87 protein-coding genes and 3 tRNA genes are annotated in these 104,266 nt (G+C 42.2%); 65 read left to right on the forward strand and 25 right to left on the reverse strand.

Annotation, left to right across the window (positions count from 1 at the left end; all coding sequences use genetic code 11):
• Positions 1-4 precede the first annotated feature (4 nt).
• The 5 genes from N475_RS16085 (at position 5) to N475_RS16105 (ending at position 19,794) form a co-directional block, all read left to right on the forward strand.
• Positions 5-7,552 carry a non-ribosomal peptide synthetase gene (locus tag N475_RS16085; RefSeq protein WP_282955588.1) on the forward strand — a complete coding sequence of 2,516 codons (7,548 nt, stop codon included), beginning with the start codon at positions 5-7 and terminating at the stop codon, positions 7,550-7,552.
• 1 nt (position 7,553) lies between these two features.
• Positions 7,554-15,020 (forward strand): non-ribosomal peptide synthetase, encoded by a 7,467-nt coding sequence (locus N475_RS16090; protein WP_063365588.1) that lies wholly within the window; start codon positions 7,554-7,556, stop codon positions 15,018-15,020.
• Between the two features lie 65 nt (positions 15,021-15,085).
• Positions 15,086-16,051, forward strand: coding sequence for a TauD/TfdA family dioxygenase (locus tag N475_RS16095; RefSeq protein WP_063365589.1), 966 nt, complete (start codon positions 15,086-15,088; stop codon positions 16,049-16,051).
• A 357-nt stretch (positions 16,052-16,408) separates the two neighbouring features.
• The gene (locus N475_RS16100) at positions 16,409-17,437 is read left to right on the forward strand and encodes a cytochrome-c peroxidase (protein WP_081216054.1); all 1,029 of its coding nucleotides are present in this window, start codon (positions 16,409-16,411) and stop codon (positions 17,435-17,437) included.
• The gene (locus N475_RS16105; RefSeq protein ID WP_063365590.1) at positions 17,434-19,794 is read left to right on the forward strand and encodes a hybrid sensor histidine kinase/response regulator; all 2,361 of its coding nucleotides are present in this window, start codon (positions 17,434-17,436) and stop codon (positions 19,792-19,794) included. Before N475_RS16100 ends, N475_RS16105 begins: the two co-directional genes overlap by 4 nt.
• A 97-nt stretch (positions 19,795-19,891) precedes the next feature.
• Here N475_RS16105 and N475_RS16110 read toward each other — a convergent pair whose 3' ends face one another.
• Both N475_RS16110 and N475_RS16115 read right to left on the reverse strand, forming a co-directional pair.
• Entirely contained in the window at positions 19,892-20,767 is an 876-nt protein-coding gene (locus N475_RS16110; RefSeq protein ID WP_063358785.1) for an SDR family oxidoreductase, read from the reverse strand.
• Between the two features lie 46 nt (positions 20,768-20,813).
• Positions 20,814-21,656 carry a type 1 glutamine amidotransferase domain-containing protein gene (locus N475_RS16115; RefSeq protein WP_081216055.1) on the reverse strand — a complete coding sequence of 281 codons (843 nt, stop codon included), beginning with the start codon at positions 21,654-21,656 and terminating at the stop codon, positions 20,814-20,816.
• 115 nt (positions 21,657-21,771) lie between these two features.
• Between N475_RS16115 and N475_RS16120 the strand changes: the two genes are divergently transcribed.
• Together N475_RS16120 and N475_RS16125 are read left to right on the forward strand one after the other, a co-directional pair.
• Positions 21,772-22,680, forward strand: coding sequence for a LysR family transcriptional regulator (locus N475_RS16120; RefSeq protein ID WP_063365591.1), 909 nt, complete (start codon positions 21,772-21,774; stop codon positions 22,678-22,680).
• A gap of 96 nt (positions 22,681-22,776) precedes the next feature.
• Positions 22,777-23,331: a hypothetical protein gene (locus N475_RS16125; protein ID WP_063358787.1), complete on the forward strand. Its 555-nt coding sequence runs from the start codon at positions 22,777-22,779 to the stop codon at positions 23,329-23,331.
• On the opposite strand, the gene N475_RS16130 is transcribed toward N475_RS16125, so the two are convergent.
• Positions 23,332-24,237 carry a LysR family transcriptional regulator gene (locus N475_RS16130; RefSeq protein ID WP_196765632.1) on the reverse strand — a complete coding sequence of 302 codons (906 nt, stop codon included), beginning with the start codon at positions 24,235-24,237 and terminating at the stop codon, positions 23,332-23,334.
• 95 nt (positions 24,238-24,332) lie between these two features.
• On the opposite strand from N475_RS16130, the gene N475_RS16135 reads away from it, so the two are divergent.
• From N475_RS16135 to N475_RS16145, 3 genes are all read left to right on the forward strand, one after another.
• The gene (locus N475_RS16135) at positions 24,333-24,857 is read left to right on the forward strand and encodes an SRPBCC family protein (protein WP_063358788.1); all 525 of its coding nucleotides are present in this window, start codon (positions 24,333-24,335) and stop codon (positions 24,855-24,857) included.
• 291 nt (positions 24,858-25,148) lie between these two features.
• Positions 25,149-27,572 (forward strand): ATP-binding protein, encoded by a 2,424-nt coding sequence (locus N475_RS16140; protein ID WP_063365592.1) that lies wholly within the window; start codon positions 25,149-25,151, stop codon positions 27,570-27,572.
• A gap of 158 nt (positions 27,573-27,730) precedes the next feature.
• Positions 27,731-28,873, forward strand: a complete 1,143-nt coding sequence (locus tag N475_RS16145; protein WP_063365593.1) for an RNA polymerase sigma factor — start codon at positions 27,731-27,733, stop codon at positions 28,871-28,873.
• A gap of 68 nt (positions 28,874-28,941) precedes the next feature.
• Here the strand turns inward: N475_RS16145 and N475_RS16150 are convergent, their stop codons facing one another.
• On the reverse strand, positions 28,942-29,586 hold the full coding sequence (locus N475_RS16150) for a peroxiredoxin-like family protein (RefSeq protein ID WP_063365594.1): 645 nt from the start codon (positions 29,584-29,586) through the stop codon (positions 28,942-28,944).
• Positions 29,587-29,749: 163 nt separating this feature from the next.
• Here N475_RS16150 and N475_RS16155 point away from each other — a divergent pair, with 163 nt between their 5' ends.
• A complete protein-coding gene (locus tag N475_RS16155) occupies positions 29,750-30,364 on the forward strand; it encodes a flavin reductase family protein (RefSeq protein WP_063365595.1) in 615 nt (204 codons plus the stop codon).
• Between the two features lie 46 nt (positions 30,365-30,410).
• Here the strand turns inward: N475_RS16155 and N475_RS16160 are convergent, their stop codons facing one another.
• Positions 30,411-32,912, reverse strand: a complete 2,502-nt coding sequence (locus tag N475_RS16160; RefSeq protein WP_063365596.1) for a S8 family serine peptidase — start codon at positions 32,910-32,912, stop codon at positions 30,411-30,413.
• A 714-nt stretch (positions 32,913-33,626) separates the two neighbouring features.
• On the opposite strand from N475_RS16160, the gene N475_RS16165 reads away from it, so the two are divergent.
• Genes N475_RS16165 through N475_RS16180 form a run of 4 tightly spaced genes read left to right on the forward strand, consistent with a single transcriptional unit; the run spans position 33,627 to position 36,801 of the window.
• On the forward strand, positions 33,627-35,147 hold the full coding sequence (locus tag N475_RS16165; protein WP_063365603.1) for an autotransporter outer membrane beta-barrel domain-containing protein: 1,521 nt from the start codon (positions 33,627-33,629) through the stop codon (positions 35,145-35,147).
• Between the two features lie 48 nt (positions 35,148-35,195).
• Entirely contained in the window at positions 35,196-35,576 is a 381-nt protein-coding gene (locus N475_RS16170) for a CsgE family curli-type amyloid fiber assembly protein (protein WP_063365604.1), read from the forward strand.
• Positions 35,570-35,992, forward strand: coding sequence for a curli assembly protein CsgF (locus N475_RS16175; RefSeq protein ID WP_063358794.1), 423 nt, complete (start codon positions 35,570-35,572; stop codon positions 35,990-35,992). The genes N475_RS16170 and N475_RS16175 overlap by 7 nt, the downstream gene beginning before the upstream one ends.
• A complete protein-coding gene (locus tag N475_RS16180; RefSeq protein WP_185843665.1) occupies positions 35,992-36,801 on the forward strand; it encodes a CsgG/HfaB family protein in 810 nt (269 codons plus the stop codon). The genes N475_RS16175 and N475_RS16180 overlap by 1 nt, the downstream gene beginning before the upstream one ends.
• Positions 36,802-36,814: 13 nt before the next feature.
• On the opposite strand, the gene N475_RS16185 is transcribed toward N475_RS16180, so the two are convergent.
• The 4 genes from N475_RS16185 to trhP all read right to left on the reverse strand — a co-directional run bounded on the left by N475_RS16185 (position 36,815) and on the right by trhP (position 40,719).
• Complete coding sequence (locus tag N475_RS16185; protein ID WP_063358796.1) at positions 36,815-37,531, reverse strand: helix-turn-helix transcriptional regulator; 717 nt, start codon at positions 37,529-37,531, stop codon at positions 36,815-36,817.
• A 207-nt stretch (positions 37,532-37,738) separates the two neighbouring features.
• Positions 37,739-38,884 carry a M23 family metallopeptidase gene (locus tag N475_RS16190; protein WP_063358797.1) on the reverse strand — a complete coding sequence of 382 codons (1,146 nt, stop codon included), beginning with the start codon at positions 38,882-38,884 and terminating at the stop codon, positions 37,739-37,741.
• A gap of 225 nt (positions 38,885-39,109) precedes the next feature.
• Positions 39,110-39,358 (reverse strand): YfhL family 4Fe-4S dicluster ferredoxin, encoded by a 249-nt coding sequence (locus N475_RS16195; protein WP_063358798.1) that lies wholly within the window; start codon positions 39,356-39,358, stop codon positions 39,110-39,112.
• 2 nt (positions 39,359-39,360) lie between these two features.
• A complete protein-coding gene (gene trhP / locus N475_RS16200) occupies positions 39,361-40,719 on the reverse strand; it encodes a prephenate-dependent tRNA uridine(34) hydroxylase TrhP (RefSeq protein WP_063358799.1) in 1,359 nt (452 codons plus the stop codon).
• Positions 40,720-40,945: 226 nt separating this feature from the next.
• On the opposite strand from trhP, the gene ndk reads away from it, so the two are divergent.
• The 10 genes from ndk (at position 40,946) to N475_RS16250 (ending at position 51,870) form a co-directional block, all read left to right on the forward strand.
• Complete coding sequence (ndk, locus tag N475_RS16205; RefSeq protein WP_063358800.1) at positions 40,946-41,377, forward strand: nucleoside-diphosphate kinase; 432 nt, start codon at positions 40,946-40,948, stop codon at positions 41,375-41,377.
• Between the two features lie 189 nt (positions 41,378-41,566).
• Complete coding sequence (gene rlmN / locus N475_RS16210) at positions 41,567-42,697, forward strand: dual-specificity RNA methyltransferase RlmN (protein ID WP_063358801.1); 1,131 nt, start codon at positions 41,567-41,569, stop codon at positions 42,695-42,697.
• Positions 42,698-42,764: 67 nt separating this feature from the next.
• Entirely contained in the window at positions 42,765-44,456 is a 1,692-nt protein-coding gene (gene pilW / locus N475_RS16215) for a type IV pilus biogenesis/stability protein PilW (protein WP_063358802.1), read from the forward strand.
• A complete protein-coding gene (locus tag N475_RS16220; protein WP_063358803.1) occupies positions 44,453-45,421 on the forward strand; it encodes a RodZ domain-containing protein in 969 nt (322 codons plus the stop codon). Before pilW ends, N475_RS16220 begins: the two co-directional genes overlap by 4 nt.
• 5 nt (positions 45,422-45,426) lie before the next feature.
• On the forward strand, positions 45,427-46,548 hold the full coding sequence (gene ispG, locus N475_RS16225) for a flavodoxin-dependent (E)-4-hydroxy-3-methylbut-2-enyl-diphosphate synthase (RefSeq protein ID WP_063358804.1): 1,122 nt from the start codon (positions 45,427-45,429) through the stop codon (positions 46,546-46,548).
• A 144-nt stretch (positions 46,549-46,692) separates the two neighbouring features.
• Complete coding sequence (gene hisS / locus N475_RS16230) at positions 46,693-47,970, forward strand: histidine--tRNA ligase (RefSeq protein WP_063358805.1); 1,278 nt, start codon at positions 46,693-46,695, stop codon at positions 47,968-47,970.
• A 9-nt stretch (positions 47,971-47,979) separates the two neighbouring features.
• Positions 47,980-48,594 carry a YfgM family protein gene (locus tag N475_RS16235; protein ID WP_063358806.1) on the forward strand — a complete coding sequence of 205 codons (615 nt, stop codon included), beginning with the start codon at positions 47,980-47,982 and terminating at the stop codon, positions 48,592-48,594.
• 9 nt (positions 48,595-48,603) lie between these two features.
• Complete coding sequence (gene bamB / locus N475_RS16240; protein WP_063358807.1) at positions 48,604-49,779, forward strand: outer membrane protein assembly factor BamB; 1,176 nt, start codon at positions 48,604-48,606, stop codon at positions 49,777-49,779.
• A gap of 72 nt (positions 49,780-49,851) precedes the next feature.
• Positions 49,852-51,327, forward strand: a complete 1,476-nt coding sequence (der, locus tag N475_RS16245) for a ribosome biogenesis GTPase Der (RefSeq protein WP_063358808.1) — start codon at positions 49,852-49,854, stop codon at positions 51,325-51,327.
• 153 nt (positions 51,328-51,480) lie between these two features.
• On the forward strand, positions 51,481-51,870 hold the full coding sequence (locus N475_RS16250) for a VOC family protein (protein ID WP_063358809.1): 390 nt from the start codon (positions 51,481-51,483) through the stop codon (positions 51,868-51,870).
• On the opposite strand, the gene N475_RS16255 is transcribed toward N475_RS16250, so the two are convergent.
• The 4 genes from N475_RS16255 to N475_RS16270 all read right to left on the reverse strand — a co-directional run bounded on the left by N475_RS16255 (position 51,847) and on the right by N475_RS16270 (position 53,841).
• On the reverse strand, positions 51,847-52,197 hold the full coding sequence (locus N475_RS16255; protein ID WP_063358810.1) for a DUF2750 domain-containing protein: 351 nt from the start codon (positions 52,195-52,197) through the stop codon (positions 51,847-51,849). The two genes, N475_RS16250 and N475_RS16255, sit on opposite strands and share 24 nt — an antisense overlap.
• 20 nt (positions 52,198-52,217) lie before the next feature.
• Positions 52,218-52,796 carry a glutathione S-transferase family protein gene (locus N475_RS16260; RefSeq protein WP_063358811.1) on the reverse strand — a complete coding sequence of 193 codons (579 nt, stop codon included), beginning with the start codon at positions 52,794-52,796 and terminating at the stop codon, positions 52,218-52,220.
• Between the two features lie 159 nt (positions 52,797-52,955).
• Positions 52,956-53,237: a peptidylprolyl isomerase gene (locus N475_RS16265; RefSeq protein ID WP_063358812.1), complete on the reverse strand. Its 282-nt coding sequence runs from the start codon at positions 53,235-53,237 to the stop codon at positions 52,956-52,958.
• Between the two features lie 70 nt (positions 53,238-53,307).
• Positions 53,308-53,841 carry a glutathione peroxidase gene (locus tag N475_RS16270; protein ID WP_081216057.1) on the reverse strand — a complete coding sequence of 178 codons (534 nt, stop codon included), beginning with the start codon at positions 53,839-53,841 and terminating at the stop codon, positions 53,308-53,310.
• Positions 53,842-54,047: 206 nt separating this feature from the next.
• Here N475_RS16270 and N475_RS16275 point away from each other — a divergent pair, with 206 nt between their 5' ends.
• Positions 54,048-56,000, forward strand: coding sequence for an ATP-binding protein (locus N475_RS16275; protein WP_063358814.1), 1,953 nt, complete (start codon positions 54,048-54,050; stop codon positions 55,998-56,000).
• Positions 56,001-56,059: 59 nt separating this feature from the next.
• On the forward strand, positions 56,060-57,199 hold the full coding sequence (locus tag N475_RS16280; protein ID WP_063358815.1) for a response regulator: 1,140 nt from the start codon (positions 56,060-56,062) through the stop codon (positions 57,197-57,199).
• A 6-nt stretch (positions 57,200-57,205) separates the two neighbouring features.
• On the opposite strand, the gene queG is transcribed toward N475_RS16280, so the two are convergent.
• Complete coding sequence (queG, locus tag N475_RS16285) at positions 57,206-58,375, reverse strand: tRNA epoxyqueuosine(34) reductase QueG (protein ID WP_081216058.1); 1,170 nt, start codon at positions 58,373-58,375, stop codon at positions 57,206-57,208.
• Between queG and N475_RS16290 the strand changes: the two genes are divergently transcribed.
• The 11 genes from N475_RS16290 (at position 58,346) to N475_RS16340 (ending at position 70,558) form a co-directional block, all read left to right on the forward strand.
• A complete protein-coding gene (locus N475_RS16290; RefSeq protein ID WP_063365597.1) occupies positions 58,346-59,833 on the forward strand; it encodes an NAD(P)H-hydrate dehydratase in 1,488 nt (495 codons plus the stop codon). The genes queG and N475_RS16290 overlap by 30 nt on opposite strands.
• Entirely contained in the window at positions 59,830-60,306 is a 477-nt protein-coding gene (gene tsaE / locus N475_RS16295) for a tRNA (adenosine(37)-N6)-threonylcarbamoyltransferase complex ATPase subunit type 1 TsaE (protein WP_063365598.1), read from the forward strand. The genes N475_RS16290 and tsaE overlap by 4 nt, the downstream gene beginning before the upstream one ends.
• A gap of 31 nt (positions 60,307-60,337) precedes the next feature.
• Positions 60,338-61,639, forward strand: a complete 1,302-nt coding sequence (locus N475_RS16300) for an N-acetylmuramoyl-L-alanine amidase (protein ID WP_244951734.1) — start codon at positions 60,338-60,340, stop codon at positions 61,637-61,639.
• A gap of 5 nt (positions 61,640-61,644) precedes the next feature.
• The gene (gene mutL, locus N475_RS16305; RefSeq protein ID WP_063358820.1) at positions 61,645-63,561 is read left to right on the forward strand and encodes a DNA mismatch repair endonuclease MutL; all 1,917 of its coding nucleotides are present in this window, start codon (positions 61,645-61,647) and stop codon (positions 63,559-63,561) included.
• Between the two features lie 28 nt (positions 63,562-63,589).
• Entirely contained in the window at positions 63,590-64,480 is an 891-nt protein-coding gene (miaA, locus tag N475_RS16310; protein ID WP_063358861.1) for a tRNA (adenosine(37)-N6)-dimethylallyltransferase MiaA, read from the forward strand.
• A gap of 77 nt (positions 64,481-64,557) precedes the next feature.
• Positions 64,558-64,821 (forward strand): RNA chaperone Hfq, encoded by a 264-nt coding sequence (gene hfq, locus N475_RS16315; RefSeq protein WP_039611821.1) that lies wholly within the window; start codon positions 64,558-64,560, stop codon positions 64,819-64,821.
• Between the two features lie 21 nt (positions 64,822-64,842).
• The gene (gene hflX, locus N475_RS16320; protein ID WP_063358821.1) at positions 64,843-66,132 is read left to right on the forward strand and encodes a ribosome rescue GTPase HflX; all 1,290 of its coding nucleotides are present in this window, start codon (positions 64,843-64,845) and stop codon (positions 66,130-66,132) included.
• A 91-nt stretch (positions 66,133-66,223) separates the two neighbouring features.
• Complete coding sequence (gene hflK, locus N475_RS16325; RefSeq protein ID WP_063358822.1) at positions 66,224-67,387, forward strand: FtsH protease activity modulator HflK; 1,164 nt, start codon at positions 66,224-66,226, stop codon at positions 67,385-67,387.
• Positions 67,388-67,392: 5 nt separating this feature from the next.
• Positions 67,393-68,271, forward strand: a complete 879-nt coding sequence (gene hflC / locus N475_RS16330; protein WP_063358823.1) for a protease modulator HflC — start codon at positions 67,393-67,395, stop codon at positions 68,269-68,271.
• Between the two features lie 183 nt (positions 68,272-68,454).
• Positions 68,455-69,771 carry an adenylosuccinate synthase gene (locus N475_RS16335; RefSeq protein ID WP_063358824.1) on the forward strand — a complete coding sequence of 439 codons (1,317 nt, stop codon included), beginning with the start codon at positions 68,455-68,457 and terminating at the stop codon, positions 69,769-69,771.
• A gap of 166 nt (positions 69,772-69,937) precedes the next feature.
• Complete coding sequence (locus N475_RS16340; protein ID WP_063358825.1) at positions 69,938-70,558, forward strand: tetratricopeptide repeat protein; 621 nt, start codon at positions 69,938-69,940, stop codon at positions 70,556-70,558.
• 1 nt (position 70,559) lies between these two features.
• Here N475_RS16340 and N475_RS16345 read toward each other — a convergent pair whose 3' ends face one another.
• Positions 70,560-72,413, reverse strand: a complete 1,854-nt coding sequence (locus tag N475_RS16345; RefSeq protein ID WP_063358826.1) for a cation:proton antiporter — start codon at positions 72,411-72,413, stop codon at positions 70,560-70,562.
• A gap of 258 nt (positions 72,414-72,671) precedes the next feature.
• Between N475_RS16345 and N475_RS16350 the strand changes: the two genes are divergently transcribed.
• Positions 72,672-73,919 (forward strand): glutamate-5-semialdehyde dehydrogenase, encoded by a 1,248-nt coding sequence (locus tag N475_RS16350; protein ID WP_063358827.1) that lies wholly within the window; start codon positions 72,672-72,674, stop codon positions 73,917-73,919.
• A 14-nt stretch (positions 73,920-73,933) separates the two neighbouring features.
• On the opposite strand, the gene N475_RS16355 is transcribed toward N475_RS16350, so the two are convergent.
• Both N475_RS16355 and N475_RS16360 read right to left on the reverse strand, forming a co-directional pair.
• Positions 73,934-74,009: transfer RNA gene (locus N475_RS16355), tRNA-Ala, on the reverse strand.
• A 29-nt stretch (positions 74,010-74,038) separates the two neighbouring features.
• Positions 74,039-74,114, reverse strand: a tRNA-Ala gene (locus tag N475_RS16360).
• 129 nt (positions 74,115-74,243) lie between these two features.
• Here N475_RS16360 and N475_RS16365 point away from each other — a divergent pair.
• Both N475_RS16365 and N475_RS16370 read left to right on the forward strand, forming a co-directional pair.
• Positions 74,244-74,630, forward strand: coding sequence for a hypothetical protein (locus N475_RS16365; protein ID WP_063358828.1), 387 nt, complete (start codon positions 74,244-74,246; stop codon positions 74,628-74,630).
• Entirely contained in the window at positions 74,627-75,130 is a 504-nt protein-coding gene (locus tag N475_RS16370; RefSeq protein WP_227008379.1) for a prolyl-tRNA synthetase associated domain-containing protein, read from the forward strand. Before N475_RS16365 ends, N475_RS16370 begins: the two co-directional genes overlap by 4 nt.
• Here the strand turns inward: N475_RS16370 and N475_RS16375 are convergent.
• Positions 75,094-76,245 (reverse strand): MFS transporter, encoded by a 1,152-nt coding sequence (locus N475_RS16375; RefSeq protein ID WP_063365600.1) that lies wholly within the window; start codon positions 76,243-76,245, stop codon positions 75,094-75,096. The two genes, N475_RS16370 and N475_RS16375, sit on opposite strands and share 37 nt — an antisense overlap.
• Before the next feature lie 252 nt (positions 76,246-76,497).
• Between N475_RS16375 and N475_RS16380 the strand changes: the two genes are divergently transcribed.
• The 4 genes from N475_RS16380 to N475_RS16395 all read left to right on the forward strand — a co-directional run bounded on the left by N475_RS16380 (position 76,498) and on the right by N475_RS16395 (position 79,586).
• A complete protein-coding gene (locus tag N475_RS16380) occupies positions 76,498-77,040 on the forward strand; it encodes a DUF2058 domain-containing protein (RefSeq protein WP_063358830.1) in 543 nt (180 codons plus the stop codon).
• A gap of 117 nt (positions 77,041-77,157) precedes the next feature.
• The gene (locus N475_RS16385) at positions 77,158-77,481 is read left to right on the forward strand and encodes a c-type cytochrome (protein WP_063358831.1); all 324 of its coding nucleotides are present in this window, start codon (positions 77,158-77,160) and stop codon (positions 77,479-77,481) included.
• 153 nt (positions 77,482-77,634) lie between these two features.
• Complete coding sequence (locus tag N475_RS16390) at positions 77,635-78,402, forward strand: class II aldolase/adducin family protein (protein ID WP_063358832.1); 768 nt, start codon at positions 77,635-77,637, stop codon at positions 78,400-78,402.
• Positions 78,403-78,410: 8 nt separating this feature from the next.
• The gene (locus tag N475_RS16395; protein ID WP_063358833.1) at positions 78,411-79,586 is read left to right on the forward strand and encodes a mandelate racemase/muconate lactonizing enzyme family protein; all 1,176 of its coding nucleotides are present in this window, start codon (positions 78,411-78,413) and stop codon (positions 79,584-79,586) included.
• Between the two features lie 62 nt (positions 79,587-79,648).
• Here N475_RS16395 and suhB read toward each other — a convergent pair whose 3' ends face one another.
• Entirely contained in the window at positions 79,649-80,452 is an 804-nt protein-coding gene (suhB, locus tag N475_RS16400) for an inositol-1-monophosphatase (RefSeq protein ID WP_063358834.1), read from the reverse strand.
• A 185-nt stretch (positions 80,453-80,637) separates the two neighbouring features.
• Between suhB and trmJ the strand changes: the two genes are divergently transcribed.
• The 16 genes from trmJ (at position 80,638) to N475_RS16480 (ending at position 94,460) form a co-directional block, all read left to right on the forward strand.
• Positions 80,638-81,375, forward strand: coding sequence for a tRNA (cytosine(32)/uridine(32)-2'-O)-methyltransferase TrmJ (gene trmJ, locus N475_RS16405; RefSeq protein WP_063358835.1), 738 nt, complete (start codon positions 80,638-80,640; stop codon positions 81,373-81,375).
• Positions 81,376-81,579: 204 nt separating this feature from the next.
• Complete coding sequence (gene iscR / locus N475_RS16410) at positions 81,580-82,071, forward strand: Fe-S cluster assembly transcriptional regulator IscR (RefSeq protein ID WP_063358863.1); 492 nt, start codon at positions 81,580-81,582, stop codon at positions 82,069-82,071.
• Between the two features lie 24 nt (positions 82,072-82,095).
• Positions 82,096-83,310, forward strand: a complete 1,215-nt coding sequence (locus N475_RS16415) for an IscS subfamily cysteine desulfurase (protein ID WP_063358836.1) — start codon at positions 82,096-82,098, stop codon at positions 83,308-83,310.
• 59 nt (positions 83,311-83,369) lie between these two features.
• The gene (gene iscU / locus N475_RS16420) at positions 83,370-83,753 is read left to right on the forward strand and encodes a Fe-S cluster assembly scaffold IscU (RefSeq protein WP_063358837.1); all 384 of its coding nucleotides are present in this window, start codon (positions 83,370-83,372) and stop codon (positions 83,751-83,753) included.
• A 10-nt stretch (positions 83,754-83,763) separates the two neighbouring features.
• On the forward strand, positions 83,764-84,087 hold the full coding sequence (iscA, locus tag N475_RS16425) for an iron-sulfur cluster assembly protein IscA (RefSeq protein WP_063358838.1): 324 nt from the start codon (positions 83,764-83,766) through the stop codon (positions 84,085-84,087).
• A 63-nt stretch (positions 84,088-84,150) separates the two neighbouring features.
• Complete coding sequence (gene hscB / locus N475_RS16430) at positions 84,151-84,675, forward strand: co-chaperone HscB (RefSeq protein WP_063358839.1); 525 nt, start codon at positions 84,151-84,153, stop codon at positions 84,673-84,675.
• Positions 84,676-84,707: 32 nt separating this feature from the next.
• Entirely contained in the window at positions 84,708-86,570 is a 1,863-nt protein-coding gene (hscA, locus tag N475_RS16435; protein ID WP_063358840.1) for a Fe-S protein assembly chaperone HscA, read from the forward strand.
• Position 86,571: 1 nt separating this feature from the next.
• Entirely contained in the window at positions 86,572-86,910 is a 339-nt protein-coding gene (gene fdx / locus N475_RS16440; protein ID WP_063358841.1) for an ISC system 2Fe-2S type ferredoxin, read from the forward strand.
• A gap of 68 nt (positions 86,911-86,978) precedes the next feature.
• On the forward strand, positions 86,979-88,412 hold the full coding sequence (locus N475_RS16445) for an NAD-dependent succinate-semialdehyde dehydrogenase (RefSeq protein WP_063358842.1): 1,434 nt from the start codon (positions 86,979-86,981) through the stop codon (positions 88,410-88,412).
• Between the two features lie 138 nt (positions 88,413-88,550).
• Positions 88,551-89,438, forward strand: coding sequence for an NTP transferase domain-containing protein (locus tag N475_RS16450; RefSeq protein ID WP_063358843.1), 888 nt, complete (start codon positions 88,551-88,553; stop codon positions 89,436-89,438).
• 43 nt (positions 89,439-89,481) lie between these two features.
• Positions 89,482-90,552 (forward strand): phosphotransferase enzyme family protein, encoded by a 1,071-nt coding sequence (locus N475_RS16455; protein ID WP_063365605.1) that lies wholly within the window; start codon positions 89,482-89,484, stop codon positions 90,550-90,552.
• 197 nt (positions 90,553-90,749) lie between these two features.
• Positions 90,750-92,123, forward strand: a complete 1,374-nt coding sequence (locus tag N475_RS16460; protein WP_063365601.1) for a Gfo/Idh/MocA family protein — start codon at positions 90,750-90,752, stop codon at positions 92,121-92,123.
• Between the two features lie 72 nt (positions 92,124-92,195).
• Positions 92,196-92,696: a hypothetical protein gene (locus N475_RS16465; RefSeq protein ID WP_063358845.1), complete on the forward strand. Its 501-nt coding sequence runs from the start codon at positions 92,196-92,198 to the stop codon at positions 92,694-92,696.
• Positions 92,697-92,777: 81 nt separating this feature from the next.
• Entirely contained in the window at positions 92,778-93,032 is a 255-nt protein-coding gene (locus N475_RS16470; protein WP_063358846.1) for a YkoF family thiamine/hydroxymethylpyrimidine-binding protein, read from the forward strand.
• Complete coding sequence (gene pnuC / locus N475_RS16475) at positions 93,032-93,652, forward strand: nicotinamide riboside transporter PnuC (RefSeq protein WP_063365602.1); 621 nt, start codon at positions 93,032-93,034, stop codon at positions 93,650-93,652. Before N475_RS16470 ends, pnuC begins: the two co-directional genes overlap by 1 nt.
• A complete protein-coding gene (locus N475_RS16480) occupies positions 93,639-94,460 on the forward strand; it encodes a phosphotransferase (protein WP_063358848.1) in 822 nt (273 codons plus the stop codon). The genes pnuC and N475_RS16480 overlap by 14 nt, the downstream gene beginning before the upstream one ends.
• 25 nt (positions 94,461-94,485) lie before the next feature.
• On the opposite strand, the gene N475_RS16485 is transcribed toward N475_RS16480, so the two are convergent.
• Complete coding sequence (locus N475_RS16485; protein WP_063358849.1) at positions 94,486-94,668, reverse strand: helix-turn-helix domain-containing protein; 183 nt, start codon at positions 94,666-94,668, stop codon at positions 94,486-94,488.
• Positions 94,669-94,878: 210 nt separating this feature from the next.
• Here N475_RS16485 and N475_RS16490 point away from each other — a divergent pair.
• A tRNA-Arg gene (locus tag N475_RS16490) sits at positions 94,879-94,953 on the forward strand.
• 29 nt (positions 94,954-94,982) lie between these two features.
• Here N475_RS16490 and N475_RS16495 read toward each other — a convergent pair.
• The 3 genes from N475_RS16495 to recQ all read right to left on the reverse strand — a co-directional run bounded on the left by N475_RS16495 (position 94,983) and on the right by recQ (position 98,891).
• Positions 94,983-96,683, reverse strand: a complete 1,701-nt coding sequence (locus N475_RS16495) for a BamA/TamA family outer membrane protein (protein WP_405127386.1) — start codon at positions 96,681-96,683, stop codon at positions 94,983-94,985.
• 73 nt (positions 96,684-96,756) lie between these two features.
• Positions 96,757-97,056 carry a DUF3630 family protein gene (locus N475_RS16500; RefSeq protein WP_063358850.1) on the reverse strand — a complete coding sequence of 100 codons (300 nt, stop codon included), beginning with the start codon at positions 97,054-97,056 and terminating at the stop codon, positions 96,757-96,759.
• Between the two features lie 11 nt (positions 97,057-97,067).
• Positions 97,068-98,891 (reverse strand): DNA helicase RecQ, encoded by a 1,824-nt coding sequence (gene recQ / locus N475_RS16505; RefSeq protein ID WP_405127385.1) that lies wholly within the window; start codon positions 98,889-98,891, stop codon positions 97,068-97,070.
• Between the two features lie 276 nt (positions 98,892-99,167).
• On the opposite strand from recQ, the gene rarD reads away from it, so the two are divergent.
• Positions 99,168-100,076: an EamA family transporter RarD gene (rarD, locus tag N475_RS16510; protein ID WP_063358851.1), complete on the forward strand. Its 909-nt coding sequence runs from the start codon at positions 99,168-99,170 to the stop codon at positions 100,074-100,076.
• A gap of 30 nt (positions 100,077-100,106) precedes the next feature.
• Here rarD and N475_RS16515 read toward each other — a convergent pair whose 3' ends face one another.
• On the reverse strand, positions 100,107-101,342 hold the full coding sequence (locus N475_RS16515; RefSeq protein WP_063358852.1) for a response regulator: 1,236 nt from the start codon (positions 101,340-101,342) through the stop codon (positions 100,107-100,109).
• Between the two features lie 148 nt (positions 101,343-101,490).
• The gene (locus N475_RS16520; protein WP_063358853.1) at positions 101,491-101,874 is read right to left on the reverse strand and encodes a MaoP family protein; all 384 of its coding nucleotides are present in this window, start codon (positions 101,872-101,874) and stop codon (positions 101,491-101,493) included.
• 85 nt (positions 101,875-101,959) lie between these two features.
• Between N475_RS16520 and N475_RS16525 the strand changes: the two genes are divergently transcribed.
• Complete coding sequence (locus N475_RS16525) at positions 101,960-102,808, forward strand: LysR family transcriptional regulator (protein WP_063358854.1); 849 nt, start codon at positions 101,960-101,962, stop codon at positions 102,806-102,808.
• A 167-nt stretch (positions 102,809-102,975) separates the two neighbouring features.
• Positions 102,976-103,914, forward strand: a complete 939-nt coding sequence (locus N475_RS16530; RefSeq protein ID WP_063358855.1) for a porin — start codon at positions 102,976-102,978, stop codon at positions 103,912-103,914.
• Positions 103,915-104,266: the final 352 nt, after the last annotated feature.

Below are 104,266 nucleotides of genomic sequence, written 5' to 3' on the forward strand. Positions count from 1 at the left end.
CAGCATTTGGCAGTCGGTATTGGAGCTAGAGAAGATAGGAACAAATGACAACTTCTTCAGCATTGGTGGAGATTCAATCCTATCGCTCAATATTGTTTCAGCACTGAAGGATGCAGGCATCAATATCAGTGTCAAACATATCTTTGAGCACCAGACGGTGAAATCACTGGCAGAATTTATTGTCGAACATGCGGACCAAGGTGCGTCGGAATTGAGTTTTGCACGCAGACAAAGTGCATTATTAGAAGAGCTTGCTCCATATTCACAGTTAACGGAAGAAGAGCGTAGCGTAGTAGGCGATGTATATGAGGATGCTTACCCTATGTCTTCATTGCAAGAGGGCATGGTCTTTCATACTCAATTGTCTGACTTTTCTGGTATATACCATGACATTATGGCAGAGCATGTTGTATGTGAGTGGAATCAAGATGCATTTAGGCAAGCATTAGACTCTGTTGTTGAGCAGCATCCAATATTGCGCACTAACTTCCTTTTAAATGGCGAAAGAGCGATTCAAGTTGTACAGCGCGAAAAGCAGGCCCCGCTAGAGGTTATTGATATACGTGATTTAGATGAGAAATCTCAAGATTTGCATCTAGAAACGTGGATGGAACAGCACAAGAAATATGTATTTGATTGGGAAAATGGCCCTCTTTTCCAAATTCATATCTTCTTACGCAGTGATGAAAGCTTCGAATTTGTGGTTAGCTTCCACCATGCTATTTTGGATGGTTGGAGTAAAGCAGCATTGAGTGCTGAGTTATATGAAAAGTATCAAGCGGTGTTAGCGGGTGACTTACCTGAAAATTCGGGCACAGATTGGGTTTACCGTAACTATGTAGCTTTAGAGCAAGATACTATCAATGACCCTGAGGTTGGTAAATATTTTGCAAACCAGCTTGAGAATGCGCACACGGATCAGTTGAGTGCGTACAAGTTAAAACCAGCTGTGACAAGTAAAGAGCGTAATCAAGGTTTCTTACATTTTGAAGCTTTAACGCCGCTATCTAGCCAGATCATCGAGTTGTCTAAATCATTGGGTGTTTCAGTTCAGTCGATCATGTTTACAGCTCATTTGAAAGTGATTTCTATTCTAGGAGGTCACAATAAAGCAACCAGCTGTATCACAACAAATGGACGTCCCGAGATTACGGGAAGCGAAAATGCATTAGGTTTATACTTAAACTCGCTACCTTTAAGTCTTGATATGGTGTCAGGAAGTTGGCAAAACTTGATTGAATTTGTGTCTTCACAAATTACGGAAAATATTGAATATCGCCGCTATCCATTGGCTCGAATTCAACAAGACTTAGATTTAGATTTCTCTGAAATTACATTCAACTATACGCACTTCCATGTGTATAAAAATATGCTTCAGAATGAAGAACAACAGGATTCATTGGAAGTCTTAGCATCAACAGCTTTTGAACAAACCAACTTCGATTTTCACGTTGATGTTTCAAGAGATCCTGAATTAGACGAAATTAACGTGTTCTTCAAGTACAACGCCGAACTTTTTGATTCAGTCTGGATTGAGAAGGTTAGTCAGTACTACTTACAAGTGCTAGAGCTGATAGTGTCTGACCTTGAGTCTTCTCATCAGAATGCAACTATTCTCAACACTGTTGAAGCAGCTGTATTCAATGAAGTGAATTCAACCGACCGAGTGTATGACGCTCAAACAAGCTATCAATCAATATTTGAACAGCAAGTTGAGCTGACACCAAATATGCCTGCGGTCCAGTGTGGCGATCTTTCTCTGAGCTATGCGCAATTAAACGAGCGAGCGAACAGACTCGCGGCGTACTTAGAAGAAATGGGCATGACATCTGGAGAGAGAGTCGGTATTTGTTTAGATCGCTCTATTTCATTAGTAGTGGCAATTTTGGGAGTGATGAAATCAGGCGCAACTTATGTGGCACTAGAACCAAGCTTGCCTCAAGAGCGACTGGACTTCATGGTTGAAGATGCTGATATTCCGTTGGTATTACTTGATACTCCGGTGATGGAAAAGACAGCGTTTAGTGGCGTAGATATCTTTTCAATGGATGGCGTTGATGGAGATGAAAGGTGGTTGGATGACTATGAAGGGGTTGACGTGAATGTCACGATATCCAATGATGATATCCTCTACATTCTATACACTTCAGGTTCAACAGGTAATCCTAAAGGTGTGTTAGTACCACAGAAAGGTGTTCTGAATTACCTGAGTCATGCTAGTGATGTCTATTTCAATGAAGATACCATCGGTGCTGTTGTCAGTTCTCCACTTTGTTTTGATGCCACAGTTACGTCTTTATTAACCCCATTAGTTGTCGGCAAAGTAGTTAAACTCATCCCTGAATCGAGTGAGACTTTGCCTCTTCTTGCGGAGCATTTGTTTGGCAAATTTGCTGAGCAGGCGTGGGTATTTAAGATCACGCCAGCGCACCTAGAAGCACTTGCTTACTTGGGTCAAAAAGATCAGGTTTGTTCGCAACCTCACGTTGTAGTTGTGGGTGGAGATCAATTAACGTGGCAAGTCTTAAAGCCTTACAAAGAAGGTCTATTGCCAAACACCACGTTTGTTAATGAATATGGCCCTACTGAAACAGTTGTTGGTTGCAGTATCTGCACTGTATTACCTTCTGATGCGGTTCAAGAAGAAGTGGCAGTACCAATTGGTAAGCCGATTCAGAATACCCAATTATTTGTATTGTCTGACGATGCTAATTACCTCCCTATAGGCGGAATAGGTGAGTTGTATATTGGTGGTGACGGTGTAACAAGTGGTTATCTTAACCAAGAAAGCAAGACTCGAGATAGTTTTGTGACAGTTCCTGATATAGCCGCAGGCATACTCTACCGCACTGGTGATTTAGTTCGTTGGAGAGAGGACGGAGAGCTTGAGTTTGTTGGGCGAGTTGATCACCAAGTCAAAATTAGAGGTTATCGTATTGAGTTAGGCGAAATTGAGAGCAAGCTACTTGGACTTTCATCAGTAAGAGAAGCTGTATCGCTTGTGCGCCAAGACTCGCAGAGTGAAGCAAATAAACAGCTAGTTGCTTATGTGGTTCCTGAGCAGGCATTGTTTGAAGCTGAACCTCAAAAACTGGCTGCTGATAAGCTTGCTTTAGCTGCACAATGTACCAATGAGTTAAAAAGCCAGCTACCTGAGTATATGGTCCCTTCATCAGTAATAGTGCTAGAGGCCATGCCTTTATCTACCAATGGTAAAGTCGATAGAAAGGCATTGATGCTTGTCACAGAAGAGCAGTCGGTAGAAAAGTACATTGCGCCAAGAAATGCAATCGAGAAAACGTTGTGTAGTGTTTGGCAGCAAATACTAAAAGTGGACAAGATTAGTGTGCGTGATAGTTTCTTTTCGATTGGTGGTGACTCGATTCTATCTATTCGAATCGTGGCATTACTTAAAGAAAAGGGGATTCAAATCAGCATGCAAGACTTGTTCAATTTGCAGACGATTGAAGCGCTTGCAGAGAATATCTCAACAGGTGAACAGGGTATTGCAGAAGAAATTAATATTGCAGCTTTTGATCTTTTAGAACCGGAAGAGCGCGCTTTATTCAGCAATGAATTTGAAGATGCTTATCCAATGTCTACATTGCAAACCGGTATGGTTTTCCATACGCAGCTAGAAGGTTTCAATGGCATTTATCATGATATAAATGCTGAGCATGTTAAATGTGAGTGGGATGAATCACTTTTCGGACAAGCTTTGCAACTATGTATCGATCGTCATCCGATTCTAAGAACCGGATTCCGTTTGAATGGTAGTCGCCCAATTCAGCAGGTTTACAAAAATATCCAGTTGCCATTAGTCGTAGAGGATATTAAACAGCATCCATCTGAGAAGCAGAATGAGATAATTAAAGACTGGATGGCACAAAGACAAAAGTATGTCTTTGACTGGTCTAACGGACCTTTGTATCAAATTAATGTGTTCTTACGTAGTGAGGATGAATTTGAGTTTATCATTAGCTTCCATCACTCAGTGCTTGATGGTTGGAGCCGAGCCTCATTCAGTTTGGAACTGTATCAATACTACGAGCGTTTGCTCGCAGGTGAGAGCATTGCATCGCCAGAAGCGGATTGGACATATCGTTATTATATTGCAGCAGAATTAGATGCAAAGGCTGACGATAGTGCAAAAGCTTATTTTAAAGAGCAGCTTTCAGATATTCCGGTCTCTCAATTGCCTAGATTAAATGAAAGTAGTATTGAGCAATCCAATCATGATGTTGTGAGTGTCGAGGACATTAAGGAGCTTTCAGCTGAAGTAATCTTGCTGGCTAAATCTTTAGGTGTCCCCATTCAATCAGTGCTAATGGCTGCGCATTTCAAAGCACTTTCTATGATGAGTGGCTTTGAAAAAGCAGTCACCGGCTTGACAACCAATGGCCGCCCTGAACGTGAAGGCGGTGAACAAGGCTTAGGGTTATTTTTAAATGTGATACCTCTAAGTATGCAGCTTAAGTCAGATAGCTGGCGAGAATTGATCCTCAATACCGCAGAGCTCATGAATGAGGGTCTTGCACATAGGCGCTATCCACTGTTGCAGATTCAACAAGATGTAAACGCTGAGTTCTCAGAGGTGCTGTTTAATTATACACACTTCCATGTGTACGAAGGTTTAAATGATCGAGAACAGTTTGATGCATTGGGTTCATCGGGTGTGGAATATACTAACTATGACTTTACAGTTGATGGTTCACGCAGCCTAGATGGGTCAGAGTTATTCTTGTTCTTCGGCTATAACCCTGCGGTATATGAGCGCAGTCAAATTGTTAGATTTTCAAATTACTATCAATGTATTTTGAAAGCGATGACCAGCGACTTGGATGGCAGTAGTATCGACAGCAGTTTATTTGATGAAGAGACTCTGCGTTTACTTCAGTTAGATAAGCAATATGACTACTGGGCTAAGCAGTTGGATGGAGCGCCCCTTGTACATGGCTTACCACTAAGCAATCAACGACTTGATACTAAGTCTCATGTTGAAGCATCAATCAGAGGCAGTTTACCTGCAGAGGCGAGCCAAAAGTTACAAGCGATTGCAAAACAATATCAGTTGACGACGTTTATGTTATTGCATGGTGCGCTGTCATTATTAATAGCTAGACACAGCAATTCGAGTGACATTGTAATAGGCACGCCGCTGGCGAATCAGATGCAAGCCGGGCTTGATGCACCAGCTGGTATTTATGTGAATACTTTGGCACTAAGAGTTAGCACTCAGCATGACACGTTATCAGACTACCTGTCGCATATCAGGCACGTGCATTTAGGAGCGCAATCAAATCAAGATGTACCGTTTGAGCAATTGGTTGAGCGATTAAATATTCCGAGAAGTACAGCACATAGCCCGCTGTTCCAAATTATGCTATCTACTAATCTGGATTATGGGGTGGATAACAATGCCAATCTAGATGCCATGACTTTATCAGGTGATACCCATAGCCATTATCAATCTGATTTGAATCACGCTAAGCTTGATTTGGATGTCAATATAGATATCAGTGATGAAGGAGTAGCCATCAATTGGAGCTACGATGCTGGTTTGTTTGATGATGCTAATGTCCAGCGACTGAATGACCATCTATGTCGTCTGCTGACAGGTCTAAGTGAGGCCACATCAGGAGAAAGCGCCCTTTCACAGCTTCCGATGCTGTCCAATGCTGAAGAGCATCATTTAATTCATACGCTAAATAACACCGCGATGGATTATCCAAAGGATAAATGTATCCATGAGTTGTTTGAGCAACAAGCACAGGTGAATCCTGACAGTATTGCAGTTGTATTCGAAGACAAAGAACTCACTTATAAAGAGCTGAATGAAAAAGCTAATCAGTTAGCGCATTACTTAGTGGAAATAGAAAAGGTGACCCCAGATACCTTAGTGGGTCTCTGTGTTGAACGTAGTCTTGAGATGGTGATAGGGATGCTGGGGATACTCAAAGCCGGTGGGGCTTATGTGCCATTAGATCCGAGTTATCCACAGCAGCGCTTAGAGTATATGATTGAGGATGCGAGTCTGACTACGATTGTGAGCCATGAGCAAGCATCCAATGTGCTTGGTGCGTTTACAGGTCAAATCATCAACCTCGATGATAAGGGAGTACTAGAGAACTATCCGAAGATTAATCTTGAAAAAGGCTGTATTGGGCTTACCTCTAACCACCTCGCTTATGTGATTTATACCTCTGGGTCAACAGGGCAGCCAAAAGGGGTGATGATTGAGCATATTGGCTTAGTTAACACGGTAGTTCACAACGCGAACGTATTTCAAATAACACCAGAAACGGTATTTCTGCAATCGACGTCTATCAGTTTTGACGCGGCGACTTGGGTGGTTCATATGACGTTATTCGCTCAAGGGGTTTTACGTTTGGCTGATAATCAAAACCCAATGGCAACGCTATTTCAGTATCAGGATATTACCCATATCATGATGACGCCATCGATGCTTGAATCAGTTGAGTTAGCTGATTTCAGCAATATTACCCATGCGATTGTTGGCGGTGAAGCGCTATCAGAGCGTTTTATTGCATCTTGGGTGGAAAAAGGGGTGTCTTGTTATAATGCTTATGGTCCCACGGAATCGTCAATTTGTAGCACGATATGGCAGCTTAACTCCCAGACGGCATTGAGTATTGGCCGTGCTAATGGCAATACACATTTATATGTGTTGGATGGTCAATTAAATCTTTGTGTACATGGAGCAGAAGGCGAGCTCTACATCGGCGGTGATGGTTTAGCGCGCGGTTATCTTAATCTTCCTGAATTGACGACAGAGCGTTTTATTGAAAACCCTTACTATGATGCATCTATTCCAAACAGTTCAAAGCGCCTGTTTCGCACTGGAGACTTAGTGCGCTATTTACCGGATGGTAATTTAGAATTTATGGGTCGTGTAGATGACCAAGTTAAAATCCGCGGTTTTAGAATTGAATTAGGCGAAGTTGAGTCTCAGCTATCTAGACAAGAGGGTGTTGATTCTGCATTAGTGATGGCCAAAGAGCTGGCGGGCAGTCAGCAATTGGTGGGTTATGTGAAGTCAAGCCACGCGCTTGCAGAGGATGCTCAAGCAGACTTTATTTCAGCGATAAAAGCGAGTATCGCCCAGCAATTACCAGACTACATGGTGCCTAGCGTTATTATGCTGGTTGATGAATGGCCGCTTACGCCGAATGGTAAAGTGGATAGAAGCGCCCTACCAGCAACGGATAGCCGTGCTTTGCAAGGCGAATATGTTGCACCAGAGACAGAAACAGAAAAGTCTCTAGTGACGATATGGTCCGATTTGCTAAGCATCGATGCAGATCAAATTAGTACGACAGCAAACTTCTTCGAGTTGGGTGGACATTCACTAGGGTTTGTTCGTTTACAGGCTGATATTAAAGAGTTCTTTAGTAGTGATGTGGATATGAGATCTCTATATTCACGCAACAGTATTAAAGAACAGGCTGAGTTAATCGAAGCCCATAACCTAATTGGACAAACCCAGCAAGACATAGTGTCAGACGAAGAAATGTTTGAAGAGGAATTTTAAAATGGCTTTAGAAGTATTGAAAGCAGCAAAAGAAAAAGGAATTCAGATCTTTATCGATGGTGGAAAGTTAAAAGTTAAATCTCCACCAGGCGCAATGACTGATGAACTAAGAGCCAGTATCAAAGGCGCAAAGCCGGAGTTAATGGCTTTGTTAACCGAACTTGCAAGTGTAAAAGAAGCCAACAATCAAATTACCATTAAACGACAGGGACTGCTTCAAGCAGCCCTGTCTTACCCGCAGCAAAGGTTATGGGTCACTGAGCAGCTCTCTCCAGAGAGCGGCCAGTTTGTGATGCCGGCAGGGATCCGATTAGAAGGCAAACTTAATAAGCAGGCTTTGCAAAGTGCATTCAACGAGATTGTTCGTAGGCACGAAATATTGCGCACGGTTTATATTGAATCGGATGGTCAGGCGCGGCAGGTGGTCAAGGAAGCTTCGCCACTTAAAATAAAGGAGCTTGATTTAAGTCGTTACTCACAGGAAGCTCAAGCGCGTGAATTAGACAATTTGATGAAGCAAGAGGTGTCGAGCAATTTTAACTTGGAGCATGATTTAATGATCCGAGTGACGGTTGTGAAACAACATGAAGAAAACCATGTGGTTTTCTTCACCTTGCATCACATTGCAACAGATGGCTGGTCAATGGGAATTTTGGTTAATGAGTTTACGCAACTATATACCGCCTTTGACCAGCAAAAAGCGCCTGAATTATTACCTTTACCAATTCAATACGCTGATTATGCTGCTTGGCAAAGAGAGTTTTTACAGGGACCCAATGTACAAAAACAATTGGAGTTCTGGCGCAATGAATTAGATGGTATTCCTTCATTACATAACGTGCAATTGGACAAAGTCAGGCCAGCGATTCAAACGTCGGCAGGTCAGACATTTAATCAACATTTATCAATACAAACAATCAAACAGTTAAAGGCGTTTCAACAAAGACAAAATGTGTCTATGTTTGCATTGCTTGAAACTGTGTTTGCCGTGCTAATTGGCCGCTATAGTTGTGAAAATGATGTAGTGATAGGGACACCGGTATCTGGACGTGAAATCTCAGAAGTTCAGCCTTTAATCGGGTTTTTTGTCAATAACTTAGCATTAAGATGCCAGATTGATCCAAAGCAAAACTTTAGTGCTTTATTGTCCGAGAATAATGGGCGAATACTGACAGCTTTCGAAAATCAAGCGTTGCCATTCGAAAGTTTGGTTGATGAGCTCGGGGTTGAGCGAGATCTTTCTCACTCGCCAATTTTCCAGATAGTGTTTAGTTACAGTAATGCTGAAGGGGGCGAGCTTAAGTTACCTGGTTTAAAGGTGTCAGCATTGGCGCAGGAGTCAGCTGCTGCTAAGGTCGATTTAGAAGTAGTTGCCACTGAAGTGGATGGTGAGTTTCGTATTGGTTGGACGTATAACGTTGATCTATTTGATGAACAAACTATCGAAGCACTTGCGCTAAGTTACGAAGAGCTACTAACTCAGATCATTCAATACCCAGAAAAAGCCGTTGGTGAACTGGCAACTATTGATGAAAGTAAGAAGCACAATTTAGTTGCTCTAGGCAAAGGAGTGGATAGCAATATTGAAGATTTGTGTGTCCATGAAGCAATAAGCCAAGCTGCTCGTCTAGCACCAGATGCAATAGCAATAAGTGATGACTCTCATGCGTTGACCTACGCTGAACTCGAAATTCGAGCTCAGCGATTATCTGCATATCTAGATGAGATGGGGATAGGAGTTGGTGCCAAAGTCGGTATTTGCTTAGAGCGAACACCCGCATTGATGATCGCTTTACTGGGGGTTATGAAATCAGGTGCGGCTTATGTTGCACTTGAATCCACACTGCCGTTAGATAGGTTAGAGTACATCGTTGCAGATGCTGACATTGAAATTGTTATCTATGATGCGCCTTCTATTGAAAAGTCATCTATCAGTGGCGTGGATGTTTTCATGATGGAGGACGCTGTCGAAGATGAGCAGTGGTTAAGTGAGTTCGATGATATTGTCGTGGAAACGGCGGTATGCAAAGAAGATCCTGTGTATGTACTCTACACTTCTGGCTCAACTGGTAAGCCAAAAGGGGTTGTTGTACCGCACTGTGGTGTAATGAATTACTTAAATCATGCAACGCACAGCTACATTAATGAGCAGATCTCAGGGTCGGTGGTAAGTTCGCCGTTATGCTTCGATGCAACCGTGACGACTTTGTATTCTCCTTTGATGGTGGGTAAGCAGGTACACTTCATTCCTGAGCACGCTCAAACCCTCGACATGTTGGCAGAAAAGTTATTTGATTCCTGCAGCGGTTTACTTTTCAAGATAACACCTGCGCATATTGAAGCATTGACACATATTAAAGCAGATGTCGCTAACTGTCCGTCACCTCATGTCATTGTGATAGGTGGAGAGCAGCTGACTTTCAAAACGCTTGCTCCAATGAGAAATGAGCTTTTACCTTGTGCGACCTTTGTAAACGAATACGGTCCAACCGAAACCGTTGTAGGTTGCAGTACTTACACCTTGGCTCCTAACTCGGACACCGTAAATGAAAGCCAAGACACCTTAAATGTTCCAATTGGTAAACCAATTAGAAACACTCAACTATATGTTCTTTCTGAAAGTTGCCAAATGCAGCCTCAAAATAGCCTTGGTGAACTGTATATCGGTGGTAACGGAGTGACATTAGGCTATATCAACCGAGAAGAACTGACCGCAGAGCGTTTTATAGATAACCCTTTTGGTGTTGAGGGCAAGTTGTACAAAACAGGTGACTTAGTACGCTGGCGCAGTGAGGGGGAGTTAGAGTTTATTGGCCGGGTGGATGATCAGGTAAAAATCCGCGGCTATCGCATAGAGTTAGGTGAGATTGAAAGTATCTTAGCATCACTAGATTGTATTCAGGAAGTGGTTGTTATTGCGCATTCTGACGGGCAATCTCAGCGGCTTGTGACTTATCTTGTGCCAGCTTCAAGTCACAAAGCGCAGGCGGGAGACTCTTACCTTAGTTTGGAAGCTGAACTCAAGTCCACACTTACAGAATTGCTACCTGTCTATATGATCCCTTCCTTGTTCATTTTCCTAGACAGCCTACCTTTAACGGCAAATGGCAAAGTGGATAAGAAAAGACTACCAGAACCATCTGGAGAGTCGGTTAGTAAAAATGAATATGTAGCGCCTAGAAATGAGCTGGAATTGACATTAAGCCTAACCGTTCAGGAAGTACTCAATGTAGAAAAGGTGGGTATTGAGGATAACTTCTTCAGTATCGGCGGAGACTCAATTCTTGCTATTCGAATTGTTTCCTCACTTAAAAAGCAAGGTATTGCACTGACAATACAAGATTTATTTAAGTACCAAACCGTACGTGAATTGTCAGCATTTGTTCGTGAGCATGGCTGTAAAGATGAGGAACTTGAGCAAATTAAGCCTTTCGAGTTGTTAAATCAACATGAAAAACAATTGCTTGAAACTGAGTTTGTGGATGCATATCCATTATCTGAATTACAGTCTGGTATGGTCTTTCATAGTCAGCTAGATGGATTCAAAGGCGTGTATCATGACATCAATGGCGAGCATATTAAATATCAATGGGATCAAGAAAAATTTAGTAAAGCGCTGGAAGCTTGTATTCAACACCATCCAATCCTAAGAACGACATATCGATTTGATGGTGATAGGCCATTGCAATGTGTGCGGGCAAACATCGATCTACCGCTTGAAGTTGAAGATATTTCTCATTTGAGCTCAGACGAACAAGACGTTTATCTTACAGAGTGGACTAGCAAACGCCGTACATATGTTTTTGACTGGGAAAATGGCCCGCTGTTCAAAGTGTTTATCTTTTTAAGAGACAGTGAGAGTTTTCAGTATATTGTAAGCTTCCATCACTCGATCTTAGATGGCTGGAGCCGAGCTACTCTTAATACTGAATTATATCGATACTACAGCACTTTACTCAGTGGCAATAACATAGAGCCAACAGAGGTCGATTGGACCTATCGACAATTTATTGCGGCCGAGCTAGACGTGCTAGATAACGAAGATGCAAAAGCATTCTTTAATGAGCGTTTGGAAGGTGTACCGCAAAGGCAATTACCCATCTCTGAATCACAGTCTGAAGAAAAAAATAACGGCCATGCGCACTTTATTGTTGAGGGAATTGAAGAATACTCTAAACCAATAATTGAGTTAGCGAGTAACCTCGGTGTGCCTGTCCAAGCGGTATTACTGGCTGTACATTATCGAGTTTTATCATTATACAGCGGCCAAAACCAAGTTATGAGTTGCTTCACTGTTAATGGTAGACCAGAAAATGAAGGGGCTGAGCAGGGAGTTGGCCTGTTCTTAAATTCTTTACCTGTTGGCCAAGTTTTAAGTGATCTAAGCTGGCGAGATTACATAAAAGAGGTTGCCGAGAACATCACTCAAAGCATGCTGTATCGCAGATATCCACTGAGTAAAATCCAGCAGGAAGTAGATAAAGAGTTTTCTGAGATTACGTTCAACTATACCCACTTCCATGTACTCAAAGAGTTGCTAGCTGATGACAACAAAGAGTTAGAAGTCGTGGGCTCAACCGGGTCTGAGCATACTAACTTTGACTTTACGGTTGATGTTTCACGCTCGGTAGACACTGACTCACTGGCTATTTTGTTTAGCTACAATGCGAGTTTGTATTCGCCTAGTCATGTTTCAGAAATCGCGCAATACTATGTTGAAACACTTAAAGTATTGTTAAGCGATATCAACGTTGGTTGCTTGCAACAACAAATATTGCTGAACAATCAGGTTTCTACGTTAGAAGGGTGGAATGATACGCTTGCTGAAAATCAGCATGGAAACTCACTTCTTGAGCGTTTTAATTCTCAAGTTCAGTCCAGCCCTAGTGCCATTGCTCTGCAAGTAATACAAGGCTCTACGGCGATTGAATTGACATACCAAGAACTGAATGAACGTGCGAATCAGCTTGCCCATTACCTACTGGCATTGGGTGTGAAACCGAATAGTCTGTTAGGGGTTTGCTTAGACCGTTCAGCTGATTTGATGGTAGCGGTGTTGGGCATTATGAAAACTGGTGCTGCGTATGTACCTTTAGAGCCTTCATTGCCTGAGGGACGACTAGAGTACATTGTTGAAGACACTGATTTAAATTATATCATTACGCACAGCAACTTTATGCTTGGCTCAAAGAGTCGAACAGGAAAGATAAAGTTTATCGAGCTAGATAATGATAATCAGCAAGCACTCTTAGTTAAGCAACCAATTGCCAACCCAGATATAGCAATTGATTTTGAGCATCTTGCTTATGTAATTTATACCTCGGGTTCAACGGGTAACCCGAAAGGGGTGAAAGTACCTCACAAAGGTTTAGCGAATTATCTTGAACATACTTCTGAGCAATACGATGGAGATTCCATTCAAGGTGGAGTTGTCAGTTCACCACTGTGCTTTGATGCCACGGTAACGACCTTATTCACTCCACTAGTCGTTGGAAAAACAGTGAAATTGCTCCCTGAAAGCAATGAGATACTAGCTTTATTGAAAGCTGAATTGATTCAATCTCAAGGAGACTGGATATTCAAACTGACGCCTTCTCACTTAGATGGTATCTCTCTGTTGATGGAAGGAAGTGAAAGTAGTGAAAACAGACATAAGCTTGTCGTTGGTGGAGAACAACTTAACTACCAGACTTCAAATCTATGGTTGAGTAAATATTTGCCAAATTCGGCGATAATTAATGAGTATGGACCAACTGAAACCGTTGTTGGCTGTTCAACACATACCTTGACCGGCGAAGTTAATACACAGGAATTATCAGGCCCAGTACCAATCGGGTGTCCAATTCGCAACACTAAACTATATGTACTCTCATCTGAAATGCATCTGCAGCCTTTACTAAGCGTGGGTGAGCTATACATTGGGGGGGAAGGTGTTACTCAAGGATATTTAAATAGAGATGAACTCACTTCTGAAAAATTTGTACAGAACCCATTAAACCCTGCTGAAAAGCTATACCGTACTGGGGATTTAGTGCGCAGACTGCAAAATGGCGAGCTAGAGTTTGTCGGTCGAATGGATGATCAAATCAAGATAAGAGGATTCAGAATTGAACTAGGAGAGGTTGAAGCTCAGCTGTGCCAAGTTGATGATGTTAAATCTTCATTTGTTACAGCGATGAAAGACAGTCGAGGTGGTACTTGCCTAGTGGCGTATCTCGTCGCTTCAGAGCAGTCTCAAACAGACTCCAGTTTTATTGCACGTGTTAGAGCCCAGATTTCTCAGCATTTACCTGAATACATGATACCTAATTCGTTTATTTTAATGAATGAGTTTCCATATACAGTAAATGGAAAGTTAGACATTAAAGGCTTACCGGCACCTCAAGAAGCAATGTCAGCTGCTAATCGTATCGTCAATAAAGCTACGACGGATGTGCAGATTAAACTAGCAAAAATCTGGTCTGAAGTTTTAAATTTACCATCCGACCAAATTGATATAGAGAACAGCTTTTTTGAACAAGGAGGGCACTCTATAGATTTTGTGAGGCTACAGGTAAAAATCAACAAAGCGCTTTCCATATCGCTTTCTCTTGCTGATTTGTATAGTCATTCAAATATAAAACTACAGGCTGAGTATCTTGAGAATTTGCAAAACGCTCACAGTGCAGCAGAGTCAAGCAATGAAATTGTATGCCTCAAACAGGGATCAGCAGACCTAGCTCCATTGGTATTGATCCACCCAGTAGGTGGCACTATTTCAAAATACTTTGGACTGGCGAACCTTGTGAAATATGAGGGTAGTATTTTTGCTGTACAAATGATTGACGATTCATATTTATCTATTGAAAAGCGAGCAACTCGCTATAACTCGTCAATCGGACAATTGAACTTAGGCAATCGTTATCACTTAGCTGGCTGGTCATTGGGCGGAACTATTGCATTTGAAATGGCGAAGCAACTCGCCAGTGAAGGAGGCGAAGTAGAGAGCTTAACGTTAATAGACTCAGCAAACCCAACTTTCTTCAAACCTCGTCAAGGTAATGAACTAAGCGAAGAGCTTTATACCTTGTATGAGCTAGCTTTAGAGCTAGGTATACATGTATCTGAGCACGTTCAAGTACAGGTAGAAGGCAAGGAGATTGACGAAGCCATAGCGATGTTGCTAGCGCTGGGCGTTGAGCAAAACGTATTGCCTATCGAAGCAAACGTATCAACGCTTAAGCAATACTTTAATCGAGTCAAGAGCAACAAGCGCAGTATTGAAGTGTATCAGCCAAGCGCATACCTTGGACAAGCAAACCTTATTAAGGCCTTGGAAAACCCGACAGAGGAAATTACCACTGGTTGGGAGCTGTTGGTCGGTAAACTAAATACGTTAGAGGTTAAAGGTAATCACTATAGTATTTTTGATAATAATAACTTGATAACTCTAGCTGAATCACTGAATAAAGTGATGGGCTCAAAATAAATAATAATAAAACTGCATGGAGCCAGTTTCGTCTGGCTCTGTTACATTCATAAAGGAGTAGAACTATGGATATTAGTGATTTTAAGGTAAGTGATTTAGTAAATGTTTGCGACCAGCCACTGTTACTTGATGTTAGTGAGAGTAAGCCAAAAGCACTTAATTGGATCGAAGAAAATAAAGAAAATATTAACCGTTTAATAAGTGAAAATGGTGCATTGCTAATTCGCGGTTTAAAAATTCACGGTTCAACACAGTTTGGGAATATTTTAGAAAAAGTTTTTGGAGGGAAGCTTTTAGAATACTCTTATCGTTCTACACCACGAACTGAAATGCGTGGTAATGTGTTTACAGCAACAGAGTATCCAGAGCATGAAATTATCCCTCAACACAATGAAAATGCCTATTCGAGAAGTTGGCCTAATCGTATTGGCTTCCTTTGTTTGATTCCACCTGAAACGGGCGGCCAAACACCTATCAGTGACAGTCGGCTAATTTATGATCGCTTACCTGCAGATGTGAGAGAAAAGTTTGAAAAAACAGGCGTTATGTATGTGCGTAATTACTCTCACCTAGATTTACCTTGGCAAGAGGTGTTTCAGACGGAGAACAAGGAAGATGTCGAGCGCTTTTGCGCTGACAATGGTCTGAAGTTCAAATGGTTTGAAAATGGCAACTTACGTACTGAGCAAATTAACCCGGCAGTACAATATCACCCAGAAACAAAAGAAAAGCTGTGGTTTAATCAGGCTCACCTGTTTAATGTACACTCTCTTGCTGAAGATATGCGTGAAACCTTGATATCTACTCTTGGTGAAGACGGTGTTCCTAGACACACTTTTTATGGCGACGGTACGGAAATTGAACCTGAAGTAATCAAACTTATTAACGATTTATATGAGTCAACAAAAATACGTTTTGATTGGCAAAAGGGTGATCTATTGCTACTTGATAATATGCTGTTCACGCATGGCAGAGAAAGCTTTACGGGCACTAGGAAAGTAATAACAGGTATGGCTTGCCCTAACACTTAATTAAAGCTTTTGAATAAGCAGTTATTAAATCAGGCTGCGGTATGTTGCTATGCCGCAGCTTTTAATGTGTTAAATTTTAGCTGGTAGCGGTTTTTGATTTCATTTTTTATACGCTGATAAAAGTTAAAGTGAAGTGGTGTTTTAGTCTTTCTTATTGGGGGAGTTTAACTTCTAGAGGTACCCGTGCCGACATGGTGTTCGATTAGTGATTTGCCGAACTAGTAATGTGAATCTATGTTTTCCATATTTCCTATTCTGGAAATGAGTATACAAATTAAACAAGCACTTGGAACTGTTATGTCTATACTTGTTTGTATCTAATCCCAAAAGACATGTGAGTTCAGCAAGGATGTATAAATGAGTACAAGATATGTGCTGATGATCACCGTTTTGCTGATATGTATAAGCCTCGTTCTTGTGGTGCAGTTTCATTCTGTCGAGGAAAAATATCGCTGGAAGCAAAACACGCAAAGAAGTGTGATCAAGATGCGCTTTTTAGAGCGTGCGGTGGATGCTCCCATTCAACCATTACCCAAGGTAATGGAGTACGACTTAGCGTGGGCAAAATTAGGCAAAGCATTGTTTAAGAGCCCACTTTTGTCAGCCGATAACTCAACTTCCTGTGCTTCTTGCCATGATTTATACAATGGCGGAGATGATGGTTTTCCGGTTTCAGTGGGGATCAAACAGCAACTAGGAGAACGCAACTCACCAACAGTTATAAATGCTGTATTCAACTTTCGACAGTTTTGGGATGGCCGCAGTTCTGATTTAATTGAACAGACACCACAACCAATCCATAACCCTCTAGAAATGGGCACAAATTGGGGGCAAATTATAGATAAGCTAAGTTCGCAACCAGGTTTTGTGAGCAGTTTTAATGCGCTTTCTGATGAAGGGATCACTGCGCAAAATATTATCAAGGCGATTGTGGCTTTCGAAGAGTCCCTAGTGTCAGAAAATACTCCCATTGATGCATTTTTGTTGGGAGACAAAAATGCACTTAGCCCACAGCAGCAGCGGGGATACGAAAAATTTGTCAGCTTTGGTTGTGTGACTTGCCATCAAGGCCGCAACATCGGGGGGAACCTCTATCAAAAAATTGGCCGTTTAGACAGAGTGCCAGTGAGTTTACAAGACGATTTAGGCAGGTATGAACTGACCCAAAATGAGCAAGATAAGTTTGTATTTAAGGTGCCTAGTTTGAGAAATGTTGCACAAACTGCGCCTTACTTTCATAACGGCTCTGTGGATGAGTTAGCCGATGCCATTCGCATTATGGCACAGGGCCAATTGGGGTTAGAGCTTAATGATGAAGATGTCGCAGATATTGAGGCGCTTTTACATGCTTTTTCTGGTGAATTACCGAGGTCTTTGACAGAGTGAAATATCTAATCGAAGCAATATTGCTAGGGTTGATATGGTTTTTTGGCTTTGGGGCCATTGAGTCATATCACTTGCTCGATCGGCACCAACATGAGCTGGAATTAAAAAGCCGCCTCAACTTGGTGGCAACGGAGCTATCACTTGAAACGCTGTCTGCGATGGATAGCAATATTTACCATTTTGACCGTCATGCGCAAAAGCAACTGGAATTTGAACGCTACCTCCAAGAGTTAGATTTAAATGACTTATTGAGCCAAGACGTGGCCACAGAGTTAGATAAGTTTCAGGTGACTATCGACACATACATGCAACTGGCTTCAATGCTAAAAACTTCCTACAGATACATCACGAAACAAGAATTAGAAAGAGGGGAATATGCGCCGCAATCGCAGAACATTATCGGTGAAGTGGTATCGCTAGTTTCAAATCTGATGGTGACTAACTCTATCCCTGTCATTGAACATGTAAGAGCAAAACTTGAAGCAATTTTGCCAACGCTTGAGCAACTTGAAGAAGCTGAGCCTAGATTCAGGATAATGCGACTGCATGTCGAGTTTGTACTAGAAAACGCGTTGCAGGCTTCGAACTTATTAGTGCCCATTCAACAAAGTGAGATTTCTCGTGTCATTTTAAAAGATAACCAGTTACTGGCTGAAAATATCAAGGGCACGTACTGGTCGATGATGCGCTCTATTATGCTGCTATTAGCTGTGGTCTTTTTGTTGGTGATCACAGCCTTGGCTCGTTTAATGATAGATTTGAAAAGAGCGAATCAGTTGGCTAATCAAGCAGCCGAAACTAAGTCGCTATTTGTGTCTAATATGTCTCACGAAATTCGTACCCCAATGAACGGGATTTTGGGGCTTACGGATATTCTCCTCAATACTGAGCTTTCTGCAATTCAGCGCAACTACCTAGAAAAGGTGAGGTTTTCGGCCAATGCGTTAACGACTATCATCAATGATATTTTAGACTTTTCCAAGATTGAATCTAAAAAACTGCACATTGAACATGTGCCTTTTCAGTTTGATGATCTGCTTGATAATTTACGCTCTTTGATTACTCCGATAGCCAATACAAAGGGGATCAAACTGATATTTGACTTAGACCCTAAGCTCCATGATAAGTATGTGGGAGACCCTGTTCGGATCAACCAGATAATGTTGAATTTTGCATCCAATGCCGTGAAGTTCACTGAAGAGGGGACTGTCACCTTGACCGTACGAAAGAAGGTTAAAGAGTTGGATAATGAATGGGTTGAGATATCTATTATTGATACTGGCATAGGTATCGAGCAAGACAAGGTGGCGCTGTTATTTGAGCGCTTTACCCAAGCTGAGTCATCCACAACACGAAAATATGGTGGAACTGGGCTAGGGCTGACGATTTGTAAGCTATTAACCGAATTGATGCATGGTGAGATACATGTAGAGAGTACTATTGGGCAAGGTTCTTTATTCAGGGTGACATTACCTTTAGAGACCGTAAAAGAGACGCAATCTGAAGAGTTAACACCAATGAGTGGGTCGATGTTAATTGTTGAAGATGACCCAATTTACCTAGAGGTGAGTACCAATATTGCCTGTTCTTTGGGGCTAGAAGTGACGGGGGCTGCCAGTGGAAGCGAAGCCCAAGTACGTTTGTCGGATTCGCAATTTGATATCTTATTATTAGACTGGGTGCTGCCCGATTTTGAGGCCAATGAGCTTCTCAAAAAACTCGAAAGCCTCAATTTGCTGCCAAAGAGGGTAGTGATTTATACCGCACACACTGAGGAGTTTATCAAAACAGATTTAATCTACCCAATTTTGTACAAGCCACTCTTAAAAAGAGACTTAATTGATGTGTTAACTCGGCCCTTAGAAGTGGTACATCAGTCGGTTGACAAAGGGGAGATAGCACATCAGCACCGTGCAGGTACGCCATCGTCACAAGCCAATGGTGTGGCATCTTCTGATATTTTACAAGGCTCTCAGCTTAAGGTGTTACTGGTTGAAGACAATGAGATCAATCGAATTGTGGCGTTAAAGCTATTAGGCCGGATTAATGGGCTGGAGGTCGAGGTTGCCATGAATGGTCAAGAAGCTGTGGATATGATCAACAGCTGCGACGGGGCGTACGATATGGTATTTATGGATATTCAAATGCCGGTTATGGATGGAGTTGAGGCGACCAAAGAGATTAGAAAAACCTACGGTTCAGAAGTGCTTACTATCATTGCGCTAACAGCAAATGTGATGCAATCAGAAATTGATAAATATTTTGCAATTGGCATGAATGGGCACCTTGGCAAGCCATTTAAAATGAGTGAATTGGAAGATGTGTTTAAGCAACATGCCGATCTGGCAGATCAGTAATCTGGGGATTGAACTAAAAAAGCAGCCACATTAAACGTTACGTCGTCATTAGTAAGGGCATAATGTAGCTACTTTAAATCTTCATTTACTTTTTTAGTTAGCGCTGCTTAAGTTCAAGCATTTCTTTCATTCCGTACAGACCATATATATGCTGCATCGCTTCTTCAGTAGCTTGATTGACAGACTCAATGATTGGGTTTAATCCTGTACCATCTACCGTGGTTCTGAATGGTCGCTCATTAGGTGTAGTTTGCAGTAAGTTCAATACTGCATCCGCGACCATTTGCGGGCTAGGTGCGTCGTCTGCATCGTGCCCTTGCTCGGTACCAGCCCACATTTGTTCTGGTGCATCTGCGAATTCACCATAGCTTTGAGTCGCTTGCGTATCGCTTGACCTTAATAAGTTTGCACCAAAATCAGTGCCAAACCCGCCAGGTTGAACAATGAGAGATTGAATGCCGAATTGGGACAACTCGACTCTGTAGTTTTCAGCTAAGCCTTCAACTGCATGTTTGGTCGCGTTATATGAGCCAAGAAATGGTAAAACGAACTTTCCGAGAATACTCGACACCTGAATTAATGTACCACTGCCGCGTTGTTTCATATGCGGCAATAGCGCCCGAGTCATTCTTTGTACACCAAAAACATTGATATCAAATACACGCTTAAAGTCGTCTATATTAAAGCTCTCTTGCCAGCCTAGTGTGCCCACACCAGCATTATTAATTAAGATGTCAATTTTGCCAGTTTGAGCGAGTGCCAATTCAACACCAGCAGCTACACTTTGCTCATCAGTGACATCGATATCGATGATCTTAATACCCTTGGCATTTAGCTCACTAGCAATAGAAGCGTTGCGACCTTCAGGGTCGCGCATAGTACCAATGACTTGGTAGCCTGCGTTAACTAAGGTATTGGCGATTAGGTAGCCAAAGCCACTGTTTGAACCGGTTACTAAAACAGTTTGTGTCATGATTTACTCCAAAAAATTGTATGATTAACGTGTCAATGCAGTTGGTTTAGTCCAGCTTACTTATTAGCGCTTTGGCGACACCGACTGAAGATTTGTTGTTTTGGCCTGTGATTAATTCTTGGTCTATGACAATATGTGGCTGCCAATCTTGTTCACCGCGAGAATATTTACCGCCCGCTTTGGTTAGTGCATTTTGAGGCCAGTAGAAGAGTTCATCACCACCTAAGTAATATTGAGTCGCAACAGTTTCTTCAGAATTACTAAAAGTCGTCATCTTGTAGCCATCATATACCCAACCTGCGGCAGCTTTTGCTTTACCGTCGGACTTCATTTGCTGTTCGAACTGTTTGGCATTGGGTAAAGCAGACAGCAATGCAACAGGCCCATGACAAACCAATCCGGTTGGCTTTTGTTCAGCGTTGAAATGGCGTAAAAACCCGCCTAGTTGTTCATTTGAAACTAAATCGCCCAGTGGTGCATGGCCACCAGGAACAAACACTGCATCAAATTTCTCCACGCCAATTTGTTCAATTCGAGAGAAGCTTACAACTGGACTATGAGTTTTGTCGTCAATCATTAGCTGATTAAATAGCGCTTTGTGTGCGTTGTAATTTGCTCGGCTTACATCTAAAAAATGATCAGGGGTATCTGAAACTGGGTCCAATCTTGGCGCCATGCCTTTGGGCGAAGCGAATGTCAGTGTGTGCCCTGCTTCTAGGAATAATTTTACTGGTTCCATGAGTTCGTTTAGATACACGCCAGTGTGATAATTAGTCCCATTCTTTAAGGTCATTTGAGCTGTGTCCGACATCACAATTAATATTTCATCAGCGAAAGTCAGCGGGCTGATTGTGAGTGCCGCAGCTGCTAACAGTTGTTTCATTTTCATAAAGGTTTCCTAATATTCTGTGTTTTTCGAGATGTGGTCAGAATAAGGAAATGAGCTTCATTAATGAAATTAATAGCTGTAATATTGTTATTAGTATTATTAATGGTTGGTGGTGATGAGTAACATTTCAGATGTCGAATTGAATCAATTAAGGTTACTGCAAATTATCTTTGAGACTAAAAACCTAACGCGAGCCGGAGAGAGGGCGGGCTTGACGCAATCTGCGGTGAGTCATGCATTAAAAAAGCTACGCCATAGCTTTAATGATTCTTTGGTTATTCGACAGGGAAACCAATTGGTCCTAACCCCAAGGGCTGAGGCCCTTAAACCTCAACTAGCGCGTTGGCTAAATGATTTTGAAAAGCATATTTTGCATCAAGAGCAATTTGATTCGGCGACTTCATCCCGCGTTTTTTATATTGCAACCAGCGATCTCGTAGAGCAGATGCTAGCTGGGCCATTATTGACACACTTAGGTCGTATTGCCCCAAATGTTCGAGTGGTGTTTACCAAATTGGACAAACGCGGCTTTGCTAGTCAGATAGAAAGTGGCGAAGTTGATTTTTCAATCAGTGTCATGGAGTCAAACCACCCTAGTCTGATGGTTAAAACGTTATACCGAGATGAATTTGTTTCTATTGTTCGACATGGCCACCCGCTTTTACAATCGTCGGATAAGGTGCAAGCGTTTTGTAATTTCCCACATGTTTTAGCGGGTACCGGTAAAGATACTAGAGGAATGGTAGATGATGCTTTGGCGGAAGTTGGTTTATCTCGCACAGTTCAATACAAAGTTGCGAACTTTTCGAGTGCGCCTTATATCGTTGAAGACAGTGATGCGATATTCACTGCACCACGCAAATTTATTCACGCCATTGCCACTCGATTTAACGTAACGGAAATTACAACGCCCTGTGCAATCAGTGGGTATGCAATGAAAATATATTGGAACATCAGAAACAAAGATGACCAAGCGATTAACTGGCTGCGGGCACAAATTGTCGAAGTTACTAAAGCCCACTAAAGGCGCCAGTCCTTTTGTTTGGTTACTAGGCGCAATTTTCTTTCTAGGTGTAACTTGGTTGATTATTATCATTAAAAATTAAATAGGGAATGTAAAATGCGCACCATTTCAATATGTAGTTTATTGCTTCTTGCAGGTTGTTCGAGTCACCTATCACAGCACAAATTTGATGAAGATAATTGGCGCTATGCCACAGATCCACACGGCAGTCAGGTTATTTTAAGTGAACCATTGGTGCAAGGTGAACGGGTGAAGATCGCGTTTGATAGAGTCCCGAGGGTAGATAAGGCAAACAACTCTTGGGTGGAGCTGATTTACGATATACCCGCTGGTGACTTAACTGGAATATCGAGCATAGAGTTAACTTATCAAAGTGACAAGCCTTTGGTAATCAAGCTTTCGCAAAAAGAATATGGTGGGGAAGGAGACAAGAGCTACGCCCACTATCAAGTTGTGTTACCAGTGGCTTTAAACCCAACTTCGAAAAGCGTAGAGCTGGCAAACTTCAATCGCCCAAGTTGGACACCAACTTGGTCGAAGGATCAAGGGGTTATTAAAACTTCAGTTTCTGCGCTGTATTTTGTACCAGACTTGACCGACAAAGCTGGCGGTCAAGCACAGATGACGATTCATAAGCTGGTTTTGCACTAGTTAATTTTGTCCTAATAACAGTGCTTTTTGCTCCGTAAATAAGTCCACTAATTGCGTTTTGAAGGCGCGGATCCGGGCAACTTCTCTTGAGTCATGGTGGGATAGCATCCATATATCAAAAGCGATGTCAGGTGTACATTTTGGTACTCTGATTAACCCTGCTGTTTTATCACCGATGAAGCAAGGCAAGCGGGCAATGCCCATGCCTGATTTGGCCGCTTCCACTTGCATTGCTGAGTGGTTTAAGCGGCACACAGTTCCTAGGTGTGCAAAAGGTGACGATTTAATCCAGTCCGGATAGCGTCCCAGCTCTCCCCAGCCGATAAGCTTTGCCGTACTTTGTTCCGACCAAGGATCGTGCGCGGTTAAATAGGTTTTAGTTGCGTAATAGCATGTGGCTATTTTACCTACCATACGACCAATTAGAGGCTCTGGTGGCATCATATTAGTTGGCAAAATACGCAGTGCAATATCAACTTCTCGGTCATTTAAATCGATGACTTGGCTGGAAAGTATCACTTCAATGTCAATATCTGGATAAGTTTGGCTAAATGTGGTGATCATAGGCATCAGCAAGTGGTTGGCAATCGCATCAGAGGTGGTTACGCGAATGGCTCCACTGAGTTGTGCATCTAACCCCTGAATTAGGTTACAAGCTGCGCCAATGGAAGATTCGACTTGCTCAGCAAAATGCACTAAGGTTTCCCCTTGCTCTGTCAATTTAAACCCTGACACGCCCCGTTGAAATAATTTTGTACCTAAGCTTGTCTCTAACTGATCGATACGCCGTGTAACGGTAGAGTGGCTTGCTCCTAACAATTGAGCAGTCGCACGGGCGCTGCCGCTTCTAACCATGGCTAAAAAGTAATGAAGATCCTGCCAATTAATGTTCGATTTTTGCAACATGATGTTCCAATAATATCTGTATCGTAACGTTTTTAGTCCGCATATAGTTACACCAGATATTAATTATGGCAACCAAATAAACGGTGGACTCCTACATGAACGTACACAACAAACTGACAATCAATTCACCTGTCGAGCAGGTCTGGAAAATCATTGCAGAAGACTTTGCTAATGCTTACAAATGGATGAGTGGTGTGGTACACAGCTACGAAATAAATCATGGGTTAAAAGGTGAAACCCCAGTAGCAGGACGCGTTTGTAACCTAGAGAGTCACGAAAATCCCTTTCATGCTGTCGAGAACATACTGAGATACGATGAAGCTGAGCATACCTTGGTTTTTGAAGTAATCCCAGTCAAAGAACGTGGACCAAAACTGCCAATCGTGAAAAACAAAGTGACCATTAAACTCACGCAAGCTAAAGACGGGAGCACGCAAATCCATTGGCATAGTCATGTCACACTAAAGCTTGTAGGTAAGTTGCTTTATCCCGTTTTGAAACTAGGTCTATATAAGGCGTTTTCGAATATTTTGCAGGACTTAAAGGTTTTTGTAGAAACTGGCTATCCAAGCAAGCGTAAAATCAGCTCAGACAAAAAGCTTCTTAATGCGGCTGTGTGAGGCTGATTAAAAGGGTTAGTTACGTCCATGGCTAGGTAGAGTCTGACTAATGCACACTCAAGACTAAGTACATCTCACAACTTAGGGTTGAAAATTCACAGTTTTTGACAATGATTAAAAGACTGAGTACTCGCCTAAGTAACAAGCTATGCTGTTCAGGTATGCGTGATTTTTGATTGCACAATGCCTGGCATTGGAAGACAAGTCATTGCTTTTTGCTGTTAAGTTGTTGAGGGTTGTGATTGATGTTTTGCCTGTGCTTTTTGTTATGCAGAAAATAGTTGGGCGATAATGAGTATAAAGTATCGTCCGACGCCATGGTTTTTGCCTGCAGTCTCTGCATTTCTCGTGCTGGCTATTTTGCTCTATTTTAGTGTTCGAGAGCAGTCTAAATTGATAGACAAAGAACTATACGAAATTAAAGAGCAGCGTGCTTGGCAAGCTAGCTTTATTGCTGAACAAATTGAGCAGCGACTTCGTTCTGCATCGGCTTCTTCTAATCGCTTGGCCAAGACTCTGCAAACACAGTTAGCGCAACATAAGCATAATGCTGCCCAGAGCTTGGCGAGCATCACCCAACCTTACCCTGACGGCTCTGTCCGAACACGTAAATCACTATTTAATGGAGTGCAGCAAGCAGGCGTTTACTTACCAGTTGGCGTGTCTTTGACACCTGAAAAGTCCCGCTACCTTATGGTCGCAAAAGAAACGGTTGAGGCGTTTGGCCAAGGCGCGCTGTCGAGCCCATTTTCTGATACTTGGTTTATGAATGAAGATGGTGGCATCGTCATTTATTGGCCTCAGGAACCAGATTTTGTTTTTAAGGCACAACAAGGGTTTAGCTACTTAGGCAGTCAGTGGCTGATCCCTGATGCGTCACCTACTACTTATTGGACGCCCTTAATCAAGGACCCAATACCTGATCTCTGGATGTTGTCTGCGGTAACGCCCATTTATGTAGAAGGGGCTTGGCGTGGTTCTGTGGGTCACGATATTACATTACAAAGCCTGCTTGATAATGCCAAACTGCTAAAAGGGGAGCAACAAAGCGAGTTTATTTTGCTTAATGACAAAAACTATATTGTCGCCTCTGATATTGATGGCTTGCTTGAAGAAAACAGCGATCGAAACTTAGAAACCCAGTTGATGGTGAGTGACTGGCTTGAGGCTTACCGGAGGCTGTGGTCACACAGTGAATCATATTTGGTCCATAAGCAGCGGCTTTACACTTTATCTACGATTGACTCACAAGGGTGGGTTTTTCTAACTTCAATGCCCCTTCAACCAGCCACAGACAAAATAGAAAGTGCATTTACGGCGTTACAAACAATGGCGTTTATTAGTATTGCAGCTGAAGTAACCATCTTAACCTTATTATTTGCATACTTTCATCGACGCAATAAAGCGTATGTAAAGCACCTTAAAGATGCGTCACAGTCATTGTCAGAAGAAAAGCTCCGTTATGAGACTCTGGTTGATAAGATCCCGTCGATTGTTTATCGCTGCAAAAATGACAAGTACTGGACAATGCTCTATCTCAACGGCGCAGTGGAATTTGCCACAGGCTATCAGGCGGAAGATTTTATAAATAATAAGTCTTTGGCATTTGCTGACATAATTTATCCAGACGATCAGGGGATGGTTTGGCAGGTAATCCAAGAGGCTTTAGCCGCGAGTGGGCGTTTTAAGGTGGTATATCGTGTCATTCACCAAAATGGCCAATTGCGTTGGATGATTGAGCGGGGTGGATATAGTGACAATCAATTGCATATTGAAGGCGTCATTACAGATATTACTGAGCTAAAAGAAGCTGAGCAGAAACTTAAACTTTCGAACATGACGCTAGATGAGAAGGTCGCTTTAAAAACGGCTGAGTTACAAAGTGCAAATCAAGAGTTGACAGAAAAAACCGACAAATTACAAGACTCTTTGCAGACATTAAAACAGACTCAACATGAATTGATTGAAGCTGAAAAGATGGTATCAATGACCAGTATGGTGGTAGGCATGGCCCATGAAATTAATACGCCGCTAGGCAACATTACCACGGCGGAGACCACGATTTCTTCCAAAGTCGAACAGCTTTTACATGCCATAGAACACGATCAACTTAAGAAGTCTGAGTTGTTAAGCGGTCTAGAGGTTATTCAGTTGAGTTTAGAATCTAACGATGCGAGTTTGAAAAAATTGCTCAGTTTGAGTGAGCGTTTCCAAGGATTGCACTATAGCCACGACGTGAAACTGGAAAGGGGGTCATTTCAATTGGCACCGCTATCGCAGAAAATTGTTGAAAAGTTTGCTGCGACTTTAGGGAGAAAAAATATTCAGCTGGATATGAATGTAGAAGAAGGGGTGTGTTTAACTGGGTCGATAGAAGCCATCGACGAAATACTCACAAAATTGATTGAGAATTCGTTAAAACATGGCTTTTCATCACATGACAGTGGCCATATTTGGTTAGATGCATACGCAGATATAGACTTACAATCGATTATAATGACTTACCGAGATAATGGCAGCGGTATTGCACCGAGTATCGAAGAGAATATTTTTATTCCGTTTGCGTCACAAACATTAAACCAAGGCGGTGGAGGACTGGGATTAAGTCGAGTTTATAACATTATAAAAACGGAATTTGACGGTAAAATTGAATTGCAAACGACTGCTGAGCAACCTGGTGCGTGCTTTGTGATTACATTACCATTAGCGCAATAGGTTCATATTTCCGACCGTCTGTTTTTCTTTTTCTCACTTTTTATTGTCACAGTTTCTTCAGTCATCGGGACTATGTAGGTAACCTATTAAAAAAGGATATGTATGATTATGTTAGTTTCGGTATATCAGTCCCAACTATTGGTTGGCAAGGAGGTCGCATGAGCAATGTGGATACGCAACTAGAGCAATTGGTCCAACTGGCTAAAAAAGGAGATGAGCAGGCATTTACACAACTTGTTGAAAGACTGTCGAATATTGTTAGCAGTGTTGCCTTAGCCATAACCAAAGATGTGTCTCATAGTGAGGATGTGACTCAAAAGGTTTTTATTAAGGTTTGGCAAAAGCTCAGTGAGCTAAAAAACAATGCCAGCATCTTACCTTGGATACGTCAATTGACACGTTTCACAGCACTTAATCACCTAAGAGATATGGGCAACGGCTGCACTGATACTATTTCGGCAGAACAAGCTGAGATGCTATTAGCAAAATTGGCAGATAAGGGGGCACATCAAGATCGTTTGCTCATTCAGCAACAGCAAAATGCGGTACTGAATCATTTATTGGAAGCGCTACCTGATGAAAGTCGTGAAGTGGTGGTGCTGTATTACCGGGAAGAGCAAAACTCGCGTTTAGTCAGTGAATTGCTAGGGATCAGTGAGTCACTAGTAAGGAAGCGTCTGCAGCGAGTTCGCTCCTTGCTCAAAGAAAAGATACTTGATCAGTATGGACAAGTGATACTGGCAAGTGCACCGGTAGGGCTTTCTTCAGCGGTTGTTGCATTGAGTATCACAGCCTCCCCTGTGGCGGCTGCTTCCACAGGTGCTTTATTGGCTGGTGGACAGAGTCATTGGGCTGGTAAGCTACTGGCTATCATGGGCGGCGCTGTATTCGGCGGCGCCGCAGCCTTGCTTGCAAACAACTACAGCGCGAAGCGTGCACTGTCTTTTTTTGACGACGCAGAAGTGATTAAGCGGTTAAATAGAGAGCGCGTGATGACCAATATATGGATTGTGCTCAGTGTGATTTTGATGAGTATGGCCTACATCTACACCTCAGGCTGGCTGATGCCTGTTTTGAGTTTTGTTTTCTTGCTTGTAGGTGTCACCCGTTTCGTATTTAGTATGGCCATGGCAAACCGACAGCGCCTACTCAAAGAGGCAGAGTATGATGAACACGCTTATCGACGCCTTGCTACGCAGCAAAGAAATGGCTTGCTCGGCTTAGGTTTAGGGGTGGTAGGAGGTGCCTCCGGCTTGGTGGTTGGACTGATACAAAGTGGTCGTTTTACTCAACTTTTGTAGTGCTAAATGCGTCAGTCTCAGTAAACATCCGGGGCTGATTGCATACCTTTAATTCACTGGCTTTGCGCTTATTTAAGACTGTTATAAACCGCTAAAACGTCCTCGGGCTCAGCACGAGAGGTATAGTCTTCTTCAATAAACACATATTGAACCGTACCCGATGTATCAACGATATAGGTTGCGGGAATTGGCAGAGCAAATTCTTTTCGGGCTGTGCGCTCAGTGAGATCAACCCCCCACTTTAATAGCACTTGTTTGAGTGCGTCATTCACTTCATATACTAACCCAAATTTTTCCATCACAGTAAAGCTGGGATCGATTAAGACAGGAAAGCTAAGGGCATTATCTTTTTGAACTTGCTTGGTAAAGCTTGGAATTTCACCGGATACTGCTATGAGGTTTGGCATTAGAGGCTGCTCTTTGATGAGTTGCTCCCAAGCCTGTAACTCTAGCATGCAGTATGGACACCAACCGCCACGAAAAAAGGTAATGATCAGAGGGCGCTGCAAGAGAGAATGTAATGATACGGCCAAACCATTATTGTCATAGAGGGTACCATTAGGCATTGCTTCTGAGATTTGTGGACTTGCTCTTAAGGTACGCTGCTCTTGAAGGAGTGAAACATTGCGACTAAGGGTCTCTAATATCTCCGCTGGTGCTGACTTTTCATAGGAATGTTTAAATTCATTTAATGCTTGCGCAAGTGATGCCATTACTGTGCACTCGGGATAATTCTACTTGATTTGCTAAGTGTAGAGGGTGCATCTAGTTTCAACAATGTTGGTATGTCGTATGATAACTCCATACAGGCAAATTCCCATGTACAAATGAGGTGTGCTCCCTTATGCTGTTTTTCATTTGTGTATAGGTAAGTAAATGATTTTAGACTTCAAGGATCTTTCCCCAAATCGGATCTATCACACCTTAACCCAGACCGTTGTGCCAAGGCCCATTGCGTGGGTCCTATCGAAAAGCCCACACGGGACATTGAACTTGGCGCCATTTTCTTATTTTACTGCTATCAGTTCTGACCCTGCTATTTTAATGTATGCGGTGGGTCAAAAACCAACAGGCGAATATAAAGACTCAGTTGTGAATGTAGAGACAAACAATGAGCTGGTTATTCATATAGCTGACAGTGAATTGGCCCATGATGTAACACAGTCGGCGGCAACTTTGCCTAATGAAGCGTCCGAACTAGATTTACTGGATCTCAACTTGGTAGAGTTTTCCGATTTCAGTTTACCAAGAATTGAAAAAGCAAAAGTCGCTTTTGGTTGTAAGTTGCATAAGGTCGTCGAAATGGGGGAGCTGCCCATGAAGTTAGTATTTGTGGAGGTCACTAAAGCATACATTGATGATGAGATCATTCAGCTTGATGACAAAGGTCGCAGTAAAGTCGATGCGCTTAAACTTGACCCACTCGCGCGTCTAGGTGGAGCTGAATATGCCAACCTCAAGGAGGTATTTAAATCTGCACGGCCACAATAGCCGTGCAGTGAGGTTTGGGGTGTTATGCACCCCACATAGCCATTACTTATCGAAAGTTAACGGTTACTTCTTCAGAGCAAATATCGCCAAACTGGCACACTTTATAGGTGTAACTAGTTGCCGCAGCATTGCGAGAAAAGTCACGGTATTTACCCGTGTTATTTACCGTTCTAATTGCTTCGCCGTCACGGTAAATCGTTACTTGGTCGGCACTTGTGCCTGTCCAAGCTAACTCAACGCGAATTGAACCAAGGCGAGATTTATTTACTCGTACAACCTCTAACTGAGGGTTATCAGAGCTAACAGATACAGTTTGAGTCGTTGTATTTGTATTACCCTGACTGTCAGTTACAGTCAGTGCGACTTGGTAATCACCCGATGCTGCAAAAGCATGAACAGGGTTTTGCTCTGTACTCGTATTGCCGTCACCGAAGTCCCATGCTCTGCTAACAATGTCGTCATTCGAATCAGTACTTGTATCAGTAAATGTAACGTCTAAACCATTTTTCGTGAATTCAAATCCTGCAACTGGCGGTACTTCAGAAACTTCGCCAATACCTGTTAAAGTAATAGACCAGTTGTTCAAAGTACCTGAATCTAGGTTTGCATTGTCAACAACTTTTAATAGCCAATCACCCGCTGCTGTTTCACCGTTGAAAGCATCAGAGCTAAAGCTGTCTACGATATTATCTGCACTGCCACCGGCTCTGTTGTGCAATGTTGCAACAGTCCCTGCAGGAGATGTTAAGGTAACCAGTAGATCACCAATATAAGTATGGCTGATGTTAAGTGCAGTGCTGCTGCCAAAGATAGTTACATCATCGGCAATGGTAATTGTTGATGTTACCCCTGCTTGATCATTATCTGGAATATCAACACTGGTGGTGTTGTCATAGACGAAGTCTCTCAAGCCCGTAGGTAGTACATTTAAGGCAAGTTGCTTTTGCTGATTTAGCTCACCAGAAACAGCATCAACCGTGAAGTTGTAGCTACCCCACTGAGTCTCAGCAGTCGTCGCAACGCTCAGTACAGCCGTTTCGCCCGGAGTTACCGTTGTTTTAGACAGGGTTACACCATTTAGGCCACCTGTTGCAGATAGGTCAATGTCACCTTGCCAGTTTGCAACGGAAGTGAAAGTGAGTTGATAGTCAGCTGTTTGTCCAGCAGTGATCTCTTGAGACACTGGAGTAGCGACCACTCTGAAGCCAGGTGTAGGGTCTGCATCGATTAACATTTGATGAGCATCTAAGCGTTTACCTGAAACTGTTTTGCCATCTAATGCTGCAATGCTTTTACCCGATTGCATTAATAATTCTTTAAGCTCTAATGTCGTAAGGCTCGGGTTAACAGACAATGCTAAAGCAGCTGCACCGGCAACATGTGGTGTTGCCATTGACGTACCAGAGAAAGAGGCATAGCCACCGCCTGGAATCGTTGAAAGGATGTCACTCCCCGGTGCGCCCATATCAACAGAAGTTAAGCCCCACTGAGAGAATGACGACATTGCATCTGTATGTGTTGTCGACGCAATAGCCATTACGCTGTCATGGTCGTAGCTTGCTGGGTAGCTTGGTGACAGGTCGTTGTCACGTGCACCATTACCGGCCGCAGCAACAAACAGAATACCAGCTTGTTCACTTGCTGTGATTGAGTCATATAGTGCCTGGCTGAAGCCACCACCACCCCAACTGTTATTTAGTACGCTGATATTGTGACCAGCATTTTTCATTGCAACCATGTAGTCGATACATTTGATTGCATCCGCTGTTGAGCCGCTACCTGAAGAGTTTAGGAATTTACAGCCGATGATTGAGACTTCATGGTTTACACCCACAACCCCTTCGCTGTTGTTACCTGTAGCACCAATAGTACCTGATACGTGCGTACCATGGCCTTGGTCATCCATTGGATCGCCGCTGTTAGTGATAGCATTTATGCCATAGACGTCATCAATATAGCCATTACCATCATTATCAATTCCGTCACCCGCGATTTCATTTGGGTTGACCCACATATTTGCTGTTAGGTCAGGGTGTGAATAGTCAACACCAGTATCAATTACACCGACAATCACTTCGCGAGAACCAATGCTAATATCCCAAGCTTCTGGTGCATTGATATCCGCATCGTTGGTTCCACCAGTTTGACCTGTGTTGTGTAAGCCCCATAGATCATCGAAACGGCTGTCATTTGGCAGTGCCATTGCTTTTACTGTGTAGTTTGGTTCTACATATGAGACAGCTGGGTGCTTTTCTAGCGCTTGAATAGCTTGCTTAGAGGTCATGCCATTGAGTTTGAAGTGAGCAAGGCGACCATTGAGGACATTTTTATAGTTGTCATCTTTTTCATCCGCATTGCTGTCTGAAATGCGTGCTTTAACTAGGCTACGCGCCTGTGCTCGCATTTCGGCAGTCGCGTCATTTTTAAATACGACGATAACACTGTCATCGGCTGTTTGAGTCGTCGTATTGATTTGTATTGCAGCGTGAGATGTGAATGCAAACAGTGGCATCAATGCCATTGTTAAAGCTGTAAATTTAGTTTTCATCATTCTTCCAAATGTTAGTTGTTCAGACTGTGTAGATGTATGACTACATAGCTACATACTTATGACTTCTTTAAGAACTGATGACGGCATCGTTTTGGGCAACGGATACCAACCTAATATACTAAATTGAGGTACAGCAAATTGAAATTAGTTCAATATTGAAATTTCATTATTTTTTGTGATTTTAAAGTCGTATTTTTTTGAGTGATTAATACTTTTTTGGTAATTGAGTACCTAGAATGCGTGAAAGTTTGCGTTATTTTTACTCATACTTTTTTTGTATACATTTTGAAGGGATGGCGTGTTTACTATAAAAAAAATTATAAGTTAATGATCTTTATTTAGTTTCCTAATCAAAAAAATTTCTCATTTATCTTCTTGTAGGAGCCAATTAGAGTGAATACGTGACTCAGTTTTTAGTTTACTCGGTACCGCATACTACCGTACTGAAATAGATCAAAAATTGGTGATTCAATAATTAAAGAACTTCTAATAAGAACAGGACGCATCTTGATTTATTTTCATAAATGCATTTTCCGAAAATAGGTCAAATTAATTCAATAATGCTCTTATATTGAATATCGGTTTACTAAAACTTAAGTAATGCTTGTTATGGCAACGACGAGGTTATTTGACGTTAAGTTTTGGGGCTGTGGGCATGTATTGGTAAATACTCAAATTTCAAACGCGAAAAAAAACACTAAGGAGAAAAGTGTGAAGTTTTCTAAATCATTAATTAGCTGTGCGTTGGCAATTGCATTCTCTCAATCTGTGGCTGCTCAAACCGTCGAAGAATCTGGTAAAGCTCAATCAACTTCAAATTTAAGTCAACTAGAGCGTGGTTTAACAACGGGTAATGCGCTTACAATCAAACAAGAAGCGGTAGTTTCAGGCAATACACTTGCGAGCTTCCAAGAAGGCACAAGTAATCAAACTAATGTCACAACAGTAGGTGACAACAATGAAACGGTGACGAACCAGTCTGGTACTCAGCATGCGATTATTGTCTCAACAACGGGTGATAATAATACGCAAAGCTATATACAAAGCGGCGAAGCTCACGGTGCTGAGTCAACTTTAACTGGTAACTTTAACAATATCGCAGTAGCGCAAAGTGGTGCTGGTCATCTAGGTATTGATAACGAAGTGACTAACTTAATTGTAGGTGATGAGAATGATGTACAGATTTCTCAAAGCTCAGGTGGTCACTGGTACTACAACAAAAATATGCAAGGTAACCAAAATGCGGTAACAGGCACGCAATCAGGTTCTTGGCATGAAATTCACATCGATAGTGTGTCAGGTGATCAAAATACCATCTCAACAACTCAGGATGGAGACTATAACAAATCTGAATTCAAGGCTGTTGAAGGTAATGAAAACGCGATTGAAGTATCTCAACTTGGCGACGATCACCGTATTGTTATCGAACAAGTACTAGGCAATGATAATGAGATTGAACTAGAGCAAAGCGAAGGTAACGATAACAGCATCGCGGTTGCAGGTATTGTTGGTGAAGACAACGACTTAAGTGTTGACCAAGAAGGCAATAACCTTCAGTTTGTCAGCGCTCTATATGAAGGTGACGACAATGATGTGACCGTAAGTCAACGCGGTGATGAGTCTGAAGTGACTATTGATGTTTCAGGTGACAACAATACATTCACCTCATCACAGCAAATTGGCAATCAAAACGCCTTATACATTGGCGCAATTGGTGACAATAACGAAGTAAATACCATTCAAACGGGTTCTTTAAACAGCACGCATATTGCTGTATTCAATGGCGATAACAATGATATTGATGTAGGCCAATACGGTAACGAAAATGAATTTGTATTCCAAACATCAGAGCCTGATCCTAGCATCGAAGCCAATGACAATAACATTTCTGTATTGCAGCGTAAGATTGGTAACAGTGCCGCTGTGACGATGGGTTATGTTGCAACAAGTTCAAACAATCAAGTTGATATTGCACAGACGGGTGATCTGAATGCGATTGACCTATTACTTGAAGGCAGTAACAACATGATTGATCTGATGCAAGAAGGTGACAACAACTTTATCGTAGGTATAGAGTCGAGTGGCTTTGTTGTGAGTGGTAACGATAATGTAGTGTCTATCAGCCAAACTGGTAATGGTAACCTGGTTGAGGGTGGTGTTGCTGGTAATGGTCAAAACCTAAGTATTACTCAGGTTGGTGACTACAACGTAGCAACAATCATTCAGCAGTAATGAGGAGGGGGCCATGCCCCCTTACTTCTTATGAAATCTTTATTCTTTATGCTTTTTTTAAGTTTGGCTTGCGATCAAGCTTATGCAAGGCAAATCACCGCTCATGAAGAGGATGAACTAGGTGGTTTAGTGATCGATCAGAGTATCAGTCGCTTTGGCTACCAGTTTTATTTTGATTTTTCTCAATTGTGGCGGGATGTTCCCAATACCTCTGGAGTTAACATCATTATCAAAGAAACCGTACTACCTCGTGCAGGAACTCGATTACAAGTATTGATGAATCGACGTGTTGTGTATAGCACAGCAATGGGCCGCCGAGGAGGTTCGTTGGACGATAGGGTTGAAACTGCGTTATTTGTCGTAATGGATGCAATGGCCAGTGAGCGATATCAGCAACGCTCTCCAGATTTAGCCGAAAGTGGATGGTAATAATGAAAACAATAACACTGACTCTTTTTTTATTTGTATCTAGCTGGGTATCCGCGACAGAAATTGTATACAAGCCGATCAACCCATCATTTGGTGGAAACCCTTTAAATGCCAGTATGTTGCTCAATAAAGCAAACTCCCAAAATAAACATCGGGCTCCTGTGATTGAAAAGTCTTATGGGGAGCGTTTTCAAGAGTCTTTGGAACGCACATATCTGAACCGTATGGTTCGAGAGATCTCAGACATGGCATTTGGTGATGATGTGGAAGACAGTATCTTCAATGAAGATTCGGTTTTTGTGAGTGGAGAGTATGAAATCCAAGTTATCACTAGTACGCCCGATTCGATCACCGTGCAGATAAAACACATTAATAATGGTGATACCACAATTATAGAAGTGCCGAGGTTTGGCTGATGCGAAGTTTAGCAGTATTTTTCATTGTGTTATTTCTATGTGGCTGCTCGCAGATGCAAGCAGTCATTCCACCTGCACAAAGCTTGCCGCAGGAGTTATCAGAAAGTCATGATTTTCAAGCGCTAAAAGCGTTACCTAAACCGCTTGGCAGGATCCCGGTGGCGGTCTATTCATTTCGTGATCAAACAGGGCAATACAAGCCCAAAGACAATGTTAGTTCATTTTCAACCGCAGTGACTCAGGGAGCAAACTCAATACTTACTCAGGCGCTCCACGAGACTGATTGGTTTATCCCAGTAGAGCGCGAAGGGCTGCAAAACCTACTTACAGAGAGAAAAATTACTCGAGCAGCAATGAGCGATGAGCAAAAAAATACGTCTCAGTTGCCACCTCTCACCATGGCCAAAATTATTTTTGAAGGAGGCATCATTAGCTACGATTCCAACGTTAAAACCGGTGGTTTGGGTATGGAGTACTTCGGTATTGGTGCTTCGGAGCTGTATCGTGAAGACGTGATTTCTATTTATTTGCGAGCAGTCGATGTGCGCACGGGTCAAGTGCTCTTGTCTGTTGCGACGACTAAAAAAGTGCTATCGATGGAAGTGAGAGCCGGTTTTTTCCGATATGTCAGTTATAAAAGGTTGGCTGAAGCTGAAGCCGGCTATAGTGATAACGAACCGATGCATATTTGTGTCACACAAGCGATTGAGAAGGCCTTGACCATGTTGGTCGAACAAGGGATCGAAAAAGGAGTTTGGTCAGCGAAATCAACGACTGCTTCGGCATCTCAAGGTGGTAGGGGCGCATAAAACGCCCTGCAATTTAATGACGTCCCATCGAAACCGTACTGGTATTTAGTGGGATGTGTTTTTGTGCCCAATTGGCCAACTCAATACGGTTTCTTGAGTTGGTCTTTTTGAACGCACTATAAATATGCGTTTTTACTGTATGGCTGCTGATATTCAAAGAGTCAGCAATATCATCATTTTTTGCGCCATTGGCGAGTAATTTAATGACCGACTTCTCTCTGGCTGTGAGCAACTCTAGCTCAGTATCCTCAACATCTTGGGGCAGAGAATGTGTTGTTTGTGGCAATTGCTTGATCAGCATATTAAACGCTTTTGAAATGGAAGTGCGACAAAACCACAACTCTCCGTTTAGCACACGTTGTATCCCTTTAAAGATATTTTCAACCGATGTGGTTTGATAAATAACCCCTTTAATATTAGCAAGCAGAGCGGTCTGCTCATTCACAAGGTGGGGCTGTGCATTAAACAATAGCACGTTGTGGTTGGATGCCAGTAAACGTACTTCTGCACTCAATAAATCTTGGCACTCTCGATGACTGATGTCGACCAAATATAAGTTGTGCGTTTCACGGCATGTGGTTTCAGGGAGGCGGGTATCAATTTTAATATGGTTACTGGTGGCTTCTAAGATTTTAACAAACCGGATGAACTCAAGGTCTTGAGTATCGGTTTCTTTGTGTGTCAAAACAAAAAGACTAACTTCCTTGTTACTTGCTTGTATCGCATTCATTCGTACAACAACCTCTTATTGTTCCTATTACTTTAAATATACATATTTTTCACAATAAGTTTAGCTTTAATTTTCATTTTGTTTTTTGCAGTATCAAGTGGTGGTTAAAAAGTCTTGGTTTTATGCCTATTGTAGGGACGTGGAGAGGGGAGTGAATAAGTTTCAAGTAGTTAGTCTATAACTACTTGAAACTTTGAGAATGACAGGCTAGCGGTACAGTCGTGACCAAGCACAAGTTTTGTAGCCATTCTTTTCAAAATAAAAACGGTAGCAGTTGTCATCGTAGTTGGAGTTACCAACGTCTATCCGATACCCGCTAATGTAGGTGTTATGTAAGGATATAAAGCGACCATTATAAAGTAGAGAGAAATGAACATGGGGACCGGTAGACTGGCCTCCTTGGCAAAGCGCCATAGAGCGATTGTTGGCATATCTACCCAACCATGCTCCCGCCGAAATATAGTCTCCACTACCGTATTGTAAATTGTCCATATGGTAGTACTGAGTGGCGTAACCACTTGAATGTGTGACCCGAATATTACAAGCTGAGTAGCGTGTCACAGTACCTCCATGGGCAGCTTGCACCCAGGGCGTGTTGGAGCCCCATCCACCAGAGCCGTTGTTAAAGTCTAATGAGGAATAAGGGTAGCCAGAACCCGTATTGGAATGTGCGCCGCCGCTGTACCAAGCATAGCCAGAGGGCCAAGGTAAATTCATTGAAAAGTTTACCTGTGGCGAAACATTTGCGGCTTCAAATCGTACTTGCTCTGGTGCAAATAAGTCGCTTGAAAATGTTGTTTTATATTGCTTAGCCAATAGAGCTAATGCGCTGTTGCTACCAAGTAGACTAGTAAGTGCTGCTGTTGAGGGGTTACTCTTCTCAGCTTTATGTTTTGTTGTATACAGCTCAAACGCATAAAAACGTTGGCTCAACTTTAATGCGATGTCTTCGAGCTGAGCGGCGAACCCCGTTTTTTTTGACCAATTTGCAAATGGGCGCTCTAGGGCTTCTTTATTTGGGTTGCTAAGTATTTGGCTCGCTTGCTCCATTAGTGCAAGCAGTAATTTGGGGTTGATACTGGTATGCCCTGCCCAGTGCAGGAGTACTTCTTGGTGTTCTACTAAGTGCGGAGCTGTACTGTATAGTACAGCTTGCCAATCCTCGTTGAGTAATTCATTGGTAAAAATAAACTGTGTTTCATCCACTTGTACAAGTGGGTTGATGGCAAGTGCGTTCACATCGGCCTGCTCAAAATGAAAAGGCGCTATGTCTAAGTGTTGGCCTTGTGCTGCGCAGTGTGCTGATGTGAATAACAGGGTACAGAGTGCCCCAGTGCTCAATTGTAGTTTCATGTTGTATCCTCTTGATTGTTTTTTGTACTGCCATGTACTGTATATCGGTAAGTAATAAATTTGTAAAATAAGAGTTAATGCACTAATGGCGGGGTTTTGTACAAAAATAGCTACAAATTGTTCGAATAATACACAAAAATGCAAGAGTATAGAGGGAAGAGAGTCAGGTTATGGCCTACTGACTCAATTTAAGAGCGTAGGCCTGAAATTAGTTCAGCAGGTGTTTTACTGCCCTGTAAGGCGTAAATATTTTTCAGCTAAGGTGTCTAAGCTTTCCTGATGATTTGGGTCTGGCTTTATGCAATCAATAGGACAAACACTGACACAGGTTGGCTGATCATAATGTCCCACACACTCCGTGCATTTATCCGGATCGATTTCATATACTTTACTGCCCATATAAATGGCCTGATTCGGGCATTCAGGATCACACATATCGCAATTGATACACTTGCTGGTGATGAGCAGCGCCATACTTATGCCTTTTTAAACGGGTTACGGGTATCTTCCTGATCACCCAAGTTACGCATCAAAATCGCGTGTTCAAGGTTGATATCCTCTGGCAGTGGGATTTTAACTATGTGGCCAGAGCCTTTGGCATCGTTTATTGACTCACCTTTTTTATTTTCCATGTGTTCCAAGTTAAAAGCGATGTTTCCTTGAGGCGTCATAAGCTCTAAACTGTGGCCAGTGCAGAACTTATTCTTTACATCAATTTCAACAAGACCATTGTTGGTTCTTCCTAGTACTTCACCCACAAATTGCTGTTTGTCAGACACAGAGTGCCCGTATTCGTAGTTTTGATAATCTTGATGTGCATGACGTTTCAAAAATCCTTCGGTATATCCGCGGTGAGCTAGGTTTTCCAAAGTGCGCATTAGGTTTGGATCAAATGGTTTTCCAGCCACAGCATCATCAATGGCCTTACGGTAAACTTGAGCGGTTCTAGCGACATAATAGAAAGATTTAGTGCGGCCTTCTATTTTGAGGCTGTGTACGCCCATTTTGGTTAACTGATCGACATATTGTACTGCTCGCAAGTCTTTTGAGTTCATAATATAGGTGCCATGTTCGTCTTCGAATGCTGGCATGAACTCTCCCGGCCGACCTTGTTCTTCAAGCATAAATACCTGCTCAGTTGGTTGGCCTTCTCCTAGAGTTGGGATAACGTCTTTTGGGTTTACCTTATGTACAACGTCTCCAAGCTCTGTCTCTTGACCGGGTTTAACGTCATAGCTCCAACGACAGGCATTTGTACAGGTGCCCTGATTAGGGTCGCGTTTATTAATATAACCAGAAAGCAGACAGCGTCCAGAGTACGCCATACACAATGCCCCGTGTACAAATACTTCTAGCTCAGTATTTGGGCAAAGCGCACGGATCTCTGCGATTTCTTCGAGTGACAGCTCTCGCGACAGAATGACACGCTCAATCCCTTGGTTAGCCCAAAATTGAACCGAGGCATAGTTTACTGCGTTTGCTTGCACGGATAGATGAATAGGCATATCTGGCCATTTATCACGAACGAGCATGATTAAACCTGGATCTGACATAATGAGCGCATCAGGTTGCATCGCAATGACGGGTTCAATGTCTCTTAGATAAGTTTTTACTTTGCTATTATGCGGTGCGATATTTGATACCACATAGAGCTTCTTATTTTGCTGGTGGGCTTCATTAATGCCAATTTCTAAGTTTGCTAAATCAAACTCATTATTTCTGACACGTAAACTATATCTAGGTTGACCCGCATAAACGGCGTCGGCGCCATACGCAAAAGCGTAACGCATATTCTTTAAACTACCGGCTGGTGAAAGTAGTTCTGGTACAAACATAACTAAACCTCATACATTGAACTGGGTGCAAGCCAGCTGCTGGGGATCTTAAAAAGCGGCGCAGTATAAGTGAGATTTTGCCGTGATATGTTGACTCAGATCAGGTTTAGCAAGGTGCTATCGTCACGCCAACTAAATAAAGCGGGTGCAAAGTGTAGGCTTTTAGTCATAAAGCGCGTATAATTCGCGCCCGTAAATATCAACAATTATTAATGGAGCTAAAAAGATGGCTTTAGAGCGTACTTTTTCAATCGTTAAGCCGGATGCGGTAGCTAAAAACCACATCGGTGCAATCTACAACCGTTTTGAGTCTGCTGGTCTTAAGATCGTTGCTTCTAAAATGGTTCACCTTTCTCAAGAGAAAGCTGAAGGTTTCTACGCAGAGCACAAAGAGCGTCCTTTCTTTGGTGCACTAGTTGAATTCATGACTTCTGGTCCAGTAATGGTTCAGGTTCTTGAAGGTGAAGATGCAGTTCGTAAAAACCGTGAAATCATGGGTGCTACTAACCCTGCTGAAGCGCTAGCTGGTACTTTACGTGCAGACTACGCAGACAGCATCGACGAGAATGCGGTACACGGTTCAGATGCTCCTGAGTCAGCTGCTCGCGAAATCGCTTACTTCTTCAGCGATGAAGAGATCTGCCCACGTACTCGTTAATATTGAGTTGAGCAGATAAAAAAGGGCTCTCGGGCCCTTTTTTAATCTCTTTTATTAGCTTGATCGTTTTTAAAAGCAATTGGGGTGTTTCTAAAAGCGATTACATTATTGCGATGTTTGATTGATTTTTGTACAATTGCGCGCTTTTATTTATGTTGTTCAATCCGTCACCTGAACTGAGGTTGTTTCATGGCCACGACTGAGAAAAAAATTAACCTATTAGATTTAAACCGCGAGGGGATGCGCGAGTTATTTGCTTCATTTGGCGAAAAGCCATTCCGCGCCGATCAGGTGATGAAGTGGATATACCATTTTGGCGTAGATAACTTTGATGATATGAGCAATATCAATAAAAAGTTACGTGCGAAGCTTCAAAGCCAGTGTGAAATCAGAGCGCCTGAGATCTCAGTAAAGCAGGTAGCAAGTGATGGCACTATTAAGTATGCGATGATCTTAGAAGGCGGACAGGAAGTTGAAACTGTTTGGATCCCTGAGAAAGAGCGTGCAACTCTATGTGTATCGTCACAAGTTGGCTGTGCGTTAGAATGTACTTTCTGCTCTACAGCGCAACAGGGCTTCAACCGAAACCTGAAAGTGTCTGAAATCATAGGTCAAGTATGGCGTGTGGCCACTGATATCGGCCTCCATGATGGTGATAGTACAAAACGTCCAATCACCAATGTGGTTATGATGGGCATGGGTGAACCCCTGCTAAATATCAACAATGTGGTTCCTGCTATGGAACTGATGATGGACGACTGGGCATTTGGTTTATCTAAACGCCGTGTGACGCTAAGTACATCGGGTGTTGTGCCTGCACTTGATATCTTAAAAGAAAAAATAGATGTTGCTTTGGCAATCTCACTTCACGCGCCCAATAACCCACTTCGCGATGAACTTGTACCAATTAATAAAAAGTATCCAATTGAAGAGTTTTTAGCTGCTTGTCGCCGTTATATTGATGGCTCGAAAGCAAATAAAGACGTCACAATTGAGTACGTTATGTTACAAGGAGTAAATGACAGTACTGATCATGCACACGAGTTGGTGCAAGTATTGAAAGGCACACCGTCTAAAATCAATTTGATCCCGTTTAACCCGTTCCCTGGCAACGAATACGGTCGCTCGAGCAATAGCCGCATTGACCGCTTTTCTAAAGTGCTACAAGCAGCAGGCCTGACTTGTATTGTACGCCGAACTCGAGGCGACGACATTGATGCCGCATGTGGCCAGTTGGTTGGTGACGTTGTAGACAGAACTAAACGCGTGGTTAGAAAGCAGCAAAATCAAGATAATGCAATTGCAGTGAAGGTCGGCTAAAAAATAGGTGAAACACGGTGGCTTTCAGGTAATATAGAGCCATCGTGTCTTGGCAAAAGGGTGGTTAATGCCTGCTTTTACTGATGTTTTACTCACTAAGCTAACCCGTGCGACAATTAAGCGTTGGCTCGTTGGGGCGAGTGTTCCTGTCATGTTACTTGGTTTAAGTGGCTGTGTGACTGAAACTCGCTACGCAAATAGCAACAAACCCGTAGTACAAAAGAAGACTGATAATCAAGATGCGGCTAAAACGCGCATTGCATTAGCTCTGCAGTACTTAGGTGCCGGCAACAACACTCAAGCCAAGTATAACTTGGATCGAGCCCTCAGCTTAGCACCTAAACTTCCTGAAAGTCATTACGCTCTTGCTTACTATTTTGAGCAAGTGGGTGAGAACGAAAAAGCCGAAAGTGCTTATATTCAAGCCCTTAAGTTTGGTCCGAATGATCCAAATACGCGTAACAACTACGGCACATTTTTATGCCGTATTGGTGAATTTGATAAAGCAACAGAGCAATTTTTCAAAGCAATAGATATTCCAAGCTATTTGCGAGTGGCTCAAAGCTACGAGAACTTGGCACTGTGTGCTTTGCGCCAAGACAACTTTGACTTGGCTTTAGACTATTTGAAGCGGGCTCTTGATCACAACTCCCAAAGGCAATCCGTACTAATTTTAACGGCTAGCATCTTTTACGCTAAAAGCGAGCTTCATAAAGCTGAAGATGTTTTGAAGTTGTATGCTAACAAAGGGTTTGTGTCAGCCAGAGGTATGTTATTAGAGCACTTACTGGTGTCGCGAATGGGGCGACTACAGTATGCGCAAGAGTTAGAGACTTTATTGTTACAGACTTATCCCCAATCGTTAGAAGCACAGTTAGTCCTGAACAAAACTGTGCATTTAAGTGAATTTGAACAACTCAAAGAGCAATATAGAACATCTCAGTTAGATAAGATAACCAATGTAGATGGTACTAAGGTCGTTGCGAATCCACAGATCAAAATTAAGCGCAAAACACCAAAACGCTTGGCAGACAAAGTTGATCAGTCAATGCCGCAGCCTTTTAGCGATGAACGAGGCGCTTCACACTCGTTAATTTCGGCGGTTAACGAACCTCAACCTACTCAAGTAAGTGCTAATACGCAGATCAAGGGTGAAGAGCCAGTTCAGCAAGCAGTGGTAAATTCAGACGTATTCATAACAGATTCACCAGCACCTCGTAGAGTGCAGTTTGCACCACCTTCTCGCGAAGATACTGAAGTTAAATTAACGCAATCGCAACAGCAAGTGCGTTTTGTGTCAGAAGCTCCAAAGCAAAATGCCGAACAGGTGGTATTCCATCGCACGGATCCAAGTGACATTGTATTTACGCCGCAGACACAAGCTACACCGCTAGAATCAGTCAGTGGTGAAGGCAGGATGCTTAATGAAGAGGTACTTATTCCTAAGGTACCTTCTCATCGAATTGAAATGGGCGAAAACCTATTTAGTTTGTCAGTAAAATATAATATTAAGCTGGAAAAGTTGTTAAAATGGAATGCACTGAGAAAATCAGACCGGCTGACAATCGGACAAGTAATTTATTTAAATGATCCAAATACAACGCATTCAATCGTAAAGGGGGAGTCATTGTTTGATATCGCCATTAAGCACAAGTTATTGATTGATGATTTAATGCGTTGGAACAGATTAACACCAGATGTTGCCCTTGAACCTGGGCGACGTATTTTAATCGTAGATCCAAACAACTATATTTTATGAACCAAGAAGAGATTGAAACCACGGCCGAGACTATATCTCTCGGTCAAACTTTAGCAAACGCAAGGGCCGAACAAAACTTGAGCCTTGAAGACGTTGCTGGCCGCCTAAAGCTTAATCATACTCAGCTTACAAAACTGGAACAAGATGACTATCACAGCTTAGGCCCAGAGACTTTTGTTAGAGGTTATATTAAGAGTTATAGTGCGCTGCTTGGTTTGGATAACGAGCAAGTTCTAAGCTTGTATCAAAGTCCCAATGTGCCAGAGCAAAAGCGCAATATGAAAAGTTTTTCGAGGCGCACAGAGAAAGAAGCGCACGACAGTAGGCTAATGATTGTGAGCTATATAGTTGCGATTGTGTTTCTGGGGTTGTCGGCGTTTTGGTGGTGGCAAACAGCCAGCACGTCAGATAACGTCGAAGAGGCCAGCTTTATCCCTGAAAGTACAAGCTCTTCAGCACCTCAGAGTCCGTCGCTTACTGAGCAATCTATTGATAATGCCCAATCAGTTGAAACAGAGGCAAGTACGGAAACTGTATCACCGGAGCAAAGCCTTGATACAAATATGCCTGTAGAGCCGAGCGCAGTGCAAGAGCAACAAAATAAGGTAGCTGCAACGAATGAATTAGCATCAGCGCCAGTTGAGCAACCACAATTAGAAACGGTTGAGGCGCCATCAAACACTTCAACATCGACGTCGAATGACTCTGAATTGACACCTCCTAGTCAAGTCGTGATGCATTTTGAAGAAGACAGTTGGGTTGAAATTTTTGATGCGACACAAGAGAGAGTAGCATTTGGTGTCAAAAAGGCAGGCTACACTATGACCGTAAGCGGCATTGCCCCGTTTTCCGTTGTGTTAGGAAAACATCAAGTAGTCAGTATTCAACTGGATGGTCAACCAGTTGATATTTCAGGGTTGCCTCGCAATCGTTTAGCAAAGTTTAATTTACCGTTAGCAGAGTAGTCGTCATGTTTTCAGAATCACCGATAAAGCGAAGAAAGTCCACCCGGATCAACGTTGGTAATGTGCCGATAGGCGATGGTGCGCCAATTGCCGTTCAGTCCATGACAAATACAGACACACTTGATGTAGATGCCACGGTTGGACAAATTCGTGCTATTCAAGATGCTGGTGCAGACATTGTGCGCGTTTCAGTTCCAACAATGGATGCGGCAGAAGCATTTAAAAGTATAAAAGAACAAGTGGACATTCCACTGGTTGCAGATATTCATTTTGACTATCGAATAGCACTAAAAGTTGCCCAATATGGGGTGGACTGTTTGAGGATTAACCCTGGTAATATAGGAAGTGAAGACCGTATTCGCGCGGTTGTAGACGCAGCTCAAGAGCGTAATATTCCAATTCGAATTGGTGTTAATGGCGGCTCTTTGGAGCGCGACTTGCAAGAAAAGTACGGTGAACCTACGCCTGAAGCTTTATTGGAATCGGCTATGCGTCATGTCGAGATTCTTCAGCGTCTAAACTTTGACCAGTTTAAAGTGTCAGTGAAAGCGTCAGATGTATTTTTGGCGGTGGGAGCTTATCGCCTTTTAGCAAAAGAAATCGACCAACCTTTGCATTTGGGCATAACAGAAGCCGGTGGGTTTAGAGCCGGTTCAGTGAAGTCCGCGGTGGGTCTAGGTATGTTGCTTGCTGAAGGTATTGGGGATACGCTACGTGTCTCTTTAGCAGCTGATCCAGTGCAAGAAATTAAAGTTGGCTTTGATATATTAAAATCACTACGTATACGTTCTCGAGGCATTAACTTTATTGCGTGCCCGAGTTGTTCTCGTCAAGAGTTTGATGTTGTTAACACCATGAACCAGCTAGAAGAAAGGTTAGAGGATATTATCTCACCTATCACGGTTTCAGTAATTGGGTGTGTTGTAAATGGCCCAGGCGAAGCGCTTGTGAGTGACTTAGGTTTGGCGGGGGCTAATCGTCGTTCAGGGCTATACATCAATGGTGAGCGTCAAAAAACACGTATCGACAATGACAATATTGTTGAGCAGCTAGAAGAGCAAGTTAGAGAGTATGTTGCGAAAAAAGAAGCGCAACCAACTATAGACGTAAAAATCATCGAAGAATAACCCAATTCGGTGGTTGAATTTATTTCGTTTACGTTTTAAGCGAGCAGGGTATAATGGGCGCATTTTATCGCACTGCATTCAGGATTTTGTTGTATCCTGCATTCGTAATTTAGAGAAAAGAATAGTTAATATTTAGGAATTTCAGTGGCAAATCAAATTAAGGCAATTCGTGGCATGAAAGATTGCCTACCGGGTTCAACTCAGATCTGGCAAAAAATAGAAACGACTCTCAGAGATACACTAGCAGCATTTGGTTATCAAGAAATACGCTTCCCTATTGTAGAGTCAACAGATCTGTTTAAGCGCTCTATCGGTGAAGTAACTGATATCGTTGAAAAGGAAATGTACACTTTTGAAGACCGCAATGGCGATAGCTTAACTTTGCGCCCTGAAGGTACCGCAGTGTGTGTAAGAGCTGGGATTCAAGAAGGTCTGCTCTATAACCAAGAACAACGCCTATGGTATATGGGACCTATGTTCCGTCGTGAACGTCCGCAAAAAGGTCGCTACCGTCAATTCTATCAGTTCGGTGTTGAAACGTTTGGTATTGCAACTGCGGATATTGATGCTGAACTAATCATCATGACAGCTCGTTTATGGAAAGCTTTCGGTATCAGTAACCATGTTCGTTTAGAATTGAACTCGCTTGGTTCTAATGAATCACGAGCGGCATATAAAGATATTTTGATTGCCTACCTTGAGCAGCATCAGGATAAATTAGATGAAGATGCAAAACGTCGTATGTATTCTAATCCTTTGCGCGTTCTAGATAGCAAAAACCCTGAGGTACAAGCGGTTGTTGTAGGTGCTCCGAAGCTTTCTGATCACCTTGATGAAGAGTCACAGCAACATTTTGCAAATTTATGTGAACGTTTAGACGCCGCTGGCGTCGAATACCAGGTAAATGAAAATCTTGTTCGTGGCTTAGACTACTACAACCGAACAGTATTTGAGTGGGTAACAGACAGTTTAGGTGCCCAAGGCACGGTTTGTGCCGGTGGCCGCTACGATGGTCTTGTGGAGCAACTAGGTGGCAAAGGCACACCAGCTGTTGGCTTTGCAATGGGCATGGAAAGACTGATTCTGCTACTTGAAGAGCTGAACAGTGTTGGTGAGATCCGTCGCAACGTTGATGTTTATGTTGCTGCAATGGGTGATGCTGCAAGCATTAAAGCGCCAGCACTTGCAGATCAGCTACGCGATGATATCAAGGGATTACGAGTGCAGGTACATGCCGGTGGTGGTAATTTCAAAAAACAATTGAAGCGTGCAGATAACAGTGGTGCAGTCGTTGCGTTGATTTTCGGTGAAGATGAAATCGCAAACGGCACGGTAACGATTAAGTACTTACGCGAACAAAAAGAACAAATAACTCTGCCAATGGCTGAGGCACAGGCACTGTTGGCCGAATTGGCTGGTTAAGAGGTTAGAATGGAAATTTATTCAACAGAAGAACAACAAGCAGAAGCAATAAAACGCTTTTTTAAAGAAAACGGTACATCTCTTATCGCAGGTGCGGTACTAGGTCTAGGTGGTCTGTATGGTTGGAAAGCCTACAACCAAAATCAAATTACATCTGCGGAAGCAAGTTCAGAAGCTTACAATCAGTTAATTGAAAGCGGTGAAGTATTGTCAAAAAGTGATGCTTTTCTAACTGAAAATGCAGACTCTAATTACGCTGTATTAGCTGCATTTGTAGCTGCAAAAGAAGCGGTTGATGCAGGTGAGCTTGAGCAAGCAGCGAGCAAGTTAACTTTCATTGCTGACAATGTTAAAAGCCCTGAATTAAAAGCTACGGCACTACTTCGTTTAGCAAGAGTACAACTTGCTCAATCAAAGCATGACGAAGCACTGGCGACCTTAGGTAAATCTATTCCTGCTAGCTTTGCTGCTCAAGTTGCTGAAGTGAAGGGTGACATATACCTGTCTACAGGCGACCAAGAAAAGGCGCGTGAGCAGTATCAAAAAGCGATTGATGCAGACGGTGCAGATAACAATGCGTTGTTGCAGATTAAGTTGGATGATTTAGCTAAAGCGTCAAACTAAGGAGTCGCCATGAAGAAGTTGACGATGGCCTCACTGGCGCTTTGTATGGCGTCACTTTTGGGTTGTTCTTCGAGTGATGATGAAGAAGAACTAGTATTACCGGAAATTGTAAATCAGTTTGAACCTCAAACGATTTGGCAAGAGTCACTGGGAGATGGCGTTGAACACTACTTTTCTCGCTTAACACCGACTACACACAATGAGCGCATTTTTGTTGCCGAACGAAAAGGCCGAGTTGCAGCTTTCGATACGAGCAGTGGCAAACAGTTGTGGGAAGTGGACACGCGTGAAGAAACATCTTTATGGCCTTGGGCTGATGATGACTCAGCAAAGCTATCTGGTGGTATTTTACAAGCTTACGGTAAACTCTATATCGGTTCTGAACATGGAGAAGTGATTGCACTTGACCGTGAAACCGGTGAGACGGTATGGCGAAAGTCAGTGCCAGGCGAAGCCTTGTCAACCCCAAGTGCTGGCGATGGTCTGATATTTGTCAACTTAGGTTCTGGTAAATTATTGGCGTTGCACCCTGACACAGGCGAACAGCGCTGGAGCTACGAACAAGAAGTGCCTGCGCTTACGCTGCGAGGCCTTAGTTCACCTACATCTGCAAATGGTGGAGTACTTGTAGGTGAAGAAAGTGGCAAACTTACGGTACTTATTGCGGATAGTGGTTTCTCTGCTTGGAGCACCGATATTGCACTAGCAGAGGGCTCTTCAGAGTTTGAACGCTTAGTCGATGTTGACACAAAACCTGTTGTATCCGGTGCGTATGTTTATACGATAGCGTATAATGGTAAGCTTGCTGCGCTTGATGTGCGTTCAGGTAACACCGTTTGGGACCGTGAATATAGCAGCTATCGTGATTTAACTATTGAATTAAATACCATTTACTTGGTAGATAGCGAAGGTGTGCTCTATGCTCTAGATAAAGACTCGGGCACTGAGCGTTGGAGTCAATCTGGATTACGAGGTTGGTATCTAACAGCCCCAGCGGTGGCTGGTGATTATGTCGTTGTTGGTGATCAGGAAGGTAATCTACACTGGCTTGACAAGAAAACTGGTGCTTTAGTTTCTCGACAAGAGTTTGATGATTCAGGCTTTTTCGTTGAACCAATCGTGGCGGATGGCAAGCTATTTGTCTATACCCGCGATGGTGAGATAAGTGCGATAAAAGTTCCTTAGTAGTTACTAAGTAAAAGATTTTGTAAGGCTTCGCACTGCGAAGCCTTTTGTTGTTTAAAAAAGAGGTAGTCTATGCTTCCTGTGATCGCTCTGGTAGGGCGGCCAAATGTGGGTAAGTCCACATTATTTAATCGATTAACGCGTACTCGTGACGCACTTGTAGCCGACTTTCCTGGTCTGACTCGCGATCGCAAGTACGGTCAGGCAGATTACGACGGCTATGAATTCATCGTTGTTGATACCGGTGGTATTGATGGCAGTGAAGAGGGTATTGAAACTGAAATGGCAGAGCAATCACTTCTGGCAATTGAAGAAGCCGATATTGTTCTGTTTTTGGTGGATGCTCGTGCCGGCATGACTGCTGCAGATCAGGCGATTGCCCAGCATTTAAGAAGACAGGAAAAGAAAAGCTTTATTGTTGCCAATAAAACAGACGGTATAGACGCCGACTCAAGCTGTGCTGAATTTTACCAGCTGGCATTAGGTGATATTCATCAAATAGCTGCTGCTCATGGTCGTGGTGTGACTCAGCTTCTTGAAGCAACACTTGGTCCGATTGTGGCGGAATTAGCGCAGCAAGAAGATGATATCGAGCAGAGTGATGATAGCATTGCCGAACTGTACCTTGAAGGCGAAGAAGCACCTGAAGAGGGCAAGTCAGGCTTTGAAGACAAACCAATTAAATTGGCGATTATTGGTCGTCCAAATGTAGGTAAGTCAACGCTTACAAACCGCATCTTAGGTGAAGAAAGGGTAATCGTTTACGATATGCCTGGCACTACTCGAGATTCAATTTACATCCCAATGACGCGTAATGATCGTGAGTATGTACTTATCGATACAGCCGGTGTACGTAAACGCAAAAAAGTAAGCGATGTCGTCGAAAAGTTCTCGGTTATAAAAACGCTTAAAGCAATCGAAGATGCGAATGTCATTTTGCTGGTTGTTGATGCTCGAGAGGGTATCTCAGATCAAGATTTAAGCCTACTAGGTTTTGCTCTAAACTCTGGTCGCTCTTTGGTGATTGCCGTCAATAAGTGGGATGGGCTAGACAACTATGTCAAAGAGCGTATCAAGTCAGAATTAGACAGAAGACTTGGCTTTATTGACTTTGCGCGCCTGCATTTTATTTCGGCATTGCATGGTACTGGTGTTGGGCATCTGTTTGAATCAGTAGACGAAGCATATGAGTCTGCAACAAAGCGTGTAAGTACTGCTATGTTACGTCGTATAATGGATATGGCTCAAGCCGACCACCAACCGCCATTGGTTCGTGGTCGTCGAGTGAAGCTTAAATATGCTCACGCCGGTGGTTATAATCCACCAAGAATCGTTATCCATGGTAACCAAGTACATGACTTGCCAGATAGCTATAAGCGCTACTTGATGAATTACTATCGTAAAGCACTTAATATTATGGGGACGCCGATAAAGATTGAGTTTAGAGAAGGTGATAACCCTTACTCAGGTCGCTCAAATAAAATGACGCTGTCGCAAAAGCGTAAATTAAGAGCGTTTACGAAAGAACAAAGAAATAAACCTTCATAAAAAAATGGCGCATTGTGCGCCATTTTTTATTGCCTTTTCTTGCCGTATCCATTCGATTATTTTTGTTCGAGCTTAAGTGGGCTTGGGCTAATTACTTTACGCTGCTCATTAATTATGCTTTATTAGTATTTATTTGCTTAACTTATTGTTGTGATGCATTTTCTTAAAACAGTCATTTATGTAGATGACGTAGAAGAAGTCTTAGATTTTTACTTTCAAGCATTTGGGCTCAGCGCGCATTCAGTGACAGAAAATGGTGATTATGGAGAGCTGGAAACGGGGACTGTGTTGCTTGCGTTTGCGACCCACCCTGTGGCTCAGTCTCAGTTTAAACAGACTTATATTCGTTCTCAGCCAAAGCAGCCAGCACTGGGTTTTGAATTGACCTTAGGTTGTGAGAATGTATCAAGCAGTTATGATAAGGCGGTTGCTGCAGGTGCAGAGCCACTGTCTGCACCAAGTCAAAAAGGCATACATACACAGGCATATGTACGCGCGATAGAAGGTACTTTAATTGCCTTAGTCAGCGAGTGCGCGAGCTAGGCTAACAGGCTCAATTTCAACGCAAACGTTGTCGTTATTCCAATTTATACCAATCAGAGCATTGTCATCTCTTAAATCTTCTACCCATTCATCAAGTAAAGAGTCCAAGTCAATAGCGATTGGTTTAAACTCTTCCCACTCATCTTTACATTGCTCTAAAGCCGCTGATTCATCAGCCCATAATAGAAGTACGTCAGATTCTTCAAATTGATTTGATTCAACAATCACGAAGCCGCCGTCTTCTGCTCCAAGGGCCCATACTTGCTCACTTTGTTTAACCACTGTTACAAAGTTGACTACTTCTGATTCTAACTCAAGATCATTCATATTATTTTACCAGTAAAAATTTAGCTGCGCGGATCCGTTTGTTGTGCAATAGCATGACTATTCCATTTCTCTAGATGAGCTTGCAATCCATGATGGGTTGATAAGTCAGCTAGATTTCTGAATTGGATCCAGTCTAACAGGCAGTATAAACTGATCTGTAAATACTCGCAGTTCAAAAAAACGTCTGTTGTACATTGCTTATCTAAATAGGTTAATGTTTCAGTTATGCGTTCACGCTGCAAATTAAAAAATAAAACATCCCCTTGTGTATCTAAATCAGAGCGTTGCCCGAGTAACATTTCTACAAGAGAATCATTACAAGCATTGATGGTTGTCAATAAATTCTCTTGGTCCCAGTTCAAGTGTGGGAGTGAAAATTTGTCTTGAAGATATCGAGCAATAGTATTGGAATCACATATCACTTGCTCTGCACAAATAAGAAAAGGAATTTTTCTAGCCGGGTTGTGCTCAATCAATATCTTGCGCTCATTAGGGTCGAAAATATTAATGATACGATACTCATAAGATAACTCGTGTAGTGAACAATACATTCTTAGTCGTCTTACATATGGAGAAGTATCGGAGCCATATAAAATCATGTGTATTCCCTTTTTAATGGTTTCTGGAAATCCTAGCATGACAAATCGCGATGCCAATGTATACGCATAATTTGCAAAAGGTATTGTTATTGAGAGGGCAAAGAAAGGAAGGTATGAGGGGTGGGCAAAACCAGAGAGCCTAGTTCGCCCAGAGCAATTTTAGTCTTGTCGACTTGTCACTTCTAGCAGGTGATAGCCAAACTGCGTTTGTACAGGTCCTTGGACTTCGTTTAAAGGGGCTGAAAAAACGACTTTGTCGAATTCTGGCACCATCATGCCCGGACCAAACTCCCCAAGTGCACCACCGTCTTGACCTGAAGGACAGTTAGAAAATTCTTTCGCCAGTGCAGCGAAGTCTTCTCCGTCATCAATTCTCTTTTTGAGTTCTAAACATTGCGCTTCACTATCCACTAAAATATGTCTTGCACTTGCTAATGTCATGTTCTCTCCATGCTTGCCTCAATTTAGTTCATACCTTATTCTAATTCAAAAGTATCAAAAACGCATGCTTTTACCTGATTTCCTTTTCAATCGCAGTGATAACTTCTTCTGATAGTGGTTTTGTTCTGCTACCAAAGCGTTGGATCTCTTTTCTGTCTGCTGAGACTAAGTATTTGTAAAAGTTCCACTTTGGCGAGCCAGCTTGTTCTCCTAGGTGTTTGAATATTGGATTGGCGTCATCGCCTCTAACGTCGCTGGTTGCCATCATGGTAAAGGTTACACCGTAATTAATAAAACAAACTTTTGCAGTATCGGCTTCGTCGTTTTCTTCTTGGAAAAAGTCATCTGAAGGGAACCCAATAACAACTAATCCTTTGTCTTTATATTTTTGATGCAGCTTTTCCAAATCTTCGAATTGTCCCGTGAATCCACAGTTACTTGCTGTATTGACCAGTAATAAAGGCTTGTCTTTAAACTGACATAGGTTAACTGTGTCTTTGGAGCGTAACTTTCTCAACTCAACGTTTGTGAAATCGTCGCAATTAGCGAACGACAATGGACTAGCAAGTGCGATCGCAACTGCAAAAATAGTTTGTTTTATCATGATGTTTTCCGTGTTTTTCTTTGTTATACGCTGGTATATAAAAATAGTTCAGTACGGGCTGAGGACATTTCAATCTGTTTTCGAAACACGTACTAATAGGCATATTTACATGGACAGTTTAATTGACCTTTTTATTACAATAAAATTTTCTTTGCTTTGAATTATTTGAACTACACTGGATCTTACTATGGATACAGGACGTTACTATGTCGAATAAGGTTTTGATCATAGATAGTAATAGTGTTTTAGCAATGCGCATTAAAGTACTATTTGAGCTATTGGGCAGCGAAGTTGAGCATATTCACTACGAGTCATTGGACGCAGAAACTGAGTTTAGCTACTTTGACGTGATTGCAATTGCGCATGGTATTCCTCAAGAGTACTTTGATACGTTAGAGCGACTCAGTCAGCATGAAAAAATCATTCTCCTCGCACCTAAACCCGAAAATTCGGAGCACTTGAGCGCGTTTAGCCAGTTGAACCGGGTGCTTTCAAATGCCATCGTGATTTACCCATTTTTCGGTAATAAGGAAATTACTGGTCTACTTGAACGCGTGTTGGAAATAGGTGAGCAAGCCCAGCTCTTACTTCCCAAGGTGCTTTTAGTCGACCATTTACCAAGTCGACTAAAACAGCTTTCGGTGAGTTTAAGGGGGGCACAGCTGGATGTGAAAACTGCGAGTTGTGCAAAAGAAGTCGAAACCCTAATAAAGCAGCATCAATTTGATCTGCTTATCTGTGATTTTAATTTAGAGCGTGAAACTGGGTTGGATATATTTGATGTAGTGCGGCAAGTTCATGTCAATTGCCGCTGCCTGCTGATGACATCCCGCGAAAGCCAAGTGGATATGCTCAAAGCAATTCGGCAAGGGGTTGAAGACGTGCTGACTAAACCCGTTGATGAAAACTCGCTGCTGCAATCGCTCCATAAGCTCTGGCAGACTGAGCTGTTAAGGAGGCATAACCAAGAGTTAGTTGAGCGCCTTCAAGACACGGTTGATGCATTGATAGAGCGTGATAGCTTACTTAGAGTTATCTACAAGCATACACCTGATCCCATTATGCTTTTTAATCTCAAAGGCTATGTTATAGAAGCGAATGATGCATGTTTGAACCTATTTGGATTAAACGCCGAAGAGTTAGAAGCGCATTCTATCTTCAATTTATTTGAAAGACAGTCCGTAGAAGCACTACAAAATTGTATCGAAACTAGTTTGATTGCTCGGCATTTTGACTGCGACCTGGTACTGCCAAGAAACGATGGAATATCCATACCCTTAATGGGAACGTTTATTGAAATAGACCATCATGGCGAAATAGCGCTTGCAGCTATTTTCAAAAATGTGGCGCATTTAAAGCGCAAACAACAATTACTTGAAGAAGCAAAAGAGGTCTTAGAAGCAGAAGTTCAGGCCAGAACTTATCAATTACAATCGGCCAAAGAAGCGGCCGAGCGTGCAAATATTAGTAAATCTGAGTTTCTAGCAAATATGTCTCATGAACTCAGGACACCTATGCATTCAATTTTGAGTTTTGCCCGCTTTGGGTTAGACAAGCTGCAAGCAAAAGAGGCGCCAATAGACAAACTAAACAAGTATTTGTCGAGAATAGAAACCAGTGGTGAGCGCCTCTTGATGCTGCTGAATAATTTATTGGATCTATCCAAACTTGACGCGGGTCGATTTCCTTTTAACCCAAGCAACAACAACTTTGTGTCTTTGCTACAAGAGGGCATTGAGGATGTCTCTGGTTCGGCCATGGAGAAGGGCATTGTCATCAATCTGCATGCGGATGATAAAAACATTACACTTTATTGTGATCGAGACCAAATGATACAGGTGGTTCGTAATCTGCTTGGTAATGCATTGAAGTTCAGTCCAGATAATAGCCAAGTGCAAGTCTACCTATCGACGGACGATGGTAAACTGTATTTGACCATTTGTGATCAAGGTGTTGGTATTCCGCCTGATGAGTTGGAGCACATTTTTGATAAATTTGCGCAAAGTAGTAAAACTAACTCTGGAGCTGGGGGCACAGGATTAGGGCTTGCGATATGTAAAGAGTTCATTTTATTGCATAAAGGATGCATTTATGCACGAAACAGTGATTCAGGTGGGGCTGAATTTGTTATTGAGTTACCAAAAAGCACCTCTGACTAGCAACAGGTAGGATCACTGTCTATAACTATTAGTAATAAAACTCAAAAGGACATTTAGCGATGGCATTACAACGAATTCTGGCAGTGGATGACGAACCTTTCAATCTAGAAATCATCGAAGAAATCCTGGAAGATTTGGATTTCGAAGTAAAAACAGCTATCAGCGGACAGGAGTGTTTGGAAATCGTTGAAGCATTCGATCCTCAAGTCATTTTATTGGACGTAAGCATGCCACAGATGAGCGGGTATGAAGTGTGTAAAACCATCAAGTCCAACCCTGACTTGCAACATATTATTGTGATGTTTGTTTCTGCTCGGGGGTCTGTTGAGGAGCGCATGGAGGGCTATTCCGTCGGTGCAGAAGACTATATTGTTAAGCCCTTTGGGCATAGTGAGTTAAAAGCTAAACTATTGCACCTAGGTCAGATGTTATTGGAAAAGGATATACTAGAGCAACAAGTTGAAGACGCCACGACTACCGCTTTTAGCGCAATGGCAACCAGCAGTGAAATGGGACAAATCGTCAACTTTGTGGAGCAAGTCGGTGCCATTCAAGATGTTTCTGAGTTAGCGGATGCGTTAATTGGTTGCTTGGCTAATTTTGGTTTGAGTTGCAACATAGAAATGCGGGTAGAAGGGGAGCGGCTACACTTTGCGTCAACGGGAATGTGTTCGCCCATTGTAGTAGAGCTGTTTGAAATTTTGCACTCAAAAGGTCGACTTCATGAATTTACCAGCCGAATACTCGTGAACTATGAACTGCTGAGCGTATTAATATTGAATATGCCTTCAGAAGACCCTGACAAGCATGGACGCATACGTGACCATATTTGCTTTATAGTCAGTGTGACAGAGCAGCAATTAATGTCTATTCTGACCAAAAATCAACTGCTCTCCCAGCAGTCAGAGCTGAATGGCGCAATTAAAACAATTCATAGTAAATTCACTGGATTATTATCCATGTTAAATAATAATCGCTCCCAAAATGAGGCAATCTTTAAACGGCTGCAAGAATTGTTTGAATCGCGTATTCCAACGATGGGGTTAGACGAAGACCAAGAAGTTTTTATATTTCGCCATATTGACGAAGCGATTCAAAGTTCAGTGGCAAGAGAAGAGGCTATTTCACAGGTCAAAGAAGCGTTTTCTGAAATTGAAAACGACTTATGTTTATTGACTAATAAAGATGGTACGCCGTAAAGCGTATTAAGCATCCCTAGGCAAGCCTTTTTCAACAATGCGGATCAGTCTTGCCTTTTTGCGTTCATCGGACTGCTTTTGCTGTTGCTGTGTGAGTGCCCAGCGAATGTGCTCCTCAACCAGTGGCGTAACAAAATCCAATTTGTCTGTGAGCGCTTTTACGATGCGTTCGTCATAATTTGCATTGCCAAGCCCCACTGCCAAGTTTCGCAGCCAGCGTTCATGGCCGATACGCCTGATAGGACTACCTTCGGTATTTTTTAAAAATGTATTTTCGTCCCAGGCAAATAGCTCAAGCATTTCTCTATCTTTGATTGTTTTTCGTGGATGAAAGTCTGCTTCTTCTGTCAGTTGACCAAATCGATTCCAAGGACAAACGAGTTGACAGTCATCGCAACCATAAACTCGGTTACCTAACAAAGGCCGAAATTCTTCTGGAATAGCGCCTTGAAGCTCTATTGTCAGGTAGGAGATGCAGCGCCGAGCATCGACAACATAAGGTTCCACAATCGCGCCAGTAGGGCAAAGGCTGATGCAGGCATTACATTTTCCACAACCTTCTTCAACTTTCTTTTCGTCAGCAGGCAATGGTAGATCTACGAATAGCTCACCAAGGAAAAACCAAGAACCAGCTTGCTTATGAATGAGTAGACTATTTTTTCCACGCCAACCCAATCCTGCTTTTTCAGCGATTTGTCGCTCTAATACTGGTGCAGAATCTACAAATGGGCGAAATCCATATTGCCCGACCTCCTTTTCAATACGTTGGCCAAGTTTCTTTAAGCGGTTTCTGAGTACTTTGTGGTAATCACGCCCCAAAGCATATCGGCTGATATAAGCGGTGGTACTATTTTTTAATGCTTTGGCAAAACTCGCATCAGGAGGTAGGTAATTCATTTTAACCGTCACTATGCTTTGTGTTCCTGGCACCAATTCGGCTGGGCGAGCCCGTTTCATGCCATGTGCAGCCATATATTCCATTTCGCCGTGATAGCCTAAGTCGAGCCAGCGTTGCAGTTGGTTTTCATGTTCACTTAAGTCGATATCACTTATACCTACTTCAGCAAAGCCTAATTCTTTGCCCCAATACTTAATTTTTTCTGCAAGTTCAGTATAGTTAATAGTAGGTTTGGCTTTATTCACGGAATGTCTATCTTGCAAGGTCAATACACGCATAATTTACCACAGATTGCTTACTGCGCCCAAGAAGTAAAGCTTCATGAGGAACAGGCAGCATTAAATTCAGGCACAACGCTTAGAGAACTCATGCAAAGAGCAGGTCTGGCGTTGTTCGAACTTATCCGCAACAAAGCGGTTAAAAACATTCTAATTTTTACAGGGAAAGGCAATAACGCTGGAGATGGATTTGTGCTGGCAAAACGCTGTTTGCAAGCTGAAATCAACGTAACTGTGTGTGCCTTATTTGAACCCACATTACTTAAAGGCGATGCCGCAGAAGCCTACCAATTGTTTTGTCGCAGTGGTGGTAAGGTTGTCGCGTTAAGGTCTTGTGCTGAAAAGTCGTACGATACTGTGGTTGATGCTGTTTTTGGCACTGGTTTTCGCGGCGAATTGCCTTGTCACGTTAAAGAAGCATTTGCGCATTTCAACACAAGTAAAGCGTGGAAGCTCGCCGTGGATATTCCCAGTGGCATTAATGGAACAACTGCGGAAGTGGCTGAAGGTACATTTCACGCTGATACAACGTTGACTTTTATCGCTCTTAAACAGGGGATGTTGACAGGAGGTGCGCCGAGTTATAGCGGTGAAGTGTTGCTCGCGGACCTTGGTATAGCGGATGCCTTTGGCGATTTGTCTCATACAAATTGCTGCTACCCCGGTGGCAAATATTTACGTTCACTGCGTCCTCACAGGGCACCTGATAGCTATAAAAATAAATGTGGCCATGTTCTTCTAATTGGAGGAGGAAAAGGAATGGCTGGTGCTATTAGATTGGCTGCAGAAGCTTGCCTACGAACTGGGGCTGGTTTGGTGTCGGTGGCAACTCACCCTGAGAATCAACAAGCGGTATTGCAGGGGCGATATGAGTTAATGGTTCATGGGATTTCGGTTGTTGCTGAGCTTGAGGCTTTATTGGCAAAGGTTGATGTAGTGGTGATAGGTCCAGGTCTTGGGCAAGATGCTTGGGCTCGCAAACTATTTAATGCCGCGAAAAAATTCGAGGGACCAGTTGTGTGTGATGCCGATGGCATCAACTTATTGGCGCAAAGTCACCTCCCATGGTTAAGAGCAATTTTAACGCCCCACCTTGGAGAAGCAAAGCGGTTGCTAGATGATAGCTCTATTGATACGGCAAAACGGTTTGAGTTAGCTGAGATGTTAAGCAAGCAGTATGCAGCTTGTATTGTACTTAAAGGCCCTGGAAGCCTGATTGTCGATGGAAAGCGAACAAACATTAACCGCTCAGGCTCTGAAGCGATGGCGAGTGCTGGGATGGGCGATGTATTATCTGGTATAATTGCAGGTTTATTGGCACAAGGCTTGAATAGGTTTGAAGCGGCCACACTTGGTGTGTATATTCATGGTCTTGCAGCTGAACAAGCAGCTCGCGATGGTCAATTAGGGTTGCTCGCGAGTGATTTATTTGTCCATATTAGAGGTATTATGGGATGAGCCAAAACGATACTTTGCAACTTTCATTGGCTGATGAGGATGCAACGATTGCATTAGGTAGGCAATTAGCGTCTTCAATTTCTGAAGGGGCCGTTTTTTATATGCACGGTGATCTGGGCGCTGGTAAAACCACAATGACCAGAGGCTTGGTGCAAGGTTTAGGGCATGTGGGCAATGTAAAAAGCCCGACCTATACTCTCGTTGAACCGTATGAATTACCTGAACGCTTGGTTTACCACTTTGATTTGTATCGCTTAGGGGATCCAGAAGAATTGGAGTTTATGGGAATTAGGGATTACTTTTCTACACAAGCTGTGTGTATAGTAGAGTGGCCTGAAAAGGGACATGGATACATTCCAAATCCAGATATTGATGTTTACTTGGCTTATGAAGGCGACGCGAGAAGCGCAACTTTGAAAGCACACAGTGAACGAGGAAAGCAATTATTGGCAACTATAAGTAGTTATGCGTAGTGCACATAGTAAATATATAAATATAATAATCATGTTTGTGCTGCTGGTTTTTGCAGCGCAGACGTTTGCTAAAAATGCCATTAATAATGTGCGTATTAGGCCTTCAGCTGAAAGTACGCGCGTGGTATTTGATTTGTCTAAAAAACCGGAATTTAGTTATTTCGTTTTACAGAAACCGCTTCGGCTCGTGGTTGATTTTGAAAATACTAAACAACTACCTAAGTTGCCAGCTATTCCAAAAAAGCATCGAGTTATCAGTAAAATACGCTACAGCAAACCAAAAAAGAAAAATGCGACTCGAGTGGTTTTCGAACTTAATGGACCAACTAAGCCTGTGATTTTTGCACTTGCTCCAACAGGGTCGAGCTCGAACCGGTTGGTCGTAGATCTTTATGGTCAAAAAAAAGCTGCGCCAGTTAAGTCGACGAACAAAAAGCGTGAATTAAAGCGCGACAGAGATATAGTAATTGCCATAGATGCTGGCCATGGTGGGCAAGATCCAGGCTCTATCGGGCCCTCAGGCACGTTTGAGAAGCATATTACTTTGCAGATCGCCAAGCGCTTAGCCAAACTCATTAACAAAGAGCCAGGCATGTCTGCTCAGTTGACCCGCTCTGGAGACTATTTCCTTAAATTGAACACGCGTACTGCTAAAGCCAGAACTCGGCGTGCAGACTTTTTCGTATCGATTCATGCTGATGCATTTTCGAGCCCCAAGCCTCGCGGTGCATCAGTATGGACATTGTCATTACGCCGGGCGAATTCTGAGATAGGTAAATGGCTTGAGAATAAAGAAAAGCAATCTCAATTACTCGGTGGTGCGGCTGGTGTAATTAAAGACACAGAAAACGAAAAGTATTTAGCAAAGGCTTTGCTAGATATGTCGATGGATCACTCAATGAAAACAGGGTTCCAGGTTGCGGAAGAGATAGTGTCTGAACTGAAAAAGGTCGCAAAGCTACACAAAAAGCGCCCTCAGGCGGCAAATTTTGGGGTGTTAAAATCACCAGATATTCCATCAATTCTGGTGGAAACTGGATTTATATCTAACCCGCAAGAGGAAAGGCAACTTAAAACAGCCTATCATCAGCAGCGCTTGGCAAATGCGGTGTTTGTATCGATAAAGCGTTACTACCAAAAAAATCCACCAGATGATTCGTTGTTTGCAAGACTAAAAGAACAGAAACCGCTTCATCACAAAGTTAAGCGTGGAGAGTCTTTAAGTTTATTGGCCGCAAGGTATGGAACGACTGTGTCCGCATTGAAAAAGGTCAATCGTCTGAAGAATAACACGTTACATATAGGTCAAGTATTGACCATACCTAAGGCTTGATAGTGATGGCAATAGAGATATTACCTGCTCGATTAGCGAACCAAATTGCGGCTGGTGAAGTTGTTGAAAGACCAGCGTCAGTAGTCAAAGAGTTAGTAGAAAATAGTATTGATGCTGGCGCTACACGTATTCAAATAGATATTGAACGTGGAGGCCATAAACTCATACGCATTCGTGACAATGGGTCGGGTATTATCAAAGACGAATTGGCCTTAGCATTATCTCGCCACGCGACAAGTAAACTGAAGAATTTAGATGATTTAGAAGCCATTGCCTCATTGGGATTTCGGGGAGAGGCTTTAGCGTCTATTAGTTCAGTATCTAGGTTAACTCTAAGTTCAAAACCGTCATCCCAAGATACCGCATGGCAGGCGTGTGCTGAGGGAAGAGATATGGCTGTTCAAATCCAGCCAACTGCTCACCCCAATGGCACGACCATAGAGGTTAAGGACCTATTCTTTAATACACCCGCAAGAAGAAAGTTTTTACGTACAGAGAAAACTGAGTTTAGCCACATTGATGAATTAGTTAAACGTATTGCACTCAGTCGTTTTGATGTCGCCATTACTTTGACTCACAATCAAAAAGTAGTGCGCCAGTTTCGCTCGCAATCAAACCCTCGCAGTATTGAGCGAGTAGCACATGTTGCTGGTAGGGTATTTCAGCGAGAAGCCAGTTTTATTGAATCTGGTTATGAGGGGTTAGAGCTCTATGGGTGGGTTTTGCCCTTGGGCAGTAATACTCAGCCTCAATATACTTATGTAAACGGCAGGATGATGCGTGATAAGTTAATTTTGCACGCAATTCGTCAAGCCTTTGAAGAGGCAACTGGAAGCCAAGATACACCAGGGTTTGTGATTTACTTAAATCTTGATCCAAGGCAGGTAGATGTCAATGTACACCCTGCTAAACATGAAGTGCGATTTCATCAAGCGCGATTGGTTCACGACTTTATTGTTCAAGCAATTAAACAAGTCGTTGAACCACAGCCTTCGTCTTTGTTAGAGCCAGAGTATAGACCTGAAGCGTTGCCGTTAGAACATACTGCGCAGCCAAATTTGCCGATAGAACCAGAACCTCAGCCTATTCATCAGGAATATAGAACACCTCTTCGTCAGAGTGATGTTCAAGTTCGTGAGCCTGACGCGATTGATAGGCAAGCCGAGAGAATCACAGCGGGAGCAGGGGCATTCAAGCAATCAACTTCGCCTGCAGGTCATTCAGAAAGACCTAGTAGGGCGTATAGTTCAGCTGCCACTCAGCAAAAAAAGGTTAATGTTAACCAACTCTATCAAGCCTTTAGCCATGAAGATAAAGGCATTGAGCAAGTTTCAACTGATTCCGTAGTAAGCCCACAAGTCTCAGATAATCCAGAACAGTGTACTCAAACACACTGGATGGCGTTACCACAGGGGGGGATTTTACTGCAAGAGTCACAGCAGTTAATGCTAACTCATGGTCGGTATGGGTTAAAGGCGCTGTGGCGAGAGCAAATTGAGTCAGACGGAACGCTGCTTGGCAAAGCTTTGTTGTTACCTGTGAGAGTAAACCAAACTAAAGCTGAATCTGAGCTACTACAAAATGCCAGCTCATGGTTAACACTGTTGGGCTTTGAAATGCAGTTTAAAGACAATCATGTAATGGTCAAAAAGCTGCCCGTTAGCTTGTATAGTCTGGATGTGGGGCAGTGTGTTTCAATACTTGTTGAAACCTGTAGTCAAGATACCGAGACAGCTTTGGATTTAGAATATTGGGTTGATTGGTTATTGGTGAACACGCCAGATAGCTACTTTGGATCCCAACATTTTGAGTTGGTACGTGAAAAAATGCTAAAAAAACAGAAAAGCAAAGCAGCAATTACTGCAAAAGCCGTTAAAATAGAGCCAAATTATATTCTAGATTTACTACCGAAAGGTTATTAGTTTGCAGAACAAACCAGTTATCACCCTAATGGGACCAACAGCAGCAGGTAAAACTGCTTTGGCCATTGAGCTGTGTAAACACTTAAACACCGAAATTATTAGTGTTGATTCGGCACTTGTATATAAAGGGATGGATATAGGTACAGCGAAGCCAGATCAAGACGAGTTGGCACAAGCGCCTCATCACTTGATTGACTTAATTGACCCGCGAGAGAGTTACTCGGTAGCTGATTTTCGTAATGATGCGATTGCGTGCATAGAGAGATTTCATGAGCAGGGAAAAGTTCCGGTGCTTGTGGGCGGCACAATGATGTATTTTAAAGGGTTAATCGAGGGCTTATCGCCGTTACCTGAGGCGTCTATTTCGGTGCGTGCAGAACTTGAAAAAGAAGCTTTAGAAAAGGGCTGGCCCGCGCTACATGCAGAGTTGATGCAGATAGATCCACAAGCTGGAGAAAAAATTAGTGAGAACGATTCACAAAGGATTAATCGGGCATTAGAGGTTTTTCGTATAACAGGAAAACCGATGTCAGTATTGCAAAAGGAGAAACAACCTACATTGCCTTACGACTTTTATCAATTTGCTATCGCGCCGAGTGATCGTAAAATACTCCATGAGCGAATTGAGAAAAGATTTAAAATAATGCTAGAACAAGGGTTTAAAAACGAAGTTTTGGCCTTATATAATCGAAAGGATTTACACCCTGACTTGCCTTCTATCCGATGCGTTGGATACAGGCAAATGTGGGAACATTTAGCCGGTGAATATGACTATGATGAAATGGTTTTCAGAGGTATCGCCGCAACCAGACAACTAGCAAAGCGGCAGTTGACTTGGCTTCGGAGTTGGCCAGAGGTAACTTGGTTAGAAACCGGAGAGCAAGAAAACTTGCAACGAATTTTAAGTTCGCTAAGCTAATAGTAGTTGAACCAATATTTTGTTGATATTTATTCAACTAACTCAACATAATAACACCTAGAACGAAGGATAAGAAAATGGCAAAAGGCCAATCGTTACAAGACCCATTTTTGAATGTCTTGCGTCGTGAGCGCATTCCAGTTTCAATTTTTTTAGTTAACGGCATCAAATTACAAGGTAAAATTCAGTCTTTTGACCAATTCGTGATTTTACTAGAAAATACCGTGAATCAAATGGTTTACAAACACGCCATCTCAACAGTTGTTCCTGCAAGAGCCGTCAATTTCCAAAATACACAAGGAAATGAAGGTGCAGAGCAAAATGAAGATGGCAATTTTTAATAGATATTAGGAGCATGTTGCTTGTTTGACCGTTATGAAGCCGGCGAACAGGCAGTCTTAGTGCACATAGAGTTTCCTAACGAAGGAGATCGTGAAGATCTGCAAGAATTGGAAATGCTAGTATCTTCTGCTGGTGTTAGTAGTGTGGCGGTTGTGCAAGGCAGCCGTCAGGCACCTCACCCCAAGCTGTTTGTCGGAACGGGCAAAGCAGAAGAAATTGCCGAGATTGTCAGAACTTATAAAGCAGACGTCATTATATTTAATCACCAACTCAGTCCTTCTCAAGAACGTAACATAGAGCGTGTCTGCCGTTGTCGTGTTTTGGACCGAACTACACTTATCTTAGATATATTTGCGCAACGAGCTCGAACGCATGAAGGTAAGTTGCAAGTTGAGTTAGCTCAGTTGAGACATATTTCAACTCGATTGATTAGAGGCTGGACCCACCTTGAAAGGCAAAAAGGCGGGATAGGTCTGCGAGGACCTGGTGAGACTCAGCTAGAAACAGACCGTCGCTTACTTAGAGAAAGAATCAAAAGCATTCGAAAGCGTTTGGACAAAGTTGCAGTGGTACGAGAGCAAGGCCGTCGAGCGAGAAACCGAAACGAGATTCCGACCGTATCATTGGTTGGATATACGAACGCGGGTAAGTCGACACTGTTCAATCGTATTACAAATTCAGATGTTTATGCAGCAGACCAATTGTTCGCAACGTTAGACCCAACATTACGCAAACTTGAAATTGATGATGTTGGTGCTGTGATTCTAGCTGATACTGTAGGGTTTATTAGGCACTTACCTCATGACCTTGTTGCAGCTTTTAAGGCAACTTTAACAGAAACCAGAGAAGCAGATTTGCAATTGCATGTGGTGGATGTTGCCGATCACAGAAGAAAAGAAAATATAGAACAGGTACAATCGGTTCTCGAAGAGATTGAAGCGGACGAAATTCCGCAGCTTTTGGTTTATAACAAGATTGATTTAGTAGAAGAGATCCAGCCAAAAATTGACCGAGACGAAGAAGGCATGCCAATTAGGGTATGGCTTTCAGCTCAGGCCAACCAAGGTGTCGAGCTGCTTTCTCAGGCAATCTCAGAGTTGTTAGCTAAAAAAATGTTTAGCAACAAGTTAGTGGTACCTCCGGCTTTTGGAAAACTACGAGGTGCGCTTTTTAATCTGAATGCGGTGAATAGTGAAAGCTATGACGAGCAAGGTAATTGGTTGCTAGATGTCAGGTTACCTCAAGCTGATTGGGAGCGTCTCAAAAAAGAGCAAGGGCCAGAAATTGAGCGGTTTATCGCTCAAAATTGAAAAAATTACTAATTCATCCTAATTCTCTATTAGAATGGGGTGAATTTTGATAGATTAAATTTAATTCATTTTATAACAATGGAGTATAGCTATGGCCTGGAACGAACCGGGTAATAATGGCAATGATAACGACCCGTGGAAAAACCGCGGTGGTCGAGATCAAGGGCCACCTGATCTGGACGAGGTATTCCGTAAGTTCAACAATAAGTTTGGCGGTATATTTGGTGGTAAACCAGGTAACAACAAAGGCGGACTTGGCGGAGCTGGTGTGACCTTTATTTTCATCATTGCGCTGATTGTATGGGCATTAAGTGGTATTTATACCGTCAAAGAAGCTGAACGTGGCATAGTACTTCAATTTGGTAAATTTGACCGAATTGCAGAGCCGGGTTTACGCTGGAAAATGACTTTCGTAGAGCGTGTTATTCCAATCGATATCGAAGCCGTTCGATCTTTATCTGCATCCGGCTTTATGCTGACTGAAGACGAAAACGTGGTGAGTGTTGAGTTCGAAGTTCAGTATCGAGTTGTGGATCCTACTTTATATCGTTTCAGTGTGACTGATGCGGACCACAGTTTACAGCAGGCACTAGATAGTGCTTTACGCTATGTCGTCGGTCATTCACGCATGGACCAAGTGCTTACCACTGGTCGTGAGCAGGTTCGTCAGCGTACTTGGGATGAACTAAATAAAATTATTGAGCCATATAATCTTGGTTTAATCGTAACGGACGTCAACTTCAAAGACTCTCGCCCGCCTGCTGAAGTTAAAGATGCATTTGATGATGCAATCGCTGCACAAGAAGATGAAGAACGTTTCATTCGTGAAGCTGAAGCGTATGCAAGAGAAATTGAGCCTCGCGCACGTGGTCAAGTTACTCGTATGACTCAAGAGGCAGAGGCATATAAAGAACGTATCACGCTAGAAGCGCAGGGTGAAGTGGCTAGATTTGAAAAGCTATTACCAGAATATGCGGCAGCAAAAGAAGTGACACGTGAGCGTCTTTACATCGAAACGATGGAAGAGATCTTAGGTCGTAGCTCTAAGGTGATTGTTGATGTGAAAGGCGGTAATAACATGATGTATCTACCACTAGATAAAATCATGCAGCAGTCGCAGTCATCGTCAGCTGTTACTCTACCGAGTCGAAATGACATCAATCAATTGCGTCAATCACTAGGCCAGTCACGTAACAGTACTGTGAACAGTGGTAATGATAGATTTTCACAAGACCGTTTTAACAGTGGGAGATAATATTGATGAGAAATTTTAGCTTTATCTTATTGATACTAGGCGGCCTGCTGGCTTTTTCTTCGGTATTTGTGGTCACTGAAGGCCAGCGAGCGATCGTCATGCTTTTTAGTAAGGTGCAAAAAGATAGTCAAGACAACGCTGTTGTTTATGAACCAGGTTTGCATTTTAAGGTACCATTTTTCAGCCAAGTACGTCATTTAGATGCGCGTATTCAAACGCTTGATGGTGCGCCAGATCGCTTTGTAACAAGTGAGAAAAAAGACCTTATCGTTGACTCTTTCGTAAAGTGGCGCGTAAGTGATTTTTCTAACTTTTACCTACGTGCTCGTGGTGACAAGCAATACGCAGAAACACTACTTCAGCAAAAAGTAAATAACGGCTTGAGAACAAATTTTGGTTCTAGAACAATCAAAGAGATTGTATCAGGTGAACGTAGTGAATTGATGCTAGAAGCGCTGGCACAAGCGTCAGAAAGTGCCCAAGAGCTGGGTATTGAGGTGCTTGATGTGCGTGTTAAACAAATCAATTTACCAAATGAAGTAAGTAACTCTATCTTCCAACGTATGCGCGCTGAGCGTACCGCTGTGGCAAAAGAGCACCGCTCTGAAGGTCAGGAAAAAGCGGAAACAATCAGAGCAGAAGTTGACCGTCGCGTAACGGTAATGTTGGCTGATGCTGAGCGAAATGCGAGAACGGTTCGAGGTGAAGGTGACGCTGAAGCAGCGAATATTTATGCCTCAGCCTATAACAAAGATCCTGAGTTCTTTGGTTTTATTCGTTCATTAGAAGCGTATAAAAAGACCTTCACAAGTAAGAGCGATGTGATGGTACTTTCACCAGACAGTGAGTTCTTTGATTATATGAAGCAAAAGCAAGCAAAGTAATTGCGTTTGTGAAATGACGTATAATCGCGTTAAAAGCCCATCGTAAGATGGGCTTTTTTGTATTTAATTCAACCGCTTTTGCTAGATATCAATTTGACTGAAGAAAAATCATCCGAAACAGGGTGATTTTCACCTCGCTTTTCTGGTAAAATCTGCGCCTAATTTTTTCTAAGTGATATTGCAATGGGTAAAAACGTCGTTGTATTAGGCACCCAATGGGGTGACGAAGGTAAAGGTAAGGTTGTAGACCTGCTGACTGATAAGGCTTCTCTAGTTGTTCGCTACCAAGGTGGCCACAATGCTGGACATACTTTGGTTATCAATGGTGAGAAAACGGTATTACACCTAATTCCATCTGGTATTTTACGTGATAACGTAAAATGTGTAATTGGTAACGGTGTTGTTTTGGCACCAGATGCCTTAATGAAAGAAGTGAAAATGCTTGAAGAGCGTGGCGTACCTGTACGCGAGCGTTTATTAATCAGTGAAGCATGTCCATTAATTCTTCCTTACCATGTTGCGCTAGATCAGGCTCGTGAGCTTGCTCGTGGTAACAAAGCGATCGGTACAACTGGACGTGGCATTGGCCCTGCGTACGAAGATAAAGTGGCGCGCCGCGGTCTTCGTGTTGGTGATTTATTCAACCCAGAACAATTTGCAGCTAAGCTGAAAGAAGTTATCGAATACCATAATTTCTCTTTAGAGCACTACTATAAGGTAGAGCCTGTAGACTTCCAAAAAACTTACGATGACGCAATGGAAATTGCTGAAATCCTTAAGTCAATGGTTGTTGATGTGACTGAGCTTCTTGATCAGACTCGTGAAAAAGGCGACAACATCCTATTTGAAGGTGCGCAAGGTACTCTGCTTGATATCGACCATGGTACTTACCCATATGTAACGTCTTCTAACACGACTGCAGGTGGTGTTGCTACAGGTGCTGGATTTGGTCCATTAAACCTTAACTACGTACTTGGTATCGTGAAGGCTTACACAACACGTGTTGGTTCAGGTCCGTTCCCAACAGAATTATATGACGGTCTTGATAAACAAGATCCAGTTGGTAAACACCTTGGTGAGAAAGGCCATGAGTTTGGCGCGACAACAGGTCGTTTGCGTCGTACAGGTTGGTTTGATGCAGTTGCAATGCGCCGTGCAGTACAAATCAATAGCATCACAGGTTTCTGCCTGACTAAGCTAGATGTACTAGATGGCATTGAGACTATCAAGATTTGTACTGGCTACCAGTTAGAAGATGGTACAGTTACAAACGTAACGCCGCTTGCAGCAGAAGGCTACGAGAAAGTAACTCCAGTATATGAAGAGATGCCAGGCTGGAGCGAGAATACGTTTGGTGCAACTTCTGTTGAGCAGTTACCAGAAGCTGCGATTAACTACATTAAACGCTTAGAAGAAATTACCGGTGTTCCAATCGATATTATTTCGACAGGTCCAGACCGAGTAGAAACGATGATTGTTCGCAACCCATTCGGCGAATAATTAAGAAAAAGCTGCTTCGGCAGCTTTTTTTGTGCCTATACCTTTTTTGTGCCTATACCTTTTTTGTGCCTATGTAATAACTAGGCTAATATTTGTAGTTACATTAACTTGGTACAATTTTTGTATTATGAAGTACAGGTCCAATAGTATTTGCCAAAGTATGATGATGACAAAACTACGAAATATCCTCTTTATTGCGAGTGTGGCTTGTTCTTATAGCTCTTTGGCTAATGAACAAATTGAAGCTGTACCGCTTTACACTCAAGACGAGCTAATCACGTTAATTAATAACAATGCCCATCTTAAACGCGTAAAAGATGATGATTGCCAACTAGTTCAAGATATTGAAGCCCGAGCAGAAATAATGGGGTTACCTTCATATCAGTTTTTATATGGCGATATGTTAGCCTATGCCGTTTGTGTTGAGCAGGACGTAGAGCTGGGGTTATATTATATGCGTCAGGCTGCACAGCAAGGCTTAGCAGCTGCATTAGAACAACTCGGGCGCTATTATGATGTTGGTCAATTAGTCCAAGCTGACAAAACAATGGCAATTGTTTACCTCAGAGAAGCAGCAGCGCTTGGTAATTTAAACGCTCAACTACGCCTTGTTGATTTGTTCAACAAGGGCTTTGGTAGCCCTCGTGATTATGAAGATGCTTATCGCTGGTTATTTCACGCGGTTGTAGCAGATAGAGATATTCATAAGCAAATTGAAATGTCTTTGTCAGCTCTAGCAGAAAAAATGCCCGCCAGTGTCATTAAACGGGCTCGACTACCGAACTAGTTTAGCTACTCAGCTTTTCCCCAATAGATGCTTCTTTAGTTGCAGGGTCTTTCAAAATAGACATTTTGGGTGGTTGCAACGCCAATATTTTGTCGCCCTGTTCAGGAAGCTTTTTATCCTCTGAAGTAAATGGCCTCACAGAAAGGGGTTCGTCTTTTTTCTGCTCAGAGATAATAAACAAAGGGATTGCCTCTTTGTTTACTTCCAAATATTGTTCCCAATTAAATTCTTCAGAGAGTTTTGTCGCACTAACTTTGCCGCCTTTTGCCATTAAGCTACTTAATTTAGCGTAGTTTCCGGTCTCACCAAAGAGTATTTGGCGAGACAAAAAAGTTGCGCTGTCTTTGTTCGCTTTTGCGTGGTTAGTTGACGATTTAAGGGAGTAGACGCTGTCCTCATCCAGCAGATGGGAAAAATACTGTACTCCCAAGGCATTGTGATGCCTATTTGGAGACAAAGCCAAAACGGAGCGCAAGCTTGTCAGAGGTAAGTAACGTTCAGCGTGTTCTGACTGAGGGTTACCGTAATAGCACGGAAGCCCATCCATTCTGGCCATTTTGCAGTTCTCCCACGCAGGATCAGATAAGTACACATCTATATTTTGCTCTTTTAGGCCACAAGCAATAGCGCGAGCTACATGGTTTGCCCCAATAATGAGTAAGGTGCTTGGACATGGCTGGCGAACCCCAAGTAAACGGGCCAGCGGAGTGGCCGTGAGGCTCTGTAATATGACAGTGACGATAATAACGGTAAATATGAGTGGCACTATTTTTTGAGCATCTGGGGTACCAGATTGCGCCATACTTAATGCGAACACCGAACCCACAGCAGCAGCAACAATACCCCGTGGTGCTATCCATGCCAGCATTAAACGAGATTTCAGGGGGATATCGCTATTAAATGTAGAGACCGCAATACTAAGCGGTCTGGAAACAAATAAAACAACGGCTAAAAACCAAAATATTCCACTGTCTAACATTAACAGCTCTTCCACTTTGAGCCTCGCTGCAAGTAAAATGAAAAGGCTAGAAATCAAGATCATGGATAAATCTTCTTTAAATTCTAGAACTGCGTCGATTTCCAAATCATCTTGATTGGCAAGCCAAATACCAAACACGGTGACAGCCAATAACCCTGATTCATGACTCAAGTGATTGGATATGGTAAAGCTCATTAAAACTAATGCCAGAATACCAAATTTATGCAACTCAAATGGTAACCATTCTTTGCGAATGATATAGCTCGTAAACCACCCTGATACGAGGCCAACACTCAAACCTACTCCCAGAGTGGATAATAGTGCCATTAGTGTATGGCTAAAGACACCATCTTTATCGACCAGACTAACTGCCTCAAATACCAAGACAGCGAAAAGCGCGCCGATTGGGTCGATAACAATGCCTTCCCAGCGTAGGATACGGTCAATGTCTTTGGTTGGTCGCATAGCATTGAGCATAGGGGCAATTACTGTAGGTCCTGTCACGACAAGCACTGCCCCTAGAACCGCTGCAACACGCCAGTCGAGCTCTAAAATGTATATTGCGCAGGCTGTGATGATCACAAATGTTGTGAGCATCCCGATGGAACATAGATTTCGAACGACTTTACCAATGCCCTTCAGCTCGCGAAAATGGAGTGTCAGAGACCCTTCAAAAAGAATAATTGCGACGGACAGAGAGACAACTGGAAACAGTAAATCGCCCAGTAATTTGTCCGGATCCAGCACACCAGTTACAGGGCCTAACATTAGCCCGGTTAATAACAAAAATAAAATCGCAGGCACTCGCACAACCCAAGCGAGCCATTGAGCAATCACAGAGCATACGGCGATTGCCGCAATAAAAATAGCTGACATAAACTCTCCAGCTTAGTTAGCGTATTGAATATTAGTATAGTGGTAGCATCGTTATATCATAGTAAATATGTCAAAAAAGAGAATAAACGCCTAAAAAATAGATAAATTTTCCGAGACAACGGGCATACGTATGAATAAAGACCTGTGCAATATAAAAGCAATATTCACTTTACCCGAAAGAAGGTTCTTGCTTATTATCAGGGGGCAGAGGTTAAACACACCACTGTTGATATCAGTAAATTGGGAATGAGAGGAAAAATGAGTTTAATTGAAGAGCTCGCCAAAAATGCATCTAAAGCTGCAAAGCAGCTCGCAATCTTGAGCACAGAACAAAAAAATACCGTACTTAAAGCGCTGGCAGCGGCTTTGCGAGCGCAGTCTGAAGAAATTTTAAAAGCGAATCAGCAAGATCTCGATGCAGCCAAGCAGAATCAGCTAAGTGCGGCCATGGTAGATAGACTGACCTTAACGACACAGCGGATAGATGACATGGCCGTTGGGGTAGAACAAATAGCGCAACTCCCCGATCCAGTTGGAACAACAAGAGAGTTGGGCCGTCAACCAAGCGGAATTTTGGTGCGCAAAATGCGCGTGCCTTTGGGCGTTATTTGTATGATTTATGAAGCTCGGCCAAATGTTACTGCTGATGCCGGGGCATTGTGTTTTAAGTCTGGTAACGGTGTAATTTTACGCGGTGGAAAAGAGGCTCTGAATAGTTCGCTGGCCATCGCTAAAGTTATGCATCAAGTGTTAAACCAATTTGGATTACCCGAAGAGCTTATCACTGTTGTGCCAGATCCAGATAGAGCTTTGCTACTTGAGCTGATGCAGCAAAAAGATGATATAGACTTGATCATTCCGCGTGGTGGCGAGGGTTTAATTGAATTCGTGACAAATAATAGTGCAATTCCGGTAATTCAGCACTTCAAAGGCGTTTGTCACCTATATGTCGATGCTGATGCGGATTTAGACATTGCGATGCCGCTTTTACTGAATGGTAAAACTCAAAGAACAGGGGTATGTAATGCTCTTGAGTGTTTGCTTGTACATCGTGATATTGCTGGCGCGTTTCTCCCTCAAGTTAGTGCTGCGTTAGAGGGCGCGCAGGTGAAGATAAATGCTTGTGAAAAAGCAGCAAACTATTTCAACACTGTAAAAGTGTTGTCTGATGATGAATTTGGTGAAGAGTACTTAGATTTAGAAATTGCTATTGCTGTTGTGGATGATTTTAATGGTGCTCTTGCACATATCGACCGATTCGGTAGTCACCATACCGAGGTGATCTGCACCAAAAATCAAAAAACAGCCGCTCTATTTCAACAGTGTGTAGACGCCTCTGTCGTAATGGTAAATGCTTCTTCTCGGTTTAGCGATGGTGGACAACTTGGCCTAGGTGCCGAAATAGGTATCGCCACAACCAAATTACATGCATATGGTCCGATGGGTCTTGAATCTTTAACGACTGAAAAGTATTTAGTTGAAGGTGAAGGTCAAATTAGGGAATAAAAAGAGAGTGAAAGTGGTGGAGCTAAGCAGGATCGAACTGCTGACCTCCTGCGTGCAAGGCAGGCGCTCTCCCAGCTGAGCTATAGCCCCACTTTACTTGGGAATATCGCAAAAGAAGTTGGTGGAGCTAAGCAGGATCGAACTGCTGACCTCCTGCGTGCAAGGCAGGCGCTCTCCCAGCTGAGCTATAGCCCCAACGTGTCTTTTGGACGAGGCGAAATTTAAATACTTTTTGTTGCTACGTCAAGTTTTTTCGCTAAAAATTTTTTCTTACAAGCGTTTTATGCTTTGATACACTGAAGAAAATTGTTTGTTAGGAATATTATGAAGCGCTTACTACTACTGCTTTTATCTGTGAGTTTGGTTGCTTGTAGCTCAGTGCCTGAAGAGGCATTTGAAGTTGAAAAGCAAACCTTACACAAAAGAAAGAATGACAAAGGCGAATCTGAATTTGCATTTATTGTGACTGTAAAAGCAACTCCGAGAATGGAGCTAGCTAAAAACAAGCCAGTATCCAAAAGAGAATTGAAAGAATTTGCAGAGTTTAAGCGAGTAGAAGAGTCACCAGAACTTAAGCTTGCATTGGAAGAAACAGCGGTTGAATTATTAGAGCAGGCTTTAAATAAAGAGTCCTATTGCCAAGCCGGTTACGACATAGACAATGTTTATTGGCGTCAGCGCAGTGTGCAATTGCGAGGGCATTGTTTGTGACATTGCCTACTTCGATAGACGTTGCTCAAAGCTTAGCTGCGTTGGAGATCACCTACTTAAGTTATGAGCACCCGCCACTGGCGAATTGTGATATAGCAAAAAGCATAGGACTGGAGCGAAAAGGCGTCGGTCTAAAGAATCTCTTTTTGAGAGATAACTATGGTAAACGTCATTTCCTCGTAATTACCTTGGCGGAGAAACAGCTAGATTTGAAAACGTTGTCTAAGCAGCAGGGCGTATCACGGCTCGGGTTTTGTTCAACTGAGCGACTTGCTAAGTATTTAAAGGTAAAACCCGGTTGTGTTTCCGCTTTAGCGATAAATAATGATGAATCACAGCAAGTAGAGTTGTGGTTAGATAAGGAACTCGAAGGCGCGACTCTATGGCAATGTCACCCTTTTGAAAATGACAAAACATGGGTGATTAAGCTTAGCGACTTGCAAAGGTTTTGGTCTCATACAGGTCATCGACCGAGTTGGGTCTCACTACCTATACGATAATTGAGCCAAGTAAAGTATGCGCCTAGAATACAAATAAGTAATAGGCTAAGTAAAAACATCTCAATACCTGCTGTTTGGTAAATAAACCCTGGTAAAAAAGACCCTAATGCGCCTCCACTATAGTAAAAAGAGACATAGGCGCCATTTGTAATGCTTGCATGGGCAGAACTAATTTCATTTGCTAACGGAGCAGCACTTGCGTGAATGATAAACATACAAGCACAAAATAGCGTGAATAGTACAATAAAAGCCCCTAAATTTTGCCATTGCATGGCACTGATTGATACGCAATAAACCCCAAATACCGCGGTTAGTATTACCCAATTATTATTATGTAACTTGGTTAAATATGGGGCACACATAGAGAGCAACGCACCGACTAGATACCCACCATAAACCCAACCAATTAATTTGGGGTCTTTTAAATTGTATTCATTGCTCAGTATAAAAGGCAGGTAGTTTAGTAATGCCGAAAAGCAAAAAAACATGCAAAAAACAGCGCAATATAGACGTAACAACGACGGCTGTTTGAGTGGCCTTAAATAATCTTTAGGTGAACATGCCTTAGGTGTTGTTATATTTTCGAGTGGTGGAAGCTTGATACGCAAAGAAATCAGAATGAGTAGCGCAGCGTTAAATATGTAGAAGCTTTCCCAATTCCACCATGTGGCAAAGTTTGCAGCAAGTGCTCTACCAAGAAACCCGCCTAAAATTGTACTGCCCACATACCAAGTCATATTTCTTCTTAGACATTGACCTTGCCAAGTTTGACCTATGTAGCTGGTCATAGCAGTTAATGCTGCGGGAAGAATTAAGCCTTCAATAAAGCGTAAGAGTAAAAATAATTCAAAGCGTTGCTGAAGAGTTATGAGTACACTGCAAAGTGCTAATAGCATCATTGCCACTTTAAGTAATTTTAGCTTCGAGTAATTAGCAAGAAAAAGTCCATAGCAAATGGGGGCAATGGCCAAAGGTAACATTGTAACGGACATTAATAGGCCAGTATTTGCAGGTGATGTTGCATACAATTGGGCAAATTGAGCGAGAAGTGGTTGTGGTGCGTATAGCACAAAAAATATGACCACAGAGCTGAGCATTAGGTGAAATATCGACATTTTTATTCTACTGGTAAATAACCAATCTAATTATCTACTTTTGACGCAATAATTCCTCTTTAATGTAATAAAAACTTGTCATGCATCATAAATTTTTTTTTCTAGTTTGGTAGATTTTGTTGTGTGGTGCGACTTTTAAAACACAAAGACACTGCTCAAGTCTTTAAACTTGATTTACAGTTTACGAAATTGTTTAGATTTACCAATTTTGGTATTAAAATAGCTGCAAGTTTAGATTGATGGAGTGGCATTATGGGTTCTCTACAGGATCAGCTTCTAAAAGCGGGATTGACGACCGAGCACAAAGCAAAAGTCGCTAAAACGGAAAAGCGCAAACAACAGAAAAAGAAAAAAAAGAAGGGCGCAACGAGCGACCAGACAGATCTGCAAAAGCATATAGAGCAGACCAAACTTGCTCAACAGCAAAAAGCAGAAGCTTTAAATAAAGCAAAGCAAGATGATTTGAAAGAGCGTGAGCAAGTGGCACGTGTAAAACAAATTTTAGAGCATCATAACCAAGAAGAAATTAAAGGCGAAAGAACATTTAATTTCACTTATGAAAGCAAAGTCAAAGAGCTGGACGTAAACGAGCAAACCCAAAAAGCACTGTCAAAAGGCCGCTTGGCAATTTGTGTGCTGGAAGGACAGTTCTACGTCTTAGAAGATGAGCCTGCAAGAAAAATTGCTGACGTAGATGAAAAGTACATAGTGTTCCATGTTGAAGACAGCAACAGCCAAGTGGATGAGGACGACCCATACGCAGGATATGAAGTTCCGGATGACTTGACTTGGTAATTTAATCAGCTCGTTTCTTTTATTGGCTAGGTTTGCTTTTAAATTAGATAAGTAATTGTGTAGAGAAGCTTTAGGTCGACTACACTGGGTAAATAACCGTCAAATAAGAGAAACGATATGACTAAATTAAAGCAACTCGTAATCGCGTCCAGCATAGCAACTGTGACGTTACTTTCTAGTAATGTAGCGGCTGCCGATGGCAAAGCATTGTATACAGCAAAGCTTTGCCAAACATGTCATGGAGCTGAAGGAAAAGCACCAATAATGCCTTTGTATCCAAAAGTAAACGGGCAAAGCAAAGAGTATCTATTGGCACAAATGAAGGACATTAAGTCCGGTAAACGCAGTAATGGCATGTCTGCAGCGATGAAGGCTATGGTTGCAAATGTTTCTGACGCGGAACTTGAGGCGATAGCAGCTTACCTTGCAACGGTAAAATAGTTTGCCCGCCAAGAGTGAAAAAGCCACCGTTTTAGGTGGCTTTTTAGTTACTAATAAAATAAGGCAGAGTTGATTCTGCGTATTGAACTATTTTTTTATGTGATTTAGACTTCTATACATCTAAAATCACCATGGCGGATTTAAGGAGCCACAATGTTTGAACTACCTGAGTTGAGTTTAAAAGGTAAAGTAAGCGAAGAAGAATGGCAGCTGCGAGTGGATTTAGCAGCGTGCTATCGCTTGGTGGAGCATTTTCGTTGGGGTGACTTAATTTACACGCATATGTCAGCAAGGCTGCCTGGCACCGACCACTATCTAGTGAATGCATTTGGGCTGAGTTTTGATGAAGTAACGGCGTCAAACTTAGTCAAAGTAGATTTGCAAGGTAATATTCTTGATGAAACGCCGTTTGAGATAAACCCTGCTGGTTTTACCATACACAGTGCTATACATGAAGTACGTGAAGATGCTCATTGTGTTATTCACTTACATACCAAAGAAACGATCGCAGTGGCAAGTCTTGAGGGGGGATTACAGCCTCTCAGTCAACACAGTATGTTTTCTTTACCTTCGTTGTCCTACCATGGCTATGAAGGGTTGGCGGTAAATGAAGATGAAAAAGCAAGGTTACAAGCGGATCTTGGTGATACCAATCATATGCTGTTAGTAAACCATGGTGGATTAACAGTTGGGCCGACGGTAGGAGATGCCTTTATGCGCTTTTATGATTTGCAAAGGGCGTGTGAAATCCAAGTCGCTATTTTGGCGACGGGTCAACCTGCAATTCCGGTTCCGCAGCCTATTCAAGATAATATTTATAATCAAGCTAAAGTGGTACACAGTGGCAGTACTGGTGGTCAATTGGCTTGGCCTGCAATGCTCAGAAAAGCACATCGCTTAGATCCTGGCTTTGCTCAATAGGAGTCAAAATGAAAGTAAATCGCGTCGAAGTATTTGATATTCACTGTCCAGACAGACCCGCTTGGACCCCTGTTTTTGTGCGCATTCATACAGATGAAGGTATTTCTGGGGTCGGTGAAGCAGGACTTGCTTATGACCTAGGACATAGTGCAGCAGCCAGTATGATTAAAGAAATGGCAGAAGCATTTCTTATTGGTCATGACCCATTCCAAACAGAGTTACTGTGGTCTCGCATGTTGCGCGAAAGTTTCTGGGGACTGGGCGGTGGGCCTGTGGTATATGCTGCGATGAGCGCCATTGATACTGCGCTTTGGGACATCAAAGGTAAAGCTCTGAACTTACCAGTTTATCAATTGTTAGGTGGTAAAGTTAACCCAGAATTACGCACCTATGCTTCTCAGTTGCAATTTGATTGGGACAGTGAGTTCAAAGCTTTAGTGCAGCCTCACGAGTATGCCGAAGCTGCCCATAAAGCATTGGCAGAGGGTTACGACGCGGTTAAAGTAGACCCCATCATGTATGATAAAGATGGCAACACATACTATGATCGTACTAAGTTAATTTCTCGCGCAGAAATGAAACTCTACCGAGAGCGCATGAAGGCAATTCGAGAAGCTGTTGGTGATGAAGTGGATATTATCTTTGAATGCCACAGTTTGCCGGGCGCAACTTCAGCGATCCAGCTTGCTGAAATAGCAGAAGAGTTTGACTGCATGTATTACGAAGAGCCCGTTAACTATCTTAACCATTCACTTCACGCGAAAGTAGCCAATAAAACGGCTGTGCCGATTGCAGGTGGTGAGCGACTATATAATCGATGGGATGTGCGTCCGTACTTTGAAGATCAAAGTATTGATGTGCTTCAACCAGATATCGGTTTATGTGGTGGCTTTACTGAAACGAAAAAAGTATGTGATTACGCAGATATCTTTGACGTGAGAATTCAGGCCCATGTTTGTGGCGGACCTGTGGCAACGGCTGCATCGCTGCATTTGGAAACTGCGATCCCGAACTTTTTGATTCACGAGCATCACACTTATGCAATTAAAAAGTGGAATAGAGAGTTATGTCTGCAAGACCCTCAACCAAAAAATGGTGTATTCAAAGTATCAGAAGAGCCAGGTATAGGTATCGAGTTAAATGACGAAGTTGTGATGCGTTCACAACGCGTCGAAATCAAGTAAGATTCAAGGTTACCAAATAAAAAACCCAGGCAATGCCTGGGTTTTTTTGGTCGCTATCGAAATTACTTCAGTAGTGACTCAGTTAATACTGGGCGAATTTCTTTTACAATTGCCTGACATAGCTTCGGTGCACCACATACGATGTTACCGCTGTTATTGTAATTAGCGCCGCCAGCGAAATCCATAAGCATACCGCCTGCTTCTTTAACAAGTAGCTCGCCTGCTGCTGTATCCCAAGGCTTTAGGCCAATCTCGTAGAAGCCATCAATACGACCCGCAGCGACATATGCCATGTCCAATGCTGCTGAGCCTGCACGACGGATATCCGCTGTGTGGATAAACAATGCTTTAAAAGCTTCAGTATATGCGTCTAAATGATGTTTTTGCTTGAAAGGGAAACCTGTAGCAAGCACGCTGCCCGCAAGCTCATTGCTTTTGGTAACACGAATACGTTTATTGTTTAGTTGTGCACCTTGACCACGTGATGCAGTAAATAGTTCGCTGCGAATAGGATCGTAAATAACAGCCTGTTCAACACGACCTTTAACTTTAAGTGCGATAGAAATTGCAAAGTGAGGGATACCCTTGATGAAGTTAGTTGTGCCATCAAGTGGATCTATAACCCAAAGGTAATCATTGTCTTTGCCATCTGTGTGGCCAAGCTCTTCTCCAACGATTGCGTGGTCTGGGTAAGATTTCAAAATAGTGTCACGGATTACACGTTCTGCTTCTGTGTCTACACTTGTCACAAAGTCGTTATTACCTTTTTGGGTCGCTTCAACTTGAGACAAATCTTCACATGCACGTAAGATCACTTTACCCGCGTTACGCGCAGCGCGTACCGCAATGTTTAACATTGGATGCATAGCATTACCTTTGAATTGTAAAAGAACTAAATTTTCTGAGCCGGCGTATTCTAGCGATTTTCTGGATAAAGTAAATAACTTTCAATGAAAATGTTTGGTGTTTTTTTATACAGGTGAGATGATGGTATAGAGATATGTGCCTATGTTAAACTACGCCATTATTTTTGTCTGAGATATTAACGAGCATGGCATTACAAGATATTAGAATTGTACTTGTGAATACTTCACATTCTGGAAATATTGGTTCAGTTGCACGCGCAATGAAGACCATGGGCTTTTCACAGTTGTATTTGGTTGACCCTGCATGTGAGGTCGATAGCCATGCTAGCGCTTTAGCGGCGGGTGCGACTGATGTGCTTGGAAACGCAGTAACGGTCGGCAAACTAGAAGATGCAATTGCAGATTGCAGTTTAGTTATCGGAACGAGTGCGCGCTCGCGTACTTTGTCTTGGCCAATGGTTGATCCAAGAGAGTGTGCACAAAAGCTAGTTGCTGAGTCAGCGTCTGGCCCAGTTGCGCTGGTATTTGGTCGAGAAAATAGCGGTCTAACAAATGAAGAATTGCAGCTTTGTAACTATCACGTTTGTATACCTGCAAACCCAGATTACAGCTCTTTGAATTTGGCGATGGCTGTTCAGACGCTTACTTATGAGACGCGTATGACATTTTTGGATACGCAAGATGTACAGCCTGAAGAAGATGATACAAAGTACCCGACTTCAGAACAGATGGAATTGTTTTATGAGCATCTTGAATCGACGCTCAATGAGACAGGTTTTATCGTGAAACAACATCCGGGTATGGTGATGACTAAACTAAAACGTCTTTTCAACCGCGCAAGGCCTGAAGATCAAGAATTGAACATCCTCAGAGGAATTTTGAGCTCTGTAAACAAATCTACTAAACAAAACCACAAAGATTAATTAGTTTCATACTAGTAATACTTGACTAAATTACTCGGGTAATTACAATGTCCGTAATACCTGATTAAATTAGTCAGGTATTACGTAATAGCTAACTTAGTAAGTAGTAACTTATTTAATAAGCAATAGATGTCGTTAATACTTGACTATCTTAGTCAGGTAATTACAATTTGCGACTTTGATAAATTTTACCTAGAGGCGCGTATGAAACTGACTTCAAAAGGCAGATATGCAGTAACAGCAATGCTCGATGTTGCTTTGCACGCCAACATCGGTCCTGTGCCTCTGGCTGATATTTCTGAACGACAAGAAATATCTCTATCGTATCTAGAACAATTATTCGCACGGCTACGTAAACATGGACTTGTGAGCTCTGTACGAGGGCCCGGTGGTGGTTACTTATTAGGTCGTGACGCACACACAATTTCTGTTGGCGATGTTATTAATGCCGTTGACGAATCAGTAGACGCAACTCGCTGTCATGGTGAAGGGGGCGGTTGTCAGAGTGGTATGCGTTGTTTAACTCATACCCTGTGGTCAGACCTTAGTGTGCGAATTGAAGAATTTTTAAATAGTATTTCCCTTGCCGAGCTAGTCGCCAACTCTGATGTGCAATCTGTTGCGTCACGTCAGGATAAAAGCGTTAGCGATGCGATGAAGCAATTAGATAATATTCAAGTGAGTTGCCAACTTTAATTTTGGCGTCAAGCGGAGAAAGAAATGAAATTACCGATATATTTAGATTATGCTGCAACCACGCCGGTTGATCAGCGTGTTGCTGACGAAATGATGCAATGCCTGACAATGGATGGTAATTTTGGTAATCCTGCGTCCCGTTCACACCGTTTTGGTTGGCAGGCCGAAGAATTAATTGACCAAGCGCGTAATGATATCGCTGATTTAATTAATGCTGACCCTCGCGAAATCGTGTTCACATCAGGCGCGACCGAATCAAATAACTTAGCTATTAAAGGTGCAGCTAACTTCTATCAAAAGAAGGGCAAGCACGTTATTACTGTTAAAACAGAGCATAAAGCAGTTATTGATACATGCCGTGAGCTAGAGCGTCAAGGGTTTGAAGTAACATATATGGACGTTGAAGAAAACGGCCTATTAGACCTGAAAAAGCTAGAGCAAGAAATGCGTGATGACACAATTTTAGTGAGTGTTATGCATGTAAACAATGAGCTGGGTGTTATTCAAGATATTGCGACTATCGGTGAAATGTGCCGTGAACGCAAGATCATGTTCCATGTAGATGGTGCTCAAAGCGCAGGTAAAGTTGCGATTGATATGAAACAATTGAAAGTTGATTTCATGTCTTTCTCTGGACATAAAGTTTACGGTCCTAAAGGTATTGGTGCACTTTATGTTAGACGTAAGCCACGTGCTCGCCTTGAAGCGCAAATGCACGGTGGTGGACATGAGCGTGGTATGCGTTCAGGCACCTTAGCAACACACCAAATTGTGGGCATGGGCTCAGCTTTCCGTGTTGCTAGAGAAGATTTTGAAAAAGATCATGCGCACATCAGTGCATTACGTAAGCGCCTAGTTGACGGCATCATGGATATGGAAGAGGTGTACTTCAACGGCACTGTTGACCAATCTGTACCAGGTATAGTGAACATCAGCTTTAACTATGTTGAAGGTGAGTCACTACTGATGGCTGTTAAAGATATTGCTGTATCTTCAGGTTCTGCATGTACATCAGCAAGCCTTGAACCTTCATATGTACTACGTGCATTAGGTCGCAATGATGAATTGGCACACAGCTCAATTCGTTTCAGCATCGGACGTTTTACTACGGAAGAAGAAATTGACTACACCATTAAGCTAATCAAAGACTCCATCGGCCGTTTGAGAGAAATGTCTCCTCTTTGGGAAATGTTTAAAGATGGCATCGATTTAGATTCAGTTGAGTGGGCACACCATTAAGCAAGTCAGCTTATATTGACACTGTAGCAGGTATATAAGCGGTTAGTGAGGAAAGAGTTATGGCATATAGTGATAAAGTAATTGACCACGTGGAAAACCCACGTAACGTAGGTACGTTAGACAAGAACGATCCGAATGTAGCAACTGGTATGGTTGGTGCGCCGGCGTGTGGTGACGTAATGAAGCTACAAATTAAAGTTTCTGACGAAGGTGTTATCGAAGACGCTAAGTTTAAAACTTACGGCTGTGGTAGCGCAATTGCTTCATCTTCATTGGTAACTGAGTGGGTTAAAGGTAAAACTCTAGACCAAGCAGCTGAAATTAAAAATACAGACATTACAGCCGAGCTTGAGTTACCACCAGTAAAGATCCATTGTTCCATTCTTGCTGAAGATGCTATTCAAGCAGCGATTGCAGATTACAAAAGCAAACAGGCGAAGTAAGAGATAGATTATGGCAGTGACATTAACTGAAGCAGCGGCAAATCGTGTGCAAACGTTCTTGAAAAATCGAGGAAAAGGCATTGGCTTGCGTGTAGGGATTAAAACTACGGGTTGCTCAGGTCTTGCATATGTTCTCGAGTTCGTTGACGAACTTGCAGAAGGTGATGAAGTGTTCGAAGAAATGGGCGTTAAAATCATCGTTGATGCAAAGAGTTTGGTTTATATCGATGGCACAGAGCTAGACTACACCAAAGAAGGTCTAAATGAAGGGTTTAAGTTCATTAACCCAAATCAAAAAGACGAATGTGGGTGTGGTGAAAGCTTTACTGTGTAGCCAACGATAATTGAGATTGAGCTAAAGCCCTGCCTTGGTAGGGCTTTGCTGTATTAGGTCCGTATGCGATATTTTGAATTATTTAATTTACCAGCAGACTATAACGTAGATTTAAATTTGTTGAATCAGCGTTATTTAGAGTTGCAACGAGCTGTACATCCAGACAAGTTTGCTGGAAAAAGTGAGCGCGAAAAGCTCCTTGCCGTGCAAAAAACGTCTGAGATAAATGACGCACTTGCGGTGCTAAAACACCCTGTAAAAAGGGCTGAGTACATGCTTAGCGAGCAAGGCGTAGATATACGTGCCGAGCAGCAAACTTTACAAGACCCTGCATTCTTGATGCAGCAAATGGAGCTTCGTGAAGCGCTGGAAGATATACAGCATAGCTCAGATCCTGAAACTGAAATAGATGCGTTTGAGTCGCAAATTAAGCTGTTGGATAAGCAATATAGCGACAAGCTGTCTGAGCAGTTAATAGCGCAAGACTTGTCAGTATTAGAAGTCGCTGCGGATAATGTTCGCAAGCTAAAGTTTATATATAAGTTACGCGAAGAGCTGTCTCGAATCGAAGATAGCCTTCTCGATTAATTTAGCGTCACTACTTAAGTTAAAAGAGTACTATGGCATTATTGCAAATTGCTGAGCCGGGGCAGAGCGCGGCACCACATGAACATAAACTCGCGATAGGTATCGACCTTGGAACCACAAACTCGTTGGTAGCTACGGTACAAAGCGGAGAAGCTAGAACTCTGCCAGATCTTAATGGTGAAGCGATGTTGCCTTCGGTGGTGCGTTATCACGCGGAGTCAGTTACCGTTGGTAAAGACGCTCAGTTGGCAGCAATCGAGGACCCGATTAATACACTTATCTCGGTAAAGCGATTTTTAGGCAAATCAATTGCTGAAATTGAAGCTAGATATCAACAATTGCCTTATGAGTTTACTGAACATCAAGGTGCTTTGGCTATCAATACAGTCGCTGGGCCTATCAACCCAATTCAAGCATCAGCGGAAATTTTGAAATCACTTTATCAAAGAGCGACAGAAAGCTTTGGCGGTGAAGAAATTGTTGGTAGTGTGATCACCGTACCTGCATACTTTGATGATGCTCAAAGACAAAGTACTAAAGATGCTGCTGAAATCGCAGGGTTAAAAGTACTGCGTTTGTTAAACGAGCCGACTGCTGCTGCGGTGGCCTATGGGCTTGACTCAGGTCAAGAAGGCGTTATTGCTGTATATGACCTGGGTGGTGGTACTTTTGATATCTCCATTTTGCGTTTGAATCAAGGTGTGTTTGAAGTGCTAGCCACTGGCGGTGATTCAAGTCTGGGAGGTGATGATTTTGATGCTTTATTAGTTGAGCATTTTAAGTCAGAACTAAATTTAAGTGACTTGACACCTCATGAATTACGTTTATTAATTCAAAAAGCAAAAGCCTGTAAAGAAGCGCTAAGTAGCTATGAAAAAGTAAATGTCAAACTACCACTGCGTGATGAAGAGCACGTGGTGACGGTAACCCAAGGGCAGTTTGCTGAGTTGGTGGAGCCGCTTGTTAAGCAAACTTTGAGAGCATGTCGCCGTGCATTAAAAGATGCTGAAGTAACAAAAGAAGAAGTACTTGAAGCTGTTATGGTTGGTGGCTCAACACGAATGCCTGTGATCAGAAAAGCTGTGGGTGAGTTCTTTGCTAAAGAACCGCTTACCTCTATCGACCCAGATCGTGTTGTGGCAATTGGTGCGGCCATACAGGCAGATATTTTGGCTGGTAACAAGCCGGATTCTGATATGCTTCTTTTGGACGTATTGCCACTCTCATTAGGACTCGAAACAATGGGTGGCTTGGTTGAGAAAATCATACCTCGCAATACCACGATCCCAGTTGCACGAGCGCAAGAATTTACAACGTTCAAAGATGGTCAAACAGCCATGTCACTGCATGTATTGCAGGGGGAAAGAGAATTAGTCGATGACTGTCGTTCTCTAGCCAAGTTTAGTTTAAAAGGCATTCCAGCAATGGCTGCAGGTGCTGCACATATCAGAGTAACTTGTAAAGTTGATGCAGACGGCTTACTTAGTGTCTCAGCAACCGAAAAATCAACTGGTGTTCAGGCTGAAATTCAAGTCAAACCATCGTTTGGTTTGAGTGATGACCAAGTTGCACAGATGCTTAAAGACTCCATGAGCTTTGCCAAAGAAGATATGCAAGCGCGTATGTTAAAAGAGCAGCAAGTTGAGGCTTTGAGAGTTTTAGAGGCACTTGAAGCATCGCTTGAAACTGAGTCCCATTTACTTAACGAAGATGAATTAAAGGCCCTGCGTGCGGCAATGTCGATGTTGGATGACAAGCGATTAAATGCATCTGAGCCTGAAGAAATAAAGCAAGCTATTGAAGTGGTTGATGGTGCAAGTAGTGAATTTGCATCTCGCCGCATGGATGTATCAATCAAACAGGCACTGCAAGGTCAGTCAGTAGACGAGGTTTAAAATGCCACAAATTATCTTTTTACCCCATGAAGAGCTGTGCCCTGAGGGCGCTGCAATCGATGCAAAATCTGGTGATACAGTACTAGATGTTGCGTTAAAAAATGGCATCAGTATTCCTCACGCATGTGAAAAGTCATGTGCATGTACAACTTGCCACGTTGTGATCAGAGAAGGTTTTGACTCTTTAGAGGAAAGTGACGAGCTAGAAGATGATATGCTTGATAAAGCTTGGGGGTTAGAGCCTGAGTCACGTTTGGGCTGCCAAGCGATTATAAATGATGAAGACTTAGTTGTTGAGATCCCAAAATACAATCTTAATATTGTGAACGAAGAGCACTAATCGATATTTATTTTAAAAAAGGCTGTAGTTAACCACTACGGCCTTTTTTGTTTTGGAGCAATGGTATTATGTCTAGAGAAACATATACAGCACACTCAATTATTAATGGCCAACCTTACTGTGGTACAGGTACCTTGGAAGTGCTTTGCCCTGCGGATAATTCAGTGGTGGCATTGGTTACAGAAGCAGATACACAAGCAACCGAGTTAGCAATCCAAAGTGCAGAGAAATGTTTCAATGTACTCAAAAGCTCCACAGCAAAAAGCCGGGCCGACATTCTGTACCGCTGGTATCAGTTAATAATGGATAATCAGACACATTTGGCTGAATTGGTGACCTTGGAACAAGGTAAGCCGATTAAAGAGGCATTGGCTGAAGTGGTTTATGCCGCAGGGTATGTTAAATGGTTTGCTCAGGAAGCTGAGCGCGCCTATGGAGCTGTGATCCCGGCTCATACGCTAAATCACCAATTGACCACAGTTCAACAAGGCGTTGGTGTGGTTGTTGGTATTACGCCTTGGAATTTCCCCCTTGCAATGATCACGCGCAAAGTCGCACCAGCCTACGCAGCAGGATGCAGCTTTATTTTAAAACCATCAGAGCTCACACCACTCAGTGCTATTGAGCTTGCGAAACTTGCTTTGGAAGCTGGATTTGAAGACGGTGCGCTTCAGGTTCTTTTGACATCTAAGCCCCATGCGTTAGTGGCACAACTTAATAGTCATCGAGCCGTGCGTAAGTTGACTTTTACTGGTTCGACATCAGTGGGAAAGTTATTACTTGAACAAACGGCAAAATCAGCAATGCGCACCTCTTTAGAGTTGGGTGGAAACGCGCCATTTGTTGTTTTTGATAGTGCAGATTTAGAGGAAGCAATCGAAGGATTAATGATTGCTAAGTTTCGTAATGCGGGACAAACTTGTATTGCTGCAAACCGTATTTTTTTACACAGCAAAATAAAGTCGCAATTTATTAGCATGCTCAAGGAGCGGGTAAGCAACTTAACTATAGGTAGCACCCAAGATGCCGATATTGGTCCACTGATCACCATTTGTGCGAAGCAGAAGGCATTAGGTTTAGTTGCTGGGGCACTCAACCAAGGAGCTAAGTTGGTATACCAAGGTGAAGAATTGGAAGGGAATTTTATGTCACCGGTGATTTTGGAAGGTATAAAGCCCGACATGACCATTTTTGGGTCTGAGATCTTTGCGCCAGTTGTTTCGGTTATTGAGTTTGAAACAGAAGCGCAAGTAATTGATATGGCGAATAGCGTCGAAGTGGGCTTAGCAGCTTATATATACGCCACAGATATTGCGCAGATCCACCGGGTTTCTATGGGTCTCGATTTTGGAATGATTGGTATAAACGAGGGGGCTATTTCAAACCCGGCTGCGCCTTTTGGCGGAATGAAGCAATCAGGCTTAGGAAGAGAAGGTGGCGCACAAGGACTTAGCGAATACCTAGAGGTCAAATACCTTTGCCAACGTACTATCGTGAACTAAAGCGTTTCAACCCTCTAATATTCAAAAAATAAAATTGCAAAAATTGTATTTGGAACAATGCAATTTTTGCAATTACTTTAAATTTGTGAAAAAGCTAGGTAGACTCCTTGCTCTAAAGAAGTTGCTAGTGAACAAACAATGACGAATGCAATATTACCTACACTGGTCGTTTTAGCCGGTGGTTTAGGGACACGTTTTGGAGGTGGGAAGCAAATTGCTGAACTTCCAAAAATAGGTAAGACAATTATGGAACTCAGTATTATAGATGCACATAATGCTGGCATTAGGCATGTGGTGTTAGTTGTCAATAAAAACGTACGGCCAATTATAGAGTCCAGAATATTACCCAGATTACCTGCAAACTTAAGTGTAGAGCTGGTTAATCAATCTGTAGATGAAGTGCCAAGTCGCTTTGCCTCACTTGCTGCCCAACGCCAGAAGCCTTGGGGTACAGGACATGCCCTTTTATGTGCAAAGCCTTATGTACCAAACAATGCTGTTGTAATTACCGCCGACGACTATTATGGACCTCATGCATATGTTCAATTAGTTGAACATTTTTGTAAAGAAGATCATGACACTAGCAAAATGGCAATAGTAGCCTATCCTTTAAGACTGACAATGTCTGATGTGGGTGGAGTCAACAGAGGTATATGTACTGTATCAAATCATAACCTCTCTTCGGTCCAAGAATATACAGACATTAAATGCGCTGAAAATGGTTTTATTGGAGTACATGGTACACAGTTAAAACAAATCGATGAAAGCGTACTCGTATCCATGACATGTTGGGGTATTACTAAACCATTGTTCACACATTTGGAGCAGCAGTTTGAGCGCTTTTTAGAATGCCATGACAGCGATGTCAAAAAAGAGTATTATCTACCCGATTGCATTCAGCATATGATTAATTTAGAGCAAGCTATCGTGCGTGTGTACCCTGCACGCGATAGATGGTTTGGTGTTACCTATAAAGAAGAAATAGACAGTGTCGCAGGAAAAATACATGAACTACGTCACGGATGAATTAGCCGCAAGTTTAATTACTACACCCATTTACAAGGTAAGTATGGAATATCGTTCTATCGCTGAACATTTGGCTGAGCAGTATGGCCTGTCAGGTGAAGAGATCTCAATGAAACCCATTGGAAGTGGGCATATAAACACAACTATGCTATTGACGGATGGAAGTCGCTCATTAGTCGTTCAGAAATTAAATACCATTGTGTTTCCCAATCCAGAGCATTTAGTCGACAATGCTCGTTTAATTGAGCAGCACCTTGTATCAAAATCGCAGGTAGGTTTGTATGGTTTGGGGATCATAAAGCATGTTGCCACGACATGTGATAACTACCTAGTAGAATATCAAGGTGAAGTATGGCGTGCACTTGAGTTTATCGGCAAAAGCTACAGCGAGGATGTAGTTGATTGTGCAATAAAAGCGCAGACTGCAGCTGGCGCTTTTGGTGGATTTGCAAACGCGCTAAACGATTTTGACGCCAAGCGCCTTAATACGGTAATTCCTGACTTTCACAATTTGGGAATGAGGATTGAAAAGCTAGAACAATTGATAGCGAATGACCCTCATGGGCGCAGCAAATCATGCGTTGATGAAATAGCATTTTGCCAGTCTCAATTTGCGCTTGCACAAGAAGTGAAAGCAGTTGAAGCTACTTTACCTCTGCGCGTTTGCCACAACGATACAAAAATTAATAACATGCTTTTTAACTCTGAAACGGATAAAGCAAGAGCAGTTATTGATCTTGATACGTGTATGCCAGGTTACTGGTTGTATGACTTCGGCGATATGGTCAGAACCTTTTGCTCACCAGAGCAAGAAGACTCAACGAATTTGAGCAATGTGGTTGTCCGCATTGATATTTTTGAAGCGATTGTTAATGGCTATATCTCCGCTGTTGCGGATAAGCTGACCGAGGCCGAAAAGCAAAGCTTCATTCTTGGTGCTAAAGTTATGCCCTTGATGATTGGAATTCGTTTTTTGACTGATTACTTAGACGGTGACAATTACTTCGCTGTGAAGCACGACTCACATAACCTTGAGCGCGCGAGAAATCAGTTTGCGCTGTACAAAGATATCGTAAATAAAGAAGCGCAATTAAGCGCTATCATAAATACATAAAAAAGCGCCTAGGCGCTTTTTTTTATGCGTTTAATCGCATCCTTTTGCTTTGCTAAGCAACCTTGTATAAGTTAGCGTGACAAACTCCTGCATTGTACTCGTTTTGTAGTGTCAAAGGCAGCGCTGTTTCATTTTGAATTCAAAGTCAAAGAACTAACAAACATCAATAAAAAAACAGACTTACTCTAGGAACAAAGATGACTCATATTAACAGAAGACACTTTTTAAAGGCGGCGGGTGCGGCGGCTGCCGCTAGCATGGTATCAGGATGCGCCCAGACGCAAGGTCAGAACCTATCGTATTCAGATAGTCAGGGAAAGTCTGTTATTGGCTTAGTAGCGCCTAAAATGGATGTTGTAAGAGTCGCGTTTATCGGTGTTGGGCAGCGCGGTTATGGGCATGTGAAACGCATGAGTCATATTGAGGGTGCTGAAATTGTCGCGTTATGTGATACGCATAACGAAGTTTTGGAACGTTCTGCTCAATACTTGATAGACAATGGGAAAACTAAGCCCGCCTTGTATGGCTCCCATGAGCTGGCATATCAGGATATGTTATCCAGAGATGATATTGATATTGTGATTATCTCTACTCCGTGGAAATGGCATGCACCAATGGCTATTGACACAATGAATAGTGGTAAACATGCTTTTGTAGAAGTGCCTTTAGCATTAACCGTCGAAGAGATGTGGCAGATTGTTGATACAGCTGAGCGCACTCAGAAAAACTGTATGATGATGGAGAATGTCAACTATGGACGAGATGAATTGATGGTGCTCAACATGGTTCGCCAAGGTATTTTTGGAGAGCTATTACATGGTGAAGCAGCATACATACACGAACTACGTTGGCAAATGAAGGAAATTGAGCACAAAACAGGTTCATGGAGAACGGAATGGCATACACGTCGAGATGGCAATTTGTATCCCACTCACGGTCTTGGCCCTGTATCTCAATATATGAATATCAATCGTGGTGATCGTTTTGATTACCTGACCTCTATGAGCTCTCCAGCATTGGGCAGAGCGGCTTATGCACGACGAGAGTTTGACTCGGAGCATCAACGTAACCAATTGAACTACATTTGTGGTGACATGAATACAACGATGATTAAGACGGTTAAAGGGCGTTCCATCGTGGTACAACATGATACGACAACACCAAGGCCTTACTCTCGTCACAACTTGATTCAAGGTACGAATGGGGTATTTGCTGGCTTCCCTAACCGTATTGCGTTAGAAAATGGAGGCAGAGGCTCTTTCCATGATTGGGATGAAGATATGAGCTATTGGTATGGTAAATATGATCATCCATTGTGGGTCAAAATGGGTAAAGAAGCTGAACGCAATGGCGGTCATGGTGGTATGGACTTTTTAATGTTTTGGCGCATGATTTATTGCTTGAGAAATGGTGAGCCGTTAGATCAAGATGTCTATGATGGCGCCGCATGGTCTGTAATATCTCCATTATCAGCACAATCTGTGGCTAACAGAAGTGAATCAGTTTCTATTCCTGACTTTACAAGAGGGCAATGGCAAACGGCTACGCCACTCGGCATTGTTGGAGCTTAATAAAAAAAGCGCCTTTTAGGCGCTTTTTTTATGTTTAAATAGAGCTAAGAATATTTAGTTCGGGATCTTAATATGCTAAAAAATATCTATTTATGCTTGCTAGCTATACTATTTAGTGGCTGCAATAGTGTCTCACAGAAAGAGCCGCCGTCAGAGCTATCAGTCCTCGTTGAGCAGTACATTAAAACTTATCAAGCGAGAGACAATTTCAAACAATTTCTCACTTACTATGATGACCATGTCGTTTTGGAAGATATGCTTTACGGTGTAAAAGTGACCAATAAGAAAGCGTTCTCAGAGTTCTTTGATTGGGGAGCTGGAAGCTTTAAGGTGTTAGATGGTAAGCGCACTTTTGACGTTTCACAGATAATCGTTGACCAAAAGCAGCGCACAGTAGTTTTATCGGGAGAGTTTAATCCCTTCTCTTACAACGAGCAAAAACTTGGGCCTTGGCGGTTTACGACAATATTACAGTTTAACCAAGCGGGGTTGATTTCATACCAACAAGACTGGATAAACTATTTCCCAAGATCATTTATTGGTGAAGCAAAAAACCTAAATGTAGTTCCCTGATGTAAGTTATTTTGCCCAATTAGGGGCTTAGCATGTAAACTGCTGAGCAAATTGACGCTGTTATCACACTGAGGAAAAAGTATGCAGCTTTCTGTCGAAATTAGTAAGTACCCACTAAATTCAGATTACATCCCATTTATAAAGTCATTTATTGAAAGGTTGAATACTTACAGCGAACTGACAGTGATTACAAACACGATGTCTACGCAAATTTTTGGCGAATATGATTTAGTAATGAGTGTACTGCAAAATGAAATGAAGGCGTCTTACGAGCAATTTGGTAAGAGTGTTTTTGTATGTAAGTTTATATCTGGCGATCTATCACCTGAGGCGTAATGGAACTGATCTACGAAACGCTTGCAGGATTCACTGCAATGTCGAGCTGGGAATATTTAGCTGTTGTTTTATCAATGGCTTATTTATTACTGGCTATTAAAGAAAACATTTGGTGTTGGCCGGCTGCATTTTTCAGCACGTTTATCTATACAATTATGTATTGGAATGGTGCGTTGCTTATGGAGTCGTTTCTACACTTCTACTATTTAGCGATGGCTTTTGTTGGATGGTGGATGTGGCGTTCGGGCAAAAAGAATGAAGAGTCCAAGATAATATCTTGGTCACTCAATCGACACTTGCTGATCATTGTTGCAACTGCCTGTGTTGCCCTCATCATGGGGTATATTACAGATACCTACACACATGCGGATTTACCTTTCCTAGATAGTATGACAACTTGTTTTGCTATTGTGACGACATACTTAGTTGCCAAAAAGGTTTTAGAAAACTGGCTTTATTGGATACTGATAGACGCTACATCAATGTATTTGTATTACTTGAAAGGGTATTACCCAACATTAGCACTTTATGTCTTCTACACGGTTATGGCGTGCTGGGGTTACAAAAAGTGGTATGAAGAATACAATAAAAAAGAAGGCAAGCCTCTTGGCGAACTCTGAATTGGCGAATATATATGAGATTTTGCACAGGCTATATCCAAATCAAGTAGTCAGTAATGTCCGTAAGCTCGAGAAAGGGTTAAGCAATCAAAACTATTACTTCGAGCATGCTGGAGTTAAAAAGTTACTGAAATTATTCTCTGGGCCGATTCCAGTTGATGCTTTGCAAGTTCAAGCGCAACTTGCAAAGCAATCGCAAGCACAGCATGTCTTACACATTGATGAGCAAAGAAAGCTTATTGTTTTAGAATATCTTACGGAGAAACCAGGTGAAGTGAATATTTCTCCAGAGCTTGTTCGAGCCCTGGTTCATATTCATCAAAGTAAATCACCCAATAATTCCGAGCTAGATTTAGCTACCCATCTTAAAGAAGCCGCTATTTTTTTAAAACAAGAGCACTTAGCAAAGAGCCTGATTACTGCGTTAACTCAGTGGGCGAGAGATGTAAGGTATTGCCACAACGACCTAGTAAAAGACAATGTGATAGAAACGGAGCTTGGTATCTATTTTATTGACTTTGAATATGCGCAATACAATGACTTGTACTTCGATTTGGCGGCTTTATGTTGTTCGTTTTCACTAACTAAAATCGAACAGCGAGTGTTACTTTTAAGCTATTACGAAGCGCAAAATAAAGCGCTTCCATACTATGGTGAAGATAAGCTTGAAGTATACATCGGTTGTTACCTTATTCTGAGCATTGCTTGGTATCAGCAACGCCAACAAACACGACACTGTGAACAGCTAAAAGAGCAGTTTAAACTGTGGCTAGAATCAAATAGAAGGGTGTTGCCTCGCGAGTCTTAAACTTCAGCGAGGCTTAATATGAAGGTTAAATACCGCCCAGCCTCTTAGCTAGTTCTTTATATTTTTCGACATCATCCTTGTCAAAGATCGGTTGGCCATTTTCATCATGGTCTTTTGCAATTAATAGGTTCTCTCTTGCAAGCCGTCTTACACGCTCCACTTTTACACTTAAAAACTCTGCAACTTGCTCAGTGGTCATAGGGGTCATAATACAAATCCTCTAGATGATGTTAGGTAGCTTAGCTACTAAAATCGATTTACGTTTATTATTGTTAAACTCTAAGCATAGCTAAATATATGAGAATTAGTCCAATTGAATATGTTTTTTAATAATTAGTTTAAATAATAGACATACGAGTTAGGCTAGGCTGGTATTTCGATAAAGATATGATTATCATGAAGCTGCGTTAAATGCTGTGCTCTCGTGGTGAAATGGATATCACGTGGCTCTCCGGAAGCTAAGTTACAGGTTCGATCCCTGTCGAGAGCGCCAGTATTCATATCTACATGCTCTTCTTATGTTTAGAAACGGTTCTTCACCGTAAAGTGCCATTGAACAGAATCAACTTTATCAGGCTTGTTGATGGGAGCTGCAAGATCTAAGTGTAGTACGAGTCCTGAATTGGCTCGACTAGGTGCCATTCTTAATCCAAACCCTACGTTTTTATAAAACTTACTATTCTCAACAAAAAGCGCTTTGCCATCGACTCTCCCAATATCAAAATAGGCAGCACCTCCAACTTTAAATAGCTGTAACAGATCGTATTCCCAATAGTAGCGCTTTTCGAGATTCAGTACGATGCGTCTTTCACCTTGGAGGTAACGAGCAGGGAAGCCCCTTAACCCCGTTTCCCCGCCAAGTGTCAGTTGTTTATCTGGAGTTAAATGCTTGCCATGTGTGATGTTTAATTGGGCATACCAAGATTGCAAATCATGAGTATTTAAATAATATTCGAAATTCAATTGTGTGATGAGATTCTCAGCTTCACCTTTTTCTACATTCCAATTGCCATCAATAGAAAAAAGAAAGCGCGTTAAACTCTGCTCAGAGCTAAAGTGAGATTTACTCACTGTCGCATTCAATATCCAACGCGAGTCATCGTTAGAGATGGATTCATCGGAGTACCCTAGCGATGTATTTATATTCCAACCTAAATTGAGGTCTTCGGTACGATAAATTGAGTCAAAGTTTTTAACTTTGATAAATGCATCTTGAAACCATTGAGTTTGAACATAGGGGTAACTGAGTGACCTGTTTTGTGCAATCGGTAAAGTGGTTTCGCTAATTTTATTAAACGAATGTTCTTCATCTCTATAGCCAAATATAAACCGACGAGTCCAGCCGTCATCTAGCTGCTTTGCCATTCCAAAGTAGGCTTGAGATAACTCTGTTTCTTGTAAAAATTCCGATACAGTTTCGCCGTTTTCGTATAGAGGCTCAATGCGCTTGTCAGCGAAATTGAGTCCTCCGTAACTATAAGGTGTATTTGTAGAGAAAAATGGGTAATCAATGCCAATGTAGTGTCTTTCACCATCATCATTGTCTGAATACTCTAAGCGGCCTTGATATCGAGTTGAGAGAATATTAGGGTCGTCATATACAAAGAGGTAACCACTACGATCGGTATCATCAATATGCGTCAATGACAGTCGTTTACCCTGCCCAAACAAATTACTTTCTCTAAAGCCTATACGACTTGTATTCTCACCGCCGCTTCTGCTAAAGCTAATATCAGGTAGTAAAGTCCACAGGTCTCGTGTGACGACGGTGACGGCAATATTCCCATCGCAATCAGGTTCTGCAAATACTCTTGCATCATATAGGTAGGATTGCTTTCTAAGTAGCCGCTCAGACTCTTTCAAAAGTTTTGGATCATATTTACTATTTTCTTTGAACAACAAAATGCTTTTAATGACTTCGGGTTTGGTTGTAACGTGGGCGCGATTGGCAAACCTAAATAGTGCATTGTCTTCTTCAGGCAAAGATGTATCAAACACGTTGAGCTGATGTAGCGTTATAGATGTAATCTTGGCATTGTCTATTTGAGGTAGCACATACTCTGAACTGAGCTCTCTGGTAAAGTTTCCATCAGTAATCTCTGCCGGACGATCATTGTCACAACTGTTGAGCCATGAAGATTGATCCTGAGACCAAGCAAAAAAGGAGGTTCCAAAAATAAGGGGAGCTAAAAATACTAAAAAACAAACTCTCGCTAGCACCATATGCATGCCCAATACCGTTTTTATTATAATTAGTATGGCTTAATTTAGGCACACCTGCTTGGGTAAGTCTATATTATTGTTGTAAATTTGAACTAATATTGGCGTGCAAATCAGGCAATAATGCTGTTGCATCAATGCCTTCAGGTGAAATCCATATGCTTTCGCTATAGTATTCGTAATTGAGCTCGAAGGCTTGGCTGTGAAATTCGAAACGCCACTGATGTCGGTCTGCACCTTGATTAAATTCGATGGTATTGATGTCTTGCATCGCTAAGAAAACTTCGCCCCAGAGCTGAAAATCATCACTTTCAGGTAGTAGACTAGGGGTTACCAGTAGGATGTTTTGGTCTTCTATATGTGAGATTGTGGTCATATATATTCCGGTTATTCAGCTGCAAGGTAGTTGCGGATCAATTGCATGAATGGGGCACCATATTTAGTTAGTTTAGTAAAGCCAACACCTGAAACCTTTAGAAACTCACTGTCGTTGGTAGGAGTCTGCTGAGCCATTTCTGCTAATGTTTTGTCATTAAATACAACATAAGGCGGAACATCATCTTGATCTGCAAGCTCTTTTCTGAGACTACGCAGTTTTGCAAACAGCTTCCTGTCGTAATTAAATTGAGCGAGTTTATCTTGATAAACATGGCTAGCTTGCAATCTAGGCTCAGCCAGATTCAATACATATTCACCTTTTAGGACTGCACGAGCTGCCTCTGTGAGCCTTAGGGTTGCTCCTTGTGTAATATCTTGGGCTAACAAACCATGGTGTATTAATTGGCGTAACACGCTTAACCAATACTCATTACTGTGTTCTTTACCAATTCCATAAGTACTGAGCTCATGATGTTGGTTGTCTCTGATTCGGGCAGTGTTTGCGCCGCGCAGTAAATCTACGATGTAGCCTAAACCAAAACGCTGTTGAGCCCGGTAGACACAGGACAATGCTTGTTGAGCTACAATCGTTGCATCAAAACTTTTGGGGGGGTTAAGGCAGATATCACAGTTGCCACAAGGTTCTCTTTGATACTCACTAAAATAGTTGAGCAGTATTTGTCGGCGACAGGTTTGCGCTTCAGCAAAATTTGCCATTGCGTTAAACCGCTGCTGTTCTACCTTTCTGCGTTGTTCGTCGGGAATATCTTCAAAGAACCTTCTTACTCTACCAATATCAGCAGGGTCAAAATACATAATAGCCTCTGCTGCGAGACCATCACGACCTGCGCGCCCTGTTTCCTGATAGTATGCTTCGATACTTTTTGGTATATCGTAATGTAAGACAAAGCGAACGTTAGGTTTGTTGATGCCCATGCCAAATGCAACAGTTGCAACGACGATTTGAACATCATCACGTGCGAATGCATTTTGCACAAACTGTCGTTGCTCGCTTTCCATACCTGCGTGATATGCCGCTGCATTAAACCCACCATCAGCTAATTTCTCCGCTATTTCATCGACTCTGCGGCGACTTGAGCAGTAAATAATACCGCTTTGCCCTTTTTGCGTTTTTAAATACCGCATAAGTTGTGAAAGCGGTTTGAACTTCTCTTCAATGGTGTAACGTATATTTGGTCTGTCAAAGCTACCGGTATGAATAAACGGTTCAACTAGGCCGAGCTGGGTTACGATATCTGTGCGAGTTGCCATATCAGCAGTAGCGGTCAGTGCCATTGTTGGAACATGTGGAAACGCATGTTTAAGTTCATTTAAACGACAATAATGCGGGCGGAAATCATGCCCCCAATGGGAAACACAGTGTGCTTCATCGATAGCAAATAGTGAAAGAGGTAAAGTATTTAAGCGATCTAGAAAATCTCGCTGCAGCACTTTTTCGGGAGCGACGTAAAGCAGTTTTATTTCACCCTGGTGTAGGCGCTGATAAATGCTTTGCTGTTGCTGCCAATCAATACTGTTGTTTACAAATTCAGCTGAAATGCCTTGGGCTTGTAGCTGTGCTACCTGATCTTGCATTAAAGATATGAGCGGTGAAATAACAATGGTGACGCCAGAGAGCATAAGTGCTGGTACTTGATAGCAAAGAGATTTACCTCCACCTGTTGGTAATAAAACTAAGCTATCACGCCCACTAAGACATGCTTCGATTGTATCTAGTTGGCCAGCTCTAAAGCTTGTATAACCAAAATATTCTTTTAATACAGATTGGGGAGTCAATGGTTCTTGAGTCGCGAGTGTTTCCATTGCGCGCATTCTAGAGGTTTTTGGTCAAATTGTCTTCCTTTAAAACGTAATCTTTAGGCTGGCAACTATGAGCTAGGTTGTCATTATTTGTGCGCTACAGAGATACATAAAAATAAAGTGATGGGTCTGAGCTCATAAAGAGGAGAGCTGTTGGCATGTTAACGATACGCACTGTAAACAAAATAGACCCTTTATTATTGCCTAATTTGCATTGCCATGGTGGTACATTATTAATTCTGTATAATGCTGCCTTCTTCACGAATGGGTGATAAATAGGGGAGTGAAATGACAACAGATTCTAGCGTGCGGCAAGGCTATTTATATGCAACGCTTGCGTTTATTATGTGGGGCTTGGCGCCTATCTACTTTAAGTCAATAGAGCATGTAGATGCGCTAGAAATACTAGTACATCGAGTCATTTGGTCAGTTGTATTTATATTCATTGTGATCACGGTACGAAAAAACTGGCATACAGTACGTAAAGTACTAGGGAATCCCAAATTGGTAATGATGCTGGTAGTCACCGCTTTATTACTGGGTTTTAATTGGGGGCTATTCATTTGGGCTGTCAACAATGGCTATATGTTGGATGCAAGCCTTGGCTATTACATAAACCCTTTATTGAATGTTTTTTTAGGCATGCTGTTTTTGTCTGAAAAGCTTAGATTCGGACAAAAGGTGGCAGTATTACTGGCCTCTACCGGGGTTATTATACAATTGATTAGCTTTGGCTCATTTCCATATATTGCGATGTCTTTAGCGTGCTCATTTGCTATTTATGGTTTATTGAGGAAAAAGATGGCCGTAGATTCCCTGCCTGGCATATTTATAGAGTCACTTATTCTCCTACCAATAGCATTAGTGTACTGGTTTTTCCTTGAACCGAGTTTAACGAGTAATATGTTGGGGAATACGTGGGATCTTAACCTATTGCTTATTGCGGCGGGCATTGTAACTACGTTGCCATTGTTAAGCTTTACTGGGGCTGCAAAAAGACTTCCGTATTCAACTCTCGGCTTTTTTCAATATATCGGTCCGAGCTTAATGTTCACACTTGCGGTGGTATTTTACGGTGAAGAATTTGATGTGGAACGAGCGGTGACATTTGCTTTTATCTGGGGCGCGTTGCTCTTATTCACTCTAGATTCTTTAAAAGCCAGTAAAACGAAAAGAGTTGCAGCCACACAAGGCTAATGCCAATCAGTTTTTGTTGCCTCTTAAAAGTTAAGAGGCAATTTGATTCCTGCCTGACTCTTTAGCCGTGTAAAGGTTTTCGTCGGCAATTTTAATCAAAGGGTCAATACTCTCTATGGTTTTATCGACTACTCCTATAGAGACTGTAAATGGGATATGGTAAGGCGTAAGTGAACTGCTATTCTTTTCAAGGAAAAGTCTAAACTGTTCAAGTTGAGCCATATTGTCTGTGCTACTTGCTGAGCGAAATAGCACTGCAAATTCTTCACCACCAAGCCTTGCGTATAAGTCATGTTGAAAAAACTTCTCGAAACATTCGCCAATAGACTGTAGCACCTTGTCTCCGGCGTCATGCCCATGCTGATCATTAATCTTCTTAAAAAAGTCTATATCAATCATAGCAAGCATACTGGATTGATTTTGTCTGCTATTAATTGCGAGCAATTTACTTGCATGTTCGAAAAAATAACGCCGATTGGGTAGTTGAGTTAAGTAATCGGTATTTGCTTGTCTTCTTATTGTTGCAATGTTTTCTAACATGTCCACGTTTTGGCTCAAACGACAATAAAACTCTTCTGGGTTGAATGGTTTTCGTAAGTAGTCATTGGCGCCGCTTTTTAGAAAGCGCGCAGACAAATAAGCGTTGTTAGTGCCAGAGATACCAATAATTGCTTTGTCATCGTTACTATAAAGTCGACGGATCTCTGCGCATAGCTCTTCTCCTCGCATCCGAGGCATCTCATTGTCGGTGATAATGACATCAATATCAGGGTTTTGATTGAGGGTTTCTAATGCCTCGACTCCGTCTCCTGCCACATAGACTTGATATTTATGTCTTTCCAATAATGAGCTAATGTGTCTTCTGGTTGCCGCTGAATCGTCAACAACCAAGACTTTAACCTGCTCGTTTCGAGGTAACCTCTGCAATTGCTTTTTAAGGTATTGGTAAGCTTGTTTGTTTTCTTTGGTAATGTAATCAATGACAGGGTACTTATCGACAGTATCACGGGTACTTGACTCTAAATTCCCGGTCATAACTATCGTTGGAATGTTGGCTTTCACTGTGTAAGGAATGGCTTCGCCGTTAGAGGCATCAGGTAATACAAAGTCAACAACTGCACAAAAATAATCGTGATCGTTGATTAGCCTTTTTGCACTTTCCAAAGTCGTCGCTACATCAACATCGTAGCCTACTGAACTTGCAATGTGTTTTTGGACTTTTGCAATAGTCGGAGTGTCTTCAATTATCAGCACTTTTCTTAACACATGCACAACCTTAACAGTCTTTTATTACTTCAGTTTTAACTGAAAGCGGAAAAAAAGCAATGAAGAAAATAAGATTCACACGGGGAAGTCTATGATAATTTCGTTACTTCCCCACATTGACACCCAGAATAACAAATATATGGCTCTACTAATTAGGCGCTTCAGCTACTGATAATTCCTCATTGCTTTTAGTTGACTCGTAGTGTGAAGGCGGCTTTACTTGGCTGCTTAAAGTGTGAATACGGTGTTTTTGAGTCGTGAGTGAAAGATATTTACACCAAATTTTTTCTATTCTATTTGCTGGTGGCCGCTTATGTTTAAGCATGTCTACAAATTGTTGTTGGTAGGTATTCACCGGTGCAAACTTTTCATCGTTGAGTCCTTTGAGCAAGTGCCCATGTTGCTGTAATAAATCAGACTCTAATAAAGTGAAGTGACCACTTCTGGAAAATCCCTGTGGAAAGTTCAAATCATCGTAAAATGACTTGGATGCAGTAAAAGCTTCTTTTAATTCCGCTATATTCATATCCATGATGTTTCCCTCGCATCGTTTGCAACGAGTATGGACTATTCTTTTGGCTTTTTTAAACGAGATTTTTTAATCAAAAGGTGGGGTAATGGACAAGGAACTATTAAAAACTTTTGTCGAAGTTTCGAAAACTCGCCATTTCGGACGCGCCGCCGAAAATTTATATATAACTCAGTCAGCTGTTAGTTTTCGCATTCGACAACTAGAGCAGCATTTGGGCGTGAGTTTATTTACAAGGCAAAGGAATAATATTCAACTGACAGCACCCGGCGAGAGGTTGTTACCTCATGCGCAAATGTTATTGACCGGTATGCAAAGAGCAAGGTTAGATGTTGCTCTTGCTAATAATATGCGTCAGCAGCTTTCTTTAGCTGGAACGCCGAATATTTGGGATGCGTATTTGCAATTCGGTATTAATCAGATTGTCTCGTCTATGCCGGGGGTCTCATTAGTAGCCGAAGTGAAAACTCAGCAAGAGAGTACTCGGTTGCTTTTAGAGCGCACATTGGACCTTGCTGTATTGTTTGATCCACCAAAAGTAGATGAATTAATAGTTAGACAAGTTAAAAATTTGTCTATAATTCCAGTCAGTACCTTTAACACCAAGAGTAAGGATGATTTTTTTGGCAAGCAGTATGTGTATGTTGATTGGGGAACCGCGTTTTCGTTATGGCATGCTAAGCAGTTTGAAGGAGCCGCTCCCCCATATTTTCGTACCAGTACTGGGCGTATTGCATTAGAGCTGATTTTACAATGTGGTGGTTCTGCATATATACCCAAAATGTTGGCGACTGACCTGATAGAACAGCAAAAACTGTTTCATGTAGGCTCTGTTGAGCACAACTTTAGGGAAGTATATGTAGCTTATCATAGAGGTAATGATCAGTCAGATCACATAGAAACGATAGTAAACCTACTCGCATCTATGACTGACTGAAAAAGCAGATGCCTGTTTTATCTAAAGTTACCCATTTATGACACATGGCTGAATTTTCGGTTTCAATAAAATTTCATTTTTATTTTACGTGTAATATTTCTGTCACTTATAACTGGCAGACTGCGCCTGTCTAATAAATTACGTGTTGCGATATTGAGGAAATACACATGAAACTAACCAAATCAGCATTATTACTCTCTATTCTTAGTGGTCTATCTTTGAATGCTCATGCCGATGTTGATGTATATGGTAAAGCAAACCTATCAGTACAATCTTCTGATGAAGGTGATGGCTCTTTTACTGAAGTGAAAAGCAATGCTTCACGTTTCGGTTTCAAAGGTTCTGAAAAGCTAGATTCAGGGCTTGAAGTAATTTACAAATTAGAGTTCCAAGTCGACGTGTCAGACGCGGACTCAAAAGGTGATGATGACAACATTACTGCTCGTAATCAGTATGTTGGCTTAAAAGGCAAATATGGTGAAGTCGTTATCGGCCGTAACGATACTGCATTCAAGCAATCTCAAGGCAAAATTGACCTATTCAACGATCTTGAAGCAGATATCAAAAACATTTTTAAAGGGGAAAATCGTTTAGGCGATTCAATCTCGTTCAAATCAGCAAGTTTTAACGGATTCAAAGTACTCGGTACTTTCATCGCTGAAGATGCAACAGATGGCGAGAATGGTTACTCAGGTGCTGTAACTTATGGCGATGCTAAGCTGAAGAAGTCTAAATTCTATGTTTCTTTAGCTGGTGATAGCGAAGTTAAAGGCTATGATGCTTTGCGTGTAACAGGGCAATTCAAAGCAACTGATGACTTAAAATTAGGTGCAATGTATCAGAAGCAAGAGAAAGTAGATGGCACAGGCACTGCTGATGGCTTCTTATTAAACGCTGCATACAGCTTCGGTGCAAACACGGTTAAGCTTCAGTATCAAATGATTGACTTTGACGCAGCTGGTTCAAAAGATGTTGATGGAATTAGCATTGGTATTGATCATAAATTAGCTAAAGCTGCAAAGTTGTACGCATTCTATTCATCAGTTGATGAAGACAGCGGTACAGAAGAAGACTATTTAGGCCTAGGTATTGAATACAAGTTCTAATATTGACTTCTATTAAAGTATAGAATCAGGTTGATTGAGCCCTTCTTAAATAAGAAGGGCTTTTTTGTTTTACGATAGAAACCCCTGATAATGTCGGTTTTGTTCGCTATTTGTTCGCTATTTGTTCGGTTGTGGTATTTTTTCAATTTTATTTAAAAAAACGCTTGCGCCAATCTCAAATCTCCCTATAATGCGCACCCACTGACACGGAGCAACACGCTGAAAAGCAAGATGCAAAGTGAAGAGTAAAGTTAAATTGAAAGCTTAACTTTTTTCGAAAGAAAGAAAATTAAATTTTCTAGTTGACTTTAAAAGTGAAGCGGTTAATATGGCGCTCCACTTCGCAGCAAAG

The organism is Pseudoalteromonas luteoviolacea DSM 6061 (assembly GCF_001625655.1).
GTDB classification, from domain to species: domain Bacteria; phylum Pseudomonadota; class Gammaproteobacteria; order Enterobacterales; family Alteromonadaceae; genus Pseudoalteromonas; species Pseudoalteromonas luteoviolacea.

Bases quoted from the DNA above. Each gene is read 5' to 3' on its own strand.
- N475_RS16485 (WP_063358849.1), bottom strand. From the start codon at position 94,668: ATGACCCCTATGACCACTGAGCAAGTTGCAGAGTTTTTAAGTGTAAAA.
- fdx (WP_063358841.1), top strand. From the start codon at position 86,572: ATGCCACAAATTATCTTTTTACCCCATGAAGAGCTGTGCCCTGAGGGC.
- hflC (WP_063358823.1), top strand. From the start codon at position 67,393: ATGAGAAATTTTAGCTTTATCTTATTGATACTAGGCGGCCTGCTGGCT.
- N475_RS16345 (WP_063358826.1), bottom strand. From the start codon at position 72,413: ATGTCAGCTATTTTTATTGCGGCAATCGCCGTATGCTCTGTGATTGCT.
- N475_RS16465 (WP_063358845.1), top strand. From the start codon at position 92,196: ATGCTAAAAAATATCTATTTATGCTTGCTAGCTATACTATTTAGTGGC.
- N475_RS16170 (WP_063365604.1), top strand. From the start codon at position 35,196: ATGCTTTTTTTAAGTTTGGCTTGCGATCAAGCTTATGCAAGGCAAATC.
- N475_RS16365 (WP_063358828.1), top strand. From the start codon at position 74,244: ATGAAGCGCTTACTACTACTGCTTTTATCTGTGAGTTTGGTTGCTTGT.
- N475_RS16135 (WP_063358788.1), top strand. From the start codon at position 24,333: ATGAACGTACACAACAAACTGACAATCAATTCACCTGTCGAGCAGGTC.
- N475_RS16185 (WP_063358796.1), bottom strand. From the start codon at position 37,531: ATGAATGCGATACAAGCAAGTAACAAGGAAGTTAGTCTTTTTGTTTTG.
- N475_RS16155 (WP_063365595.1), top strand. From the start codon at position 29,750: ATGATTTTAGACTTCAAGGATCTTTCCCCAAATCGGATCTATCACACC.
- N475_RS16190 (WP_063358797.1), bottom strand. From the start codon at position 38,884: ATGAAACTACAATTGAGCACTGGGGCACTCTGTACCCTGTTATTCACA.
- rarD (WP_063358851.1), top strand. From the start codon at position 99,168: ATGACAACAGATTCTAGCGTGCGGCAAGGCTATTTATATGCAACGCTT.
- N475_RS16530 (WP_063358855.1), top strand. From the start codon at position 102,976: ATGAAACTAACCAAATCAGCATTATTACTCTCTATTCTTAGTGGTCTA.
- N475_RS16175 (WP_063358794.1), top strand. From the start codon at position 35,570: ATGGTAATAATGAAAACAATAACACTGACTCTTTTTTTATTTGTATCT.
- N475_RS16350 (WP_063358827.1), top strand. From the start codon at position 72,672: ATGAGTTTAATTGAAGAGCTCGCCAAAAATGCATCTAAAGCTGCAAAG.
- N475_RS16195 (WP_063358798.1), bottom strand. From the start codon at position 39,358: ATGGCGCTGCTCATCACCAGCAAGTGTATCAATTGCGATATGTGTGAT.
- N475_RS16340 (WP_063358825.1), top strand. From the start codon at position 69,938: ATGACAAAACTACGAAATATCCTCTTTATTGCGAGTGTGGCTTGTTCT.
- ispG (WP_063358804.1), top strand. From the start codon at position 45,427: ATGTTTTCAGAATCACCGATAAAGCGAAGAAAGTCCACCCGGATCAAC.
- N475_RS16220 (WP_063358803.1), top strand. From the start codon at position 44,453: ATGAACCAAGAAGAGATTGAAACCACGGCCGAGACTATATCTCTCGGT.
- iscA (WP_063358838.1), top strand. From the start codon at position 83,764: ATGGCAGTGACATTAACTGAAGCAGCGGCAAATCGTGTGCAAACGTTC.
- N475_RS16395 (WP_063358833.1), top strand. From the start codon at position 78,411: ATGAAAGTAAATCGCGTCGAAGTATTTGATATTCACTGTCCAGACAGA.
- pilW (WP_063358802.1), top strand. From the start codon at position 42,765: ATGCCTGCTTTTACTGATGTTTTACTCACTAAGCTAACCCGTGCGACA.
- N475_RS16120 (WP_063365591.1), top strand. From the start codon at position 21,772: ATGAGTAACATTTCAGATGTCGAATTGAATCAATTAAGGTTACTGCAA.
- mutL (WP_063358820.1), top strand. From the start codon at position 61,645: ATGGCAATAGAGATATTACCTGCTCGATTAGCGAACCAAATTGCGGCT.
- N475_RS16150 (WP_063365594.1), bottom strand. From the start codon at position 29,586: ATGGCATCACTTGCGCAAGCATTAAATGAATTTAAACATTCCTATGAA.
- N475_RS16280 (WP_063358815.1), top strand. From the start codon at position 56,060: ATGGCATTACAACGAATTCTGGCAGTGGATGACGAACCTTTCAATCTA.
- N475_RS16090 (WP_063365588.1), top strand. From the start codon at position 7,554: ATGGCTTTAGAAGTATTGAAAGCAGCAAAAGAAAAAGGAATTCAGATC.
- N475_RS16255 (WP_063358810.1), bottom strand. From the start codon at position 52,197: ATGAATGATCTTGAGTTAGAATCAGAAGTAGTCAACTTTGTAACAGTG.
- recQ (WP_405127385.1), bottom strand. From the start codon at position 98,891: ATGCGCGCAATGGAAACACTCGCGACTCAAGAACCATTGACTCCCCAA.
- N475_RS16115 (WP_081216055.1), bottom strand. From the start codon at position 21,656: ATGAAAATGAAACAACTGTTAGCAGCTGCGGCACTCACAATCAGCCCG.
- tsaE (WP_063365598.1), top strand. From the start codon at position 59,830: ATGAGCCAAAACGATACTTTGCAACTTTCATTGGCTGATGAGGATGCA.
- N475_RS16520 (WP_063358853.1), bottom strand. From the start codon at position 101,874: ATGGATATGAATATAGCGGAATTAAAAGAAGCTTTTACTGCATCCAAG.
- N475_RS16250 (WP_063358809.1), top strand. From the start codon at position 51,481: ATGCATTTTCTTAAAACAGTCATTTATGTAGATGACGTAGAAGAAGTC.
- N475_RS16125 (WP_063358787.1), top strand. From the start codon at position 22,777: ATGCGCACCATTTCAATATGTAGTTTATTGCTTCTTGCAGGTTGTTCG.
- N475_RS16145 (WP_063365593.1), top strand. From the start codon at position 27,731: ATGAGCAATGTGGATACGCAACTAGAGCAATTGGTCCAACTGGCTAAA.
- N475_RS16110 (WP_063358785.1), bottom strand. From the start codon at position 20,767: ATGACACAAACTGTTTTAGTAACCGGTTCAAACAGTGGCTTTGGCTAC.
- N475_RS16455 (WP_063365605.1), top strand. From the start codon at position 89,482: ATGGAATATCGTTCTATCGCTGAACATTTGGCTGAGCAGTATGGCCTG.
- N475_RS16385 (WP_063358831.1), top strand. From the start codon at position 77,158: ATGACTAAATTAAAGCAACTCGTAATCGCGTCCAGCATAGCAACTGTG.
- N475_RS16500 (WP_063358850.1), bottom strand. From the start codon at position 97,056: ATGACCACAATCTCACATATAGAAGACCAAAACATCCTACTGGTAACC.
- N475_RS16525 (WP_063358854.1), top strand. From the start codon at position 101,960: ATGGACAAGGAACTATTAAAAACTTTTGTCGAAGTTTCGAAAACTCGC.
- ndk (WP_063358800.1), top strand. From the start codon at position 40,946: ATGGCTTTAGAGCGTACTTTTTCAATCGTTAAGCCGGATGCGGTAGCT.
- trhP (WP_063358799.1), bottom strand. From the start codon at position 40,719: ATGTTTGTACCAGAACTACTTTCACCAGCCGGTAGTTTAAAGAATATG.
- bamB (WP_063358807.1), top strand. From the start codon at position 48,604: ATGAAGAAGTTGACGATGGCCTCACTGGCGCTTTGTATGGCGTCACTT.
- N475_RS16100 (WP_081216054.1), top strand. From the start codon at position 16,409: ATGAGTACAAGATATGTGCTGATGATCACCGTTTTGCTGATATGTATA.
- hscA (WP_063358840.1), top strand. From the start codon at position 84,708: ATGGCATTATTGCAAATTGCTGAGCCGGGGCAGAGCGCGGCACCACAT.
- N475_RS16235 (WP_063358806.1), top strand. From the start codon at position 47,980: ATGGAAATTTATTCAACAGAAGAACAACAAGCAGAAGCAATAAAACGC.
- iscU (WP_063358837.1), top strand. From the start codon at position 83,370: ATGGCATATAGTGATAAAGTAATTGACCACGTGGAAAACCCACGTAAC.
- miaA (WP_063358861.1), top strand. From the start codon at position 63,590: ATGGGACCAACAGCAGCAGGTAAAACTGCTTTGGCCATTGAGCTGTGT.
- N475_RS16470 (WP_063358846.1), top strand. From the start codon at position 92,778: ATGCAGCTTTCTGTCGAAATTAGTAAGTACCCACTAAATTCAGATTAC.
- der (WP_063358808.1), top strand. From the start codon at position 49,852: ATGCTTCCTGTGATCGCTCTGGTAGGGCGGCCAAATGTGGGTAAGTCC.
- N475_RS16180 (WP_185843665.1), top strand. From the start codon at position 35,992: ATGCGAAGTTTAGCAGTATTTTTCATTGTGTTATTTCTATGTGGCTGC.
- queG (WP_081216058.1), bottom strand. From the start codon at position 58,375: ATGCGTGTATTGACCTTGCAAGATAGACATTCCGTGAATAAAGCCAAA.
- suhB (WP_063358834.1), bottom strand. From the start codon at position 80,452: ATGCATCCAATGTTAAACATTGCGGTACGCGCTGCGCGTAACGCGGGT.
- pnuC (WP_063365602.1), top strand. From the start codon at position 93,032: ATGGAACTGATCTACGAAACGCTTGCAGGATTCACTGCAATGTCGAGC.
- N475_RS16415 (WP_063358836.1), top strand. From the start codon at position 82,096: ATGAAATTACCGATATATTTAGATTATGCTGCAACCACGCCGGTTGAT.
- N475_RS16380 (WP_063358830.1), top strand. From the start codon at position 76,498: ATGGGTTCTCTACAGGATCAGCTTCTAAAAGCGGGATTGACGACCGAG.
- N475_RS16260 (WP_063358811.1), bottom strand. From the start codon at position 52,796: ATGATTTTATATGGCTCCGATACTTCTCCATATGTAAGACGACTAAGA.
- rlmN (WP_063358801.1), top strand. From the start codon at position 41,567: ATGGCCACGACTGAGAAAAAAATTAACCTATTAGATTTAAACCGCGAG.
- hflK (WP_063358822.1), top strand. From the start codon at position 66,224: ATGGCCTGGAACGAACCGGGTAATAATGGCAATGATAACGACCCGTGG.
- N475_RS16275 (WP_063358814.1), top strand. From the start codon at position 54,048: ATGTCGAATAAGGTTTTGATCATAGATAGTAATAGTGTTTTAGCAATG.
- N475_RS16160 (WP_063365596.1), bottom strand. From the start codon at position 32,912: ATGAAAACTAAATTTACAGCTTTAACAATGGCATTGATGCCACTGTTT.
- N475_RS16375 (WP_063365600.1), bottom strand. From the start codon at position 76,245: ATGTCGATATTTCACCTAATGCTCAGCTCTGTGGTCATATTTTTTGTG.
- N475_RS16460 (WP_063365601.1), top strand. From the start codon at position 90,750: ATGACTCATATTAACAGAAGACACTTTTTAAAGGCGGCGGGTGCGGCG.
- N475_RS16450 (WP_063358843.1), top strand. From the start codon at position 88,551: ATGACGAATGCAATATTACCTACACTGGTCGTTTTAGCCGGTGGTTTA.
- N475_RS16095 (WP_063365589.1), top strand. From the start codon at position 15,086: ATGGATATTAGTGATTTTAAGGTAAGTGATTTAGTAAATGTTTGCGAC.
- N475_RS16495 (WP_405127386.1), bottom strand. From the start codon at position 96,683: ATGGTGCTAGCGAGAGTTTGTTTTTTAGTATTTTTAGCTCCCCTTATT.
- N475_RS16335 (WP_063358824.1), top strand. From the start codon at position 68,455: ATGGGTAAAAACGTCGTTGTATTAGGCACCCAATGGGGTGACGAAGGT.
- N475_RS16290 (WP_063365597.1), top strand. From the start codon at position 58,346: ATGTCTATCTTGCAAGGTCAATACACGCATAATTTACCACAGATTGCT.
- N475_RS16445 (WP_063358842.1), top strand. From the start codon at position 86,979: ATGTCTAGAGAAACATATACAGCACACTCAATTATTAATGGCCAACCT.
- N475_RS16390 (WP_063358832.1), top strand. From the start codon at position 77,635: ATGTTTGAACTACCTGAGTTGAGTTTAAAAGGTAAAGTAAGCGAAGAA.
- N475_RS16140 (WP_063365592.1), top strand. From the start codon at position 25,149: ATGAGTATAAAGTATCGTCCGACGCCATGGTTTTTGCCTGCAGTCTCT.
- N475_RS16300 (WP_244951734.1), top strand. From the start codon at position 60,338: ATGTTTGTGCTGCTGGTTTTTGCAGCGCAGACGTTTGCTAAAAATGCC.
- N475_RS16130 (WP_196765632.1), bottom strand. From the start codon at position 24,237: ATGTTGCAAAAATCGAACATTAATTGGCAGGATCTTCATTACTTTTTA.
- trmJ (WP_063358835.1), top strand. From the start codon at position 80,638: ATGGCATTACAAGATATTAGAATTGTACTTGTGAATACTTCACATTCT.
- N475_RS16270 (WP_081216057.1), bottom strand. From the start codon at position 53,841: ATGATAAAACAAACTATTTTTGCAGTTGCGATCGCACTTGCTAGTCCA.
- N475_RS16265 (WP_063358812.1), bottom strand. From the start codon at position 53,237: ATGACATTAGCAAGTGCAAGACATATTTTAGTGGATAGTGAAGCGCAA.
- iscR (WP_063358863.1), top strand. From the start codon at position 81,580: ATGAAACTGACTTCAAAAGGCAGATATGCAGTAACAGCAATGCTCGAT.
- hscB (WP_063358839.1), top strand. From the start codon at position 84,151: ATGCGATATTTTGAATTATTTAATTTACCAGCAGACTATAACGTAGAT.
- hfq (WP_039611821.1), top strand. From the start codon at position 64,558: ATGGCAAAAGGCCAATCGTTACAAGACCCATTTTTGAATGTCTTGCGT.